This window comes from Corynebacterium ammoniagenes DSM 20306, from assembly GCF_001941425.1.
In the GTDB taxonomy this organism is placed as follows: Bacteria; Actinomycetota; Actinomycetes; order Mycobacteriales; family Mycobacteriaceae; genus Corynebacterium; species Corynebacterium ammoniagenes.
The window spans coordinates 741,670-857,012 of the sequence record NZ_CP009244.1; the positions used below are offsets into that span (position 1 = coordinate 741,670).

Consider the following 115,343-nt stretch of genomic DNA (forward strand, 5'->3'; position numbering starts at 1 on the left):
CGGCTCATTGAACAAGCTCCTTAGTTGAATGGCCAGGTTGGTAACTTGTGCAGGTAGATTGCCCAAATCCCGTGGTTATGTACTTTGATTGAATCAATGATTCGCCGTTCATGACGGGCTTTGCGGCCACTTTACCCCTTTCTGGTGGTGGAATATGAACATCTAGGTTAACAGAAGTTTAACTTGTTTGGTCAAGTATTTCTTTATGGTGTCCAGGTGGCAAAATGAAGCCCATGAAAACTGATGTCATTGTTGTAGGTGGCGGCATTGTCGGCCTTGCCACCGCGTTCTTGGCCCACGAAAAAGGCCTCTCCGTCCGGGTTATCGACCGCTCGACGCAGCCGGTCGGCTCGTCCATTCAAAACTTTGGCCACGCCTGCTTTACTGGCCAGGCTGATGATGTCCAGGATATGGCCATGAAATCCCGAGAAGGTTGGAAGCGTGCTGCTGCCGCCGCCGGGCTGTGGGCGCATGAATCGGGCACGTTCATTCCTGCTGTCAGTGAGGCTGAAATGCAGGTCTTGCAGGAATTTCACAACAAGCGCGGCGCGGAGCAAGTCCAGCTTCTGAGCAGGGAAGAGGTTGCCCAGGGTATTGGCAATCCCAAGCTACAAGCGCTGGGCGGTGCACACCTGCCGCTGGACATGCGCGTGGATCCGCGAGAAGCTGCGCCGAAATTGGCACAGTGGCTGGCTGGGCAAGGCGTGGAATTTAACTGGCGCCATGAAGTCCATTCCGTGGCCGATGGCCAGGTGGGCACTAACCGTGGAGATTTTGAAGCCTCACATGTTGTGGTGTGCCCGAACTACCGCCTCACGCAGCTCTTTCCCGAGCTGGCAGACAAGTTTGATCTTCGCGTGTGCACGCTGACCATGGCGCTGATCGAACGTCCAGACAAGATTCCTGCCGGCCTAGGCATGCTCACGGGTACGTCACTGGCGCGCTATGACGGGTTTACGAATGTGCCAGCTGCGGAAGCGCTGCGCGCCGACCTTCAGCAACGCGAACCGGAATTGGTCGATTGTATTGCCAACCTCATGGTCACCGGCATTGATGATTACTTGCTCATCGGCGATTCCCATGACTACGCCTACTCGCCCAATCCGTTCATTGACCAGGAAACCGCCAGCTTATTGATGGATAAAGCCACCGCGTACCTGGGCATTGAAAATCCGCGCGTGGTGCAACGCTGGCAGGGAAGTTATGCGGATTCACGGTCAACTAACCTGATCTTGGACAATCCTGATGCTCAAACCACGGTGGCGGTTGTCGCCTCTGGCATTGGGATGACCATGTCTTTTGGCATTGCAGCGGAAATCTTGCGGCAACTTTAAATTCACTTTGGTAAACGCCAGGTAGTTTGTACATTAATCTTTGGCACTAAACTAGACAAGTGGTGTGTGCATGTTTCAAGATGAGTTTTGTACGCAAAAACGAGCTGGAGCTGTCCTGTCTAACTAGCTCCCCGTCTAAAGGATTTCCCATCATGAACCGCACCATCCGAAACTCTGCACTTGTCGCCTCGTCCCTTCTCGCAATCCCTGCCCTTGCTGCCTGTGGCGCTGGCGAAGCAGCCACCGGTGACACGTTGACCTTCGCTGCCATCCCAGCTGAATCTTCACAGTCTCTGCAGTCTGACTTCGCCAATATCGTGGAGCTGCTGGAGCAGGAAGCTGGCGTGAGCATTGAATTCCAAAACGCTTCCGACTACGCAGCAGTCATTGAAGGCCAGCGCGCCGGCCAAATCGACATGGCATCCTACGGCCCGTTCTCCTACGTCATCGCCAAGGATTCCGGCGTGGACATCGAAGCAGTCGCCGCTCCCACCAATGACAAAGACACCGCACCGGCTTATACCTCCTTGGCCTATGTCCGTGAGGACTCCGACATCAACTCCCTGGAAGATATCGACGGCCAGGAAGTATGCTTCGTCGACGCTGCATCAACCTCCGGCTACTTGGTTCCCATGAAGGGGCTGATGGACGCGGATAAATCCATGGATGATGACATGACTCAGGTACTTGCCGGCGGTCATGACGCGTCATTGCTCTCGCTGGATTCCGGTAACTGCGAGGTTGCTTTCGCACACGATGCCATGCTGGAGACCTTGGTGGAATCGGGTCAGCTCGAAGATGGGGCAGTGCGCTCCATCTGGGAATCTGACCCCATCCCAGAAGACCCAATCGCCATTTCCAATTCCATCGACCCAGAAGTTGCTGACAAGATCACGACCGCCCTGCGCGAGAAGGCTAATAAGCCGGCCTTGGTCGAAGCTGGCATTTGTGAATCCGAAGATGACTGCGTCTTGCCAGAACTCATTGAGTACGGCTACCTCCCTGTCACTGACGAAGACTTCAACTCCATCCGTGAACTCTGCGAAGAAACCCAGGCCGAGGCCTGCAACTCCGTAGGTTAAGCAAGACAAGAAATCAGAGGAAAGCAATGGTTACTCCAGAGATGCAACGCGAATTCGACAACCAATACGCCGTGCAATTAGATAATGTCACCAAAGATTTCGGCGGGGGAGTCAAAGGCCTTGACGACGTCAAGCTGGGCTTTCGCACCGGTGAAATCACAGTTCTGTTGGGCCTATCCGGCTCCGGCAAATCGACGCTGCTGCGCCACCTCAATGGCTTGCACGCTCCAACCACCGGTAATGTCCGCGTCTTGGGTCAAAATGTTGCCGAGCTGAAAAAGAAGGAACTTCGCGAACTACGTCGTGATATCGGCTTCATCTTCCAGGATTTCAACTTGGTCGGTCCGATGTCCGTGCTGGAAAATGTCTGCACTGGTGCACTGGGACGGCTTAAAGGTCCACGCTTGTCGTTGATGAGCTACCCCAAGTCAGTCAAGCAGGAAGCATTGGAAACCTTAGATCGCGTGGGCTTGGCAGAACGTGCTCACCAGCGTGCGGATACCTTATCCGGTGGCCAGCAACAGCGCGCCGCGATTGCGCGTGCGTTGATGCAGCACCCCAAGATTTTGCTTGCCGATGAGCCAGTAGCCGCATTGGATCCTGTATCTTCCGGAGCCGTTATTTCCTTGTTGGAGCAAATCTGCCGAGAGGATAACCTCACCGTGATTTCCTCCCTGCACCAGGTGCAGTTGGCCATCGACTTCGCTGACCGCATCGTTGGCCTGCAAGCCGGCAAGGTCGGCTTTGACCAGTCCACCGACGGAATGACCGCCGCGACGGCACAAGAGATTTATCAGTCGGTTGCAGTGGCACCAGCACATTCCGAAGAAATTGCAGCTGCTGGAGCTTAAATCATGACATCGACTGTAAATATGTCGCACAATGCGACGAAAAAGCCCCGCAATATCAACCAGATGGCGGCCTATATTGTCCTTATAGGATTAGCCGTCGCTGGAGCCTGGTCCGTCAATTCCATCGGCATCAACATCCCAACGTTGCTGCAATCTGCAGATAATGCCGTCAACTTTGTCTCCCGCATGTTCCCGTTGAATTTCCCACCAATCGGGGAACTGACGTCCATGATTGTGGAAACCCTGGCCATCGTCTTTTTGGCCACTGCGTTAGCCGTCGTGCTTTCTGTTCCTGTTTCCCTCTGGGCAGCGCGCCCGACCAGCCCGAATACCACGGTGCACTGGCTATCACGTGCCTTTATCGTGTTGATGCGCGCCATCCCAGACCTGATTTTGGCCATCTTATTCCTCCGCGTCTTCGGCCTGGGTTCGCTCGGCGGCATCTTAGCCATGGGGCTGCACTCCATCGGCATGATCGGCAAGCTGTATTCAGATGCTATCGAAGAGCTTGACGATGGCCCCCGGGAAGCCATTCAATCCAATGGTGCCGGGCGCAACCAGCAGATTTGGTCTGCTATTCCGCAGACCTTGATGCCGCAGATTATTGCTACCGCGCTGCACCGCTTCGACATTAACCTGCGTACCTCCGTGCTTTTGGGTTATGTCGGCGTCGGCGGCATTGGTCAAGAAATCGCTGACTCGCTGCGTGTTCTGGACTACCAACGCGGCATGGCACTCGCGATTGTGGTTCTGCTGCTGTGTATCGCAGTCGAGCTGCTGTCTGGCGCTCTACGTGCAGCCATCATGAACCGCACGTCCAATAAACCAAGCTGGCGCCAGACCTGGTCTGACAAGCTCTTTGGTAAAAAAGGCGACGGGACTCAAGTAGCTGTCGCTGCACCTGCGACGAGCATCAATCCGCCGTGGAGCGCAGAGCGCGTCAACCGCGTGCTCGTTATGGCCACGATTGTTATCTTGACCGTACTGTCTTGGTTCGCTGTGGATCTCTCCCTGCGTGAATTCCTCGTGGGGCTGACGGAACTTCCCGCGACCCTGGCGCTATTTTTGCCACCATCATCTGGCGGTATCGCAGCCGATATCTTCCTGCTGATGGTTGATACCTTGAAGATTGCCTTTGCCGCCACCTTCCTCGGTGCTGTGTTAGCCATTCCTATCGGAGTGTTAGCCGCGCGCAACGTGGTGATGAATAAGTGGGTTAATTCCACCTTCCGCATCTTTATCGTGGTGGTCCGCGGAATCCCAGAGCTCATCTTGGCCATCGTCTTCGTGGTTATCTCCGGTCTAGGCGCGGTCGCCGGAACCCTGGCGCTGTCGCTCGGCGCGGTAGGTCTGCTGTCGAAGCTGGTTGCAGACTCCATTGAAGAAACCGACATGGATGTCCAAGAAGCTGTCCGCGCAGCAGGGGCCAGCAACGTTCAAGTATTCTTCGCTTCCACGATTCGCCAGGCAGCACCAGCATTTGTTGCACACACCCTGTACTTGCTGGATAACAACATCCGCTCCGCAACCCTGTTGGATGTGGTCGGTGCCGGCGGTATCGGATTCCAGCTGCTCAACGCCTCACGCGTAAACCAATTCGATGTGGTGACTTATATCCTCATCGTCATGGTGGCCGTGGTCCTGGCGGTGGAAGTTCTATCCATGTGGCTGCGCAAAGCAGTCCGTTAAAAGCAATTCGCTTAATTTTTGAAAGTAGGAAATGTACATGTTTAAACTCGCTATCTTCGATATGGCAGGCACAACCGTCAACGACCGCGATGAGGTCTATCGTGTCTTGCGGGAAGCCGCTGAGATGGAAGGCTCTCAGTTCAGCGACGAAGTCTTCCAGCAGTACATGGGCACGGAGAAATTCTGGGCCATCGGCAAGCTTTTAGAAGCTGGCGGCATTGAACCCACCCAGGAAGTCCACGAACGCGCATGGCAGTGGTTCCGCGCAGAATTGGCACGGACCTATACCGAACATGCCCCAACGCCATTGCAAGGCATTGAAGAGATGTTTGCTCAATTGCGTGAGCAGGGCGTCAAAATTGGATTGACCACGGGTTTCGCCCGCGAGATCGTAGATATCATCCTGGGCGCTATGGGCTGGGATAACAACGTCGTCGACTTTGTTGCTGCCGGTGATGAAGTAGCGCAGGGCCGCCCAGAGCCATTGCTTATCCAAAAAGTCATGGAAGAAGCCGGCATTACGGACACCGCAGAAGTCATCAGCTCAGGCGATACAGAAGCGGACGTCATTTCTGCTCAGCGCGCCGGGGTCACCAGCGTTGGTGTGTTGACGGGGCACTTGACCACGGAACAGTTCCAGCAGCTCGGCGCCGACCACATTTTAGATTCGGCTGCAGATATCGTCTCTCTTTTCAAAAACCAACCCGCCCAGCTGTAAACCAGCCCTGTTAAAGGAAGACCCATGGAAACCACCGTCCCGACTGAACCGATTTGTGCACTGGTGTGGACAGGAGCGCAGAATTTTGAATTCGTCGCCCTGGCAGAGCCAGAATTACACGACGGTGAAAGCCTTATTCGCTTAAACGCCGCCACCATTTGTGGTTCGGATTTGCACACCATTTCCGGTCGGCGCAGTCAACCCTGCCCATCCGTCCTGGGGCATGAAGGCGCCGGGGTGGTGGTGGAGACCAAAAATCCAGACTTAGAAATCGGACAGCGCGTGACCTTTTCTGTCACCGCGCCGTGTCTAGAATGCGACCGCTGCCAGCAGGGACGCACTGCGAAATGCCGCAGCGTTTTAAAAACGGGGCATGAGGCTTTCAACAGCCAGTGGCCATTATCGGGTACCTATGCCACGCACATTCTACTGCGGAAGAACCAGCCGGTCGCAGTGCTTTCCGATGCTATTGCGAACACCACTGCCTCTGTAGCCTCGTGCGCGGGCGCCACCGTGATGGCAGCGGTAGAAGCAGGCGGGGATCTGCGCGGTCAGCGCGTACTTATTGTTGGCTTAGGAATGTTGGGCCTTATTGCCTGTGATGTCGCGATTCAACGTGGGGCGAGTGCAGTCTATGCTTCCGACCCCAACCCGGAGCGTCGTCAGTGGGCGAGTGCCCTGGGCGGGGTGCACGCTTTCGACCCGGCTGAAGAGGCAGTAGATAGCGGCAGTATCGATATTGCTTTTGATTTCTCCGGAGTCAACGCTGGGGTTAACACCGCTATTTCTTCGCTGGATATCGGCGGCCGTGCTGTACTAGCTGGCAGTGTGGCGACCAGCGCCGCCATCAACGTGAACCCGGAGACCTTGGTGCGTAATTGGCAGACCATAACCGGTGTTCATAATTATGAGCCGCGCCATTTACAAGAAGCCGTGGACTTTCTTGCGCATAGCGGCATTGATTGGAACGCTGTCATCTCCGCGCCCATTGCTTTGGAAGAAGTCCCTGCCACCGTTGAAGAGCTTATCAACGGCGACAAGGATAAAGACTGCAAGCGCTATTTGCGCACGGCAGTTGTATTAAGCGACGGTGCGGCCATCGACAAAGACCTTCTTCGGCATTGAGCGCTCTAGAGCCCATTCGAACTGAATGGGCTTTTCGCCGCGGTGGGAGACATAGTCCACCTTGCCCAAAAATGTATAGGCCGATGCCGTGCCGACATCGTTCTCGTTATGAAAGCGTGTGGCGATGGCAATAGTCTGCCCGCGCTGTTGATGGTGGATATAGCGTTGCCCGGATGCGCTGCTGAGTGAAGTTTGATTTTGAGACTCCCAATGCAACAGGTCCGGGGAGATGGGGTAGTCGCGGTAATCCGTGGCGGCGCTAATACCCTCGCGTTTTTTAAACGTCACGAGGAATAAATCCGTACGCAGTGGTGCGAAGTGACGAACACCTTCACGAGGTAAAGAAACCATGTCAGCTAACGGTTTATCTTCTAAGGCACCCATCAATTCCGCTAGGGAGTAATCGGCGTGCGATTGCAAAACGCTAATGCCGGAGGCTTCGGGGAGCACTCGCGAAGAATTGATCGCGTAGTCCATGATTTGTCGTAATTCGTCGCGCACGGCAGGGTAGCGGCGCAAAAGTCTTAAAGCGTCCGTGAAATCGTTAGGGAGCAACTTTCTGGGTTGATTCGCCCAAAAAGACAGCACGAGCATCCGAGCATAAATTTTCTCCGTGTCGTCTAATTCTGCTGGGTCAGCCGCTGCTGGATCCAGCAGGCGGACATAGTACTCAGCACGCGTGAGATCATTGATGTGGAGCATTGCGCGCAATCTTTTGAGCAAGAATTCTTCGGTGTCATCTGGTTCGCCAAGCTTCGCTGGCAAAGACCTCGTCTCGCGGAGCAGGCGAGTCCAGGAATACTGGTTGGCGCCACGAGATTTGTAAATATCGCTGATGGAAATTCCAGATTCTGCCAAGAACTCGGAAAGATCTGTGGTGCGGATTTCGAAAGCTAAGGCCTTAATCTTCTTCAGCGAATTACTCGATGCATTGCGAATATTTCTTAAGACTTGTTCTTGGGTGACGCGATCCAAGCTGATATTGGAGCCTGCAGGCATGGAACGAAACCCTGCCTCGATTTCCGTGACGAGGTGAGCCCCACGCTTTTTCGTTAGAGCTTGATAACGCTCAGTGAAGTCGAATTGCTGGTTCTGTTGTCCGATAAAATCCAACACCACGCAGGCGTCTTTGCCGTGCGATAGCCGCAGGCCACGGCCTAGTTGTTGGATAAACAACACCGGGGATTGCGAGGGACGCAGCAGCAATAAGGTATTGACCTCTGGGATATCGACGCCTTCGTTGAATAGATCCACGGAGAAGATAGCTTTGATCATTCCCGACCGTAGATCCGCAATTGCTCGATTGCGCTCAGACAGGGAAGTGCCACCGTGGATAGCTCGGGCAGGAAGGCCAAAAGCGGTAAATTGTTCGGCCATAAAATCGGCGTGCTTGATGGAAACACAAAAGCCTAAGGCTTTGAGCTGAGAGATATCAATGACGCGTTTTTCTATTTCAGCGATGATAAATCTCGTGCGCTTTGCTCCCGCGTGCACGTACAAGTCGCTGAGCTCCGTGGCATCGTATGCCTGCTTATTTCGATTCCACGTCAAACCGGTAAGGTCCGTGCCGTCGGCAATGCCGTAATAGTGCATCGGTGTTAGAAGCTGCAGGTGCAATGCATCCCAAAGTCGCAGTTCATGCGATACTCGGTAGTCGAAGAATTTCTGTACGCTTTCACCGTCGGAGCGCTCGGGAGTGGCTGTCAATCCTAAAAGCTCTTGCGGTTGGAGATGATTTAACAAACGCCGGTAAGTCGATGCCTCGGCGTGGTGAAATTCATCAATGACCACGAACTCGAAGTGTTCTGCGGATAATTTATCCAACACCGGTTGCTTGAGCGATTGCACGCTAGCGAAGACAAAGTCCCATTCGCGTGGGCGTTGCCCACCGACGAAGAGCTCGCCGAAGGAGGCATCGCTCAGCACCTCGCGGTATGTTCTTTGGGCTTGTTGGAGAATTCTTTCTTGGTGGGCAATAAAAAGCAGTCGGGGTCTACGCCCAAGTGACTCGCTGTAGTTGCGGTAGTCCAGCGCAGCAACGACGGTCTTTCCGGTACCAGTTGCTGCGACGAGGAGATTGCGGTGTCGGTCTTTGACTTGTCGTTCGGATTCGAGCGCTTCCAACATTTCCTGCTGGTAGGGGTAGGGCTCAACCCGAAGCCCCGACAGTTCTAATTGCTGATCTTCTCGGCCGCCGCCTCGCGCCTGAATAAGGCTGTCCTTCAGCAGCTGAAAATCACGTTGCGGCACAAATGACTTGAAGTGGCTGTCGTGCCAGTAGGAATCAAAGGTCTTGATGAACTTATCGATGATTTCCGGCGTGGTCGGGCTAGAGCCTCGGACATTCCACTCCCAGCCATCGATAAGCGCAGAGCGAGAGAGATTGGAACTGCCGATAAAAGCGGTATCGAATCCGGAATTGCGCCGAAATAGCCACGCTTTGGCATGCAGGCGGGTGCTTTTGTGCTCGTAACACACACGAACTTCTGCGCCATAGCGCTTAACTAGTGCTTCAACAGCGGTGGCCTCGGTTGCCCCACAGTATGTTGAGGTAATAACCCGCAGCGGAATGTTGTGGTCACGCAAAAACTCTAGTTGATCATTGAGCACGGAGATACCAGAGTTTTTAACGAAGGCACACAGCAAATCGACCGAATCAGCGGTCTTAATTTCGCGTGCCAATTCCGTGGACATATTGGTTTCATCAACTGCATTGGTAAAAAGCGCGGTGGAATGAAAAGGTACTTCGGGAAGTGCTGGAGGAGAAGCAAGCTCATTGTCGAAAATCGCGGAGAGCAGTTCTTCAGAGTGGATTTCTTCTTGTGCACCTAATAGTGCTGTGATGCTGTTAATCAAGGACAGTCGCTGCGCAGGATCACTCAGCTCGCCTAGGCGCTGCTCAAGCACGCGTGAGATTCCGCGTGATACTGCGACTTGATAGCGCTGCGCGATTTCTTCATCGGTGCTATCAGCGATGTGCACGCCCGCATGAGGATGCAGCGCCTTGGTGTGTTTTAGTCTGTGGCGAACCCTCGCGGTCACGGGAGTTTCATAAATGCCAAAGGGCAAGGCCGAATCATTATTAGCGGTGCTCACAGAGATTGCACCACCAGTTCCACCGCCGGGATATCAGCTGGTGCCCACATCAATTCGCGCGCTTGGTCAGCGGTAACCCAGCGGGTTTCATCATGATCCGATAATTGTGGTGAGCCCTGGGTGATGTCGCAGTAATACGTGGTCAGCTCAATCGTGGCAAAAGAATACTCATACGTCGTGGTAGTGATTTTCTTACCCACGTGTGCTGTTATCGAGAGCTCTTCGGTGATCTCTCGGGCGAGGGCTTGCTCGGGAGTTTCCCCGGATTCAATCTTGCCGCCGGGAAACTCCCAGTATCCGGCAAGAGAAGTACCGGGGGCTTTGCGGCAGGCGAGAACCTTATTATCACGGCAAAAGACGGCGGCCACAACGCGAATGATGTTACTCATTCCTTCATTATGGACCACCGTCTTGGTGCGGACCACCGCCCTGGTCTTAGACCTAAAAAGGTACTCCGCAGCGGAAAATGACATTCGCAAATGGGGTGGTATCGCCCGTGCGGATGATCAGCTTGGCATCGTGAAGCTGCGCTTTGAGCTCTTCGTGGGTGATGGTAGAAATCGCGGCATCGGCAAGCTTGCCGGTTTCTTGCACAACAGAGATAAACTCCTGCGAGCTTTCTGTCGCGATGGTCGCTCCTTCTACTACCAACTCTGCCATGACGGCGCGTAAGACCGCGTCCATGGTGGGAAGGCCAAAGGTAATGCTCAGATCGACAACGGTGACCTCTTCTGGAAGCGGCAGCCCGGCATCGGCAAAGACTACCGAGTCCGTGTGCCCCAGATAGGACAGTGCTTCATTGAGCTGAGGATTAATGAGTCCGCGTTTAAGCATGATTGACCTCGGGAAGAACGTCGTGCGGGTGAGGGTAGGAGGCTTGTGCGCCATTAGCCAGCGTCGATGTAGCACCCACGCGCGCTGCGAATGTCGCTGCTTGGACCAAGTCATCGCCTTCCAAAAGGCGTGCGCACAAAGCGCCAGCGAAGGCATCGCCTGCGCCAGTGGTATCGACAGCCGTGACCTTTGGCGTTGGGATATCAATGAGCTTTTCTCCAGTTGCCACCAATGCGCCGCTGGCGCCGAGGGTGAGAACAACGGAGCTAAAGCCGGCATCGATAAGCAACTGCGCCAGAGCTTTCGGCTCCTCCGATGTCACTGGAATGCCAAGCTGGGTAAGAATCAACCCTGCTTCGTGCTCATTGGCAAGCAGTGGATCGGCCGCGAGCAATGCCTGCTCATCGACCCTGATTACCGGGGCCAGATTGGTAATGACCCGGCCCTGCGCAGCGTTGACCGCGGCGGCAAAACCGTCCGCGGGAATTTCGCCTTGCAGCAACACGATGTCAGCATCGGCGATAGTCGCGCGGCGCTCCTCGACGAAAGAGCCATCGACGTGTGCATTCGCGCCGGGAATAACCACGATGGTGTTTTCGCCATCATCGGAGACGGTGATAATGGCGAGTCCCGTGGTGTCATCGACTTCCGCGACATCGTCCAAATTCACGCCCGAGTCGCGCAGGTGCTTGAGCGCAGGCTCCACATAGGGATCATGTCCGACCGCGCCGACGAATTTCACGTCTGCTCCCAAATACGCCGCGGCAACAGCTTGGTTAGCGCCCTTGCCGCCGGCGGTGATGCCGCCACCGGCACCCAGCAAGGTCTCACCCGGTTTGGGGTGGCGGGTTACACGCGAGGTGAGGTCGGCGTTGATGGATCCAACTACAGTTAAGTTTCCCATGGTCACTGAATTTACTTGAACTCAGCGACATTCTCGCCCGTGACGGTGACAACCTCCACGGGGACCTCTGCTTCAGCGGTGCCACCTTCCAAGAGGGTGGCGGCCTGCTCTACCGCGCGTGCACCCAGCTCATCGGGCTGCTGCGCGATGGTGCCTTCCAAGGTGCCTTCTTCGACAGCGGCGAGACCGTCTTCGGTGCCGTCAAAGCCGAAGACCTTGATTTCCTCGCCAGCGCGGGCGCCCAAGGCTTCGATAGCGCCGAGGGCCATCTCATCATTTTCTGCGAAAATGGCCTTGATATTGGGGTTGGCCTGCAAGAGGTTGGTGGTGACGTTAAGCCCTTCGGTGCGGTCGAAGTTAGCAGTTTGCTTAGCGACGACGTTGATGTCTGGGTACTCGGCGATGCCTTCTTCAAAGCCTTGGCCGCGGTCACGGGAGGCGGAAGAACCAGCGATGCCCTGCAAGACGAGGATGTCGCCTTCTTCGCCGATGGACTCAGCCAGTGCTTGTGCTGCTTGCTTGCCGCCGGCGACGTTATCGGAAGCAACGAAACTTGCGACGTCGCCAGCGTTGGAGGAGCGGTCCACGGCGATGACTGGGATGTCCGCGTTGTTGAGGGATTCCACAGCGGAGCCAACGGCATCGGAATCAGTGGGGTTGACGATGACCACGTCAGCGCCGGAGGTTTCCGCATTGCGCAGCTGGTCCGCCTGGGTTGCTGCGTCATCGGAGGCATCCTGGACGTCTAGTTCAATGCCGAGTTCATCAGCCTTAGCCTGTGCGCCGTCGCGCAATTCGACGAAGAATGGGTTGGTCTGCGTCGACAGCGCCAGGGTGACAGATCCGCCGCCTTCGCCATCGGAGCTTTCGCCGCGGTTACATGCGGCAGCGCCCAAGGAAAGGGCAGCGATGGAGGTGATAGCTAGTGCCTTGCGTGCGGTGGTGGAAAGAGAAAACATGAGCAGTCCTTTGAAGTGAAGTAGGTGAGTGGGAAAAGCACAGGAGACAATATGAAGTTAGAAAGTTTCTTATTGCGCGGTTCTATTGCGGATGACATCGAAGCCAACGGCTAGGGCAATGACCAAACCAATGACAATTTGTTGCCAGAACGACGACACATTGAGCAGGTTCAATCCATTGCGGATTACAGCCAACAGCAGTGCACCAACCAACGTTCCGGTCGCACGGCCTTGACCGCCAGCTAGCGATGCACCACCGATGACCACAGCAGCAATCGCATCGAGCTCATAGCCCACGCCGGCCTGGGGCTGCGCGGAACTTAAACGCCCCGCCATGACTAAGCCAGCCAGAGCGGCGAAAAGGCCAGAGAGTCCAAAGACAATGATTTGGATGCGCTTGACGGGCAGGCCCGAAAGACGTGCGGCTTCGAGGTTGCCGCCGATGGCGTACATGGACCGTCCCAGCACGGTGCGCTCCAAGATGAACCAGCAGATAAGACCTGCGATGACCATCATGACAATGGGAATTGGGATACCGGCAACGGTTGAGCCCAACCAGTTCACCGTCGGTGCGGTGCCGATGGGGGAGCCATCAGAGATGACCAAGGTGGCACCACGTGCAATGGACATCATGGCGAGTGTGGCAATGAAGGAGGGAATCTTGCCATAAGCAGTGGCGATGCCGCAGATGGCACCCGCCAACAGGCCCGTGAGCAGACCGGCGATCAACGTCAACCAGCCCGGCATGTTGACATCGGTAAAGAAGGACGCGGAGACCATCGCTCCCAGCGCAGCAACGGAGCCGACCGAAAGGTCAATGCCGGCGGTGATGATGACAAAAGTCATGCCAAAGGCCAAGATGGCCACGGTGGCGGCCTGGATGCCGATATTGAGGAAGTTATTGACGGTCAAAAAGTGTGGCGTGGCAATAAACAACGCGACGCACAAGATGATGAGCCCAACGAGAGCACCATTGTTCATCACCCAAGCAAGAAACTTATTCTGTTGCTTTTTGGGTTTGGGTGCCGCAGTGGGCGAAGAGTTGAGAGCGGTGGTCACTGGGAATCCTCCTTAAGAGTGGAAAAGGCTGCGTCATGGTCATGATCGTGGACTGATTCGGCGCTGGCGGCGGATGAAAGATTGGATACGGCCAAAGCCATGATGTCGTCTTGGCTGGTGTCTTTGGGCAGTTCGCCGGCGATTTTCCCGCCGGACATAACCATGATGCGATCGGACATACCTAAGACTTCCGGCAAATCGGAAGAGACCATGAGCACCGCACCACCGTTGGCGGTGATTTCATTGATGATGTTATAAATTTCCACCTTGGCGCCCACGTCCACGCCGCGGGTGGGTTCATCCAGCAACAAAACCTTGGAGTTAGCCAGCACCCAGCGGCCAAAGACGGCCTTTTGCTGGTTGCCGCCAGAAAGGTTACGGATGGGCTGATCGATATTGGCCATGCGAATGCGCAGCTTTTCAGCCACGTCTTGTGCCCGGCGCTTTTGCCCGGAGCGGTCAGCCAGTCCAGCCTTGGCGGTTGCGGCCAAGGTGGCATAGCCCAGGTTTTCATTAACCGTGCCATCGAGAACTAACGCTTGGCCCTTGCGGTCTTCGGGAATATGGCCAATGCCAGCGCGAATCGCGGACTGAACATCGCCAGCCTTGAGCTTTTTACCGGAGACATTGACTGTGCCCGAATCATATTTATCCGCCCCGGCAATCGCGCGCACCACTTCGGTACGCCCGGCGCCGACCAAGCCTGCCAGGCCAACAATTTCACCCGCGTGCACGGTGAAAGAGACATCGTCGAATTTGCCCTCCGAGGTTAATCCCGATACTTCCAGCAGGGGTGCTCCTGCTTCAGGAATAACCCCGCGTGGGTACTGGTCTTCAATCGCGCGGCCCACCATGTGCTGGACTAAGGTGTCCTCATCCGTGGAGGCAGGTACCTCAGCGACGAACTCACCATCGCGCAAAATAGAAATGGTATCGGCAATGCGCGCCAGTTCATCAAGGTGGTGGGAGATAAATACCATCGCCACGCCCTTGGCTTTGAGCTCTTCGATGATGGCGAATAGGGCGTCAACTTCCTTGCCAGTCAAAGCTGCGGTGGGCTCATCCAAAATCAGGATGCGGGCATTCATCGACAGTGCTTTCGCAATCTCGATGAGCTGCTGCTTTGCAATACCCAGCTCACCTACGGGTTGTTTGAGCGGGACATCCAAACCAATGAGGTTGAGTGCTGCCTGCGCTTGCGCATTGAGGTGTTTGTAATTGACCAAACCAAAGCGCTTCGGGGTGCGGCCTAACATGATGTTTTCGGCGACCGAGAGCGTGGGCACCAAGTTGAGCTCTTGGTGGATGGTGGCAATGCCATGCGCTTCGGAGTCTTTAGTGGATGTGATGGTGACTTCGGAGCCATCGATAAGAATTTTTCCGGAATCGGGCTCATGCACGCCAGCAATCATTTTGATCAGCGTGGACTTGCCAGCACCATTTTCACCGAGCAAGGCTTGGACCTCGCCGCGGTGAACGGACAAGGTGACGTCTTTAATGACGTTGACGGGGCCGAAGGATTTGGAGACATTCACTAGTTGAAGAACGGTGTTGTCGTCTTTGTTATCGGGCATTGTGTGCACCTCCTTGCAGAAGTTTTAGGGAGAAAAGTCGATGGATTCGCGAGGAATAAAGCGGGTTTCAACCACCGCGGATTGCGGGGGAGATTTGCCGCCGAACGATGCCACCAGGTTGCGTAGTGCAATCCTGCCCATCTCTTCCACGCTTTGGTCAATGATGGAGACCGGCGCGGGTTGGATGCGCATGAAGACAAAGTCATCAAAGCCGACAAGAGCAATTTGCTTACCGATGTCTACGTGTTCCCGGTACAGCGCCTCCAAGGCACCAAAGGTCATCATTGAATCGCCTGCGATAATTGCCGTGGGCTTTTGCGCAAGGAGTTTCTGGGTTCCCAAAAAGCCTTCCTCATGGAGGTAGCCGCCGTGGTGGATGATGTATTCCAAGCCCAACTCTTCGGAAAACGAGCGGAATTCTTTCAACCGCTCCAGACCCGTGGAGGTGGTTTGCGGACCTGCGAGATAACCCACTTTGCGGTGACCGCGTTCGGCTAAGGCCTGCAGCGCTGCTTTCAGACCCGGTGCTGAATTTGAGACTACTGCGGGAATGTTGCTGCCTTCGATATAGCGGTCAACAAAGAGCAGGGGAGTAGAGCGGGCAACGTGTTCGAGCATCTCCGCGGAATCGGAGTGCGGCACTGCGAGAATGCCATCGACTTGGCGGGCGCGCAGGGCCTCAATGGCTTCTTCCATCTTCGGAGTGTTTTCACCGCTGCTGGTAATGATGGTGGCATAGCCTGCCTGATTCGCTTCATCTTCAATGGCAGCGGCCATGGCGGCAAAAAATGGGTTAATAAGGCTGGGAATAACCACGCCTATCGCATCAGTGCGGGAGCTTTTCAACGCGCGTGCCTGCGCATTAGGCCGGTAGTCCAGTTCCTTGGCGAGGGATTGGATTGATTCCCGAGTCTTTTTCGCAATTGCCGGATTATTAGCCAGCGCGCGGGATACGGTGGAGACAGAAACACCACATGCTTGGGCGATATCCCGCAGCGTGGTCGGAGCAGTCACCATATCATGCTCCTTTGCGTGAGTGTGAGGTAACCGGATCTACGCTATGCAAACGTTTGCATTGTGTATGAATCTAAACCTAGCCAGTGCACTTTTGGAGTGTCAAGTGTTGCGGCTCACCAATTTATGAAGCTGCCACCCCCAGTATCTCACATTGCGCCACGTTAACCAGTGGTTTTGAAAGGCAGGGAGGGGGTAGGTTTTATTAACTCCACGTTAACTTTTTCAGTGGGGCTCGGGGACCACAATCTGGCCACGGTGTGCTTATGATGAGCCCGTGACTAATCGTTTCAGCGCCACGGCTTTCTTAGGCCTTCTGTCTGTCCTGGCACTGGCTGTGCTTGGTGTGCGGGACACATCTGGGTTGTTGGATCTGGGCGCACGCCTGCTCCCGATTTTCATTTTCGTCATTGCCATTTCAGTCGTGGTCAATGTGTCTTCGCAAGTAGGACTATTTGAAGAAGCCGTCGCGCGGTTAGAAAAGCTTGCTCCCCAGCACCGCGTAGCCCGGCCGGTCATCTTATGGATCCTGTTGGTCGTTGTGGCAGTGGTGGTCACCGTCTTCTTATCGCTGGATACCACCGCAGTCATGATTACGGCGTTGGCCATCCCGCTTGCCCGGCGCAATAAGATTCCCGTAGTCGGTGTGGCTTTCGCCGTCGTGTGGATTGCCAATGTGGCATCACTACCGCTGCCGGTGTCGAATCTGACCAACCTTTTGGCACTGAGTTCCAATGCGTTTAGCGGAACTTTTGATTACCTCAGTCATTCCTGGAAGCCCGCGCTGTGCGCCATTGTCCTTGTCATCGCTGCGGCTGCGATACTCACGCTTTATCACGCGCAAGCAAGCACATACCGCGATGACCACGCCAGCACCGCCACCAGTGCGAATTATCAGCACCGGCGTTTGCTCATTATCTGCGCAGTCGTCGTCGGCGTTTTAATGCCCGTGCTTGCTTCCCCCATTCCGTATTGGCTTAGCAGCACCATCGCTGCCATCATCGTTCTGCTCGCCTGCATATCCCGTAACCGGGAGCTAGTGACTGTTGATTTGGTTCCCTGGAATTCCTTGCTCCTGGTCACCGTGATTTCTGCCATTGCAGCGGTGGTTCACTCCACCGGTGTTGCAACCTGGCTAGGCACGCTCACCCCGGATAACCCGAGTAGTTTCGCGGAGCTGGTCTCGATTGCCGGAGCTGGCGGTATCACGGCGAATCTGATGAATAACATTCCGGCCTTTTTATTTTTAGAACCGATGGTCAGCACTCCCGCAAGCTATATCGCGCTGCTCATCGGTGTCAACGCCGCACCGATTATTACGCCGTGGGCAAGCTTGGCCACGCTGTTGTGGCACGACCAGCTTCGCCGCGCCGATGTCACCATCAGCTGGAAGTCTTTCATCCTATTAGGACTCATCCTCGCACCAGTCGTGGTGCTATTACCAACCGCGATGCTGGGGTAGAAGACATGCAATTAGGCAGGGTAACTGAGCAATCGGTGAGGTTTGATTCCGACGCTGTCCCCAATAGCTGGCCGCCGAGTGCTAGTAGTGCGGAAGGTGAAATCACCATTGGTGGCGGTGATGCTGAAATGGTCACGTTCAAAAAGCACTGATTCGAGCGTGGCCGCAATCGCGCCGGGAGTATCGGCTGCTACCAACTGGGCATCGAAAGGCAATAAAGCAAGCTTTACTTCCGTAGAACTAGGAGAAGGCGTAGCAGAGGAGAAATCCTCAATCATGTCTGATTCCCACGTCATACCCAGCGCCTGAGAGTGCGCGCCATCGGCGCTAAGTTCCGCGGGAATAATCGTGGCATCAGAAATGAATGCCGCGACATGCGCAGACTGCGGGCGCACCAAAAGGTCTTCTGGCGTCGCAATCTGCTCAATCCGGCCTTCTTGTAAGACCACGATGCGATCGGCAATCGCCAAGGCTTCGCTGCGATCGTGGGTAACGTGCACCGTCGTCAGTCCGACGCGCTTGGTCAAAGCTACGAGCTCGCGGCGCAAAATATCGCGCAAGGGTTCATCGAGCGCGGATAATGCTTCATCGAGAAGCAGCACGGTGGGGTCTGCGATAATTGCACGCGCTAAAGCCACGCGTTGGCGCTGGCCGCCGGATAAGCTGCTCGGCCGGCGCTGATCAAAACCATCCAGGCCCACCAAGGCTAAGGTGCGCTGGACTTTTTCCTTCCGGGACTGGGAAGAATCCTTGGTAAATTTCAACGGGTAGCCCACATTATCGGCCACGCTCATATGCGGCCAGACAGCATGTTGTTGAAAAACCATGCCCATGCCACGATTTTCCGGAGCAACTCCGGTTAGATCTTTGCCACCGACATGCACGGTGCCAGCGCTGGGATGCACGAAGCCGGCGATAGTGCGCAAGAGCGTGGTCTTACCGGAACCAGACGGGCCGACCAGCGCGACAAATTCATGGGGTGTGATATCGAGGCTGATGTCTTGTAGACCCTTGGTGCCATCCGGAAATGTCACGTCAAGCTCGCGTAAAGATATGGCAGACATGGGTTATGACCTTACTTTCGGTGACTTCAAGGTAATAGACAGCGCGATGATGCCCACCAACATGAACATCAACGACAGTGCAGAAGCTTGGTTGTAGTTGCCGGCTTGTTGCAGGTTAAATACCTGCACACCCAAGGTTGTGGTACCTGGTGCAATGAGCAAAATCGATACGGTGAGCTCTCGAATAGCAGTAACCAACACTAATACTGCGCCAGATATGGCAGCGGGGATGGTCATAAAACCGGTGGTGCTAAATAGCGCGCGGACTGGGCCTGCACCCGAAATCCTTGCGGCTTCTTCCACCGCAATCGGCGTATTTTGCAGCGGCGCTCGCACCGCCTGCAGCACGAGTGCCGTAAACGCACAAATATATGCTCCAAGAATGACCCATATGGTGTTGTAAATGCCTGTGTAGCGGCCAAAAATCAGCCACGCAACACCGATGATAAGACCCGGAAGCGCGGTGGGAAGCAGGACTAATAGCGTTAACGCGGTATTGCCGAAAAGCTTCGTTCTAGTCACCAGAATTCCTACGAGCCAGCCCAAGATGCCGCAAACTATCGCCGCGCCAAGAGCCAGAATCAGAGAATTTTGAAAGCCATCGACAACGCGCGGGTTGCCCAGGGCGCTGGCAAAGTTCTGAAGTGAAATAGTCTTCATAGTAAACGGCACACCAGGCGCGGGAAGCAGTGCGAGGTAGCCCAAGCCGATGATGGGGGCGACGGTGATGAGTACCGCCCCCACCCACGCGATAATGCTTACCGGTGTGCGTGCGGTACCCAACTCCATGCGCGCGGTAGCGCCAGTATCCTGCAATGAGGATGCCGAAAAACGGGCCACCAGATGGTCGGCGAACACGGCGGCGATGCCAAGAAATAGCAGCACCACACCGATGGTGGAGACAACCTGGAGCGGGTTGTCGACGGTACCGGAGTCCATGAAGCGATAAACCATCGTCGCCAGAGTTTCAAAGCGGGCTGGCGAGCCCAGCAGAGCCGGGATACCGAAATCCGATAAATTTGCCACCGCCGTCAACGTGAACGCTGAAAGCAACGCGGGCCGAAGAAGCGGCAGGGTAATCGTGCGCAGCGCCGTAAAGCTCGATGCCCCAGAAATTCGTGCGGCCTGTTCGAGATCGCTCGGAAGCGACCGTAAGCCATTGGAAACGATGATGTAGACCATGGGATAGGAGTGCACAATCAGCAATAGCGTGACGCCATCGGCACCATAGATATTCCATATCTCCTGGCCAAACCAACGGTTTACTCCCTGAGATGGGCCAAAGAGCTGCATCCACGCGATGGCGCCAATAAATGGCGGCACAAGCAGCGGTGACAGCAGCAGCAAGCGCAGCCATCTCGCACCGTGGGTATCGAGCCGGTCAATGGCAAGCGCCACCAAGGTTCCAATGATCACCGCACCCAGTGCTGATAGCACGGTGGTATACAGCGAGTTCCACGCTGCAGTCCCCAGTCCTTGTTCAAGCAGGATGGGAATTTGATTCCCGCCCAGTGCTAGGCTGACCACCAGGGATAAGGGGATGAGGAAAAGCCCTACGATGATGAGCCAGACGCCGAGGCGGAAAATAGAAAGAGAGGAGAGTAATCGCATAAAAGGGAAGGAAAGATTTACTTCATAGCATCCTGGAATGTGGCAACCGCGGCGTCTTGACCTTCAGTTACTGCTTCCAAATCAGGGTTGAGCAGGTTGATATCTGCGAGTGCTGGAGTGCCCTCCGGGGTATCCACGGATTCGCGTACCGGTAGGTAGGCCTGGTCAACTGCGATTTCTTGTGCTTCTTCGGACAGCAGGAAGTTGATGTACGCCTCGGCGGCTTCCTTATTCTCTGAAGCTTCGAAGATACCTGCCGGCTCCGTGATGTACGGTGAGCCTTCTTCTGGGTAGGCAGTGGCGATGGGGGAGCCTGCCTCAGCCAAGTCACGCACGAGGTAATCCACAACTACACCGACCGGACGTGAACCTGAAGCAATTTCCTGCGATGTTGGGCCATTGGACTGGGCAATCATTGGTTGATTTTCACCTAGTGCGGTAATCCAGTCTTCGCCGAGCTCATCAGATTCAAGCCACACGGAGGCATTGAAGGCTGCCGCACCAGAAACCGCCGGATCCGGCATGACAAGTTGATCCTTGTACTTTGGATCCAGCAGGTCCTGCCAGGACTTCGGCGCTTCGTCTTCGCTGATGACATCAGTGTTGTAGGCAATCACCGTGGGAATGATTCGGGTGCCGACATAAAATCCTTCTTCGTCGACGACTTCCTCCATGATGCCTTCAGTGTCGACATTTTCTAGCTCCGCAAGGTCGCCCTCTGCTGCGTAGCCTTCGAAGGTTGGGGAATCAGCAGCCCATAAGATATCTGCTTCGATGTCACCTGATTCTTTTTCCGATGCAATTCGGGCATTGAGATCACCCGTGCCCGCGCGATAGACCTCGACAGTGATATCTGGGTGCGCTTCCATGAACGCAGAATTGATCTCATCGACTTTTTCTTCTGGCTCCGAGGTATAAACCGTGAGCGTGATCTGCTCATCGCTGGAAGCTCCCGTGGAGTCAGCCGCAGCATCACTTCCGCCTTCGGTTGGTTCTGAGCACGCTACCAAAACGAATGCCGTGGCTGCAGCCGATGCGGCAACAAGGGAGGAACGGAAGAAAGAACGAGACATGAAAGCTCCTGTGGGGATGGGAATATTACTAACAACAGATCGATAGTGCCTTATGAAAGAGTCTTGCAAGTGCACTAATGGTTAACCCAAGCAAAACAATTGTATCTCCCGTATGAGAGATTAGCGTGGATCTGGCCTTGTTGAGACTCCCGTCACTGGAGCTTGCTTCCTGATGATCAATTGGCCGGTAAGGAAAGATTTTGATCCGTAATGACGTTAATCAAGGCAGACCGTTTTTCTTCTTTCACGGAAACCAATGCTTGTTGAATTGCAGCTGCAACGTCGTCATTGGAAGTTAGAGCTTGTCCGAAAGCTCCATATCCTTCGGCAACCTTTGCGAAATCCGGATTGTCGACTTGGGTGCCGGATACACGGTGTGGGAAGTGATTTTCTTGGTGATCGCGAATAGTACTGAACTCACCGTTAGAGAAGACGACAATCAGAATCGGCGCGTCGTGCTGAACGGCGGTGGCTAGTTCTTGGGAATTCATGAGGAACTCTCCGTCACCTGCGATTGTCACGACGGTACGTGAGGGGTCTTCCAAAGCTGAAGCTGTAGCTGAGGGAACGCTGTAGCCCATCGAGCCGTTCTTCACACTTAGCTGCGACGGATACTGCTGGGTACGTAAGTAACGTTGAGCCCAGATGCAGTGATTTCCGGCACCAAAGGTAAACAAGGCAGAGTCATCTAGCTGTTTTTGGAGCTCGTCAAAAACAACCTCCATATTCACCGTTCCAGGCCGTGTGTTGCGCAGCGGCTCTACGGTAACAGGAGCCGAGAATTTCATGTGTGCATGGTGCGCGTCTTCGAACCACTGAGAATTCAGTTGTTCTCTCATCGCAATATTATCGAGGTCGCCAACAAATTCCTCAGGGTTGGCGAGGATATGCCGAGTTACTGGAGCGGAATTCCCGTGCAGGTTCGCGTCGATATTGACAAATATATTCTTAGAGTCTGGGGTTTGACGGAGCTGATAGCCGTCTGTAGGAACGTCGGTAAAGAGCGCCCCGATAGCAATCACCAGATCCGCGGATTGAAAAACGTCTGCGGCAGTATCGGAGCGTCCGTAGCCTAACCAGCCAGCGTTGGCTGGGCTATCAAATGGAACACGATCAGTAGCGCGCCAGTCATGCAGCACCGGGATCTTGTTTTCTTCGGCAAACTTGGTCAAAGCATTTGAAGACTGCGGAGTCCATCCCGGACCACCGACGTATAGTAGGGGCTGCTTCGCCTTATGAAGTGCGTCTTGGACAAATTCCAGATCTTTATTTGACACTGCGCCGCTACTTACGGGGATGGGCGAAACTATTGTGCCTTCGAATGGTTCGTAAAGTATGTCCTCTGGTAGGCCGACAACTACCGGGCCGGGGCGGCCAGACATCGCTAGGTGGAATGCTTGTGCGACAACTTCATGGGTGCGTGAAGGATCATCGAGGACGAAGACCTGCTTCGTCTGCGTTCCGAACCAAGCCTTCGGATCGAACTCTTGGAAAGACTCGCGGTCTCGGTCTGAGTTTGGGATCAAGCCGATGAATAATACTAGTGGAGTAGCGTCCTGCCACGCGGTGTGGATTCCAATCAATGCATTCGCTGCGCCTGGCCCTCGCGTGACCATGGCGACTCCGGGAGTATTGGTTAACTTTCCATGCGCTTCTGCCATATATGCAGCCCCACCTTCGTGGCGGCAAACAATCGTTTCGATCTCAGCTTCATAGAGCCCGTCCAATACCGGCAGGAAGCTCTCACCAGGAACCTCAAAAACTCGATTGACGTTGTGTGTTTTCAAGGCAGCAACGATTGCCTGACCAACGTGCATTCGGTCTTGATTCACGGATGTCATTGTTGTGACCTTTCAAATCTCAATTGGTAGCCCGAACAGCGTGCTGTGCGGAATCTGCTTAGCTATCTTGGCGTACGACGTTGTCTTTAACGCGATATTTTTCGCCCACAAATCCGCCTATGGCGGTAATCAGCGCGACAATCACAAGAATTACGATGCCGGGGGTTGAGCTTGGCTGCTCATTAGTGGAGTTCATCCAGGTTGCAATGAAGGGCAGTAGTCCGGAAATCGCTCCTGCAACGTTGGCACTAATTGCTACTCCGGAGTAACGCATCTTGGCCGGAAACAGTTCGGACAAAAGGACACCAGAGACTGAATAGGTAATAGTGACAGAGGAGATACCTAAGCAGACGGCGATGGTCAATGCTATGGCGTTGCCAGAATCAATCATGGCCCAGATTGGCCAAGATAGAAGTGCGGTCGCAACGCCGCCCCAGCCGATAATGCGACCCGGCCCGAACTTTTCACCCAGGCGGCCGAAGAAGAGATTAATGAAGATTTGGCAGATAGCGCCCAGAAGAGTGGCATTGACGACCATTTGGCGGTCAAGCCCTAATGATTCTGTTGCATAGCTAAGTACATACGTACTCATGACGAAGAACCCGCCAATGCCGAGCAGTGCCGCTGCGGTTGCTAGCGCTAACTGAGGTAAATAGTCGCGGAAGAGATCTTTCAATGATCCCTTCTCTTTTTCCTCACCCTCCACTGCGCTCAGGGCTTCAAATACTGGAGATTCTTCGACTTTAAGTCGAATCCACAAAGCAACGCCAAGGAAAGGAAATGCTACCAAGAACGGAATACGCCACGCCCAAGAATCTACAGTCTCTGGTGGAAGCATCAGAATGAGGGCAAATATGCCAGAAGAGAGCAAGGTGCCTACTGGTGAACCAATTTGGACTAGTGCAGCATAGCGGCCGCGCTTTTCCTCGGGGGCATGTTCAATAGCCATGGTGGTTGCACCGCCCCACTCGCCGCCAACGGCAACGCCCTGCAGCAGGCGAAGAACCGTGAGCATGACCGGAGCCCATACCCCGATGGACCCGTAAGTTGGTAGGAGGCCAATGACACCGGTGGCGACACCAATTACGGCGATTGAAATAATCAAGGCCGGTCGCCGTCCGTATTTGTCGCCGATGTGACCGAAAATTATCGCGCCTAGTGGCCTTGCAAGGAACCCCACACCGAAAGTCGCGAACGCTGCGAGTGTCGCATTAGCACCACCTACACCCGCGAAGAAAAGGTGATTAAAAACTAGTGCCGAAGCGGTACCGAAGAGGAAAAAGTCATACCACTCTAGGGCGGTACCAACGAATGCCGCACGGGCGATGCGACCTACTTCTTTAGGGTCAACCTCAACTTCTGCCCCTCGAGCAATCTGTTCCTTTAGTTCGCCCGAGTCCAGCTGGGAAGCAGCTGGGTTTGAAGAGCTTGTCGACGAATTCACTTTGTGATCCCCTCACGTGTTGGAAAAGTCAATTACATATATCTCAACACCTTAAATAATGTGACCTGCATTTCATATGATTGTTTTAAAGACAGGGAAACGGCAAATATTGACGACGGAAAATTGTGCGAATGCACATCTGTTAGCTCGGGGACGATAGCGCCACAACTACTAATGAAGCTTGGTTTGGCACTGTTATATCCAAACCGGAGCGGGAAGAGAATTGCTTAATTCGGTTAATTACTGTGTTGCGATGGCAGAAGGAAAGTTGGGCAGTCTGTTTGATTGAGCCAGTTTCAAGGTAAGCCCGTACCGTATCGAGGATGGGGTCTTTGGCACGTCTAAGCTCATGGAGGTAGTCGGATATTTCATGAATCTGTCGGCCATATACGGATGTCAGGGCATCGCGCGCAACAGCCCACATTGCGTTTTTGATAGGTTCTATCCCCGTGGGACGGCCGAACGAATTGAACAATTGTGGGGAAGAACGCACCGCACCTCTAACCTCCGCAAGCCCAACAACGGTTTCAAAGCGAATGCCGGGGAAGTGCGCTAGCTTTTCGATCTGGCGTTCAATTTCGGTTGATTTGGTCCGCCAAAATGCTACGTAGCTGGTCCCGAAACTTTGGCAGAATACCTTTCCTGACGCTGTTGCAGGTTCTAGTCTCGAATGAACTTCGTCCGCAACGGATGGATGGAAGACAACTACTTCGCATTCGATGGATGCGTCAACTTCCAGGATATGTGAAATTTCGTTAAGTCCTCGTTCTCCTAAGGAGTCGGATGAAAAAAGACGATCTAGATAGCGCGAGTTAGCAATACGAAAATCCTGGGCGCTGCGTGCTTCTTCCCGCTGGAATGACGTGCGGACGTAAAAGGCATACTCGGTGACCACATAATTGAGTTTTTCTACGTGCTCAATCAGTACAGGAAGCGATTCTTCTCCCGACGCCATCTTCAGGTAATTCCAAATAACCTTAAAATCCAAGTGGATTGCGTCAACCAATTGGGGAAGGTCGATGTCTTGTCGTGCACGGCGATTGCCGAACTGTTCCGCATGGTCTTTAAGGCCCGGCTGCGTTTGGTTCGAAGTTGTCGCTTTTAGTATCAGGGTGAGTACTTCATGGGCGGTTGAGCGAAGCTCGCTTTCGGGTATTACTGACTCGCCGTAAAGACCGACCTCATTGAATTCGTGAATGAAGTCTTCTACGAGAAGTGGCATGTCATTTAAAGCCTTCTCAATAAGCTCGTCCCATTGATTTTCGTGCATATGCACAATCGTAGACCGGAAAGTTTAATGGATTCACATCTTCTGTGGGATATTGCCAAATTAGGACTCAGTCGTACTACTTTGAGTTGTACATCACAGTCATTCGTTTAGTTTGGAATTCAAGATGCGATCATCCCTAAATCAATCACCAATTACGCTTATAGAAAACGCGCGATTCCTGACTCAGGATCCGCAGAACCCTGTTGCGGACGCGGTCGTAATTGTCGAAGGAAAAATAATTGCATTAGACGAATCTGCAGGTCGATTTCAAAATGTCGAGAAAATTGACGCGGAGGGCGCAATAGTTGTCCCTGGGTTCAACGATGTTCACGCGCACAGTGTGTGGTTTGGACAGACTCTCCTTGAAATTGACTTAAGTCAATCCAAAACTCCCGGAGCTGTGTATGAGGCACTAGCAGGTGCACTTAAACATGAGGGTTCTGAGCAGCTGGGAGCAAAACCCCAATGGTTAATCGCATCGGGCTTTAATCCCAATTTGCTTGAAGGCGCAGAACTCGAAATTAACAAATTAGATCGTTCAACTGGTGGCCGTCCCCTGTTGATTAAACACAACTCCGGGCACGCTTACACGGTCAATAGCAAAGCTCTCGAAATTGCTGGTGTTGACCCGCGCGACCCAGTTGAGATTGAAGGAGGTGAGATAGTCACAGACCAAGATGGACTTGCGACCGGTCTATTAGATGAAAATGCGATGCGCATTATTCAAGACATTCTCCAACCAGAAGCGAGTTCTGAGCTGGTGCAGGCTCTAGAAAGAGCGACTCAGCATTATGTGACGGAAGGGCTGACTTCGGTTACCGATGCCGGAGTAGCTGGAGGCTGGATTGGTCACTCTCCACGTGAAATATCAGCGTATCAAGCTGCCGAAATACCAACGCGTATGCAGCTGATGCCCACGATCGACGTACTCCACAATCTTTCAGGTCACACTAGCGAAGAGCCTGGCTACGGGATTGACACGGGATTGCGAACTGGTTTTGGTGACGACAAGCTGCAGATTGGGCCCACGAAAATTTTCACTGATGGCTCGCTATTGGGAACGACAGCAGCTATGTCCGAGGACTATCAGTGCTGCTCCCATCATGGATACTTTCAGGGTGACGTCGAAGAAATGAGAGGTCAAGCTCTCAGAGCCGCGTCTTTAGGGTGGTCTTTGGCCTTGCACGCTATTGGTGATGCTGCCGTGGAGTTTTCGATAGGCGTCATAATGGAAGCAATAGATTCTTTCGGGGCACCGTCTATGCCGCACCGCATCGAGCACGGTGGAGTGGTTCAAGATGATCAGATTAAGAGAATGGCGGATTACGGAATAATTCTGGTTCCGCAGCCACGGTTTATTCGCGAATTCGGGGATTCAATGGCTGAGAAAATCGGAGTTGAACGCACTAACTTGTCATATCCAGCCAAGAGGTTACTCGACGCAGGCATGATTCTACCAGGAAGTTCAGATCGTCCAGTGGCGAATGGAGCGCCGCTCAAAGTCATGGAAGCGTTCGTAAACCGTGAAACTGAAACTGGAGAACTCTACGGCACGAGTGAACGTATTACGGCTGCAGAAGCCCTGTATGCATACACAGCAGGGTCCGCTTATGTCACTGGGTGGGGTGGAAAGAAAGGTCAGATTAAACCTGGACAGCTTGCTGACCTCGCGTTTTTGGAGGATAACCCTCTCGAAGTTGCCAGCACATCAATTGGTTCAATCGAGGTCGTCGGCACCATGGTCGGCGGTGAAATGGTTCACGGGAAGTTCTGATCTGAGATACAGGTAGAAGCAGATAAGTAGCGAAAGGAAAAATAATGAGCACAGATTGGAACCAACGATTCCTCGCACACTTTGATGCGATGAGTGAAAACGGTGCAACCGAGGGCGGTGGTGTAGAACGTCAGGCTGCTAGCGAGGGTGACATAGCGAACCGCAAATGGTTTGAGGCCTTACTGCAGGAGCTTGGCGCAAAAGTTTCTTACGATGAAATCGGTAATCAGTATGGTGTATTCGAATTTGACCCTGAATTACCGTTTGTCGGTTTAGGATCTCACCTGGATTCACAACCGTTAGCTGGTCGATACGACGGCGCTTATGGTGTACTTGCTGGAGCCCATGCTGCAGCACGAGTCGTAGAACGAATTAAGCAAACCGGGGAGACTCCAACAAGAAATATTGCAGTTATCAACTGGTTCAATGAAGAAGGTTCGCGTTTTGCCCCTTCGATGATGGGTAGCTCCGTATTTACTGAAAAGTTGTCTCTTGAGACTGCTCTGAACACCACCGATTTATCAGGAACTACTGTCAGTGAAGCAATAGGCCGTGCTAATTGGCAACCAGTGCAGGCTTCTCCCGTAATTTCGGAATATGCTGAAATTCACGTTGAACAGGGGAAAGAGCTAGAACATGCGGGCAATCAGATTGGATTAGTAACTGCCACGTGGGGTGCGCGTAAATTCCAATTAACTGTGAAAGGCGAGCAAGGCCATACCGGGTCCACCTTGATGTCTGACCGCAAGGATGCGCTATTTGGCGCTTCTTTAGTTATTGCATCCGTACGCAGGTTTACCGATCAATTCGAACCGGGACAGCTGCAGGCTTCAGTCTCGCAGCTGACTCTTGAGCCAAATTCGCCGGTTACTATTGCCCGCGAAGTGATATTCAACGTTGATTTACGATCACCAGAGTCAAGCGTATTGCGCAGTGCGCAGGACGAATTGCAGTCCATTATTGAATCAGCAGAATCAGAATCTAAGACTGAAATACAATGCGATCAAACTCATCATTGGGATCTGAACCCGTATCCGCGAGACGGCGTTGAACTTAGCAGAGAAGTTGTGGAAAAGCTCGGAATTTCTTACCAAGAAATTTTCACCGTGGCAGGTCATGACTCCACGAACATGAAAGATTTCGTTCCCACTGTTATGTTATTCGTCCCGAGTAAGGATGGAATCTCGCACAACGAAGCGGAGTATACGAAGCCGGAAGATTGTCTCGCTGGTGTGGAAGTATTCACTGAAGTCGCAGGTAGATTGATTTTCTCTTAGTCCGATCCAGAGGCGGACTCTTGAACTACCGCGAAAAGAAGTTCTGCAAAAACTGTAGGTTCAGAAAGATCGATTTCGCACACTTTCTCAATGTGCGCCACACGGTTTCGCACCGTGTGGCGGTGCACATTTAATGCCTCGGCTGTTTGATTAAGTTGCCCGCCTTTACGCAGATACACGGTAAGGGTTCTGGCTAAATCGCTATTGCTCTCGGCATCAATGGTGCGAAGAACATTGATTGTTTCGCGCCGCCGGCTCGCCAAAGCTTTCCGCACAGCCGATGCATTAAGCCACGGCATGTTCTGACTGTGAGGAGACAAGTATTCACCCAACGGTAAGGGGCGAGCACGATCTAAGAGTTCTTGGACGTGGTCAAATGCAAGCTCCGTCGAAGCAATTCGCTTGCCGATGGCCACGCGGAGCACACGCATTGAGTTCCCGAACATGGCAACAATGTCCTTGGTATCCGCATCCCCACTGAATAAGGCAACAAAGCTGTGCTTATCGAATTGCGCTGTGTAGAGAAATTGCCCGTGCGTTTCTAGTTGCGCATCTAAGGCATTATGCGCACGTTCTAAACTTCGTGAATCTTCCGCGAGCGCTATGACCGGGCGAGTAAAGCCATCCTTGTCGCGCGGGAAATCCAATGTTGCAGGAAGCGTCTGGGAGGGGGAGGTGGCGTCGGGAAGCCCCAGTGTAAGACGCAAGGCAAAGGAATTGAGTTCATTGCGCGCTTGTCGAAGTTCCACCGGGCGGGCTAACAACATATCCGCAAGGCCGGCGCAGTGCCGGATTAGGGAGCGGTCTTCAGCACTAAATGGATGTTCCGATTCGGCTTTGAGGGTATGCGAACGCTCGCCGTGCGTGGTCATGTCATAGGAGGTGAAAAATTTATGTCCCAGCGGTGGGGAAGTTTCCATCACCACCTCTCCGCGCTCGTTGACTATGCGTAGTTCACCGTCAAGGAGATAGGCCGTTTCATGCAGTAAGTCCGTAAGGCTTCCCCTGGTTGCGGTATGCGTCAGCGTTTCCTGGGCATCCAAAAGACGACGCTGTGCGATGTCATTGCGGCGGTTTAGTTCTTGGTGGACTGCAGAAACGATCGAAATAAAAGCGATGGGGCGCGGAACTTCGAAAAGGCCGATCCCTAGCTCGTGTGCGGCATCGATAACGCTTTGGGGCACGGTTGGAAATATCAGACCTGTGCCGATACCTACCGCGACTGCCCCGGCTTCGGCGAGGTGCGTCAGGTACTTGGCCAGCTCATCTTCACGGTCTTTAAAGGCAATGGCAATGGTCAGGACAACGGAATCCTGCTTAATAAACTCCGTCGCATCTTCTAATTCATTGGTTTGGACGCCCGAAAAAGTGGCGGAGGAAGGCATACAGATAGGTCTAATTTCCAACGCGCTTTGGTTAAATAACCACTCAAATTCGAGCATTTTCTGCTATCCGTTCTGTATATCTACAGATTTTCTCTTCGCCATTATGTACATGGTGTGGAGCACAGCTTAGCGCCATACTGAGAAGGAACACAAAGTGAATCTCGAAGGAGGAGACATGAAGGACTTCGATTACCATCTGCCGCAAGAACGTCGCGTCGTTACTGATGGTTTTGGGGAAAAGAGCGCGGCTCTCAACTCGCGCCGGGAGGCCGCAGTTGCTCGTGCATTAACCCCAGGTCTGCCTGGATATGTCGTTGCCGCGGACGGGGGAGTCTTAGTTGATGCAGACGATAACTCCTACATCGATTTCGCGTCCGGAATCGCCGTCACCTCTGTGGGTGCGTCGAATAAGCGAGTAACCGACGCTATCGCCAAGGCAGCAGCGGAGTTTACGCACTCGTGCTTTATGGTCTCTCCTTACCAGTCGTACGTGGAGGTGTGCGAAAAGCTCAACCAACTGACTCCCGGTGACCATGACAAGAAGTCTGTGCTTTTAAACTCCGGCGCTGAAGCAGTGGAAAATGCGGTGAAGATTGCTCGCAAGTACACCGGCAAGAATGCCGTGGCGGTCTTTGATCACGGCTACCATGGCCGGACCAATTTGACGATGTCAATGACTGCTAAGAACAAGCCGTACAAGACTGGCTTTGGCAGCCTTGCCGCTGACGTGCACCGAGTGCCAATGTCTTACCCCGCTCGTGACGGACTTAAGGGTGAGGAAGCCGCAGCTCGTGCGATCAAGGTTTTGGACCAGCAGGTAGGCGCAGAAAACTTGGCTTGTGTTGTTATTGAGCCAGTGCAAGGCGAAGGCGGATTCATCGTCCCAGCCCAGGGGTTCCTTCCCGCAATTGCGCAGTGGTGCCGCGACAGCGATGTCGTGTTTATCGCGGATGAAATTCAATCCGGCTTTGGACGCACCGGCCAATGGTTTGCCTCCGAGGATGAGCAAGTTGTCCCCGATATTGTCACCACCGCGAAGGGCATTGCTGCAGGTATGCCACTGTCAGGAGTAACTGGCCGCGCTGAGATTATGGACAGCCCCATCCCAGGCTCGCTTGGCGGCACTTATGGCGGCAATCCTGTCGCGTGTGCAGCGGCACTCGCTGCGATTGAAGAGTTCGAAGTCCACGACCTTCCAGGCCGCGCGCGGGAGATCGAGGCAATCATTCGTGAGTACCTGGAGCCATTGACCGAATCTGAGGCAGTGGTCGATGTGCGCGGACGCGGCGCGATGATGGCCATTGAACTTATCAATGGTGAGGTCACTGCAGAGATCGCTGCGGCCTGTAAGAAGCAGGGCCTGCTCATTTTGACCTGTGGTATCGACGGCAATGTGGTTCGTCTGTTGCCAGCATTGACCATTCCTGAGCACTTGTTGCGCGAGGGGCTGGACATCCTCACTACCGAAATAAACACCGCGTTGAGCTAACACCAGGTGATTTGGACCCAGTACTTTCCCGGCTATCGATACAACAATCGTGATAGCCGGGAATAGTCATATACACCGGCAGGAAAGAATTTTGAATAGCAATAATCTAAAGGTTGACGATTCTGTCAATCCCTCGAAAGAAACTAAGGGCGAAAGCCAAAGCCGTATTACGCCGTGGCAAGGTGTGGCACTGATCTTCGGTACCAATATCGGTGCCGGCATTTTGAGCCTTCCTTATGCAGGGCGCAACGGCGGGTTCCTCGCACTGTTTTTAGCGCTGCTTATCGCAGGTATTTTGACCACGCTATCCATGATGTATGTGGCCGAAGTGTCGCTGCGTACCCAAAAGCCCCTTCAGCTGTCCGGTCTGGCCGAACAATACTTGGGACACTGGGGACGCGGCTGGTATTCGCCGCTATTGCGATCAACGGCACAGGCGCGCTGATTGGTTATGCCGCTGGTTCCGGTGAACTGCTGGACAACATTTTGGGCATACCGCCGACTATCGGCACGCTTATATTCTTCGCGCTGGGCACCTTCATTATGTACAAGGGCCTGGAAGCAACCGGTGTGGCAGAGGCAGTTATCACCATTGCGATGGCAGCAATCGTGGCCATCTTGGTGCTGTGGACGTTCATCGGCCCAGGCATTGAATTCGGTAACCTGTGGATTTTGCGCCCATACTTCATCATCCCGATCATGAACTTGGCCGTGTTCACCTTCATGGCGCAGTACGTGGTGCCGGAGCTAGCCCGCGGTATGCGCGATAAGCACCCCGACAAAATTGTGCCAACCATTATCGGCGGCATGGTCGCCACAGGTATCACCCTGGCAGCTGTTCCTTTCGCAGCGCTTGGCCTATTAGGAACCGACGTATCGGAAGTCGTCACCGTCTCTTGGGGCGAGGAGCTCGGTCCGATCGCATACTATCTGGCTAATATCTTCGCGCTTTTTGCCATGATGACATCGTTCCTGGCCATCGGCTATACCACCATGCGTAATGTCTTGGATATCTTCCACTGGCCACAACATGGCTGGCAGCGCGGTGCTGCGGTGGCTATGACTGTTGGCTTGCCACTGGTAATTACGTTTGCGGGCTTTGGCGGATTCGTTTCTGCATTGAGCTACGCCGGCGGCATCGCGGGTGTCGTCATGTCCATTATCCCGGTGATGTTGCTGCACGCATCACGGAAACACGGTGACCGCAATCCAGAATGGTCGCTGGGCTGGCCGGCAAACCCCGTCCTGCAGGCAACCATCATCATTGTCTATGGTCTTGCATTCCTCTATTCCATCGGCAGCATCTTAGGACTCGTCCCAGCAGGGTGGGAGTAAATCGCGACAAGGAGTTCGGCTCTAGCTCGGCTCCCACATCTTGAAACGGGTTTCCAACACCACGACGTTGGGTCCAGACTCTGCAGAGAGTGCATCGCTGAGCACTACCTGCAGATTCTCTGGCGTGGCCGTGGTTGCCGGCACTTTGAAGGACTCCGCGAGTTTCACAAAATCCGGGCGGGCTAACTCGGTGGCCGTGGCGGTGCCGAAGGCATCGTTCATGTATTCGCGCAAGATTCCGTATCCGCCGTCATCGATAATCAGCCAGGTCACGGGCACATTATGCTGCACCGCGGCCGCTAGTTCCGAGGTGGAATACAGCGCGGAACCATCGCCGGATACCGCAAAGGTGCGTGTGCCCACGCCCAGCGCACCGCCGTAGGCTGCGGGAAAGCCGTAGCCTAATCCGCCCGCGCCTTGGGCTGAGTGGAAACCGCCGTCTTTTCCGTCCCACGTATTCCACGCCCAGTACGCAGCAATGGTCATATCCCAAAAGGTGGGCATCTCATCCGGGACCGCCTGGCGAATAGCGTCCATGACGTGCTGTTCATGTTCTAAGCCTGCAGCGTCCATGCGCTCGGCAACCTTGGCATTGACGGTGGCGGCAGTCGTCGCGCCGCCATGCGACGCTGGCTCCACAGCCGGTAATAATTGTGCGAGGAAGGTGGAAATATCCGCACGAATCCCAAGGCCAGGATGGTTGGAGGCTAAGACTTTGGCTTCCGCATCTACTTGAATAATGGTGCCTTGTGGCTGCAAGGTGTAGTAATTGGAGGTCACTTCACCGAGAGAACTTCCCAAGACCAATAGCGTATGGGCATTGGCTAATAGGTCGGTAACGTGGCGGTTTTCAATAAAATGCACGGCCAGCGGGTGGTTTCGCGGAATCGCGGTATTGCCGCCGACAGTGCACACCACCGGGGCATCAATCTTTTCCGCCAGCTCGGCTAGAAGTTTTCCGGCACCGGATCGTCGCACGCCACCGCCGGCCACGATGACAGTCGATTGGGCATTGATCAGCTCCGCAGCTTGGGCTACCAGGGCAGGAGCAGCTTCCGGTTGGTCCACGGCCATCGCCGGAATACCAGTGGGAAAGTCTTGGGCTTCTAAGAGGATATCCTGGGGAATCTCTACCCAGACGGGGCCTTGAGGTGCGGTCATCGCTAAGCGATAAGCATCATCAAGCGTGCTCGGGATTGCCGCCGCACGCTGCACCGTTGCCTGGTATTTGGTGACATTGCGCACGGATTCTTTCTGCTCATCCAACTGATGCAACATACCTTTGCGCCGCGCACCCAGGCCCGCGCGGGGAATTTGCGAGGAAATCACAATCATCGGCACGCCCGTGGCATATGATTCCTGCAAACCAGCTAGTGAGGTCAGCGCGCCGGGCCCGGTGGACAGGAAAAGTGCGGCAGGCTTGCCAGTGGCGCGGGTATAGCCATCGGCAGCAAAAGCCGCATTATTTTCCACGCGGCTGGAATAAAAGTGCAGGGGGCTGCGCGAGAGGGCATCGAAAAGCCCCAGCGCATGTTGGCCAGGAATGCCAAAAACATCCGTAATACCTAGCGCTTGCAGGGTTTCAACGACCACATCACCGCCATTGCGCGTACTCATCATTCTCCTTATTTGCCGCTCGCCGCGTTGGCACGCAGGTCCGCCATGAGCGTAATCAGGTCATAAGCCACGTGCGATGCCGCGATACCGGTTATTTCCGCATGGTCGTAGGCAGGGGAGACTTCCACAAGATCCGCGCCGACAATATTTAATCCACGCAGGCCACGAATGATTTCTAGCAGCTCACGAGAAGTCAGCCCACCAGCTTCCGGCGTACCCGTGCCGGGAGCATGCGCAGGGTCGAGGACGTCGATGTCCACAGAAATATACAGCGGTCGTTTGCCAACACGGTCTCGCAGCTTGTCGATGATTTCATCCACACCCTGCCGAAATACGTCCGAGGAAGTGACAATGCCAAATCCAAAGCGGCGGTCATCTTCTAAATCCTTCTTGCCATACAGCGGACCGCGAGTACCGACGTGGCAGATGCCTTCGGTATCTAAGATGCCTTCTTCCACAGCGCGACGAAACGGAGTGCCGTGGGTGTAGTCCGCGCCGAAGTAGGTATCCCAGGTATCGAGATGCGCATCGAAATGCAGCAAAGCAACCGGGTCTTTCGCCCGTGCCGACGCCGCACGCAGCAGCGGCAGTGCGATGGTGTGATCGCCGCCGATAGTCATCAAGGACGATCCATCCTCGGTCAGATCCAAAGCATCTTGTTCAATGGCCTCGATAGCTTCATTGATATTGAAAGGGTTGATGGCCATATCGCCGGCATCAACCACCTGCGTTTGCGCGAACGGGGAGGTATCCGTCGCCGGATTATAAGGACGCAAAAGACGCGACGACTGCCGCACATGATTGGACCCAAAACGCGCGCCGGGGCGGTACGACACTCCGGAGTCAAAGGGCACGCCCACGACCTTAATATCAGCGGAGCGGTCTTCAGTTTCAATATCGCGCAATCGCGGCAAAAGCGCATAGGTGGATTCGCCGCTATAGCGCGGGACCAGAGCAGAGTTCACGGGGCCGACGTGGCCGCCTTCTTCAACACGGGGAGTCTCTAGCATGGGACGAGGAGTCCTTTCTTCGAGGTAGTGGTGGTTATGACACTCCAGTGAGAACCCATAACACTTCGGCCTTTTCGCCTGTGGGGTTGCGCCAAGTGTGTGGTTCTGCGCCGGGAAATGTCAGAGTGTCTCCAGCTGCGAGAGTGAATTCTTCTGCAGAAGTCCGCACCACAAAGCTGCCCGTTATGACATGTACGGACTCCGTAGTGCAGTTCATCGTGTAAGGCTCTTCTTCGCCATGTCCATGGCCATCGACTGTCATGTGGATGATCTGGATATCGCGCTGCGTGGGTGGCGTAATTAGCCTTTCGACGATTCCTGCGCCACCGAGATCGACGCGAGGGGCGCTTGCGAACTCCACCACGGACACTTCCGGAGCATCGAGAAGCTGGCCCGGATTGATGCCGAGTACTTGGCATCAAGTGACCAGAGATTGAACGGAAGGGCTGGTGAGGTCGCGTTCCACGCGAGAGATGAATCCTTTGGAAAATCCTGTGCGCTCGGCAACTTGCTCCAGCGTAAAGTGTCGCCGTTCGCGCAGTGCGCGCAAGCGGCGCCCCAAGGCGATATCGCTGGGAACCGGTTGAATAGGAAGAGTCTTCATCCTTTTACCTTAATGAGCATTTGGATCTTTTGAGCGGAGACTGTTGCCTAATGGGCAACTAATGTTTAGCATAGGGTCATCTACTGTGATTCGCAATACATTGGCCAGAAAGGGCAATGTAGATAACGCGAAATCAAAATTGTTCCCGAGATACGGATGAGGACCCCTTATGGACTGGCCAAACATTGCGGTTTTACTTCTCTACCTAGTCGGCATGCTTGCCTTCGGAGTATGGGGATCGCGGCGAATCACAAATACCGGTGACTACCTGGTTGCCGGAAGAAACCTGGGAGGTGTGCTTTATACCGGCACCATGGTGGCGGTTGTTTTAGGTGGTGCCTCTGCGGTCGGCGGAATTGGATTGGGCTATACCTATGGCATTTCCGGGTTTTGGCTGGTTACCGCCATTGGCGTCGGCGTTTTAATTTTGAGCCTAGCCTTCGCACCTGCATTGCAACGGTTGCGCATTTTCACGGTGTCGCAGATGTTGACGTTGCGCTACGGTGTTGAATCCACCCAGGCATCATCGCTGATCATGCTGGCGTATACCTTGATGTTGGCCGCGACCTCCTCTGGCGCGTATGCCTCGGTCTTTGTGGTGCTCTTTGGATGGGAACGTTGGGTTTCCATCCTCGTTGGTGGCGCGGTCGTTCTGGTCTATGCCACGGTCGGCGGCATGTGGTCGATTACCTTGGCGGACATGGCGCAGTTTATTGTCATGACCGTTGGCTTCTTCGTGTTGATGCTGCCAATTTCTCTCTCCCGCGCTGGCGGCTGGTCTGGACTGCACGACCGCTTGGATTCCGAATTTTTCGATATCGGTGGCATGGGACTGCAATCGATCATCACTTATTTTGTCATTTACACTCTCGGTCTTCTCATCGGCCAAGACATCTGGCAACGCGTATTTACCGCGAAAACCCCTGGTGTTGCCCGGTGGGGCGGTACCGCAGCTGGCATCTACTGCATCATCTTCGGTGTAGCTGGGGCGATCATCGGCATGGCCGCTGCGATCTTGTTGCCTGGTATTGAAGTACGCGATGATGTCTTTGCATCTGTTGCGCTCGAGGTACTTCCCGCAGGTATCGGCGGCATTGCGCTGGCAGCCGGGGTAGCAGCCATGATGTCTACTGCTTCGGGCGGATTGATCGCCGCAGCTACCGTGCTCCAAGCAGATGTTATTCCACTGTTGAAAGGAATGTCTGAAAAGCGCGGACCACGCAAGCTCAGCCCGATGGAGGTTGTGAAAGTAGCGGATGCTTCTGCGGCACGTGCAGAACAGGCTGAAGAAGATGTCAATATCAACCGCCGGTGGGTTCTAATCTTCGGTGTGCTCGTCTTATTTATTGCCATGGCTGTTCCCGATGTAGTTGCAGCACTGACCATCGCTTATGACATTTTGGTAGGTGGACTGCTGGTAGCCATCATCGGTGGTTTGGTCTGGAAGCGTGGCACGGGCGCTGGTGCTACGTGGGCGATGGTAACCGGGAGTTTGGGCACGCTGGTCACCATGGGTATTTTGGAACTTTTGGCAGAGAACCGGTTCGACGGTGTCTTCGCTAATGAACCGATCTACGTGGGATTAGCACTCTCCGCGGTGACCTATATTGGAGTGTCCCTGGCCACCAAGCCTACTGACCCAGAGGTACTCGCAGCGTGGCTCAAGCGCACTAAAGAAGGCGCGCCTTCCTTGGAACAAGTCGAGGAAGACGCGCGCGATATTGAAATGGAATTCGCCGAGGAAATCTAGCTTTCAGCAAAGTAGTCGCGGATGATGCCAATGCCGCGTTGGATGTCATCTTGCGAGGCGGCGAAAGACAGACGGATGTGGCCTTCAGCATCTGGGCCGTATTCGGCGCCGGCGCGAACAAGGACTCCGCGATCGGCTAAGTCGGCTGCTACCTGGGAGGAGTCTTGTCCAGTGTCATAAGCAAAGAAGGCGTAGAAGGCTCCTTCGGGCTGTACTAAATGGATGTGGGGGACATCGTTAAGCAAGTGCACCACGAGATCGCGACGCCGCCGGTATTCTCCCAACATTGGGGCAAAGGTCGTTTCCGGCAACTGGATGGCAGCCAAGGCCGCAAGTTGTGCGGGCTCGGAGACGGAACCATTAAAGGTGCGGTGAAATTGCGCAATCGCCGCGATTAGCTCCTGGTCACCGGCAACATAGCCCACGCGGAAGCCCGTCATGCAGTACTTTTTGGAAAAAGTCTGCACGTACAACGTGCGTTGCTGCAATCCCGCTACTTCCAGCGCGGAGGTAAAAGCAGCTTCGGTATAGGTCAGGGCAGCGTAGGCTTCGTCGGAGACCACGATGGTGTCCGTGCCTTCGAGCAACTGCGCAAGCTGTTCTAGTTCCTCGCGTGTGTGCACGATGCCATTGGGATTCGACGGGTTGGAAAAGACCACCATCTTCGCGCCCTGGAGCGCGACAGCGAGCTTGTCGAAATCAAAGTGCAGGTCTGATCCCATCGGCACAAATTCCACAGTGCCGCCGGCTAAGACCACTTGGTCGGCATACAAAGAATAGGCCGGCTGGGGGATAACTACCTTGTCACCAGGTTCAATCAGCGCGAAGAATATCGCGCCCAACCCACCCGTTGCGCCGTGGGTGACCACCACATTATTGCGGTCCCACGATGCGGGGCGAGCGGGAAGTGCCTGCAGGAGGGCATCGCGAAGCTCTGCTATGCCATGCTGATCGGTGTAGTTGACCCGGCCTTGCTCAACGGCCTGCACGCTAGCGTCGATGACTTCCTGCGGCGGGGAGAAATCTGGTTCCCCCAGCGCCAAGGACACCGCCCCGGGTGGAACCACTCCTAAAGGCGGGCGAAGAGAGGCGGCACGTTGGGCAAGGATGCGGTGAGCGATGGGGGACATGCAATTCCTTAAATCGGGAGGTTATTGGATTTCAGAGAGATCGCCAGGGGTTGCTTCTTCGATGGAGTCCAAGTCTCCGAAGTATTCGTTTAATATCTCGTCGAGCTGGCCGGAGTCCTGCATCTCCGTCAGGACATTGTTGACGGCTTCAACCCCGGCGGTATCTCCTTTTTGCAGGCCGATTCCGTACCACTCATTAGAAAAGTGAGAACCATCAGACTTGGTCATATCCAGGACTTCAAATTCGCCGTCGTACTGTCCAGCAAAGCCCGCCAGAATCGGCGCATCGGAGGTCATGGCATCCACGTTGCCTTGGGATAAGGCTTCGATACAGCTAGAGGTTGTGTCATATTCCTGCAACTGAACCGCAGGAATCTCTTCCTTAATCCGCTGGGCCGGCTTGGAACCGGCACTGGAACATAAAATCTTGCCGTCTAAATCATCTAAGGACTCAATCGCGGAGTCATCACTGCGCACCAAAAGCGCCTGGTGGGTCAACAGGACAGGGCCTGCGAAGTCGACTTCTTCCATGCGGTCGGGGGTAATGGAGTAACCGCCTTGAATGAGGCTGACTTCGCCATTGCGCAATAAGGTCTCGCGCTGGGCGGCAGGAGTTTCCCGATATTCAATATTCGGTGGAGTCCACCCATTTTCTGCCGCGATGGTTTCCACAACGTGGTTGGCAATTTCGACTTCAGCGCCGGTAAAGCTTCCGTCGCCTTCGCGCAGGCCGATGCCCGGCTGGTCGAATTTCACGCCAATGGTGATATTGCCTGATTCGATGGTATCTAAAAGCCCTTGTTCTCCAGAGGAAGTAGAACACGCTGATAGCGATAGCCCGAGAATGACCATCCCGGTGGCCAGGGTGCGAGGCGTGGACATGATCATCTCTTAGCTTCTTTCTGTATTTTCAATGACTTTGGACTTGCTGCCCATGAGGTTCACCCGTTCATTTTCTGCAACGGGTTCGACTTCACCAGCGGCCACGGACTTGCGGTAGCCGGCGATTTCCTTGCGCAGCGGCTTGGCCAAGAGGTAGATGCCCAGCAGATTCGGTACAGCAACAAGGAAGAAGGTGGCATCGGAAAAGCGCACCACGGTGTCTAGGGAGACGGAAGCACCGACAACAATCATGATGATGTAGACGACGTTGTAGATATTGCGTGCCAGCTTGCTGTCATTGAAGATGTAGGCGAAGTTGACCTGGCCGTAGTAGCAGTAGGACAAGACCGTGGAGAACGTGAACAAGATAATGCAAGCGGTCAGAACGTAGGTAAAGCCATAAGAGACAGTGGCAAAGGCATTGGTGGCCAAGGTGATGCCATCGGCGCCTTCATTGAGGTGTTCACCAGTGACGATGATGGCAATCGCGGTAAGGCTACATACAATGACGGAGTCCAAAAATGGCTCCCATGCCGCAACCAATCCTTCTTCTGCCGGACGACGGTTTTTGGTAACACCGTGTGCCAACGCTGCGGTACCAACGCCGGCGACGTTGGAAAATAGTGCTCGCTGAATACCGATGATGGCTACGCCTAAGATGCCGCCGGAGATACCTTCTGGGGTAAACGCACCTTGGAAAATCGTCACGATAGCACCAGGGATAGCGGTGAAGTTAAACGCCAGCACGATGAAGACGGCAATGGCATATAGCACCGACATGACGGGAACGAGGCGGCTGGTGGCATTGGCGATGGATTGAATACCGCCAACAAGCACAATGGCGGCGGGAATCGCGATGGCGATGCCAACGATCCAGCCGTTGTTGTACAAGAAGCTGTCTTCACCACCGGTTATATCAGTCAAGTGCATGGCTACCTGGTTGGCCTGGAAGATATTACCCGCGCCCATAACAGCCAGCGCCATGCCGATGGCGTAGAAATAGCCTAAGGATAAACCGAGTTTCGGCTTGCCAAGGGATTTGAGTCCGTACTCCAAAAAGTACATGGGGCCAGCGGCGACCGTGCCATCGTCGTTAACTCGGCGAAACATCTGGCCCAAGGTGGCCTCGGCGAGCTTAACCGCCATGCCGAGCACACCCGCGGCGGCAATCCAAAAGGATGCGCCGGGGCCACCTAGGGTAATCGCGACTGCGACGCCGGCGATATTGCCCAAGCCGATGGTGCCGGCAAGTTCTGTGGCAAAGGCTTGGAAACTGGTCACCTGACCAGGATCTGACTTCTTTGCCAAAAGGCCGCGGACGACGCGGATTGCTTGTTTTGCGTCTTTGATGGGGCGTACCCGCAGGTAGACATTACAAAAGATGCCACCGGCGACGAGCCACACCACGACGAGGGGGAGGTCTGCGCCAAAGACGGGAACGGAGAAGAACACTACGGCTTCAAGGAAGTCCACAAACGGTCCGAAGACCGATTGGATTGCGCCATCGATGCCGCTGGCTTCCTGCGCAAGAATCTGGGTTGTAATTATGGTACTCAACTTCGGGCCTTTCTTGTTGATAAGGGAAGGAGTGCGGTGCCACGAAGGTCACGATTTGATGTGAGTTACAAAATCAGCGTGTTTGTGACGTGCACCTCATGATAGGTTATCGATAACCCATAGGTGAAGTGTTTGCGAAAAGTTTCTTCTGTTGGGTGGGAAATTTATTACTGTGCCGGCGAAATTAACTCTCTAGAATCCGTCGGTAGCGAAGCGATTTAATTTAAAGCAGGTTGAAGGAGCGTTCGAAGATGACATCAAGCGAGGTATGGGCTCAACGAATTGAACAAGTTGGGCGGGAAGCCCCCATGGGGCAGGCAACGCTGAAGCAATCAACGCAAAACCTGATTAGGCAATTGCTCTTTTCCGGTGCGATGGTTCCGGGGGAGATTTATTCGGCGAATTCACTGGCCGCCCACTTAGGGATTTCCAATTCGCCCGCACGCGAAGCGATGATGGCTCTGTCGTCGCAAGGGCTTTTAGAGCCGGTGCGCAACCGCGGCTTTCGTGTGGTGGAGCTATCTGCCCATGACCGTCACGAGGTCTACGAGTTGCGGGTGCTCATTGAGGTTGAGGCCGTGCGTCGTGCGGCGTTGCGCGAGCTTAGCGAGGAAGAGCTGGACCGAATTATTGGTTTAGCCGAGCATTCGGTGGAGGTGCTACCGGCCACGCCGGAGGATCCTGCGCTTCCATATTTAAACGCTGACCACGACTTTCATATGGGGTTAGTGGATTTGATGCGAAATTCACGCTGGTCGACCATCGTGTCCGGCTTGCGCGATGAGTCGCGCGTGAATGGCGCCTATCGCCACTTGGAAAATAACCAAGGGTTGCACCATTCCGCGCAGGAGCACCTGGATATCGCGTATGCCGTGCGCGATGGCGATGCCGAACGGGCGGCGCAATTGATGATTAGACACCTTGAATACTCTCGACCTCACGATTATCCAACTTCTTTTTAGTTGCTATTTCTCCTTCTTGACTCCCGGTATCTGCTCTAAACCTGCAGGTGTTGGGAGTTTTAAAATTTTCGCCACTCAAACCTATTGCGCAGATCACAAATCTAGGGTTAGAGTTATCGATAACAGATAACTGGCAATAAGTGGCGCACGCCATAGGTGTGAAAGGAGGAAGATGTGGTTGACGTAAAAGTGCCTCTCGTTCCGAGCTATACCCAGAGGCAGCCAGAGATCGCCAGCATTGTGATCATCGGCGGAGGAATCATGGGAATGAGTGCCGCCTGGCACTTAGCATCCCGTGGTGTCACCGGCATTGTCGTGGTGGAACAACATGAAATTGGTCGGGGTTCCTCCGCCAAACCCATGGGTGGAGTACGCGCCAATTTCTCTGACCCCATGAATGTCATTCTGGGCAAGCGATCCTTGGAATCTTTCCGCACCTGGAAAGAAGACTTTGGCACCAACCTGGAATTGGCGAAAGTCGGATACCTCTTTTTGGCACGTTCCGAAGAAGAAGTAGCCAACCTAGAAGAAGCCACCAAGACTCAAAATGAGTTGGGCGTGAACTCTTCCATGATTACTCCGGAGCAAGTCGCCGAAGTCAATCCATTTATTGACCCGAAAGCCATTCTTGCTGGCTCGCTTTCTCCCGATGATGGCTACGCCTGCCCGGCAGCAGCGGTGGAAGGCTACATGCGCGCTGCTGTTGAATTAGGTGTCACGGTCATGGACCACACGGAAGTTCTAGATATTGGCACCTCCGGTGGAGCCATTGAATCCGTGACTACCCAGCGCGGAGTGATCCGCACCGAGCAAGTCATCTGCGCGGCGGGTGCGTGGTCCGCCAAAATCGGGGAGATGGCTGGGCATACCCTTCCCGTGGTACCTGTTCGCCGGATGATCGGATTGACCACGCAGATGCCGCAGGCACATCCCACGGTTCCTTTTACCTTGGATTTGTCCACCACCATGTACATGCACAACTACTACAACGGCATGTTGCTGGGCATTTCACACCCACAAGAACCAAACTTCAATCGCGATTACAGCTTCGAATGGCTCGACGCCTTCAATTCAGCAGCCGAGGTTTTCGCGCCTAGTTTGCGCAACCCGCAGTTGGATTCCGGCTGGGCGGGATTTTATGAAAACACCCCGGACCGCAATGCCATCATCGGTGCCTCTGAAAGCGTGTCTGGCTTTTACTACTGCACGGGATTTTCTGGACACGGGTTCTTGCAAGGTCCTGCCGCCGGCGAATTCATGGCTGACATTGTCCAAGACAGACCATCATTTCTTCCGCACGATGGCTATTCCACCGCGCGGTTTGAACAAGATCTGAAATCTGTCATTGAAAAGAACATCATCTAACCCCCAACCTGAATGTCGAGATTTAAGGAATAAGAATGGCATTTCAAAAGACGTGGGAGCTTCGCGCCCGCTTTGCTCGTAGCCTCTCCGAGATGTACGGCGTGGAAGTTCCCGCCTACACCACCTTGGTGGAGGTTTCAGAGGCAGTTAATCAGGACTACATGGACAAGATGGGCGCGGAGGGCGAAAGGTTAGGCACCATTGGCCGAGTCACCGCCGAGCGCCACGGCGCCATTCGCGTCGGCTCCCCGCAAGAAATGGGACAAGTAGCCCAGGTCTTTGCCGGGTTTGGCATGTACCCCGTGGGCTTTTATGACCTGCGCGATGCCGCCAAATCTTCCGTGCCGGTGGTCTCCACAGCATTTCGCCCAATTGATAAAGAGGAACTAGCGAATAACCCTTTCCGCGTCTTTACCTCCATGCTGGCGGCCGATGACCCGCGCTTTTTCACCCCGGACTTACAAGAACGCCTGCAGAATTTCATCGCGCAGCGCCAGATCTTCTCTCAAGAACTGCTGAGTATCGCCGCCAAGGCCGCACGAGATGAAGGCCTTGAAGAAGCAGAGGCCGATGAATACATCAAGCTGGCGACCGCAGCTTTTGAGCTTAACGATGAACCTATTGATGATCAGTGGTACCGCGAACTCGAGGCAATCTCGGCCGTTGCCAGCGATATTGGCGGCGTGCGTTATACCCACATCAACCACCTGACCCCACGCGTACTCGATATCGATGATTTGTATGACCGGATGGAAGCCCGTGGAATCACCATGATTGATGAAATCCAAGGCCCACCGGATTGGGACGGCCCGGATATCTTGCTGCGTCAGACCTCATTCCGGGCTCTCGATGAAGAACGCACCTTCAAATTCGCGGACGGCACCGTCGGCCCCGGTGCGTTGCGCGTGCGCTTTGGCGAAGTCGAGCAGCGCGGCATTGCGCTGACGCCCCGCGGCCGGGAACTGTATGACTCCATGAACACCGAAGTCGATGAGAAATTGGCAGCCGGCGCGGAGCACACACGCGTGGAAATCGCCCGTGGCATTTGGGAGCAGCACCTACCAAAGACGGAAAAGGGGCTGCGCGAACAGGGCCTGGGGTATTTCACGTATGAAGTCACCGGTTCCACCGACTCAGGGGAGTACGACGTCGAGCAGCTTATCGATGCCGGGGTGCTTGCACCGCAGCCCATCGTGTACGAGGATTTCCTGCCTCGTTCTGCCGCCGGCATCTTCCAGTCCAACCTGAAAGAAGAAGGCACCCGTGACAATGAACAGCAAGGAGCGGACTATGACATCGAGGCACTCTCACGCATCGTCGGTCGCGACATCGTGGAGCCGTATCAGCTGTACCGAGCCCAGGAAGAGGCCTCCTTGTTAGCCGCTGCTCAGCAGCTAGGAGTAACCATCCACCCCACACCAGCACTTCAGAACTAACCACACTGTTGAAAGGAACCTATTTCCATGGCTATCCAAACTCATGATGAACTTCTCACCACCATCAAAGACGCCCTGCAAGCATGCGGCTATGTCGGGGAACTCGGCGGCGGCAGCTTGCAAACCCGCACACCCATGACCGGCGAAGACCTCTTCGCTATTGAAGGCACCACCAAGGAACAGGCAACAGAGATGATTGCCCTAGCCGATGAAGCCTTCAAATCCTGGCGCGAAGTACCAGCCCCACGCCGCGGAAATGTGGTCAAGCGCTGGGGACAGCTGCTAGCTGAACACAAGCATGACCTCGGACTACTCGTCCAAATTGAGGCCGGCAAGTCCATCTCGGAGGCCGAGGGCGAAGTCCAAGAGATGATTGATATCTGTGACCTCGCGCTGGGACAATCCCGCATGCTCTACGGCAAGACCATGCCGTCCGAACGCCCCGGTCACCGCCTGATGGAAACCTGGCACCCCATTGGCGTTGTCGGCGTAATTTCCGCATTCAACTTCCCGGTAGCCGTGTACTCCTGGAATACTGCGAACGCCCTAGTCTGCGGCGATACTGTGGTGTGGAAGCCCTCGGAGATGTGCGCGCTTTCTGCTTTGGGCGCGCACGCCTTGCTCTCGCGCGCGATTGCCGATTGCGGCGAAGACCAAAACATCAGCCAGCTCATCCTCGGTGACCGCAACGTCGGCGAAGTCCTGCTCGATGACCCTCGCGTGGAGCTAGTCTCCGCCACCGGTTCCACCCGCATGGGCCGTGAGGTTGCACCTCGCGTGGCTTCCCGTTTCGGCCGCTACCTGCTGGAACTCGGCGGGAATAACGCTGGCATCGTCACGCCTTCTGCCGACCTCGACCTGGCGCTGCGTGGCATCGTCTTCGCTGCCGCCGGCACCGCAGGGCAGCGTTGCACCACCATGCGCCGGTTGATCGTGCACGAGTCTATCGCTGATGAACTCGTGGATAAGATTGTCGCCGCTTACAAGACCTTGACCATTGGCGACCCGCGCGATGAGTCCGTCCTCGTCGGACCATTGCTGCACCAAGGCGCTTATGACGATATGCAACAGGCGCTGAAGACCGCCAAGGAACAAGGCGGCGACGTACTCGTCGGTGGTGAGCGCGTGCTTGTCGATGACTCCGAGAAGTCCTTCTACGTCCAACCCGCCGTAGTGCGCATGCCGGAGCAATCCGACATTGTGCACAATGAAACCTTCGCGCCAATCCTCTATGTCATGACCTACTCTGACTTTAACGAGGCCATCGCGCTGCACAACGCGGTTCCACAGGGGTTGTCCTCTGCTATCTTTACCGAAAACAACTCGGAAGCAGAGATCTTCTTGTCGGCCTCCGGCTCTGACTGCGGTATCGCTAACGTCAACATCGGTACCTCCGGTGCGGAAATCGGTGGCGCATTCGGCGGTGAGAAGGAAACCGGCGGCGGCCGCGAATCCGGCTCCGATGCATGGAAGGCCTATATGCGTCGTTCCACCAACACCGTCAACTACTCCGGTGAATTGCCACTGGCTCAAGGAGTGAAGTTCCTCTAATGTCTGCCGCATTGCCACAGCGCACCTTAAAGTTTGACCGCGTGGATCCATCCGTGTTCAAACGGATGGCGCGCTCTGGCATGCGCGAAGACATGACCACCCGCGCTGCCTATTCTTCAGATGCATCCATCTTTCGCCGCATTCCCAAAGCGGTGATTGAACCGAAATCGGTCGACGATATTCGCGATGGCATCATGATTGCCAAGCACCTCGGGTGGTCAGTTATCTCGCGCGGCGGCGGGACTTCTGTCGCGGGAAATGCGTTGGGCACGGGGTTGATTATTGATACCTCGCGCTATTTCAACCGCATCCTCGACATTGATATCGAGAACCGCACCGCCACCGTGGAACCCGGTGTCGTCTGCGATGCGCTGCGCGATGCCGTCGCGGAGCACGGCCTGACCTATGGCCCGGATCCCTCGACGCACTCGCGCTGCACCATCGGCGGAATGGTGGCCAATAATGCCTGCGGTTCCCACTCCGTCGCCTACGGCACGGCTGCCGAAAACCTCGTGTCCGTCACGGTCATGCTAGCTAATGGCGAAGAAGTCACGTTCGAGGGCGGGGGAGTCAGCGACGTAGGCATCGATAAGCAATTGCATGAGCTTGTCGATGCCCACGCGGACCTTTTTGCCACCGAACTTGGCCGCTTCCCGCGCCAAGTCTCTGGCTATGGCCTGCATTATTTTTTGGACAAGCACGGTTTTGACGCAGCCAAAGCGATTGCTGGTTCCGAAGGCACCGTCGGTGTGATTACGCAGATGACCGTGAAACTCGTGGAAGTACCTCGGGCAAAAGCACTGGCTGTGCTGGGCTTTGACACTGTCTACGATGCTGCAGCGGCGGCGTCGCAACTGCGCCTGCCCGGCGTTGCCACCATTGAAGGCATGGGTGGGGATTTGCTCGATGCTCTGCGCATGAAAAATGGTCAAGAAAACGCCGGCGAGGATCTCCCCGGAATCCGCAAAGGCATTCCCGCTGGTGGCTGGCTGTACTGCGAGGTCGGCGGGGATAGCGTCGACGAGGCAATCGCCAATGCCGAAAAGGTCGCCGCCACCATCGCAACCATTGACTCGGTGGTGGTGTCCGAGCCGCAGCAGATGCGCAAACTGTGGCACATCCGTGAGGCAGCCGCCGGCGTGGTCACGCGCTTGCCTGACGGTGGAGAAGCGTGGCCGAACTGGGAAGACTCTGCTGTACCACCGGAAAACCTCGCCGATTACCTGCGGGACCTGTATGCGCTGATGGATAAATACAGCCTGCGTGGAATTCCTTTCGGCCACTTTGGCGAAGGCTGCGTGCACGTGCGCATGTCTTTCGACTTTGGCACGGACGAGGGCATCCGAATCTTTGAAAACTTCATGAACGATGCCGCGGAATTAGTCGCCTCCTACGATGGTTCTTTGTCCGGGGAACACGGCGATGGTCGCGCCCGCTCGGCGCTGTTAGACCGCATGTACTCTTCTGAGATGCGCGAGGTCTTTGGCCAGTTCAAAGAGATTTTAGACCCCGATTCACTGTTTAACCCCGGCGTGCTCGTGGACCCCGATGAGGTCACCGATGGCCTGCGCATGGCGCCCGGTCAGCGCACATTTGAAATCACGCCGGTGCATAAGTTCAGCCAGGACAAAGGCTCCATGGTCAATGCCGTCAACCGCTGCGTGGGTGTCTCCGCGTGCCGGTCAGAAGAAGATTCCATGTGCCCGTCGTTTCAGATCACCGGCGATGAAGTCCATTCCACCCGCGGCCGCGCACGCCTGTTATCAGAGATGTTCCGCGGCGAATCCGTCACCGATGGCTATGAGTCCAAGGAAGTCCTCGAAGCCTTAGACCTGTGTTTATCGTGCAAGGCTTGTGCCTCGGAATGCCCCGTCAACGTCGATATGGCGACGTACAAGTCGGAATTTTTGCACAAGCACTATCAAGGAAAACTGCGCCCGGCGGCGCATTATGTCATGGGCTGGCTGCCGCTATTAGGACACATCGCGCACAAGATTCCACTGGCCCCGCGCCTGATTGACACCGCCATGCGCACCCCGGGATTGAAGAAGCTCATCGCGTTGCTCGGCGGTCTGGATACCTCCCGCTCGCTGATCCGCTTCGCACCACAATCCTTACGCAAGTGGCACAAGAAGCATAAGACCATCGAATCCACCAAGACCGTTGTGTTGTGGCCGGATTCCTTCAACGCCTCGCTGGAAACCTCACCCGCTATTGCCGCGATCGAAGTACTGGAAGCGCTTGGCTACAACGTGGAAATTCCCCAGGAGTTTGTCTGCTGCGGTTTGACCTGGCATTCCACCGGTCAGCTGGATATGACCAAGCGCGTGCTGAAGCAGACAGCGAAAGTCATGCAGCCCTACTTGGACCGCGGCCTGACTGTTATCGGCGTGGAGCCGTCATGCACGGTCATGTTGCACAATGAGGCAACAGAGCTTTCCGATGACCCCGTCATCGACAAGCTTGCCCAATCCACCGTGTCCTTTGCTGAATTCGTGGCGCCGCTGATCAAAGAAAAAGTCGATGCCGGCGAAATCCAACCTGCCAACATTAGTGCGCTGACCCAAGTTCACTGCCACGAGAAATCGCTCGGTGACCCGCAACATTCCGCACAGCTTCTCGATGCCCTCGGCGTTTCCGAAGCCGACATCGAAACCGGCTGCTGTGGACTTGCCGGCAACTGGGGTTTTGAAAAGGGCCATGCCGAGCTATCCATGGCACTTGGCGAACGCGAGCTTTTCCCCAAGGTCCGCGATGCGGAAAAGAACAACCAGGCCGTCATCGCCGATGGCTTTTCGTGCCGCACCCACATCGGCGAAGGCACCGGCGTTGCGCCCAAGCACGTCGCGGAGATTGTGCGCGACGTGATGAAAAGCGAGTATTCGGGCGCGATGGATGTGGAAGGATCATTTTTCTGAGTGATTCTTAAAAATCTGGATATGCTAGTTCGATTTTGTCTCGTAGCGACTCATTATTCGAGCTGCGCAATGGCTGGCAGGCTATTCGCTTTCGGTCAAGGCCATCGCTATGGATGCGGAAGTAGAGCTATGGACACGCGCCGAGCACATCAAGATCAAGCTGCATCAAAAGATTAATCAATCTCATTTTGCTTTGACGGCCACCAGACCTTCTTGCCGATGTCAGTGACCAGGCCTGGAATCAGCAGGGTGCGCACGATGAAGGTATCCAAGAGGACACCGAAAGCAACAATGAATGCCAGCTGCACCATGAACATCAGTGGAATGACAGAAAGTGCCGCGAAGGTGGCCGCGAGCACTACGCCGGCTGAGGTAATAACTCCACCGGTGACCGAGAGCGAATGCAGCACCGCCTTTTCCGTGCCTTTTTCAGGGGTTTCCTCTTTCGCGCGGGTCATGAGGAAGATGGTGTAGTCCACGCCGAGCGCGACAAGGAAGATGAATCCGTACAGCGGCACGGTGGGATCTGCATTAGAGAAACCGAAGATCTGGTTAAAGACCAGTGCGGATACACCCATTGCGGAAGCGAAGCTGATTACTGTTGCAAGCAGCAACAGCACCGGAAGCACGAGTGCACGCAGCAAGATAATGAGCACGACGAGAACCACTGCTAAGACCAGTGGCACGATGACTCGCAGATCTCGTTCAGCAGTGAGGTTCGAGTCCAGGGACGTGGCAGATTCTCCACCCACGAGGATTTCGCCATCGAGGGAAGCGAATTCATCGCGAAGCAGTGCAACCGTATCTTGTGCCTTCAGCGAGTCTGCTTCCTGATTCAACGTGGCTTGAAAATAAATCCGGCCGTCGACCACGTTTGGCTCCAAGTTCATTGGAGGAGTATTCGCCGGTGCACCGGACTCCGAGGTGAGTGTTACTTGGGAGATTTCCGGATGTTTGTCCAAAATTCCCATGACGGCATCTTCCAGTTCTTGCGGTGCGATGATAGAAGCAGGCGAACCAGCCCCAGCATCGAAATGCTCATTGAGGATTGCTTGCCCGGCTTTGGCATCGGTTTCAGATAGTAAAATATCGGAGTTGGAGACACCGGTAGCACCCAGCGTCGGCAGCCAGGCAGCACCTGCGAAAAGCACGATTAAGGTGCCAACCCAGACTTTGCGGGGGCTTCCTTCGACGAGGTTAGCGACCTTGTTCCAGAACTTATGCGAGCTTCCAGACCCGGAAATCTTCGGAGTGACGGGCCAAAATGCCGCGCGTCCGCACAAAAACAGCAGTGCCGGCAACAGAGTTAATGCGGCGACCCATGCAAAGAAGATGCCGGTGGCCGCGATAGGGCCCAAGGATTGGTTTGAATTGAGATCAGAAACCAACAAACACAGTAGTGCAATGGCTACAGTCGCAGCTGATGCAGTGATGGCACCGAAAGAGGCCTTCCACGAGGCTTTCAAAGAATCCGCGACAGATTCTGTGTGCTGTAATTCTTCTCTCTGGCGTGCCACCAGAAGCAGTGAATAGTCGGTAGCTGCGCCGATAACTAAAATGGACAAGATGCCCTGGGATTGTCCGTTAAGGGCAATGATTCCGGCTTTTGCCATCCAGTAGGTGGCCAAAATAGCTGCGCACAACCCAGCGACAGCGGTGAAAATGACAAGGAATGGCAATAGCACGGCACGGTAGACCACCACCAAAATAACCAGCACCGCGGCAAGTGCGACTAACAATAGGATGCCGTCGATGCCCGCGAAAGCATTGGCCAGATCAGCGCTAAAACCGGCCGGGCCAGAAACATAGAAATCACCGTATTGGGATGGCTCAAATCCCTGGTCAGAAACCTCTGCGGATAGTTTTTCAACAACCTCGGTTGGGTCTGCGGAATCAGTATCAATGAGCGCTATGTATTCGACAGCCTCACCGTCTTCGGAAATTTGTGGGCCAATGACCTGCAAGATGCCTTCGACAGAGCCCAGAGCTTGCATCCCAGATTCCAAAGCAGCGTCGTCGACCTCATTGACCTTGCCCGTAATAATTGCAGGAATGCCTTGGTTATCTGAGAACTCTTCGGCCAGTTCACCCGCCCGCGTTGATTCCGCTGTAGCAGGCAAGAATGTGGATTTATCGTTGGTGCTAACTTCTGAAATTTTTCCAAAAGTCGGGCCGCCCACGCCTGCAATGGCAAGCCAAATAATGAGCAGTGCGAGGGCGCTCGCGATGCGAGTGAGTTTCATCCTCCCGACGATACCCCAGCTAGTAGCTAGCGGCTAACGATTTCGATGCCTACTGGGGCATCAATAAGTCGAAGCTGGTCTGGCGTGGGGTAACCTTCCCAATCGCCCGAATTTAGACAAGCAAAAGCGCCGACGCGATTTCCAGACTCCAAACACGATGCAAGATCTAGAGTCCCACTTTTTAAGAATGCATCGATGAAACCGGCAGCGAATCCATCACCGGCGCCGACCGTGTCGACGGCAGTAATCGCAATTGCGGGAACGTGGATTAGCTCATTATCACGTAATGCCCAGGATCCCTCTTCGCCTTCTTTCAGCACAACGTAGCCGGTGGTGAGGTGTTGCAGCGCAGAAAGCAAGACCTGCGGATCTGATTGCGGATCGAGGTCAGTCACCAACGCGGCCTCTGCCCGACCGGCAAAAACGATATCAGCATACGAAAGCGCTTGACGGTAAAAGGGCGCGGCTTTTTCTTGCGGCCACAGGCGTGTGCGGTGGTTGATATCAAAGGAGGTGCGAACCTTTTCCTGCTGAGCCTTCTTCAGGGCCGCCAACCCAGTCTCACGTGCGGACTTCGAAATAGCGAGGGTAATGCCGCTGGTGTGGAAAAGATCTGCGCCCGCAAAAAGATCTTCAGGGATATCTGAATCCGAAATACGCGCAGCAGCACTGTCTTTTCGGTAGTAGGTAACATCCTGCGTACCGGCTAGACCAGATGTCTTGACCATTAGTCCGGTCGGAGCATCATCGATGCTTTTCGCCCGCACATCAATACCTTCGCCGCGTAACTCTGTAGCTATCATGCGGCCGAAAGCATCTGCGCCTAACTGGCTAAACCACGTGACGTGGTTTCCCAACCGGGTCAAAGCGACAGAAAGGTTGGATTCCGCGCCGCCGAAGCCAAGCGTCATCTGAGAACGAGAGCCCTGATGCCCAGCAATATTGCTCCGGATAAGCGCCATCGTCTCACCAAGAGTCACTATGTTTGGCACTTAGGCTCCTTTCGCAGAGTCGATGCTCTCGACAAAGTTGCGAGTACGCTCAGCTAAACCGCTGTAGTCCTTGCTCTTAAACACATCGCCTAACAAGGGACCACCCACACTGACGGCAGGGGAACCTGCTTGGATCCACTCTTTGGCTTGGGCCAAATCCACACCGCCACTGGGAATTGCCTGCAGACCAGGGAAAGGTCCGCGCAGGTGCTTAAGATATTGCGCGCCGACGGTTTGCGCAGGGAAAATCTTGACGGCTTTACATCCGACCGCCAGTGCGTGCGCTACTTCGGTTGGGCTAAAGACACCGGGGATATAGCGTTCACCAGCTGCCTTCAGCACTCCTTCATTGAAATTCGGCGCAATGATGAATTTACTGCCGGCGGTCAAGGCGGTCTCCGCGTCTTGCTGATTGAGCACGGTACCGACGCCAATGTGGGCGCGGTCTGCAAACTTCGCCATGAGAGCTGGGAGGAGTTCCAGGGTGCGCGGCGTGGTTAGGGTGAGTTCAATCGTGGTCACGCCGTTGTCCACGAGTGTCTCTACTACTGGTTCATAATCTTGTGCATCCGGTGCGCGAAGCACAGCAATAACGGGTGAGGTTCCAATAATGGTGTCCATCAAATTTACTTTCTTAAAGTATGTCTGGGATGTTGAGGCTGGGCGGCAGGGTGGATTTCAATGTGCTACGAAGCAGGTTTCCCAGCTCTATTTGGCGTTCTTGTGGCATTCGGTCTGCGGGTACGGTCAGGCTCATTGCTGCAACGGGGAGTGAGCCGCGTTTAATGGCGACACCTACGCAGGAGATTCCTGCTTCATTTTCTTCAATTTCCAGCGCAAAGCCTGCGGCGTGCGCAGATTCGACGGCGCACCAGACTTGGTCAGTTGATTCATCGCCAAGAAAACCATCGAGTTCTGCGCGCGTGTTCACATGGGTGGCTAACATCGCGCGGCCCAAAGACGTGGTTGCTTGCGGGTTTACGATGCCGATGTGAGAGACCACGCGGATGGAGTGGTCAGGCTCGATCTTTTCTATGTATCGCACGCCTTTGCCCTCGGGGACCCCGACGTGGCAAAGCTCGTTGGATTGAGCGCTGACTTCAACTGCTGCCGCATGAAGAATTTCCCGAAGGTTGTCTTGTTTTAGATACACATCAGCAAGTGCCAGTGTCCGCGTGCCCAGGAAGTAGTTTCCGCTTTCTGATTCCTGTTCGGCATACCCGCGAGCTTTTAGCGTTGCGAGGATTCTATGAATGACAGCTTTGTCCAGGGATGTCTTAGATGCAATCTCTTTGATTGCCATTCCTTCTGGTCCAGCAGCTGCAAGTTCTTCTAGAACCGTTAAGGCGCGACTTAAACCTGTGAGCAAAGTAGCCATACGATCTTTCCTCTACGCAGTTCGGGCTTCACCGTCGACAGCATCGGTCTTAATGGACAGATCGCGGTCAACAGTTTCTGGTACTAACCACGATGCCACAACGGTGCAGACCATGGTAAAGGCCAAGTAGATGGCCAGTGGGATCCAGTTGCCGAACTGGAGGAGCAGCCAGGAACAAATCATGGGCGCGAAGCCGCCACCAATGACAGAAGAAATCTCACGCGCGACAGTCACACCGGCGTAGCGATAGCGAGTGCCGAACAGCTCTGGGAAGTAGCTCATCTGCACACCCACATTGCCGTAAGCAGCAAAGATGTAGCCCAAGACAACGGCGAGGGCGACCATCCAGACGACGCCCGTGTTCAGCAGGTTGAAGTATACGAAAGGCATGATGACCCCAATTGCAGCAATCAGCAGGTAGATAGGCTTGCGGCCTACCTTGTCTGAGATATAGCCCCACGCAAAGGCAGAGATGATGCCGAAGATAGCGCCGATAAGCTGGATATCAGTAATGGTGGACCGTGGGAAGAAATCATCCGTACCGTGCGCGATGACCTGGGTGGTTACAAAAGTAACGAAGAAGGTCTGCACAGTGTATGAGTTGGTATTTGGTCCCCAGTTCATGATGGCTACCAGCGCGATGCGCTTCCAACCATGCTTTACAGCCTGTACCAGTGGAGCTGCCTCTTCTTCGATCTCCTTGGTCGATTCCTTCAGCTCAGTAAATACTGGGGATTCAGTGAGGTGACGACGAATGAGCCATGCTGCGAAGGTGATCAACAGGGAGAACCAGAAGATGACGCGCCAACCCCATGCCAAGAACATTTCCTCTGGCATAAACCACTGAAGAGCAGCAAAAGCAAAGGTGCCCACGACGGTGCCGGCCGCTGCGCCCATCATCACGGTGGAGGAGAGACGTCCACGGGAGCCAGGCCGTGCAGTTTCTGTCAGCAGGGTTGCAGAGCCAGATTGTTCTGCGCCTGCTCCCAAGCCCTGTACCAGGCGAAGGACGAACAGGAGAATCGGAGCAAAAATGCCGATGGCCGCGTAGGACGGAATAACTCCGATGAGGAATGTGGCAGCACCCATGATGGCCAGGGTGGTAACCAATACCCATTTACGGCCGAACTTTTCGCCAAAGTGCGCAAAGACTAGACCGCCGAGCGGACGGGCTAGGAAGCCGACACCAAAGCCGAGGAATGACATAAGCGAACCGGCGAGCGGGTCTGCCTCAGGAAAGAACACAGAAGGGAAAACAAGCGCTGCGGCTAGGCCGTAAATGGCGAAGTCGAACTGCTCCAGCATCGTGCCGACGCCACCCGCGAGAGCGGCACGTCGAATGTTTTTATCTGAACGAGCATGCGCATAGACCTGGTCTATGTCTCGATCATGCTGCTGACTCCCATGCGTAATGGGGGAATTGGGATGACTCATCGAAGAAATCCTTTTGCGGTGGGATATGAAACTGTAGTGCGTTGAGCGCAACGCGCGTTTCTCTCAACGAAACTTAACGGATACTTTAAGTGTTGTGGAGAGGAAACGTTAAATACTGTGACAAATCCAACAAAAGACGCTTGCGGGAGAAATAAAAAAGTGCCTGACCATTCGCAGGTCAGGCACGCATTTTAAATTATTAATCCAGCACCTTTTGGATTGATGCAGCTGCATCTTCGGGGGTATTGGCAGCATAGAGCTCATCGCGGAATTCTTGTTTCATGACATTACGCGCAAGCTTCGATAGCAGTTTCAGGTGTGCTTTTCCAGCGTCTTCGGGCACTGCGATGAGGAAAATAAGCCGGGATGGTTCTTCGTTTTCTGCCCACACCACGCCGGGTTCAACCACGCGTGCAAACGCGAGAGTGGGGACAGATACCGCACTGCTGCGCGCATGGGGGATTGCCACTTGGTGGTCGACAGAGGTGGAGTGCTGCGCTTCGCGGGCTAGCGCGGCCTCGATAACCGCGTCGGGGTCAGAGAACCTGGTGCCTGACATATCTACCAATGAGGAAATGGCTTCGTCGCGCGAGTTAAATGACGCATCGAGCACAATCGTGTCTTCATCGATAAGCGCTGTGTCTAGCTTAGCCTTAGTGGCGACAGGTGAGGCGGCAGCCGTTGTTTCTGGTGTGGATTCTGGCTCAGATTCTGGCTCTGGCTTCGGGTTGCGGCGTTGGGAAACGCCTACCAGCACCAAGATGAGCAGCGCATTGACCACGACGCCCGCGGCCATGGCGATGAAGAATCCAAAGACATTGTCCACCGCGCCAAAGACAGCGACGATGGGGCCGCCGTGCATGACATTATCGGCCACGCTAAACATGCCGGCGAGGGCACCGGCGACGGCACCGCCCACGATATTTGCTGGAATGACCTGCAGTGGACGCGCGGCGGCAAGCGGAATAGCGCCTTCGGTAATACCAAAAAAGCCCATGAACAACGCGGCGATACCGGAGTCTTTTTCCGCCTTGTTAAACCAGGTGCGGCGCAGGAGTGTTGCCACACCAACCGCGAGTGGGGGAACGGCAATCGCAGTGGCGGCCATACCCATGGGCAGGGGATTGCCAGCGGCAATGAGCCCGCCGCCGAAAAGGAATGCCGTTTTATTAAAGGGCCCGCCCATATCTGCTGCGATCATCGCGCCAATGATTCCGCCAAGAACCAGGGTCGAGGCACCTTGCATGCCGGACAGGGCGACCGTGAGGGCATCGAAAAGCGATGCAACCGGAGCACCGATAAGATAGATAAATAACAGGCCAACGACCACCGTGGTGATGATGGGAATGACAATGATGGGCCAAATCGGCGCCACAAATTTGTGAACGGGGATTTTCTTAATCGCCAGCGCGACGTAGCCTGACAAGATACCCGTGATGATGCCGCCGATAAAGCCGGCGTTTGCTTCCGAGCCGTACAGGTCACCGTTGACGGCGATAAGACCAGTAATAAGGCCTGGTGCAAGGCCCGGTCTGTCCGCGATGCCAACGGCAATATAACCCGAGAGCACGGGAATCATCAGCGAGAAGGCCAAGTCACCGATTTGGGAGATGATCATCCACGGCGAATCCTCCGGGATGACCAACCCTTCTGCGGTGGCGTTGCCGCCAATCGAAAGCGACAGTGCCAGCAGCAAACCACCGGTGACCACGAATGGAATCATGTGCGAGACACCATTCATGAGAGCTTTATACAGCGTCTGCCCGAAGCTTAGGTTCGTGGAGTCTTCTTCGCTATCATCGCTTGTCGATGCAGCCTGGCTGAAAGTCGGCGCCTCCAAGGACTTTTGCAGCAGGTCTTTGGGCTTTTTAATCGCCACGTCGACGCCAGTGGCGATGAGGCGCTTGCCCACGAACCGTTCTTTGTTGATAACGGTGTCAGCGCCAATGAGGATTGCGTCAGCATTTTCGATGTCTTCGGCGGTGAAGTGACCTTCCACGCCGATAGAACCGTGGGTTTCGATCTTGATGCGATAACCCAAGTCCTCGGCGGCTGCCTCTAGGTTTTCAGCCGCCATGTAAGTATGGGCGATACCAGTGGGGCATGCTGTGATCGCGAGGATGAGCGGTTTATTCGTCATATCCCTATTAAATCACTTAAGAGACCATGTCCCAGATGGTTGCGAACAAAACAATGGCACCCATGACCATCACGAAGTAGTTGGCCTTGCGGTTGCGGAACTTCTTGAGCGCATCGACCTTGTAAATTGCATACATCGGTAACAGGTAAGTCATCAGCGCGAAGAAGATACCGCCCACGACGGAAATCATGTCCAGAATGGACGGGTTAACGACCGCAACCAGGGAAGTCACGACGAAGATGAACAGGTAGGTCCACAGGTCCATCTTGCGGGAGGGAACATCCTTGGTAGAAGGTGCGACGAGACCAACCAGGTACTTGGTGCCTTCGACGGTGCCCAAAGAGTGTCCGAAGTAAGAAGAAGCAATGGCGCAGATGACCACGATTGGTGCCATATATGCCATAAATGGCGTGCCGGTAACGTTAGCGAAGTAGGACAGGACCGGAAGGTTTTGCTCATTGGCAACGTCCATGCCGTCGGCGCCCATGGCGAGTGCACTGGACCAGACGAAGAACATGGTAAAGACCGTCAGCAAAATGGTGGCATTGCGGATAACTTTGGTGGTCTGACGGCCATGGTTTTGGCCGTAGTTGTTTTCCATGTCCAAGACGAACTGGGAAATGGCTGCGACAAACGAAAATGCGAAGACCAAAACCGGCAAGATGAGAATCATTGCGCTGAGTAGGCCGCCAGCATCTTTCGGGCCGGCGTCCATGAAGGAGCTGAAATCCCACTGCGGAATCAAGTAGAGGGAGACCGCGGCGAGGGCGATAATCAGCGGGTAGACCACAAATTGTGCGACGACCAGCATGATCTTGTCACCAAACGCCAGCGCCAGCGTCATCAGGCCAACCAGAACTGGTGCCAGAATCCATCGAGAGATGGAGGGTCCATCGAGCTGATTGACGACGAAACTATCGACGGTGTTGACGATACTGACACCGTAGATCAGTACAACGGGGAAGAACGTAAACCAATAGATGATGGCAATGACGATGCCGGCCTTCTTGCCGAAGTAGTCCGTCAACACCACTAATACGTCCTCGCCTTGGAGACGAGACGAGCTCATCATCCACGAAAACGCGAGGTGGGCGAAGTATGTCATCGGCCCAATGAGGATGGTGGCGATTAGTAGCGGCCAGAATCCGAAACTGCCGGCAGAAATTGGCAAAAACAAAATTCCGGCACCGACTGCGGTGCCGAAAAGTGTAATTGTCCAGGATCTATTGACTGAGCCTTTTGTTTCGGGTGGCTCGGTGACTTGGGTGTCAGTCATGAAATGAATTCTCCTTGCGAACCTTTTTGGGGCGTCGGTATGTTGTACCGCACCAACACAACTACTATATGGCAGCAATCACTTTAAGGAAACTTCCAACCCAGGCCAGTCCGGATGGTGGCGCACGTCACCTTGCAGGTGTACGATTTAAGACAAAAGCGTACATGTTGAATTCTTTGTTTAATTGATTGGAAGGTTTGTTATGAAGGAAACTGATGTTGTCATCGTTGGGGCAGCTAGAACCCCATTTGGAAAGCTGCTGGGAGGCTTATCTGCGGTCCCGGCAACTCAGTTGGGAGCCCATGCAATTCGTGGGGCCTTGAACAAAAATAATATTGATGCTGAACTTATTGATGCCGTCATAATGGGCCAGGTCCTCCAAGCTGGATGCGGCCAAAACCCGACTAAACAGGCCGCGCTAGCTGCGGGTATTCCCGCTAGTGCGCACACCACAACTGTGAATAAGGTGTGCTTGTCTGGGCTGAGCGCGATTATTGATGCGTCCAGACTGTTGCGCTCTGAGGAAGCGAGCGTGGTGGTTGCAGGAGGCATGGAGTCCATGTCACAAGCACCGCATCTTTTGCGTGGTTCCCGAACCGGTCAGAAATATGGACCGATGACTGCGGTTGACCACATGGATTTTGATGGTCTGCGCGCAGCGGACCTTGATATTTCGATGGGCAGTCTTTCCGAGAAATATTCCGATCGTTATCCCGTCACTCGTGAAGAACAAGATAAAGCTGCCGCCTTGTCTCACCAGCGATCTTTGTCAGCAGATTTTTCTGACGAGATAGTCGGAATTGAGGTGCAGCACCGCAAAGACACTATGGTACTGAGCCGTGATGAGGGCGTCCGAGAAGGCGTGACCACCGAGTCATTGTCCAAGCTGCGACCTGCTTTTGAAGAGGACGGAACAATTACCGCAGGAAACGCCTCTCCCATTTCTGATGGAGCCGCGGCCGTAGTACTAACTACCCGCGCGACCGCAGAGAGCAAGGGCTGGGAGGTATTGGCGACTTTACGGGCGGTCGGCCAAGTTGCAGGGCCTGATAGCTCCCTCCAAGCACAACCAGCGAATGCTCTAAAGAAAGCCCTGGATCGTGAAGGTTGGGGAGTAGAAGAACTCGACGTCATCGAGATAAACGAAGCATTTGCCGCCGTCGTTGTTCATTCGGCTAATGAACTTGGCATTTCCCCCGACCGAGTTAATGCGCAAGGTGGAGCTATTGCTATGGGGCATCCCATCGGGGCATCGGGTGCGCGGCTGGTCGTTCATGCCGCCTACGCGCTTAAAAAGGGTGCCAACAAAGCAGGTGTTTCCCTGTGTGGCGGTGGGGGCCAAGGCGAAGCATTATTAATGGAACGTAATTAAAGGACTGAAATGACAGATTCATTGCTGACTACGCGTGTAGGACGAGCAGGCATTATTACGCTCAACCGACCAAATGCGCTCAATGCCCTTGACCTAGACATGATTCGTAGCATGACGAGCACTTTGCGGGACTGGGCGAACGATGACGAAATCTACCTTGTCGTCGTTCGTGGTGCGGGGGAGCGTGCACTGTGTGCCGGTGGCGATATTGCTGAGCTGTACAAAGATGAAAATTTGGGCAAGGTTTTCTTCAATGAAGAGTACGAGCTCAATCATCTCATCGCTAACTATCCCAAACCTTATGTCGCGTTAATGAAAGGCATCGTGCTCGGTGGGGGTGTGGGGATTTCCAGTCACGGTTCCCACCGAATCGTTACTGACAGCACCCGTCTCGGTATGCCAGAAGTTGGTATTGGGTTTGCTCCTGATGCCGGCGGTTCATTTGTTCTAGCACAGTCCGCGGATCGGCTCGGACGTCATCTGGCGTACACAGCCATTCACGTTGGGGCAGCGGAAGCTATTGATCTTGGCTTTGCTGACTATTTTGTCCCCGAACAAAAGCTTGATCCGCTCGTAGAAGCGTTAGCAGAGTCCGGCAATATTGCAGAGATCGACAACTTTGCTGCCGAGACAGGGGAGAGTTTCCCCGGAGTTCGAGACGAAATGGTTGATGTCTATTCTGCAGATTCCGTTGAAGAAACCCTTGCTCGACTCGATAAAGCTTCCGCCGATAAAGATGACACGTATTGGGCTGCTCATGCAGCATCAAAGATTCGTGCGGCTTCGCCATTGTCTTTGAAAGTTACAGAACTGCTTCTGGATCGCGCATCCGTCGGTACATTGGGAGATGCACTGACGACAGAGTATTGGATGGCGTTGAACATGAGAGCTTATGGCGACTTTGTTGAGGGCGTGCGTGCGCAGATCGTTGAAAAAGACAGAAATCCAAAGTGGAAGTACACCGACCTTAAAGATGTTGATCCAAAGGTAGTCGTCAGCATTCTTGACCAGCGTGGAAATAACGGACCAGAATTTTAAGGAGATTGTCGTGGAATACAACAACATCATCGTTGAGACTAAAGACCGAGTTGGGTTGATTACTCTGAATCGTCCGAAGGCTCTTAATGCCTTGAACCAGGACACCCAAACCGAAATCATCGCTGCAGCAACTGAATTTGATGCGGACTCCGAGATCGGTGCCATTGTACTGACTGGCTCAGAAAAGGCATTCGCTGCCGGCGCTGATATTAAAGAAATGGCACCACAAGGGTTCGTAGAAATGTACAAAGCGGATTGGTTTGCGGATTGGGAAAAATTAACGGCACTGCGTACCCCGATTATCGCCGCAGTTAATGGGTATGCGCTCGGCGGTGGCTGTGAACTGGCAATGATGTGCGACTTCATTATCGCTGGTGAAAAGGCGAAATTTGGGCAACCCGAAGTAAACCTGGGTATCACTCCTGGTATGGGAGGATCCCAAAGACTGACACGGGCAGTAGGAAAAGCCAAAGCAATGGAGATGTGCTTGACCGGGCGCATGATGGACGCAAACGAAGCTGAACGCAGCGGGCTCGTTGCGCAGGTTGTCGCGCCCGAGGAACTAGTGGAGAAAGCGTTAGAGACAGCCGCGCTAATTGCGTCGAAGTCTCAATTGACTACGTCCATGATTAAAGAACAGGTCAACACCGTTTTTGAGACCTCATTGTCTCAAGGCCTGCTTTTTGAACGTCGAACCTTCCATGCGCTGTTCTCGTCTGAAGACCAGAAAGAAGGAATGGCAGCGTTTTCTGATAAGCGAGACGCTAACTTCAAAAACGCTTAAAACGTCTTATCGACTTTATCGCCGGCCTGGCTTCGCAGCGCTGCCCCTATGCGGCGCACTGCATCCTGGTCGGCTTTATCCATGGGCAGGTTAGCGAAGTAATCATCTATGGCGGGGCTCGCAGCCCCAGACAAAGCAATGCCTTGATCCGTGATGCTGACCAGGGTGGAACGCTTATCCTTCGGATCTCGGCTGCGCTCAACCAGTCCAGCATCTTCTAACTTTGATACGTTGTGCGTCAACGAAGCTGGGGCGAGCTGAAGACGAGCGCCAATCTTGGACATTGGCAGGCCACCGCGACGCGAATAAACCAACATGGTGAGCAGTTCAAAGTGGCCGAACGTAATACCGAAAGGTTTCAACACATCTTCAGCCCCTTGAACAAGGATCTCTGCCATCCGTACTGCGGTTGTCAGTGTGGCTAGGCCATCGGCACTTTCCAAGGAATTATGCTTCTCCCATTGCCGATGTCCCTCAGCTATGGAATCAAAAGAAGTGGCAGCCATGGAGCGTGCTTTCACAACGTCCTCCTTTGGCTGCCGAATGTATTAATAGCCTAATACCCTATCCTTATCCTTTGAGCGACGGAAAATCCGAATCTGCGAACTCCGTGGTCGCCTTCTTTTCCCCACCATCTTCGGCGTGGATTTCATTCTCACGTTTCCTTAAATCAACACGACGAATCTTGCCCGATACGGTCTTGGGCAATTCGAAGAATTCAAGACGGCGAATACGCTTGTACGGCGCTAGTCCGTCGCGGCAATGCTTGAGAATGGATTCTGCGGTCTCAGCATTTGGCTCGTATCCGTTGCTGAGTGCCACATAGGCTTTCGGAACGGCGAGGCGAATTGGGTCTGGGGACGGGACGACCGCAACCTCGGCGACAGCAGCATGCTCAATAACCACAGATTCCAGCTCAAATGGCGACAGGCGGTAGTCGGATGCCTTGAAGACATCATCAGCGCGTCCGATGTAGTAGATATAGCCATCTTCGTCACGCTCAGCGATATCGCCGGTGTGGTAATAGCCTTCGCGGAAGACTTCTTGGTTCTTTTCCGGGGAAGCGACATAACCGACGAACAGGCCAATTGGGCGAGGATCCATCTGAATGCAGATTTCACCCGTATCGCCGTGCTCACCAGTAGCTGGGTCAATCAAGCTAATGTTAAATCCAGGCAGTGGCTTTCCCATCGAGCCAGGTTTAACTGCTTCTCCTGGTGTGTTTGCAATCTGAAGCGAGGACTCAGTCTGTCCAAATCCATCGCGAATTTCGCCGCCCCAACCGCGCTTGATGGCATTGAAAAGCTCTGGGTTTAGCGGCTCACCAGCACCTACAATCTTCTTCGGAGGAGTCTTCATGAGAGACAAGTCCGCTTGAACGAGCATGCGCCATACCGTTGGCGGGGCACAGAAGCTGGTAACGCCTTCGGCATCCATCTGCGCCATCAGAGCAGGAGCATCAAAGCGAGAGTAGTTGTAGATGAAGATGGTGGCGCCTGCGATCCACGGCGCAAAGAAATTTGACCATGCATGCTTCGCCCAACCAGGCGCAGCTACATTGAGGTGAACATCGCCCGGTTCCAGGCCGATCCAGTACATCGTGGTCAAGTGCCCAACAGGATACGAGACATGGGTGTGTGCAACCAGCTTCGCTTTGGACGTGGTGCCCGAAGTGAAATACAACAGGAGGGTGTCATCAGCTCGAGTTTCCTGCGTCGGCGTGTATTCAACAGGCGCGTTGAAAGAGTCCGAGTAGTACAGAGTCTCGTGAGCAGATTGTGCAGCGTCGCCATCCTGAATCTGAATGACAGTGAAATCACCGGTCACGTCTTGAAACTTTGCCGCATCTTCCGAGTTTGCGATCACCCAGGAGACATCGGCACGTTCGGTACGATCTTGTAGGTCATCTGCGCCCAGCATCGAAGTAGCAGGATTGAGGACAAAGCCCGCACGAATGCATGCAAGCATGGTTTCCCACAGTTCAAGCTGGTTGTTGAGCATCAGCATTACATGATCACCACGCTGGGCCCCTTGCTCAGTCAGCCAGTTGGCCAGTTGCTGCGAGCGCTGCGACATCTGTGAAAAGGTACGGCGCGTGCTGGTTCCGTCCTGTTCGTTGATTACCAAAGCCTCACGGTCTTTCGATTCTGGCTCGCTAGCCAAGTGGTCAAACCAGTCGATGGCAAAGTTGAAGTGTTCAAATCGTGGCCACTCGAAGCCCTCGACTGCACCTTGGTAGTTTTCACGATTATCCACGAGAAAGTCGCGGGCTGCTAGAAATTGTTCGGTAACCGTATTCATGAGACTCCTCAAGATTGATTATGGACACTGCCCGTAGCGCCACCGCAGCTCTGTGTTATGAGCAACTCGGGCTGGGCTTGTGTGACGTGTGTCCCCGTTGAGCTTACTTCGATATCGAAGTAATTTCTAGAGCTTCTTGGAATTTCTACGGTTTCTTCAATCCTGTCAGGATGAGTTGGCCCAGGCTGGCGTAGGCTTCCTTGGTTTCTAGGACGTCTAAATAGGTCCCTTGCTGAATGTCATCCATGGCCTGCTGGATGAGTCGAGAGGTAAACGAAATGGAAGTGATTTGGAATTCGCCAGAGGCAACTCCACGCTCGAGCAGGCTGTGAATGATTTCGATAGCGGCCTTGGTGTTGATGCCATAAATGTCGCGCGCGACAGGATCGCTGGCAAGATCTTGCATGAACTTGGGGCTAGCTGCAGAAAGGGCCTCTTTGATGTTGTCGAAGTAATCGATGAAAGCCTTTTCGAAGGAGGTTCTTGACGTGATTTCTGGAGTTGTTCGCCGGCTAATTTCTTTAAAGTAGCTCACTAGAATTCGTGCCAGGATTTCGTCGCGAGTGGTGCCAAGTCCATAGATGGTTGATTTCGAGCATCGATAGCGTTTGCTGGCGTTATCGATGGTGAAAGATTCAAAGCCCTCGCTGAGAAAGTCGTTTAGGAGGGCATTGAAAAGCTCTCTTTGGCGAGGTGTTAGGGGCTTTTTTGTGGGCATTAGGTTCCTTTTGTTGATGTAGGGGTTATCGAATATTGGTGACATGGCGCACAACACGGTGTACGCTAACTTTATAAATCGTACTAGTAGGCTTGGCTAATCAAGTCTTATCACTTTGGGAGAGTCTAACTATGCCACCGATTATAAAGAGCGACGACGCAACACAGTCCCTGTTGGAAGGGATCCCATTCCCGCACACAGATATTCTCGGGGTTGCTGATCAGCTAGAGCCTGAAGAGTCCAAACGGCTGCATGCCCTGCATGAATTCCTGCAAACGAAGATCCGTCCGGAGGTGGGTGAATATTGGGATCGCGAGGAATTTCCATTCCACCTGCTTCCTGAACTCGCTAAATACGGGCTGGGTGAGATTGCAGTATCGGGGACGTCTCGACTCTATCGCGGCTTGGCATACGCAGAAGTTACTCGTGCGGACGTTTCATTGTCTGCATTGGTGGGCATTCATAATGAGCTGATTGTGGCGCTTATCGATGCCCTGGCGAGTGATGCACAGCGTGAAAAATGGTTGGATGGCCTGCGTAGTTTTGAAAAGATCGGATGCTTCGCGCTGACAGAGCCCGAGCATGGTTCGGACATTGCGGGTGGTCTTGCTACGACCGCCGAGAAAACTGCCGATGGGTGGGTAATTAATGGAACGAAGCGTTGGATTGGTGGAGGGACATTCGCCGATTTTGCCATTTGTTTCGCACGCGACACTGCAGATAATGAGGTCAAGGGCTTCATCGTGGAGATGGGTCGCGAAGGCGTTTCCGCCGAGAAAATCTCCCGCAAGATGGGACTGCGAATTATGCAGAATGCAGATATCACCTTCGATAGTGTTCTCATTCCGCATGAAAACATCATCCCGGGTGCGCAATCGTTCGCTAATACCAACGACTATCTTTGTAGCTCGCGCGCGTGGGTAGCATGGCAAGGAGCTGGACTTCAGCTGGGGATCTTCGATATGGCGCGGGAATATGCGGTATCGCGCGAGCAATTTGGTCGCCCTATTGCCAAGTTTCAATTGGTACAGGAAGCTTTAACGAGGATCCTGGGTAATGCAACCGTATCGCTGTCAATGATGGCCCAAGTTGCGCACCTCCAGGAAGCAGGGAAATTGGAAATGCCGCACGCGGCTTTAGCGAAGGCTACGACCACTCGGTTGGCGCGGGAATCCGCAGCTGCTGGGCGTAATATCGGTGGCGGCAATGGCATTCTCACAGATTATGACTTATCGAAGATGATGAGCGATGCGGAAATCATATACACATATGAAGGCACGTATGAGATCAATTCACTCATCGTAGGCCGGGCTATTACTGGGGTGTCTGCATTCGTCTAGCTATAGGGTTGTAGACCCCAGTACGGGAAAATGGCCCGTGACGTAGCTACCAGCGCGGGAGTTGGCTGGCAGGTAGCAATGTGTTGCGGGCTATATTCTGATAGCGCACCGCGGTCAACATTTTCATCTCCCATCATGACTCCGCCAAATGCCGAGGTATGAGGCTCAATAGGTTGTTCGGACACTGCGGCTAGGACATGTGTCCAAGCGCGTGAAACCGAATGGTTCTCATATCCTCCTCCACCCAGCGCGACCCATTTATTGTCTGCAAATTGACGCGCCCAGCTAGACATTGAGTGATAAGCCAATGCCATGGCATCCATACTCAGGGTGAGGTCGGTCAAAGGATCAGCTCGGTGCGGATCAGCTCCGTGCTGAGAGATGACAATTTCTGGAGCAAACTTCTTCAACACCGCTGGTACTACCGAATGGATACTTTGTAGCCATTCGTGGTCATCGGCGTTTTTGGACAGCGCTACATTGACGGCAGTGCCAGCCGCATCTGGGCCACCAATCTCGTGCGCATGTCCGGTCCCTGGAAATAGATAGAGCCCAGACTCGTGAATTGAAATAGTGAGTACTCGCGGATCATTCCAAAAGATCTTCTCCACGCCATCACCATGGTGGGCGTCAAAATCGATATAGGCAACACGTTGTGCCTCAGTGTTGTTCAGTAGCCAAGTAATGGCAATGGCGGCGTCGTTATACATGCAAAAGCCAGCCATTGAATCAGGAAAGGCATGGTGCAGTCCACCTGCTAGATTAACCGCACGTTGCGCTTTTCCGTCCCACACAGCGCGCACGGCATCTAAGGTGCCGCCGCTAATACGAGCAGCGACATCGGATAGTCCCGGCGCAACTGGATTATCTTCGGTGCCAATTCCAAAGCGCAGATTGGGCCTGTGGATACGTGTTGCCTGAATGTATTCTGAGCTGTGAACCAATTCTAGGATTTCGTCAGCTGCGGCAGCTGGTGTTTCTACCGTAAAAGCATCTATGATTCCCAGTCGGCGAGCTAAGTCAAGCGCGGAATCTACACGATCTGGGCCCATGGGGTGACCTTTGCCCAGGCTGTAGTTATGGATTTCTTCAGTATCTATTAGAAGATGTTTCATACTTGGTCCTACTGCGTAAAAGCCCGTGCCAATGGATCACGTTCAGACTTCAATGGTGCAATCCGCATTCTTGCACCTACGACTTCGGTGGCATTGACTCCAGCGATGACCGGTGTAAGTTCGATTTCTACGATGGAACTGATGTCGTCTTTAAGTTTGGAGACTCCCATGATGATGTCTTCAACCGTCGACAGGCGAGATGCCTTTGAACCGCGATACCCAGTGAGAAGGGGAGAGGCCTTCAGTGATCCCAGCATTGAAGCCGCATCGCTACGTCGAATCGGCGGGACCCTCCAAGTTTTGTCATTGAGCAAATCATTGGGGATTCCGGAAATGCCGGTGGAAATAATCGGACCCACTACAGGATTCTCCACAGCTCGGATCGTCAGGGAGGCACCTGAGGTGGCATGTGCTTGAACCACGGGATTCAACGCAGAAATATCGTTGCTGTCAGCAGGAATTATCTCCAGTTCAACGGCCATTTCACGCAGGGTGTTCCATGCATCTTTCATGCTGTGTTCATCGCGAATATGACGAATAACGGTGGGCCATTCCGATCGTCCACGCACGATAGGGCTCAGCGATTTCAGCACGACATCCCATCCGAGTGTTTCGGCAGCGGCTACAGCCTCATCAGTGGAAGCGACTTCTACCCAAGGAACTACTCCGATGCCATAGGCGTCTAAAATTTCAGCACATTCATTGTCCGTAGTCCACCGGCCTTGAGGGCTCTCTCTAAGGACGCGTTGAACTATTTCTTGAGCTTTATCTATGTCGCCTTCGCCTATCTCGTCATCTGGTTGTGGACGGGCTTCGGCTCTTTTCGTCTCATTGGTCAACACTTGTTGAAGCGCTTGCAATGCATCTGCATAGTTATCAAATACAGGAAGACTGGCTTGCTGGAAATGAGGCTTGTCAAAACCGATAAACGACGCGATCAGAGGGACCTTCTGGGTTTCTTTTGCCAAAACCTCGAGTTCATTACGGCATTCTTTGAGGAAGTCACCCGTGTTAATTTCAACTACTGCGCAAAGGACCGCATCAATCTCAGGATTTTCCAGAGCCGCTTCCACCTCATTTATCAGTTGGTCAGACGCAACTACCTCCTGTGGAATTAGTCCAAAACGCAATGCCGACTGTTCCATTTGGGAAGATAGACCTGTGCTATTGGAAATCAACGCAATCCGGTTGCCTTGTGGAAGTGGTTGCCTATCGAGCAATTGTGCAATGTCATACATTGCTTCTCGGCTGGTAACAACCATAGAACCAGTGTTGCGGATGGTCTCATCTAAAGCGTGAGTATCCACCTTCTCCAACTGCGAACTTAACTCCACGTCATAGTGACTGGAGGAGCGCAGGGCGCGGGAAGGCATGAATACGATCACGAACTTTTCTAGAGCCAGACGGCGCAGAACCCGGAAGAACTTGCGCGGGTTGCCGATGGAATCTAGTGACAGCAAACAGATCGACGTGTTGTCATCAGAACCCCAATATTGCATCACGTCATTGCCGGTGACATCGGCGAAAGAACCCGCGGCGATGAAAGAACTAATCCCAAGTCCGCGTTCGAGGGCGCGGGAGAGTACTAGCGTCCCTACACCGGAAGATTGGGTAAAAATGCCTATGCGACCAGCAAGTGGCATGGGGGCAGGAGTGGAATTCAGGGAGACACTAGGGTCTGTATTAATAATGCCCAGAGCGGCAGGGCCTAACGCACGGAGTCCGTTATCGCGAGCTGCTAGTACGAGGTCACGCGATGTTTCTTCAGAAATATGTGCCATCTGGTTTCCCGCCACCATGATGATGCCTTTGGCATTCTTGGTGGACGCAGCAGCCATGATTTCGGTGATGTTTCCAGGATCATGCTCAACAAGGAGAACATCCACATCGACATCAAGCCTTTTCAGCGTCTCAGTAACCGAGGCTTCGCCAGGGTGCGTGGTTAAAATATGTAAGTTACCACGGTAATTTCCTTGGACCAGGGACGGAATAATGGAGCCGACGCCCTCAATCGTGCCGACCACTGCGATGGAATTCGGGGACAGCAGCCGAGAGATAGAGTTTGCTTCCGCGCGTAATTCTCGGCGTTCCACGACTTCGCGGGATTTAGAATTTGGCTCGATCTTAAAATCAACAGTCAGTAGTCCATCTCCATATTCAGGAGTTGCTGAGTAACCAGCTCGAATGAACACTTGAGCCATCTGACGGTTATTCATGAGCATCTCAGCATAGAAGCGTTGGATTCCACCCTCGCGTCCAATTTCTGCGAGGTGTTCCAATAAAATATTGCCGCACCCGCGTGATTGGTGCGAGTCTTGAACTAAAAAGGACACATCGCCTACTCGAGCTGGCAAGAATTGTTCGATCAGCTCATACCCAGCGACCGCGATGATAGCCTCACGTTCGAGCATTACCAGTGTGACCTTGTCATGCCCATCGGTATCGATCCATCGTTGGAGGTCTTCGTCCTGAAGTGCCGGGTGGTTACCGAAAAACCTTAAGTACTTAGATTCATCAGATACCCGTGCGTAGAAACTATGAAGTTTCTCCCGGTCATCAGGACGAATGGCTCGCAGAGCAGCGATCCCGCCGTCATTGAGAATGACATCGGCTTCCCAAGATTTCCGTGAGTCCATGGCGATCATCCTTTCGTGATCGGGTGAATGGTGTACACCCACTCTCTAAATCGTACTACGCAGCTAGGGACCGCGCGCCGGGGGTAAATAGTGTTGTGCCACACAATTGGCCGTGGATTGTGTCGAGTATCTCGCTAGGCTTTCCGGTATACCACTTACAAGGAGGAAGGTCCCAATGAAGACAATCAACCATTATGTCGACGGAGCGGAGTACCCAGGTACTTCTGGTAACACCCAACCTGTTCTCAACCCATCGCTCGGAAAGCCACAGGCTGAAGTAGCACTCGCGAGCACCGAAGATATCAACCATGTGATCGCGAGCGCACAGAATGCTCAAAAGGGCTGGGCGCGGCTCAACCCTCAAAAGCGAGTGCGCATCATCATGAAGTGGATTGCGCTTATCAATGAAAACATGGATGAGCTCGCGACCACTCTTTCTCTCGAGCATGGCAAGACATTTCCGGATGCGAAAGGCGATATTCAACGAGGATTGGAAGTCTTGGAATTCGCTCTAGGAGCTCCGCATCAGCTCAAGGGTGAATACTCGAGCGAGGTCGGCACAGGAATCGACACCTACTCCATGCGTCAGCCGCTCGGCGTGGTTGCCGGAATCACGCCCTTCAACTTTCCCGCAATGATTCCATTATGGAAGGCGGGTCCAGCCCTGGCAGCCGGCAATGCTTTCATCCTTAAGCCTTCTGAACGCGACCCATCGGTCCCAGTTCGTCTCGCGGAGCTATTCGTCGAGGCCGGCGGGCCAGCTGGTGTTCTCAACGTAGTTCATGGTGGCAAGGAATCAGTGGACGCCTTATTAGATTCTGACGTCGTACAAGGCATTGGATTCGTTGGCTCTACCCCGATTGCGCAGTATATCTATGAACGTTGCGCTGCAACTGGCAAGCGTGCGCAGTGCTTTGGCGGTGCTAAGAACCACGCCATTGTGCTTCCCGATGCCGACATTGAAGCCACCGCAGATACTCTCGTCGGTGCAGCTTTCGGCTCCGCAGGGGAGCGTTGCATGGCGCTGTCGGTAGTCGTTCCAGTTGGGCAAGAAACGGCCGATAATCTGCGCGATGCCATTTTAAAGAAGATCCCAAGCCTCAACGTCGGCCACAGCCTGGATGCCAGTTCGGATTACGGTCCGCTGGTCACCCAGGATGCCAAAGACCGCGTTGAAAACTACATCGAACAGGGCCAAAGCAGCGGTGCCGAGCTGCTTGCCGATGGCCGCACGCTCGATATGTCCTCTGCTTCTTTTGATGGCGAATCACTCGCCGAGGGCTTCTTTACTGGACCAACATTTTTCGATCATGTGACGCCAGACATGTCGATTTACACTGATGAAATCTTCGGTCCTTTCCTGTCCATGGTGCGTGCAGAAACTTTGGAAGAAGCAGTGAAGCTTCCCACTGAACATGAGTACGGCAATGGCGTAGCCATCTTTACATCCAACGGCGGCGCTGCCCGTGACTTCGCAACCGCGGTCAACGTAGGAATGGTAGGAATCAACGTGCCAATTCCCGTGCCAATCGCGTACCACACCTTTGGCGGGTGGAAGGCTTCTGGGTTTGGTGACCTCAACCAGCACGGACCTGACTCCTTCCGTTTCTACACGAAGACCAAGACCGTCACCAGTCGCTGGCCAGATGAAGAGAATGCCGGACCGCAATTTTCTATGCCAGTGATGGACTAGCAAAGGAAAATATCATGTCTAATCAAACAATTGCTGTCATTGGGCTAGGTAACATGGGCGGGCGTATGGCCGCTAACCTCGCCAAAGCAGGATTGACTGTCCAAGGTTTCGATGTTTCTGCGGAAGCCAAGAAAAGCTCTAAAAAAGACGGCGTCGCGGTTTTTGATACCGCTGTCGAAGCAGCAGAGGGCGCCGACGTGGTGATCACTATGCTGCCCAACGGTGACCTAGTCAAAAAGGTGCTGGGGGAGCTGTTGGATGCTGATTCCACAGCCAAGGTTTACATCGACTCCTCCACTATTTCCGTGCAGGATGCCCGTGAGATTGGAGAGAGCGTCTACGACCGGGGTTCCCAGTTCATTGATGCTCCCGTCTCGGGTGGTACTACTGGAGCGGAAGCCGGGACCCTCGCCTTTATGGTGGGCGGAACAGAGGAAGCGTTCAACCAAGTGCATCCAGTACTTGATGTGATGGGTCGTTCCATCACCCATTGCGGACAAGTTGGCAATGGCCAAGCGGTAAAAGCCTGCAACAATATGATTTTGGCAGTACAACAGATGGTGTTGTCTGAGGCCATCGTCCTGGGCGAGCGCCTCGGTCTAGACCATCAAGCCTTCTTTGACGTGGTTTCAAATGCCACCGGTAACTCGTGGTCGTTATCGGTCAACGCTCCCATCCCGGACGTTGTTCCTACATCTCCCGCCAATAATGATTTCCAACCTGGATTTTCCTCGGCATTGATGCTCAAGGACCTTCGCTTGGCGATGGAATCGGCGCAAGCAACCGACACGGATACCGTGCTCGGCAAGATCGCTACTCAAGCGTTCGAAGAATTCGTCGCTGCTGGTAACGGCAACCTCGACTTCTCCGCGGTTATTAACGAGGTTCGCCGTTGATGATGGCCTGGAGAATCTTCGAATAGTGGTCTTCCAAAGATTGCGCATTGAATGATTCAAATTCAGTGTCGGCGAAGCGACGCATCATCGACAAACCGAGCAGTAAAGCTAATGCCGACTGCGCCCGCAACTCCGGAGACGGAGTTGGGTGCGGCGCTTCCTCTCGGATCCGGTTTACTAAAACTCTCTGCAAGTCAGAACGAATTCGCTTGCCGATGGCATTGAGACTATCTGGATTTCCTGCCGACACCGAGATAGTCCGAGCCATTGAGTAGGGAGCGTTGTGTGGTGCAGTCAGCGTTTCTCGAATCGCTGTGCGTCCCAACTGCTCGAATTCTCCAGCAAATAGCGCTTTCGAAGAATTACTGAAATCCACGGTTGCTTCAAACAAAGAATCTTTGTTGTGGAAGTGCTTCACAATCAGCGCTACTGATACATCGGCCTCGGCAGCAATGTCTTTCAGCGAAACTTGCGCAAAGGTTCGCTCACTAAAGAGTCGGCGGGAACACTCCAAGATCCGTTCACGGGCACCTGTAACCATAGTTTTAATAATAGTGCCCCTTTCTAAGGAGCACTCAGTGATTATCGCTTTTATCGGCGTGCTGATTTCCCTAGCATTCCTGATTATCTTCGCTTACCGCGGACATTCCGTTGTAGTTGTTGCACCGTTCGCAGCACTCATCGCGGTGGTTTTCTCCGGTCAACCAATCTTGGCAAGTTATACCCAGATATTTATGCCGGCCCTAGGAAATTTCATCGTCCAGTATTTCCCGCTCTTCTTATTTGGCGCGATTTTTGGGTACCTCATGACTTCTACGGGGCTAGCCAGGTACCTTGCTAAAGGCATTACCACCCTCTTTGGCCCGAAGCGAGCAATGTTTTCAACCATCGTTGCCACCGCATTGCTGACGTACGGCGGAGTTTCTGCTTGGGTTGTAGCTTTTACTATTGTGCCAATCGCAACAGCCCTGTTTAAAGAAGCACGTATTCCCAAACGGCTCATGCCCGCGGCCATCGCATTAGGCACAATCACATTCGCACTCGCTGCGCTTCCAGGGTCGCCACAGGTGCATAATGCCATTCCCACCAGCTACTTTGGAACCAATGTCTATGCAGCACCATTCTTTGGGCTTGGTGCTGCAGCAGTCATGCTCGCTTCCGGAACAGCGTGGCTACAGTACCGCGTCAAACAGATCCACAAGACAGGGGAAGAATTCCTTCCCTTGGATACAAACCCTGAAATTTCATCAACTAGTACTGGCGACGAGCAGCTCAGCGAGGCCCCTGCGCTCAAGACGGATCCTTCGATCAAGGTTCAAGGTCTTTTAGGTCTGATCCCGATCCTAGTGGTAATCATCGTCAACTTTTCTTTTGTCTTCTACTTCGCCGACGAGATGGATACATCCTATTTGTCGGAAGAAAAGTTTGGAGCTACTGATATCCAGTCGTTGACCGGTATCTGGGGTCCCACGCTGTCCCTGGCTCTGGCGATCCTCGTTATGGTGTTGATGTTTCCTCAACGCGCTCGGCAGTCGGTGAAGGAATTCTCCGCCGGAGCAAAGAATGCTATCTTGCCCTGCTTTACTACGGCTTCTGAGGTTGGCTTCGGTGCAGTCATTGCGTCCCTTGCCGTCTTTGCAGTCGTGCAAGAAAATATGTTGGGTGTCAGCGATAACGCATTGGTTGTCTCCACGGTGTCGACAGCTGTAATTTCAGGTATTACAGGATCGTCTTCCGGTGGTTTGAGCATCACTATGGAAACCATGGGGGAGCAGCTCGCACAACTCGCAGCTGAGCAAAATATCAGCATGGAGCTTATGCACCGTGTGACGGCGATGGCGTCAGTGAGCTTTGATTCTATGCCGCATAACGGAGCGGTACTGACCATGCTCATCGTCTGCGGCATGAGTCATCGGCAGTCCTACAAGGACATCGCTGTCGTCACAATTGCAATTCCACTAATTACGTTGCTGCTCTTCCTTGGCCTCAATGCGATTATCCCCGGCCTTTCTTGAGTATCCACTTGATAATTCCAGACAGGTAGCCAGCGAGAATAAGCAGCGTGAGCAGCCTAATCAGCTGCACGCTCACTACCGCTGGTCCAGAGCCGCCTTCGTGCGCCAGCGCTAGGACGGTTTCCAGGCCGCCGGGGCTGGTGGCGAGGTAGGCATCAAAATAGGCGATGTCCATCCACCCAGTCAGCAGCAGTGCGGTCGCGGCGCAGGTGGCGATGGTCAAGATGATAAACAGCAAGGTCATCGGCAGTTGGCGGGCAAAAATCTTAAGCACGGGCACCGATAGCCCGCCGCCGCAGAACCACCCGATGATTAAAAAGCCCAGGACGGCGACGGCCTCCGGCATGAAGATTGCTTCTGGGAAAAATTGCCCCAGCAGAACCGTAAGCAGCAGCGGGGCGAAGATATGCGGCGCAGGAAAGCGCAAAAGCTTACCGATGTATGGTCCCACCAGCGCGCAAGCCACCAACAAAAGCGCGCCCCACCAAGTGCCCGACTCTTCTTCTGCCACCGTCGTGGAGACATTAAACAGGGAAGTAATCAGCGGCAGCGACAAAGAGACGATGAGCAGGCGCAGGTATTGAGAAAGCGCGACCAGGCGATAATCAGCGCCCGTTTCCATGGCAATCACCGGAATAGTGGAAGAACCGCCAGGCAGCATGCACAAGATTCCGGTTTGCGGGGTAATTTCCTTCACGGTTTTAGACAGCACCACGCCGGCGCCAATTCCCAGCGCCACGGTGATAAGAGATACCACCAAGCCAGGCAGCAGAAATGGTGTGACATCACCAATGCTTACTCCCACCAGCGGCAGGCCAGCGAGGACACCAATGACGCCGCGGCCAGATTTTTCCACATGCTGATTGAGCGCGAGCTCGCGGCGGCGGATCAATGCCGCGCCACCTGCTACCAAAATTCCGGAAAGAATCCAGGCAGCAGCGACATTAAAGTAATCAAGGAGCAGGCCTAAGGCTATCGATGCGGGTACTACTACAACCCATGTCCGCATTATTCTCCCTGAAGTGTTCAGTAGCTATTTTTTTCGATGAGGACTCCATCGGAATCGGCAAAGACCATGGCTCCCGGAACTACTTTAACCCCTGCGAATTCCAGTTTGACTCCTACCTCACCGGTACGCTCCTTCTTGCTTCGCTTGGGATTGGATCCCATGGCCAGCACACCGAGTTCAACCTCGGTGATTTCAGCGCGGTCGCGAATTGCACCGACGGTGACAACGCCCGCCCAGCCGCTATCCGCGAAGAATGCCGCCATATTTCCGCCCATAAGTGCGCAGGTGATCTTTTCGCCACCATCAACGACCAGCACGCGGCCGTTTCCCGGTTGTTTCATGAGTTCTTTGAGCAGCTGGTTATCTTCATCGACCCGCACGGTTTCTGCAGGCCCGGAGAAGTATTCGACGCCGCCGAGGTTTTCAAAACTAAGTGGCAAGGAGTCGAGCTTTTCGCCGAGTTCGTCGTAGGTGTCTGAGGTAAAAGTAGCCATGATTATTGTCCTTCTAGTGCGGTGGAGAGGATGGAGGGGATTACGCCGCCATCGACAAGCAACTGTGCTTCGTTGTCTGTTTCGATGGCCGCGGTAGTTTCGTAGGTGATTACTGTGCCGTCTGCCTTGGTGACTTGGACTGGGACCTGGCACCGCGGGCTGACCTGATCCGCGTGGATGCGGATGCTGTCACCTGGTTCGAGGTCGATGAAATCCCGCGGAATCTCTAACGGCAGGATTCCAAGCCCGATGAGGTTGGAGCGGTGGATGCGCTCATAGCTGGTGGCGAGCACGGCGCGGATTCCCAGTAGACGCTGGACTTTTGCTGCCCAGTCGCGCGAAGAACCCATTCCATAGCGATCGCCGGCGACCATCACCAGTGGCTGGTTGTCCTCGGCGTACCTGGTGGCGGCATCCCACACGCTCATCTGGTCACCGCTGGGGCTGTGGGTGGTCATGGCGATCCCGGGGGCATCGCTAAGCTTGTTTTTGACTGCCCGTGAGTAAAACGCCCCGCGCGCCATGACTTCCCAATTGCCACGACGGGAAGCAAATACATTGAGGTCATCGCGGCTTTCCCCGCGCTCCACCAGATAATCCGCGATGAAGGATTCCTTCGGAATAGCCCCGGCCGGGGAGATGTGGTCCGTGGTGATGTCATCGTCTAAGAGCATCAGGGGGTAAGCATCATAGGTTCCCAGCAAGGACTTTTGGTCCAGGCTGGCAAATGGCGGCGGGCGCAGTATCGTGGACTTCTCATCCCAGGGAAACAGCGCATCCTTGGGCGCTTCAATCTCATGCCACATCCGGTTATTGGAGGCTTCATAGAAATCCTGCGAGAAATCATCCGCCGACAGTGCCGTGGAAAAGATCTCATCCACCTCCTGCGGGTGCGGCCAGATATCGCGTAAGAACACGGGCCCTCCTTGGTGGTCTGTGCCCAAGGACTCGTTGGTAATATCAATATCTGCCCGGCCTGCCAGCGCAAATGCGATGACCAGGGGAGGGGACATGAGGAAGCCGTAGTCCAGATCCGGATGTACCCGGCCTGGAAAGTTGCGGTTGCCAGACAGTACCGCGACGGGTGTTCCTTCTTGCTCCTGGATTTCTGCGGTCAGTGGCCCGGAATTGCCGATGCACGTGGTGCATCCAAAGCCCACGATATCGAAGCCCACCGCCGAGAGATCGTCCAATAATCCGCCGCGCTGCAGGTAACTCGCCGCCGCCGGGGAGCCTGGTGCGAGAGAAGTCTTGACCCACTCGGGAGACTGCAGGCCTTTGGCGCGGGCATTGCGCGCTAGCAGCCCAGCGCTGATCAACAGTCGCGGGTCAGTGGTATTGGTGCAGCTCGTGATAGATGCAATGGCCAAGGGAAACGCGGTTGAAGCAGGTTCGGTGTCGGCCAGGACCTGCGGAAGCTGGTGAATCTTGTGCAAGTCCTGGGGCCGGCGAGGGCCAGCGGCAGAAGACGACACCGAGCCAAGGTCTAGCTCAACCTCATTATCAAACGTGGGCGATGCTGTCGGATCAAACCAGAGGTCAGCTGCCTGGAAGTACTCGCGAACAAATTTGATGTGCTCAGTGCTCCGGCCCGTCATCGCGAGATAGTCCATCACGGCTTCGTCGACGGGGAAGTAGGCGGTTGTCGCGCCAAACTCGGGCGCCATATTTGCCACGACGGCTCTATCCCCGACGCTGAGCGTGGATACTCCAGGTCCGTAGAACTCCACGAACTTTCCGGTTACGCCGAATTTTCGCAAAACATGGGTGATGGTCAAGGCTAGATCCGTTGAGGTGACGCCGGGGTTTAGCGCGCCGGTGACTTTCACGCCTACGACATCGGGCACGCGCAGCGTAGTCGGCATTCCAAACATCAAGGTCTCGGCTTCCACACCGCCGATGCCCCAGCCCAACACTCCTAAGCCATTAATCATGGGGGTGTGGGAATCGGTACCCAACATCATGTCTGGGAATGCATAAGTGCCATCGTGCGTGGCAACCGTGGCGAGCTGCTCCAGGTTGATGGTGTGCATAATCCCGGTCCCGGGCGGATTAATGTGGATTCCCTCCATGGCATGCGAGGACCACTTCAGGAAGCGGTAGCGCTCCCGGTTGCGCCGAATCTCCTCCGCGATGTTTAACCGCGCCGCATCGCGCCGGGCAAAGTGTTCCACGGCAAGCGAATGGTCAATGGACACCTCGACCGGCAGGTGCGGGCGAATCACGGTGGGGTCCCCGCCCGCGCGTGCCACGGTATCGCGCATCGCGGCCATATCCACGAGCGCGGGAGTGGAGGTGGTGTCATGCATGAGCAGACGACCAGGGCTGAACTCAATTTCGGCATTCGCGTCGCGGTCGATGATTGCTTGCGGGTCACGACCGTGGCGGACCAGGTTTTCTGCGAAAAGACGCAGGATCATCGGAAAGCTTGCATAGTGCTCGCCGAGGATGTCCCGGGCAGACAATATTTTCAAAGAGGAGAGAGCGGGGATGGAAGTCGCCATAATCGATATATCCTATATCTTATAACATGTAGGGTTTGGGCGAAACTCTATATATGCTGAAAGAGAAGATCAATAGAGAGGTGGTTGCAGTGGAGAATTTCCAGCTGGTCACGAAAAATGATTACGCCTATCACCGGCTAAAAGAACTCATCGTGACGTGTGAATTAGCGCCAGGAGAGACGATTCAGCAGTCGGCGTTGGCAGCCAAGATTGGCGTTTCAACTACCCCGTTGCGCGAAGCGATTCGCAGGCTGGGCGGGGAGGGGCTGATCGACCTGGCGGCGCACAAAAACACCAAGGTGTCTGGTGTTTCTGCGGACGAGGCCCGTCACCTTCTAGAGGTGCGCCGTGCGCTGGAGCCTTTGGCCTCTCAGTTGGCGGCGGAGCGTCGAACCGAGGAAGATATTGTCCAGATTAAGAAGTGTCTTTCCAGGTTGGAGCCTGTTTATCGCGATATCGATGCATTGCAGGCGCATCGTGAATTTCACCAGGCGATTTACACGGCCTCCAAAAATCCGATCCTGATTGAAGAGCTGGGACGCCTGTGGGCGAAGTCGGATCGCTACCGTGTTATTGCGCTGGATAAAAAGGATATTAGTCCGGAGCGCGAATCTCAGATCAAGGCCGAGCATCAACAAATTGTGGAAGCCATCGTCGATGGCGATGGCGACAGCGCGCATGCCATAACGCTGCTGCACGTCAGTAGAAGTCTTGGAAGTCAGGCTGTTAATCTCCTTGACTAAGGATCTGGGTGCACCCGTGCACTCTTCTTAATTAAAGTATTGCGGATCACACTCAAGTCTTATAGTTTATATCCAACTCTCAATTATCGGAGTTAAGGAGAACTATTTGTGAGTGCAACTACCAAACGGGTAGCGCAAGTTATCGCCATCATCGTCGGCGTTGCGTTAGTCATTTTCGGGGTTCGAGACGCAGCAGCGTCGGACACTGGAGCTGATGCACGCAGCGCCGTAAGCCTAATTGCCCCTGCTGGTGCAGGTGGTGGCTGGGACGGTGCGGCCCGTGAAATTCAACAGGCCATGCGCGAAGAAAATGTTGTTGTTAACCCATCTGTGGTTAATATCCCCGGCGCCGGTGGAACCATTGGTTTATCTCAATTAATGGAGATGCCCGGTAACAATACAACCCTGATGGTCATGGGCATTACGATGCTCGGCGCCATCAACATCAACGGCTCAGGCGTATCCATTGATGAAGTAACCCCTATTGCCCGTATCACTGATGACTACGATGTGCTGGTTGTACCAGCTGACTCCCCGTATGAATCTGTCGAAGATGTTATGGTTGAGATGGCCAAAGACCCCAAAAACTTCCCGTGGGGCGGTGGCTCACTGGGCTCACTGGACCAGATGATCATCGCTCAGCTGGCTGAAGAAGCGGGAATCGACCCTACCGAAGTCAATTACATGGCCCACTCCGGTGGCGCTGAACTGGCCACAGCCTTGATGTCAGGAACCATTGACGCCTCCGTGTCTGGGTACAACGACTTTGCAGACCAGATCGAAGCCGGCCGATTGAAGATACTCGGCATTTCCGCCGAAGAGCCTGTCGATGGCATCGATACTCCCACCATGATCGAGCAAGGATTCGACGTTTCCCTAGTCAACTGGCGTGGCGTTGTTGCTCCTCCCGGCTTGGAAGAGGAAGACATTGAAGAGCTTCGCACGATTATGCGTGAAGTACTTGAGTCTGAGACCTGGGCAGACGTTCTGGAAAGAAACCAATGGGCAGATAGTTCTTTAATCGGTGAGGATTTTGCAGAAAACCTCGAAGAAGAACGCGCCATTGTCGACGGCATCTGGAAGCAATTGGGCTACTAAGGACATCCACCATGACTGATTCAACAACTGATCCCTCCAAACCGCAGGCGTTGCCGGAGCTTCCATCGTTTAGAGGCTATGGCGCCTTAATCATGGCGGCCATCGTCTTTCTATTCGCCGCCTATGTCACCTGGGGAATTTTCACCATGGATGTGCCGGAATCAGCCGCGCAACCTGGGCCGAAATTTTACCCATCCATTCTCGTAGTTCTGTCCTATATTTTGGTTGCGTTGCTCGTCATCGACACGCTGCGCAAGCCTTCGCCTGGCGATGAACCCCGTTACGTCACCCCACTCGGTGAATACGGCGGCGAAGCGCGCCTTTCTCCTGACGTTGCCCGCCGCTGGTCCTTGACCGGATCCATCGTGGTGTTCATCGTCTTCATTCTCATTCTTGAGCCTGTTGGCTGGATTGTGTCCGCAGCCTTCCTGTTCGCGGGATTCGCCATCGCCATGGGCGACCGGAAATACCTCAATGCGATCGCGGTCGGAATTGTATTCTCCTGCGCGGTTCAAGTGGCTTTTTCCGCAGGGCTTGGCCTTAACCTGCCGGCTGGAATCCTAGGAGGCATCTTCTAATGATGGAAACACTCAATAACCTCATGATGGGTTTTGGCGATGCATTCTCGCCAATGAACCTCGTCTACGTCTTCATCGGTGCGCTCCTTGGTACCGCAGTCGGCGTCTTACCTGGCATGGGCTCGTCGATGGCCGTAGCGCTTCTGCTGCCCATTACGTTTACCCTCGACCCAACCGCCGCGTTCATTATGTTCGCGGGTGTGTACTTCGGTGGTCTCTTCGGCGACTCCACCATGGCGATTCTGGTCAATACCCCTGGTGGTTCGACGGCGATTGCAACAGCCTTCGAAGGCCACAGAATGGCACTGAACGGCAGAGCGCCGCAAGCGCTCGCGACATCCGCCATCGGCGCTTTTACCGGTGGCTTGATCGCCACCACCCTGGTCGTTTTCTTCGCACCGAAGCTCGCTGAGTTTGCCATTCTCTTTGGCCCAGCAGAGTACTTCGCCTTGGCAATCTTCGCCTTCCTGGCCTCTGCAGCGGTCGTCTCTGACTCCCTGCTTCGCGGCCTGATTTCCCTGGTCGTTGGTTTGCTCGTCGCGACAGTAGGCATCGATGAAATCTCCGGCGCCCAGCGCTTTACCGGTGGGATTCCAGAAATGTTCGACGGCATCGGCATCATTATTGTCACCGTCGGCATCCTCGCATTGGGCGAAGTCTTCTACGTCATCTACGAACAGAGCAAGCCAGTCCCGAAACTGCGCGACGGCAAAGTCGCACGCGCGCGTCTGTCCTGGGCAGAATTCAAAGAAGCATTCCCCGCATGGTTGCGCGGCACCAGCTTCGGTGTTCCCTTTGGCGTTATCCCCGTCGGTGGTGCGGAAGTGCCCACCTTTATGGCATACGCAACCGAACGCAACCTGGATAAGCGCCGTAAGGATCCCCAGTTCGGCGACCAAGGTGCTATCCGTGGTGTCGCTGGCCCAGAAGCTGCAGGTAACGCTACCGCCGGTACCGCGATGGGCGCATTGCTGGCCATGGGCCTTCCAACGTCCGCGACCGCAGCCATTATGCTGGCGGCATTCCAGCAATACGGCATTCAGCCCGGACCGCTGCTTTTCGATCGCAACGCTGACCTCGTCTGGCCCTTGCTCGCGTCCTTGTTTATCGGTCTCTTCGTCCTGCTGATTCTGAACCTGCCCCTGGCACCAATGTGGGCCAAGCTTCTGCTGATTCCGCGCCACTATCTCTACCCAGGCATCGCAGTCTTTTGTGCCCTTGGTGTTTATGCAACATCCGCAGCAATCGCTGACCTCTGGCTCGTGCTCGTCATCGGTCTTGTCGGGTTCGTTATGCGACACTTTGAGTTCCCATTGGCACCAATCATGATTGGCGTTATTCTGGGACCTCTCGCAGAGTCCAGCTTCCGCAACGCTCTACTGTCCTCCGGTGGCGACTACTCCATTCTGGTTGGATCCCCAATCGCGATTGGTATGTACACACTGATGGCCATCGTTCTCCTGGCAGCGGTATTCCGCCGCTTCCAGAACAAGCGCTCCGAAGCGCAGCGCGAAAAAGAATCTGAGCTAACTTCCGCTTAGATTTCACACCGCGCTTTTCCTTTCAGCAGATGTACTTCGTTATCCGACCGGCTCCTAGTCGGCGACGAAGTACATCTGCTTATTTACGAACTCATCCATGGCCAACGGGCCCAATTCGCGGCCAAAACCTGAGCGCTTTACTCCGCCAAACGGAAGCTCCGCACCCTCGCCGGCAGGCGTATTTACGTTAGCCATTCCCACCGCGAGCTTTTGAGCGACCGCTTCTGCCCGAGCCGTGTCTTGGGAAAATACTGCTCCGCCGAGCCCAAACCGGCAATCATTGGCCAGCTCGAGTGCTTCTTTATCACTGGATACCTTGTAGACGACTGCGACTGGACCAAAGAATTCCTCATAATAGGAATCGGAACCGCGTTCAATCCCAGTCACCACGGCGGGGGAGAAGTACGCAGTGTCTTCCCCGAGTTCTCCGCCCACGTGAAGCGTCGCACCTTCTTGCACCGCAATCTCTAATTGCCGTTCTAGGGTTTCCGCAGCAGTACGTGACGATAGCGGACCATAAGAATTGCCCGATCCCTCCGCAAGCGTGACTGGGTCTGCCGGTGTCATACCCTTGGCTAGTTCTACCAACTCCGCCACGAATTCATCGTAAATATCGTCCATGACGATAAGGCGCTTATTGGAGTTACACGCCTGCCCGGTGTTGTACATGCGGGTCTCCCATGCGAGCTGCGCTGAGGCTTTGACATCCTTCGTGTCCAGCACAATATACGGATCTGAGCCGCCGAGCTCGAGCACGGATTTCTTCAGGTTCTTACTTGCCTGTGCTCCGATGATTGCTCCCGCACGCTCCGAACCGGTCAGGGATACCCCTTGAATACGCGGGTCTGCGATCATTTCTGCAACCTGATCATGTGAAGCAAACACATTGTTGTAAGCGCCTTGCGGTAGCCCAGCATCGATCAGAATTTGTTGAATGGCCAGCGCAGAACGCGGACAGATCTCCGCATGCTTTAGAACGATGGTGTTTCCCAGCATCAAGTTCGGCGCCGCAAAGCGTGCGACCTGATAAAAGGGAAAGTTCCAGGGCATAACACCAAGCAGGGCGCCGAGCGGCAGCCGCCGAATCATAGCTTTGCCAGCGGAATTAGTAGGAATTTCTTGGTCCGCTGCAAAAGAGGGGCCGTGGTCGGCATAATATTGGAAGATCTCAGAAGCGAATTCGGCTTCCTCGACTCCCTCAGCGAGCGGTTTCCCCATTTCTTCGGCGATGATTTTACCGAGGTCGTGCTTTCTTGCATCGAAAAGCTCTGCTGCTTTCGCAACGACTTCCGCGCGCTGCGTAATTTCGTGCTCGCCCCATTCGTATGTTGCATCCTCGGCAGAGTTCAAAATATTTTCAATTTCTTCCCTAGTCGCGGTTGGGAAGGTTTCAATGACTTCGTCTGTGGCTGGGTCTTGTACTCGGTAGGTCACGGCGGAAAACTCCTTAGCTTGGTGTGTTATAGGCCATTCTGCCAAAGCAAGCCGTGCCGCGCCGTCGATTTCTATTTTGTTGCAAATTCGTTACTTTGTTCGAGTGGCGAGGTGGTGTCTGATGGCTTTATTATGGTTGTAGAAAATTAGTTCGATACAAGTGAGAATGTAATGAGCGAAACCTTCTATGCAGTTAATAACCCCAATAGCCCATTAGCCCGACTCTATTCCACTACCCGTTGTGCGGAACTTAACGCATGGATTCAATTAATTCCCGAGTTCGAAGAGGATTTCGATTTAGCTACTGAAGAATGCGCCCGGCATTATGGTCAAAATGCGAATGTGGTGGGAAAAAATTTCTTGGCCCTGCAACGCCTGATTCGTGAATTGCCGAAGCTGCACGCGGTGGTGCAAGAGCACTGGCATTTAGACTTTCCACGCCTTGTTGCTATCGATACGGCGCTTTCCAAACTAGGACCAAACCCCGATCCGGAAATCATGGAAGAGCTTGATGCGAAAATAGCCAAATATCTCACCCCGCGGATTGCGAACCAGCACTTGCCAGGGCATTCGCTTATTGGTCAGCGGGTGCGACAGATGGTCAGTGAATATGACGATCGCATCCCCGTTAAAGACCCACGGCCGCAACGCAGAATGGTAAAAACCCAGTTGACGGCAAATTCATCGTCGCTGGCGGTGGAGGCGCCGCACGAAGAAATTCAAAAAGCGGAAGACTGCATGAAGGCTACCGCGACAGCTCTGGGGATTACGCGAGCGGAAGCGATGCTGCGGGTGCTCACGGGGGAATTTCCCTGTACCCAGGCAGATACCAAGCTGGTGCTATTTTCTCCCAAGGGCATGGAAGACGGTCCGGCCTACCTGCAAGGATTTGGTTGGGTAGGTCCAGAAACCGTCGAGCGCCTGCGGGAGGGGGCGACGGTGCTGGACGCTGATGAATTAGCGAAAGCTGAGACTTCCAGCTATCAGCCCACCGCAGGGATTCGCACTTTCGTGGAAGGGCGCGATGGCACGTGCCGTTGGCCAGGGTGTGAGGTTCCTGCGCAGAGTTGCCAGCTGGATCATCGCCATAACTTTTCCGAAGGCGGGCTCACTTCGCCATCAAACCTCTTTGCTTTGTGCCAGCACCATCACAACATCAAGACCGATACGCGGGCGATGTACATTGTTGATCCGATCACGGACGTCATCTACTGGCTTTTTGAAGATGGCACGTGGGTCAGCGACAGCGCGGAGGAAGGACCGCTAGGGCAAGGCTCTAAGCGTTGGTTGCAAACATTTGGGCAAAAGCTGGTCAAACGCCGCAAGAACGCACAAGAAAAAGCGCATGAGCTTGCCGATGCCATCGATGACTTTTATCGTAAACGCGCTGAACAGGACAAACTCGAGCAAGACCAACGCGACATCATCGATGAGCTGTGGGTCGATGACATTAAACTTCTCCGCGCAATGTTGCAGCAGGGAGAGTTCTCCGGAGATATTCCACTGCCCGGAAACCTGAATGTCTTCCTCATTTTGGAAGCTGCGCAAAGAATGGGCATCGAATTTGAAGCCTGTGATGACATGGCACCGTGGGTGCGCGTACATAAGCAGATTTTGGATTATGAACGCGCAGAAAATGAACGCAAGATTCTCGAGGAAGCTGAAGCCTTGGCCAAGGAGCTAGCGGAGGACATCCTCAAAGAAAAAGAAGAGGAAAAGGCAAAGGCGGAAGCAGAAGAGGACAAGGAGGGAGCAGAGGAACAGCCGGAACCAGTGAAGGTTTCGACGAATCCGGAAGACCCGCCATTTTAAAATTTCGTAAAAATGCGAAATTTAAGGACTGCCGAAAGCGGCAATTACATGACAATGGATAATAAAGGAATGAATGAGCAGTCTCTAGTGTCGCGCTACGTTGTCCTCATGGGAGTATCCGGTTCCGGAAAGTCTTCTGTGGGCGAAAATCTCAGCCCCTTGGTTGGTCTTCCTTACCAGGATGGGGATGACATGCACCCGCAGGCAAACATCGACAAAATGGAATCAGGCACCCCGCTTAACGATGAAGACAGGATGCCGTGGTTGAAAAATATTGGCGAGGAACTCGCCGCGTCGAATGGTTTGATGATCGGGTGCAGCGCGTTGAAGCGCTCCTACCGAGACCTGATTCGCAGCTATTGTCCCGAGGTGGTGTTCATCCACCTGGCCGGGGACTATGAGCTGCTAATCGACCGGATGCAAGCGCGTACCGGGCATTTCATGCCGGCGTCATTGCTGAAGTCTCAATTTGAAACATTGGAGCAATTGCAGCCGGATGAAAAGGGCGTCGTGATTGATATTGCGCCGTCGAAGGAAGAAGTGGCAGCGCAAGCGGCTAACTACTTGGCAGGATCGCCCACAGAATAAGCACGACGATAAAGCCGATTACCGAAATAAACACCTGGTTCAAAGTCCAGGTGCGCAGGGTGGTGGAAACATCCATTCCCATGAGTCGGCCGACGAGCCAGAAGCCGGAGTCGTTGACTAGGGAAGAGAATACGGAACCTGCCGCAGTGGCAAGTACCAGCAGGGCGAGCTGAATTTCGTTCATATTGGCTGCTTCCACGGCAGGTGCCATGAGCGCGGCTGCGGTGGTCAGCGCAACGGTTGCAGAACCCTGAGCGACGCGAAGTGCTGCGGCCACGAGGTATGCCGCGAAGATGACAGGGATGCCAAGGTCAGACATGGAGTCGGCGAGGGCATCGCCGATGCCCGAGGTACGAAGTACGCCGCCGAACATGCCGCCGGCACCGGTGATCAGGATGACCGAACAGATGGGGCCAAGTGAGCCGTCCATGAGCTTTTCGGCGCGCTCGCGATCCCGTGGGCCGAGAACAGCCATCGCGATGAGCAGGGTAATCAGTAGCGCGATGGGGGTTTGGCCAATGAAGGTGAGGATTTCGGCAAAGGTGTTGGTGGCATCGATGGTGCCGGCCGCCGAGAGCGTGTTGACGCCGGTGTTGCAGAAGATGAGCAGCATCGGCAGCAGCATGACGCTGATGACTTTTGCAGGCGATGCAACGGTGGCGGGATCGTGGTCAGTTTGTTCGCCAAGGAGGGCATCGCTGACCTTGAAGGTGAATTTCTTGCCGAGGAATTTACCCCACAGGTAACCGGAGACGTACCAGGTTGGCAGGGCAACGATGAGGCCAAGGCCTAGGATATAGCCGATATCAGCGCTGAAGAATTCCGCTGCGGAGACAGGTCCGGGGTGCGGTGGCAAAAACACGTGCATGACGGAGAATGCACCCGCGGCCGGAATACCGTAGACCAGAACTGGTCCATCTAAACGGCGCGCGACCGCGAAGATAACCGGCAGCATGACGATGAGGCCGGCATCAAAGAAGATGGGAAAGCCCATGATGAGTGAGGCAATACCAAGGGCCAGTGGGGCGCGTTTGGCGCCGAAGGCATTGACGAGGGCATCGGCAAGCGACTGTGCTCCGCCGGATGCTTCTACCAACCGGCCGATCATGGCGCCCAGGCCCACGAGCAGGGCGACCGAGGCGATGGTGGAACCAAAGCCATCGATCATGGTGGGCACCACGCCCGCGATGGGAATGCCGGCGGCGAGGGCGGTGACAGCGGAAACGATGATGAGCGTGACAAAAGCGTGAATGCGGAACTTGATTACAAGCAGCAAAATGAGGGCAATGGCAACTAATGTAATGCCCAGTAAAGGCCCAGCGGGCATGGTGGGTTCCCAGGTCTCCATATAGTTCTCCTTATCTAAATGTTTCCCTGAGATTACACCGCTGGCGTTGTAGCATATAAACATGAAGTTTTGGGAGGAGGGCGAAGATCCGGATCCACGGTTTACGTTGGCGAATGAACGCACATTTCTGGCGTGGATTCGGACGTCCTTGGCATTTTTGGCCGGCGGCATTGCTATTGAGATTTTTAATTTTGAAGGTGTTGCTCCCTGGATAAACTCAGCCATCTCCTTCATCGTTATCGTCACGGCAGCATTGGTAGCCGTTGGAGCAGCTTTTCGATGGGCCACTGTGGAACGCGCGATGCGCACCGGCAAGCCCATGCCGGCCCCGCGGCTGGTGCCTGTGCTCTCGGCCGCGGCGGCGATTGGCTGCGTGTTCGGCCTCGTGGTGATCCTGCTGTGAAAGGCATGGAACGACACCCTGACCCGGGGCTGCAGCCGGAGCGCACCACCATGGCGTGGACGCGCACCTTGGTCTCTTTCTTGGTGGTGGCGGGAGCGAGTCTGCGGGTCTCTGCGTCCGTGCATGATGCGGCGTTCATCGTCATTGCTGTTATCGCGATGACCGTGGCGTTAAACATTATGGTGCGCCAGTCGGGGCGATATCGTCGCAGTAATGCCGGGCTAGTGCAGGAGAAAGTAAAGCCGCAGGTGTTATCGGTTATGGTGATGTCAGCCGCGGTGGCACTTCTAGCGCTGGTGTTGCTGGCTATGAAATTTATTTAAGTGCCATGTAGTCTCCGCTGATCCGCACAGCTAAAGTCAGGAATTATGAACAAAATCGGAATCATGGGTGGAACCTTCGACCCGATTCACAATGGTCACTTGGTCGCCGCCAGTGAAGCTGCCTATCGCTTCGACTTGGACAAGGTCATCTTCGTGCCCACGGGTCAACCGTGGCAGAAGGCAGATCGTGATGTCACAGATGCCGAACATCGCTATTTGATGACGATGGTGGCCACCGCGTCCAACCCACGTTTTACGGTCTCGCGCGTGGATATTGACCGTAATGGGCCGACGTATACCATCGATACGCTGCGCGATATTCGCAAGTTTTACCCGGACGCGGAGCTGTATTTCATCACGGGCGCTGATGCGCTGTCCTCGATTATGTCGTGGCGTGACTGGGAAGACATGCTGGAAATGGCGCACTTTGTGGGTGTCACGCGTCCTGGGTACCCCTTGACTCGCGATATGGTTCCGGAAGACCAGCGTGACAATATTGAACTGATTGATATCCCAGCGATGGCGATATCCTCGACCGATTGCCGTGAGCGCGCGCGTGGTGGCGAACCCGTGTGGTACTTGGTGCCAGACGGGGTTGTGCAGTATATTGCGAAAAATCACCTGTATAGCCCAAATGAAGGTAAAGCGCTGTAAAGTTATTACCTGCTATACGTACTAAATTTGAAAAGGATATTTGTGAGTATTACTGACGCAGCCCGCCAGATGGCGGAGTTGGCAGCGCGCGCTGCCGATGAAAAGTCCGCCAGCAACATCGCAGTCATTGATGTCTCTGACGTTTTGGCCATTACGGAACTTTTCGTCATCGCGTCTGCAGATAATGAGCGTCAAGTACGCTCCATTGTCGAAGAAATCGAAGACGCCCTGACCGCGGAAGGCTTCGAGCCGAAGCGTCGCGAAGGCGTGCGGGAAAACCGCTGGGTACTGCTCGATTACGGCTTTACGGTCGTGCACATCCAGCGCGAGCAGGAGCGGGAATACTACGGCCTAGATCGTCTCTACCACGATTGCCCGCTCATTGAGATTGACGGTATTGAGCCCGCTACCCGCCCGGGAACCTGGGACAATATCCGTGACGCCCAGTCCATCGATGACATTCCTCTGGCTGAAAAAGAGCCGGAAGAAGTCGAAGAGTACTAGGTTTAATTTCTATGAGTCGCCGTCTAATACTGATCAGGCATGGTCAGACTGTCTACAACGCCACCGGCCGCATGCAGGGCCACTTGGACACGCAGCTGTCCGATGAAGGCGTGCGTCAGGCAGAATCAGCGGGGCGACTTTTAGAAGACCAAGGAATTACTCGCATCATCGCCTCGGATCTGTCGCGGGCTCGGGTGACGGCGGAGATCGTCGGTAAGCGTCTTGGCTTGGACGTGCACGCGGATGAACGCCTGCGCGAAACGAACCTGGGGGAGTGGCAGGGAAAGACCTCCACGGAAGTCGATGTGGAATACCCCGGTGCGCGCGCTATTTGGCGCCATGACCCAACCTGGGCTCCACCCGGCGGGGAATCGCGCGTGGAGGTGGCACAACGTGCCCGGCCTGTCATCGATGAGCTTATGCGCGAGTACATGGAGTGGGATGACAATACCGTCCTGGTGGTCGCCCACGGTGGTGCTATTGCCGCGTTGACCTGCCACTTGATTGCGTTGCACAGCAACCAATACCAACTTTTGTCGGGATTGAAGAATACGCACTGGGCGCAGCTGACTGCTCGTCCGGCGTTTGATCCACAACAGCCTCACGCACCAGTGCAATTTACTGCTGACAATGTGGAGGGCGCGAATTGGTATTTCGATGGCTGGAATATGGGCGCGCTCGTCGTGGGTGGCTCTGGGGCTGATACCTAATGCCCGTTCGCATTGTGACTGACTCATCGGCTGGCCTGCCGCAGGAAATTATTGATGAACTAGACATCACGGTATGCACCCTGCACGTGATGGAGAACGAAGACGCCGATACCACAACGTCGGCGCTATCCGCACTGGAAATTGCCGCGGAATATGGCCGGCAGATGGAACGCGGTGGCGATGATGGAATCATCGGGCTGCACCTAGCCAAAGAATTATCCTCTACTTGGTCCGCAGCGGTGACTGCATCGGGAGTATTTCCCGATAATAAAGTGCGCGTTATTGAATCTGGCACCGCCGGCATGGTGCTGGGGGCGGCCGCGATGGCAGCGGCAAAGCTCGCAAAAGATGGCGCTGACGTCGATGAATGCTATGAAGCAGCCGAGGATACCTTGGCTCGCGGGCGAACCTGGGTGTATCTCAATTCAACGGATGAGCTTCGCCGCTCTGGGCGCATGTCTGCCACCACGGCGATGATTTCCACCGCTCTTTTGGCGACCAAGCCCATCATGGCGCTGAATGCCGGCAAACTTGAGCTGGTCGGGCGCACCCGCACGCAAACCAAAGGCTTTATTAAGCTCGTCGACTTGGTCGCCTCGGAAGCCGGCGGCAAGCCGGTGTTCATCGCGCTGCAGCATAACGGCGCGGAAGAAGAAGCCGAAATGTTGCAGGACTTGCTGGAGCAAGCGCTTCCCGATGGCTCGAGCTTCATTCTCACCGAACTCAACGAAGTAATCGGGGTCCACGTGGGCCCAGGCGCAATCGGTGTGTCTGCGGTCTATTCCGCTTAAGGCAGACAACTCATGGATATTCGGTGGCTGGAAGGCTTTGTCGTCGTTGCGGAGGAATTGCACTTCAGCAACGCAGCTAACCGCCTCGGTATCGCGCAATCACCGCTGAGCCAGCTCATCCGCAAGCTGGAAAAAGAACTCGGGCAAAAGCTTTTCGATCGCAGCACTCGCTCCGTGGAGCTCACCGCGGCAGGGAAGGCGCTGCTACCGGAAGCACGGCGAATATTATCGACCATGTCTGAGGCACGCGAGTTGGTCAGTGCCGCAGAAGGCGACATCGTCGGCACGGTGCGGCTGGGCTTTTCCGGCGTTTTAAACTATGCCACGCTGCCGCGGCTGACCAGCGAGGTGCAACAGCGCCTGCCGCTGGTGGACTTAGAGCTGGTGGGCCAAGTGCTGACGCCTGAGGCCATCAGCATGCTGCGGCAGGGCAACCTGGATATCACCTTGATGGGTCTGCCGATTAATGACCCGGACGTGGAAACCCAACTGATCTTGACCGAGACCTTTTGCGTGGTCTTGCCCGCGGACCATGAATTAGCTGGGTCCGAGGTGGTGGATCTGTCGGATCTTTCGGGGGAAGGGTTTATCACCACGCCGGAATTTGTGGGTTCAGTCTTTCGCAACACCACCTTCCAGCTGTGTGCTGAGGCAGGGTTTGTGCCGCGCATTGCGCAGGAAGTACCTGACCCATTTCTAGCATTGCTTTTGGTTGCCCGCGACGTGGGCGTGGCCATTACCACCGAGGGGACAGGCTGGCTGGCGCCACCGAATACGGTGATGATTCCAATCAAGCAGGATTCCCTGCGATTGCGCCATGGTGTGGCGTGGATGTCGGGGATGGAACGTGTTGCGCGCGATGCTGTTTTGGACGTTATTAAGGATATTTTTCCTTAAATTTTCCCCAATTTTCATCTCTCTTATGCCCGGTATTTCAGACACGAAATGCCGGGCATACTTTTCATCCCTAAAGCGTATTGCCCATTTTTGTGACCTGGGTCTAATTATTGAGCGGGTTTTCTACATAAAGTTAGTAGCTTTCTGCATTTCTCTAACAATGTGATGCGGATTAAAGTTGCTCTCACTTGGTTATCCACCTCATAGATTGAGGTTGATACGGCCAGAGAATCCAGTCCCTTCCCATAGAGAGATAACGACATGACAATTTCTCCTCCGGCTCCTACACCGTCCGCAACGCAGCATCACGACAAGCACCCAACGAAGCCTACTCAGCAGGCAAAGCGTGCAGCGCTATCGGCCTTTCTGGGCTCCACGTTGGAATACTACGATTTCTTCATCTACGGCTCGGCTGCCGCACTGGTATTTTCACATGTCTTCTTCCCTGAAGGCGCGGCCAACGGCGTGCTGTTGTCCATCTCGACCCTCGGCGTGGCCTACATTGCCCGCCCGGCAGGTGCCATCCTCTTCGGTCACCTCGGTGATACCTTGGGTCGCCGAAAGACGCTCATGATCATCTTGTTCACCATGGGTCTTGCGACCTTCGCGATTGGCTTGCTGCCAACGTATGGCCAGATTGGACTCTTCGCTCCAATCTTGCTGGTCATCTTGCGTCTATTGCAGGGGCTGTCCGCTGGTGGTGAATCGCCAGGTGCAGCATCGCTTGCCATGGAGCACGCGCCGACTCGTCGCCGTGGTTTCCTGTCGTCGTTTACCGCTTCCGGCGTCATGTTCGGAATCGTTCTTTCCTCCTTGGTCTTCATTCCCGTAGCAGCTTTGCCCGATGAGCAGCTGTTTTCCTGGGGCTGGCGCATTCCCTTCCTGCTCAGTGCGTTTATGACCATTGCGGCACTGTGGATTCGTAAGCACTTGGAAGAATCCGAGACCTTTGAAGAGCAAGTAGAAGAAGTTCCTGAGGCTCCCAAGGCGCCAGTTGTTGAACTCTTCAAAAACCACTGGGGTGCGGTCCTGCGCATCATGGGTTCGTCAACCTACACGATGATGAACACCATCTTGAATGTCTTCGGTTTGTCGTACGCCGTACACAATGACATCGAGCGCACCACCATGCTGGCGGTCATCGCCGTGGCCAATATGGCGGCGGTAGTAACCCAGCCTTTCTTGGCATTGCTTTCCGATGTCATCGGCCGCCAGCCAGTCTTCGTCACCGGTGCCTTGGGTGCAGGCGGAATGGTCTTCGTATTCTTCAGCTCTATTGCTTCCGGCAATGTTCCGCTGATTTACCTGTCCGCAATGATTTTGATGGGTCTGTTCTACGCAGCGCCAAACGGCACGTACATGACCGCATTCCCAGAGCAGTTCCCCGCAAAGGTGCGCTACTCCGGAATGGCCATTGGCTTGATGCTGGGTCTGCTGGTCTCTGGCTTTGCGCCAGCAGTTGCCGAGTGGCTCAACGGCGGCGAACCAGAAAACTGGATGCCAGTCGCATGGCTGTGCCTGGCCTTTGCACTCATCTCCGCGGTGTCTTTTGCCACCGGCAAGGAGACCTACAAGACGCCAACCCACAAGCTGGGAATGAAATAAAGCCAGTTCAATTCCCGGCACCACTTTTTCTCAAACATAAATTTCTAAAGGAGTATTTCCCATGTCCGCATACGCAGTAACCTACGCATACGTTCCAGAAAACGATGAAATGGCAGAGATTCGCCCAACTCACGTTGACTTCCTCAAAAGCCTGCACGAGAACGGCACCTTGCTCATCTCCGGTCGTTTGACTGAATGCGACCCATTGGGTGCGTTGCTGATTATCAAGGGTGACTCGGTCGAAGAGGTCGAGGAAATCATGAACCAGGATCCGATTTACTCCGGTGGCTTTGTTTCTGAGCGCTTGGTCCGCAAGTGGAATATCGCATTCGGTGCAATCGAAGGAACGAAGTAATCATGACTACCGCTGCACCTTTGTCCTCCACAGCCAAAATCCTGACGGTGGAAGCTGCTGTTACAACAAGTAAGCAGACCATTGAATATCGGGAACAACCAGCAGAAGTGCTCGCGCCAGGACACGCTCGCGTGGCTATCGCCTCGGTCACCCTCTGCGGTACCGATGCCCATATCTGGGATGATGATTACGCCTCAGAGCTGCCGATAATCCAGGGACATGAAGCTGCTGGAGTGATCACCGAAGTCAACAGCGATGAATTTGCGGTAGGCGACCGAGTGGTCATCATGCCGATGTTCTACTGCGGCAAGTGCTATGCCTGCTCCATCGGACGAGTCAACGCCTGCAAGGAAATGACCGTCTACGGCTGCTACCAAGATGGCTCGCTGGTGACCTCACAAAACGTACCGGTAGAAAACCTGTACAAGATTCCAGACTCCTTGCCACTTAATCTCGCTCCCATCACGGAACCGCTATCCATTGCGATGCAAGCCTGCAAGCGTGGAGAGCCAGTGGCAGGGGAGAAGGTAGTCATCAATGGCGCGGGGCCCATTGGCATCCTAGCCGCAAGCTACCTCAAAGAGGTCGGCTGCGAAGTCGCCGTGACAGACATGGTGCCTAGCCGCTTGGAACTGGCAACGCACGTTGGTGCAGATAAGACTTTCGTCGTCGATGGTGGATTCCCCAATGCGGAACAAGCACCGGAGCTTGCTGAATGGACTGACAATAACGGTCCATCCCTGATTATTGATGCCACCGGTTCGCCACATTCTCTTGCAGCAGCCATCGACAATGTGGCTACCGCAGGACGCGTGGTGTGCGTGGGAATCTCGGACCGTGACTTGGTCTTTGATATGCGCAAGCTTGTATCCAAAGAAATTGACCTGCGGGGATCGCGTAACTCTAAGAATCTCTTCCCCGAATGCATCGAGATGCTGGATAAGCACCAAGAAGAACTTAGCGCGCTGATCACCCACCGCTTTGATTTCCATGACCTGGATAATGCATTTGCGACGCTGACTGATCGCAATGCCGAGGTAGGCAAGATTGCGATTGATTTTCAAGGAGTTGAAAAGTAGCAATGAACACTCAAGCACCACTGTTATCTTCGGTGAGCACCTGGCCGAAGCGCCTTGACCTTTTGGTCATTGGTTCAGGATGCGCCGGCCTTACCTCCGCGCTGGTTGCCGCAGACGGTGGGGCGAGCGTCGGCATCATCGAAAAAGCCTCCCACCTGGGTGGAACCACCGCGGCAGGCGGTGGCGTGATGTGGGCACCAACCAATCACCTCATGGGCCGCCGGAACTACACCGATACGACATCGGCAGCAGCGGACTATATTCGCGCGGTGACTAAGGGCAAGCTTTCTGCGGAAGAAATCCACTGGTACATCGAGAACTCGTCTGCGGCGGTACGCTACCTCGATGAAAATACTCGCGTAGATTATGCGCCTTTGGCACGGCCTGATTACCACGGAGCGCTGCCAGGCGCGACGGAAGGCGGCCGCGGCTTAGACCACAAGCCCTTTGACCCATCAGTAGTTCCTGGCCTGCTCGAAGCTGTGCGGCAGCCAACCTACCTGCCGCTGATTTCCATGGACGAACGCGACCAGCTCCACGGCGGGGCACCGGATCCAGCCTTGCTCGAAGAACGAGCACAGGCAGGCGTGCGCACCATGGGCGGGGCACTGGCCTCAGCACTCTTGGCCTCCGCGTGGGATAAGGGCATCTCCATTGCGAATAACTCTCAAGCCACGGCGCTGAATAAGACTGAGAATGGCTGGGAGGTAGAAATTACCTCCGGCGATGAGACCACCGTGATTGCGGCAAGTAATGTCGTGATCGCTTCCGGCGGATTCGAGTGGTCAAAGCAATTGCGCAATACGCTGCTGAAATTCCCGATCACGCCAATCTCGGCACCGTCGAATACTGGTGATGGTTTGAAGCTTGGAATGGGCGTGGGTGCCGCCATTGCAGAAACTAGCGATATCTGGGGAGTTCCAGTCATCACCGCGCAAGGCGCTACCTACGACGGTCAGCCATCTGGACGAATGGGCAATGTGGAAGCAACGCTTCCGGGCTCCATCGTGGTCAATAACAAAGGCGAGCGCTTCGTCAACGAAGCATTGAACTATCACGACTTCGCGCGCGTCTTTGGCAATATTGACCCAGACACTGCCGAATTCGCTAATCTGCCGGCGTATTTGATCATGGACGCAGATTTCGTCTCCAAGTATCCAGTGGCAGGTCATCCTGTCTTTGATAATGAAAAGGATGCGCCGGAGTGGATGGTGAGGGCAGGGGGCATCGACAAGCTAGCGAACGAGCTAGGCATCGATGCTGAAGGTCTAGTGGCGACGGTGAAGAAATTTAATGCCGATGCTGCAAACGGTGAAGATACCGTCTTTGGCCGCGGTAGCTCGGACGAAGACCGTCACCTGGGTGACCCGAAAAATACCCCCAACCCGTGTCTAGCGCCGCTCGATAGTGGACCTTTCTACGCCGTTGAACTGCACCCTGGTGTGTTGGGGACTGCTGGCGGTATTGAAACCAACCTCCACGGCCAAGTTGTTGACTGGGATGGTCAGGCAATTGATGGCCTCTATGCTGCTGGCAATTGCTCGGCCACGGTCTTTAAGGATGCTTACCCGGGCGGTGGTGCGACGATTGGCTCCGCTATTACCCGCGCCTATGCCGTGGGACAGGCCATTAACTCCACTTTTGAACAGAAGAAGATTGATTATGATGAGCAAGTATTCGTGGGATAAGGAAGTAGACCTGCTGGTTCTAGGCTCCGGCGCGGCAGGGCTCAGCGCAGCACTTACCGGTGCAGCCGATGGACTCGACGTATTGCTCGTGGAAAAAAGCGACTATATCGGTGGCACCACGGCCTATTCCGCAGGCACTGTGTGGGCGCCAAATAATAAATTCCAGCGCGCAGCAGGCAATACCGATGACCGTGAGCGCGCCGAGCGCTACTTGGACACCTTGGTCGGTGACAAGTCCGAGAAAAAGATGCGCATGGCTTATGTCGACCAGGCCTCGGACATGCTCGATGACATGGAAAAACTCGGCGTGGAATTCCTACATTCGCCAGCCGTGGTGGATTATCATTCTGAGCTGCCAGAAACCGGAAAAACAGGACGTGCCCTAGAGCCTAAGCCTTTCGATGGCCGCAAGCTGGGCAAGGTCAATTTCTCCCACGTGCGTCCGCCAGTGCCTGAATTTGCCCTGATGAACGGCACGATGATGCTGCGCCGACCAGAGGTCAACACCTTGCTGGGGCTGTTTTCGAAAAAGCCGAAGCAAACCGCCATTGCCGCCGCTACCGCGCTCAAGCTCGGGGTGCGCTGGGCGCTGGATATGACCCGCTTTAACCGCGGCACCCGCCTGGTGATGGGCAATGCGCTGACCGCCCGCATGTACTATGAGCTGCTCCAACGCGGCGGAAACGTGTGGCGCAATGCGTTGACGACTGAGCTTATTAAAGAAGGCAATGAGGTCATCGGCGCGGTCGTGCAGCACGGCGGGGTCACTCACCGCATCCGCGTGCGCAAGGCAGTGGTGCTGGCCGCAGGTGGCTTTTCCCAAAACCCGCAGCTGCGTGAGCAGTACATGCCCAAACCTACGCCGCAGTTCTCCCGCACCAATGAAAACACCAACGGAGATACGATGCAGCTCGCAGCAGCGATCGGCGCAAAGCTTGGCGATGACAACGGCGAAAACGCCCTGTGGTTCCCATCGTCTATTGGCACCCGCGCTGATGGTTCCACCGCCGTATTCCCACACATTTGGGACCGCGGTAAACCAGGCGTGATTGCTGTTAATGCCGATGGCAAGCGCTTCGTCGATGAATCCGCGTCTTATCACCGCTTTGTCCGCGCGATGTATGAGTCGAATAAGACAACCCCCACCATCCCGGCGTGGTTGATTGTGGACTCACGGACTTTGGCTAAGTACGGCCTGGGCATGATTACCATGCCGCACCTGCCCAAATTCATGCTGAAAAAGTACATCGATTCGGGCTACCTGCACGCTGGGAAGACCATTGAGGCGCTCGCCAAAGATATCGGGGTTGACCCACAAGGACTCAAGCAGGAAGTTAAACGCTTTAATAAGTTTGCAGAAACTGGCGTGGATGAAGACTTCCACAAAGGCGAGCTGCTCTTTGGGCAAGTCGCAGGCGATCCTGAGCACGGGCCGAACCCAAACCTTGGCCCCATTGCCAAGGGACCGTTCTACGCCATCGCCCTATTGCCGACCCCACTGGCCACCTCCTTTGGCATCAGCATCAACCCGCACGGCCAGGTGGTAGGCGAGGACGGGGAAGCCATTGAAGGGCTGTATTCTGCCGGCAATGACGCACAATCTGTCATGAGCTCCGAATACCCTGGCGCTGGCTCACAAGTGGGCGCAGGCATGACCTTCGGGTGGGCCGCGGCCAAGCATGCGGCGTCCAGAATGGACTCTGTGGATAACCCTGTCGCTTCGGTGATGCATCACTAAAGTTGTCCACAGGATTCGGGCCGAAGGCTACCGGGAGGTTGAGCAGTTGTCTTAGCCTCAGGTCATGGCCCGAATTACTGACCGTTTATCTGAACTAACCGCACCCAGCGGCGAAGAACCAATCCTCGATGTTTCTTATCCCACCCCGCGTGTAAAGATTGCTCCGTGGCAAGCCCTTGTGGTTGCTGCGGCAGCAATCATTGCCGTTTTATTGTGGCTAGCCTTTTCTTCCCAACCTGAGCAAGGACAGCTTCCACCTATTGAAGCGGCAGAGCAGACGCAGATAGCCCCCGCTGCCACCTCGGAGGAAGCACTGCCTGCAGAGGTAGTGGTGTCCGTCGTCGGCGCAGTAAAAGAACAAGGCATTTTGCGCCTGCCCCAGGGCTCTCGAATTGCCGATGCTTTAGAAATATCAGGGCTGGCACCTAACGCCGATATCGTGTCCATCAACCATGCACAGTTGCTTGTCGATGGCGAACAGATCTACGTCAGCACGATCGGCGAAGCCCCACCTCCGGATGCTCCGAATGGGGGAACGAGCGCAGATTCTTCACTGATTAACCTCAATTCCGCCACCGCGGCGGAGCTGATGGAATTGCCCGGCGTCGGTGAAGTTACGGCAGAAGCAATCGTGTCTCATCGAGACACTGCCGGCTCTTTTACCTCCGTGGAGCAGCTGTTGAATGTCAGCGGCATTGGGCCCGCGAAGTTTGAAAAACTCCAAGACCAGGTCACCGTCTAAGACTCATGCGTGAGCTGCGCTTGGTGCCCTCGGCCCTCATGGTCTGGGCTGTGACCCTAACGGTGTTATTAGGCCAGCTGCCGCTCGCGGTCATCCTGCTCGTGGGAGTGCTCACGGCGCTTGTCGTGTGCAAACAATTCGGACAGTCCCTCATGGTCTTTGTACTGGGCATCATCTCACTGCTGGTGACCTGGCTGCGCATGCGCCGGGCACCAGAGGAGATAGCGGTGGGCACGGTGACGATGAGTCCCACGGAAACTGAGACCGGTTATCTTGTTCGTCTAAGTGCAGAGAGAAATACCTACCCAGTCTTTGTCGAGGAATTACCAGAGGGCATTGATACTGGCTCGGTCGTGGAAATCGATGCGCGGTGGAGCGATTCTGACCTACCGAGTGTTGCCGGAGTTATTGGCAATGGCGAGGTTGTCTCCTACACGGAGGCCGCAGGAATCGCCGTGCATGTCTCGGCGAACTTTCGCGAAGTTGTTCAAGAGTCCGTGGGTGAGGCGTCCCAAGGTCTTATTCCCGGAATGGTGCTGGGGGATACCTCGCTGCAAGATACCGCCCAGCAAGAACTATTCATTGACACCGGCCTTTCGCACTTATCAGCAGTATCCGGTGCCAATGTTGCCATCGTGCTCACTGCTTTCTTTTTACTGTGCCGCTGGATGAGCCTAGGACCACGCGTACAAGCCGTGGTTGCTGGTCTCGCCCTATGGGGATTTATCATCCTCGTCGGCACCGAACCTTCGGTCCTGCGCGCCGGTGTCGCCGGCGTCGTCGGGTTATTAGCCGTGGTCAATTCCTCACGCGCGGAACCTCTCCATTCCTTGTGCTTAGGGATCATCGGGCTGATTATGTGGGATAGCGATATGGCCGCAAGCTTTGGTTTTGCGCTATCGGCAGCCGCGACCGCATCCATCGTGGTGCTGACCCCGATGCTGCACCGCGTGCTTACGCCCCTAAAGTGGCCCGATATCGTATCCCGCGCATTAGCGGTTGCTATCGCCGCGGACCTAGCCACAATGCCCATTGTCGCGCTGATGGCTGGCGAAGTCTCTTTAGTATCCGTACTGGTCAATGTTCTGGTGGCACCCGCATCCGCACCGATAACCGTGGTGGGACTTATCGCTGCCGGACTGGCACAGCTGCCATTTGATCTCCCGGCAGCGCTGCTATTAAAAGTGGTTGAGCCATTTACCTGGTGGATCTATCACATCGCCGCCGGTGCCCAAGAGCTGCCTATTTCCGTCATTGAAGCCACACCTTGGGCAGTACTGCTTGCCTATGGGTGGATAGTCGCCGGCCTTGTCTGCGGGCACCCACGCAAGACCTTGGGCATCTTGGCGGTGTTGATGGTGTGGGGAGCAACTGACTTCAGCCCCAAGCCTGACCCAGTGGAACTCACCCAGGTGCACACGGTTAATCGCGACGACGACATCGCTGAGGTTCCCGCCGATACTCAGGCCATCGTCGTTCTTGATTCGGCTGGCCAAAAGAGCAGCCGACCTGTTCAAACTCCTGAGGGAATCCCCGTGCTGTATCCCAACCGCGATGGGGAAGTAACCGTGTATTCCGATGGCACCCAGCACGCTGCGGATGGAAGATTTTAGTGTTCTATGATGGTGTGCATGGAACCGGTGCACCTAATTTTGGGCGATGACGAATTTTTGGCAGAACGTGCCCGCAAGTCGATCCAAAAAGCGGTGGCAGAAGAAACAGGCGACCAACCGGAGTTGAAGGTGCTGCGCGCGGCCGAGGTCACCGAATGGGAGATTCTGGAAGCCACCAGCCCGTCGCTGTTTGGTGAAACCCGCGTGATTGTCATCTCTGATACTGAACGTGTGGGATCAGCGTTGATTAAGCTCATCGTGGATGCGGCGAAAGACCCCGCGCCGGGCATGACGATGGTGGTAAATTTCGCGATTTCGCGAAAAAACCTAAAAAACCGCAAGAAGCCACCGGAGCTGGTCGCCAAAATTCAAAAGCTGGCGCAAGTCCATGAAGTCTTCGCGCTTTATGACAATGAGGTCAAGCCGTGGGCAACGCGCGAGTTTGCATCGCACGGCATTCGCCCGACCCCCGATGTCGTCGATGCCCTGCTATCAGGCGTGGGCTCCGACCTACGTTCTTTGGCCGCGGCCATTTCCCAGCTGGTGGCCGATACCGGCGGCGATGTCACGCGGCAAACCGTGCAGCGCTACTACGCCGGGGTTGCGGAAGTAGAAAACTGGGACATCGCGGATGCCGCAGTCGCCGGTCGGGTAGGAGAGGCCGTGGCCACCTGCCGTAGAGCATTGCAGTTGGGCGCAGAACCCGTGGGCATCGCGGCGGCATTAGCCAATAAAGTAGGCGTCATCGCCAGGCTGTATACCGCACGCGGCGATAAATTCTCCCTTGCCAAGCAGTCCGGATTGCATCCGTATGTGGCCGAAAAAACCGCGCCGATTGCGCGTCGGTGGTCGGGAGAAAATATCAGCAAGGCAGCCATTGTGGTTTCTGACCTCGACGGACAGGTGAAAAGCTTAGGGCGTGATGGCGCCGACTATGCCGTCGAGGCAGCCGTTAAAAAAATTGCGGAGCTCGCACGATAAACTAACCTGCATGACTGAAGAAAATAATGAGCAAGAACTCGCAGAGTTCGCCACCAAGCTTTTTGATTTAGCCCGCCACGGTGACCTCACCCTGATTGAGTACATTAAGCAGGGCGTTAGCGTGGACTTGGTCAACCACGATGGCCAGTCTTTTGTCATGCTCGCCGCGTACAACGGGCACCCAGAACTGGTTCAGGCATTGGTGGAGCAAGGCGCCGATGTGAACTTGCTCAATGACCGCAAGCAGTCCCCACTTGCCGGTGCGATCTTTAAAAAAGAAGACGCCGTGATTGATGCGCTCCTCGAAGCGGGAGCCAACCCGAAGGCAGGCACGCCAAATGCCATCGATACTGCCACCATGTTTGGTCGTGAAGATCTCTTAGGTCGCTTCGAGTGAGCGTTTCTTCCCTCGCCACCATCGTGGTGCTCAACCTGTTAGGAGCACTAAGCCCCGGGCCCGACACCATCTTGATCACCAGGTTGGCCACCAAGTCACGCCAGCATGCCCTCGCAGCGGCCACCGGGATTCAGGTCGGGGTATTCATGTGGAATACCCTCACGGTTTTGGGCGCCGCAGCCTTGCTCACGGCATTCCCGCAACTGCTGGGGCTGGTGCAGCTACTTGGCGGCAGCTGGCTGTTATACATGGGTTTTTCCACCTTCAAAGCAGGTTGGCTGTCACGCAATGCCGTGCCCATGTCGTTGGCAGAACAAGAAGCACAATTAGGCCGGCTGCGGCATTCTTTCCGCACAGGCTTAGCGACGAATCTCTCCAACCCCAAGATCGTCTTATTTCTCTCCGCGCTCATCGCGCCGATGCTTCCCGCCAGCCCGTCGCTGGGCGTTGCCATCACGCTGATTTTGGCGATGAGCTTGTCCTGCTACGCGATGTTCATTCTCATCAGCTTCGTGGTATCCACCAAGGCGGTGCGCCGCAAGCTGTTGGCCGCTGGACCCTGGATTGATATCGCCGCGGGAACCTTTTTCATGATTGCCGGCATCGCCTTGGCAGTCACCGGATTCCGGGATATCTTCGGAATTTAGAGTTGTAGCTCTTCGGTCGTCGCGAGCGCCCACACCCACTGCGCCCAGGACAGCACGGTGCCGGCGCGGCGACCAAGGGTGGAGCCGGTAACGCCAACCCCTGAAGCTTCCATAATGGCGCTGATTTCACCGCGGGTAGGAACCTGGTTATCGCGCAGTGCTTTTGCTAGCACCGTATGGAAAACCTCGTGGCGCAGCAGCAACTTAATTAGTGCAATATTGCGCTCATTGCGCTCTTCACCCATGACCTTGGCGCCGAAATCCGTCAGCGACCAGGTGCGGTTGTTATCGGTGATAAGGCCTAAGTATTTCGCAGCGCTGGCGTAATAGTTGGTTTGCCGCGAGGCGAAGTCATAGTTTTCCGTAATCTCCTGCGCGCTCAGTGGAGCTTCCTGCAGCAGCTCACACAGGTTAATGACGCGCGCAAAGCTATCCGCCTGCGGGAAGGGGATCTTCTCCGGCTCCGGTTCAATGGTGGCAGCGTCCACCAATTTCTGGAGCACGTCCAAGGTAATCCGCGATGCCGTGAGCGTATAGCGCGCGGCGTGGGCCAAAGCAATGGATTCTGGGCGCAGCGGATCGGAAAATTCAAAGCGGTACAGGTGGAAAATACCATTGGAATAGACCTGGTAGACCGGTGCCACGGGCTTCGACATGGTCTGGGAAAACCTGCGGTAGGGAAAATACAGCTGGCGGATATTTAAGTCTGCAGACAAATGATTTTTGGCCTCCACCAGGCATAAGAGATCTGAGGATTCTAAGCCGGCATCAATTTCCATCTGCGCCTTGCTGATGTGGAAGCTGCCGCAGGCGAGCTCCACGTCAATTTCTCCCGTAGACATGCGACCGGCAACGGTGGCGTGCAGTTTCTCTGTGCCGAGAAAATCCTCGAGAATGCCCGAGAGGGCAGAGGCATTCAACGCCGCGGATTCAGAGGTGATGCTCGTAGGATGCAGGGACTCAATGCCATCGGGAAAAGGCATGTAGCGGATGGGGCCTAAAGTTTCTTCTGCGGGGAAGTTCTTAAAAAGATCGAATCGGCCCACTAAATATTCTGAGCGTGATAGCGGAAGGATATTTAGTCCGCGCTTGGCAAAGATCCAGGGCCGGGCCGCCGTGGAATCATGCTTGGCCATCAACCGTGGCTCGCGGGAGGAGAGCTCTTTGAGGTCAGTGGCACTGATGCGGAAATAGCCATCCGCATTGGGGCTGCGTTGAGATAACACCCGCAGCCAGCCCAGATCATTGCGGCCAAGCGGTGCGCTGTTAGGCACGTTAAATAATAGGCGAAGTTCTTTTTCGTCCAGGTTAGCGGTCATAATTGCGAACTAATACCTCATCGACTTTGCCGCGTTTAGAGGCCACGGAGTTGATAGCGCGTGAAGCACCCACGATATCCACGTGATAATCAGCATAGAGTTCGCGGATGAAATCCGTGGCGGAATTCGACAACATCCAGTTGATGCCGCGGGCCGAGAGGTCATCGCAAAGCTCTTTGAGCTCTACCTGCTGGGCTCGGCCAAACCCGCCGGCGGCATATCCAACGAAGTTGCTGGTGATATTGACCGGGTCATAGGGCGGATCGAAATACACGAAATCACCAGGGCGCGCGGTCTTCACGGCGTCCTTGAAATCGCCCTGCAGGAAGGTGACGTCATTGTCATTGAGGTAGGCGTGGACCTCGTGCAAAGTTTTAGTATCGCAAATCAGCGGCTTTTTATAACGGCCAAAAGGGGAGTTGAACTGTCCTGCCAGGTTCACGCGGTACAGCCCGTTGTAGCAGGTCTTATTCAAATACACCGTACGGGCAGCGCGCTTGACGGGCGAAAGCTGGGCAAATACCTCGGCATCGCGGTCTAGGGCGCGCAGCTGGTAGAAAAATTCCTCATCATTGGGGTAATCCTGAAGCTCCGCGATGAGCTCTTCCACATTGTCACGAACCACGGCGTAGAGGTTGATGAGCTCAGCGTTGAGATCATTGACCACGGCCTTGTGCGGGGCAAGGGACCACAAAACCGCTCCACCGCCGAAGAAAGGTTCAAAATAGGTGGAGTAGCCCGTTGCCGGTAGGGCAGCGTGAATATGTGGCAGTAGCTGGCGTTTTCCGCCGACCCACTTTACCAAGGGCTTCAGGTTCGTCATCGTTGAATTATCTTAGCCGCACCGCCGGACACACCCGGCATCAGTTCGAACAACATTAGAAAATGCCTAGTGCCCCACACAATTGCTTGCATGGGGCACCAGGGATGCTTTGAAAAAGATTAGTTCATCTTGTTGAAAGCGGCAGCCATACCGGACTTCTTGTTAGCCGCGTTGTTGCGGTGGAAGACGCCCTTGGATACGGACTTGTCCAGTGCGCGGGAAGCCTTACGCAGCTGAGCTTCTGCACCAGCCTTATCGCCAGCCTCCACTAGGGTGCGGAACTTGCGGATTTCGGTGCGAACTGCAGAGCGAACTGCCTTGTTGCGCTGACGTGCCTTCTCGTTGGTGATAGCACGCTTTTGCTTGGACTTAATATTTGCCATGAGAAATACCTCTTGTAAATCGAAAATGATTGGATACTTAACCTCACGTGCACAGCTCCTGATCATTTACAACAGTAAATAATCTTGGCGATTAACGAGCGGACCCAAGGTCCTGACCGCTAGCGCAATCGCGCGCGCGAAGTTAACTAACCTGGATACAGTACCAAGCAGCGCGGCTAAAACCCAAATTTATCCCCAGTGGTATTTCTGGCGCAGCCGGTTCGCAATCCGCTCAAAGCGGCGCTCGGGAAAGAGAATGCCTTTTCGGCGGACTTGTTCTTCCGATACCTCGAGCACGCGGTCTAGACGCACCCAGCATTGGCGGCGCGAATCGTCCCATTCGCCGGAGCCAATTTCCAACCAAGCTTCATCATCGGCATGCGCGGCATTGGGGGAGATTAACAAGCCCAAGACCGTGGAGCGTGTGCGGCCGACTAATAAGATGGCGCGCTCGGTGGGAGGGGAGCTGGGCCCTTGCGTCGGCGCCCAGACCCACACGACTTCCCCGGAATCGGCTTGGCCGTCCATATCGGGGGCAAAGAAGATGGAACGCGCACGGGTTTCGGTGTGCTCCACTCGGATTTTGGCGGGCTTGCGTGGATCAGTCCCGCCGTGGTTGCCATGCATTCCTAACCGGGCGTTGATGCGAGAAAGTCCAAGATCTAAGGGGTCTTTCACCTCAATGCCGGCTACTTTGCGTAAACGGGACACGAAGGTGTTAGTCATATTGTCCATCCTAACTCCTATTTTTAAGCATGTCTTCGGTATGGTTGGTACAAGCTTTCTTTACGTGCATGGAATAGGAATCTTTTGACTAATAATTTTGCCGTTAAAACGTTGACGGATCCCGCCCGGATCCGTAACTTTTGCATCATCGCGCACATTGACCATGGCAAGTCAACGTTGGCAGACCGCATCTTGCAGCTGTCTAACGTGGTTGAAGCCCGCGATATGCGCGATCAGTATCTGGATAACATGGATATTGAGCGCGAACGCGGTATCACCATCAAGGCGCAAAACGTCCGTTTGCCTTGGATTCCTCGCTCTGGTGAATTAAAAGGCGAGGAAATCGTCTTGCAGATGATTGACACCCCAGGCCACGTGGACTTTTCTTATGAGGTCTCCCGCGCCTTGGATGCGTGCGAAGGAGCCATTTTGCTTGTCGATGCCGCGCAGGGCATCGAAGCACAAACCCTGGCCAACCTGTACATGGCGATGGAAAATGACCTGGAAATCATTCCAGTGCTCAACAAGATCGACCTTCCTAATGCGGAGCCAGAAAAGTACGCGCTGGAAATCGCGAATATTATCGGCGTCGAGCCCGAAGAAGTCCTCAAGGTATCGGGCAAAACCGGCGAGGGCGTACCGGAGCTGCTGGATAAAGTCACGGAACTAATTCCTGCACCTAGCAGTGAGGTCGGTGCGGATGCGCCAGCACGCGCGATGATTTTCGACTCGGTGTATGACACCTACCGCGGCGTGGTGACCTACATCCGTATGGTCGACGGCAAATTGGAGCCACGCCAAAAGGTCCGCATGATGAATACCGGTGTCGATCTGGAGATTCTCGAGCTCGGCGTGGTCTCGCCAACTCCCACCCCAGTCAAGGGCTTGGGCCCCGGCGAGGTGGGCTATCTGATTACCGGCGTGAAAGACGTGCGTGAGACCAAGGTGGGCGATACCGTAACCTGGTCGAATAAGGGCGCGGACGAACCACTGACTGGTTACGCCGACCCGAAACCCATGGTCTATTCCGGACTGTTTCCGATCTCGCAGGCAGATTTCCCCGATCTGCGTGAGGCGCTGCAAAAGCTTCAGCTTAACGATGCCTCGTTGACCTTCGAGCCAGAGACCTCAGTGGCTTTGGGCTTTGGTTTCCGCTGTGGTTTCTTGGGCCTGTTGCACATGGAAATTACCCGCGACCGCCTGCAGCGCGAGTTTGATCTGGATCTGATCTCGACTGCGCCTTCGGTTACCTATCGGGTGATTTCCGAAGATGGCTCGGAGAGGATGGTGCACAACCCATCGGACTGGCCAAGCGGCAAGATCCCAGAGGTCTACGAGCCCATCGTCAAGATGACCATCATCGTGCCTGAGGCTTATGTTGGTCCGACCATGGAGTTGTGTCAGTCCAAGCGTGGGCAAATGCAGGGCATGGATTATCTGTCCGAAGACCGCGTGGAGCTGCGCTATGTCATGCCGTTGGGTGAGATTATCTTTGACTTCTTCGACATGTTGAAGTCCCGCACCAAGGGTTATGCCTCGTTGAACTACGAGGAAGCCGGCGAGCAGGAAGCAGACCTGGTCAAGGTCGATATCTTGCTGCAAGGTGAGCCTGTCGATGCCTTCTCGGCCATCGTGCATAAAGACCACGCTGGCCACTACGGCAATAAGATGACCAAGAAGCTGAAAGAACTCATTCCGCGCCAGCAGTTTGAGGTGCCTATCCAAGCAGCGATTGGTTCGAAGATTATTAGCCGTGAAAATATCCGTGCGATGCGCAAGGACGTGCTGTCTAAGTGCTACGGCGGCGATATTTCCCGTAAGCGTAAGCTGCTGGAAAAGCAGAAGGCCGGTAAGAAGCGCATGAAGGCCATTGGTTCGGTCAATGTTCCGCAGGAAGCATTCGTGGCGGCATTGTCCACGGACTCGGAGTAAAAATCGCTAAACTCGGTTGGCATGGAAACACCACCTGGAAATCCTTATGCCACCGAAACGAAACCGCTGCCTGGCCAATTTAAGAAAAAGCGCAAGCTTCCGCGCCAAGGCCAGCAGCTTCCGCCGCTGCCATACGTCGCCTCCACGATTGAGGGACGCAGCTCCGGCGAGGTCTTTCGTGAAGCAGGCTCCGCGATGGTCGAGGAACTCCAAGACCTACGCCGCACCCTGCACCGTTTCCCGGAAATCGGTCTGGAATTGCCGCGGACGCAAAAGGCCGTGCTGGATGCCCTCGACGGCCTGCCGCTAGAAATTACTCTCGGCCAAGACTTAAGTTCGGTCACCGCCGTCATGCGCGGCGGCAAGCGCGGGGAGCGCCCCGTCTCCGTCCTACTGCGCGCCGACATGGATGCCCTAGCGGTGAAAGAGCGCACCGGAAGCCCCTTTGCGTCGACGAATGAATACATGCACGCCTGCGGACATGACTTGCACACCGCAGCCCTCGTGGGCGCGGCACGGATCTTATCGCGCTATCGCGAGGAGATTGCCGGCGATGTCATTTTCATGTTCCAGCCCGGGGAAGAAGGCCCTGGCGGCGCCGACCTCATGATCGATGAAGGCGTATTAGATGTAGCCGGGCGTCGCCCGATCGCTGCCTATGGCTTGCACGTCGGCCCGCAGGATCGCGGCACTTTTCATTATATTAATGGCCCCACCATGGCATCCTCGTCCAATTTGGCGATTACGGTCTATGGCAAAGGCGGACACGGCTCGCGTCCACATGATGCGGTGGACCCGGTGACCTGTTTGGCGGAGATCATTACCGCGCTGCAAACTGCTATCACCCGCCGCTTCGACGCCCTGGAGCCAATTGTGCTCACGGTGACGAATCTGCGCGCCGGCGATGGCGCCTTCAACGCGATTCCCGACCAAGCCGCACTGGGCGCGACCGTGCGCGTGCTGCGTGATGAACAGATTCATGCCGTGCGCCAAGTCATTGGTGAGGTCACTTCTAATATCGCTGCGGCGCACCGTTGTTCCGTCGAGGTGGATTTTGAGATTCTCTATCCGACTACCAAAACCAATGCGCGCGAAAACCAATTTGCCTCCACCGTGTGGGGCGCGCAATTTGGACAAGAGTCCATCCGCCAATTTGAAGCACCGATGATGGCCTCGGAAGACTTTGGTGCAGTTCTTGCCCAGGTACCCGGTTCCTTCTTCTGGCTGGGTACCGCTAATCCTGATACCCCTTATGCGCAGCGCGAATGGAATCACTCTCCGCTGGCGCGGTTTGATGACTCGATTCTCGGCGATCAGGCAGCAGCGCTGGCCGCGATTGCTTTTGAACGTCTAGCGACAGAGGATGAGCACCCGTCCACGATCACAAAAGCTGCCCGTACTGCAGTGCAGACGGGCAGCCCTAGTGCGAAAGCTGGGGACCCAGTAAAGGCTCCGGAGGACTAGTCCTTCTTGTCCTTTTCCTCTTTCTCTTCTTCGTAACCATCGGCCCATTCGCCGGTGTCGAAGTCATAATCGACGTGGTCACCGTCTTCATCGGTGCGCTTGTACCATTCGGTGTAGCGCTCCGACGTGGAGTCGAAATCAGCACCCGCGCCGCGGCCTTCTTCGGCGGGGCTGACGGTGAACTCGAAGTCATCGCCGTGCTCTTCCAAACCGCGAATTACGGCATTCGCCACGGCGGTCTGCGCATAGGTACGGCGGATAAACATGGGGTCCGCGCGTAGGTCTTTCACAAACGCGACCATCATGATCAGCAAGACCACACTGAAGGGCAGCGCCGACAAAATGGTCAGGTTCTGCAGACCCGACAGAATATCTTCGCCACCGGTCAGCAGCATGACAATCGCGATGCCCATCATGCACAGACCCCAGAAGACAACCAGCAGCTTATTCGGCGCTGGGTTGCCCTTCGACGACATGGTGCCCATGACTACCGATGCGGAGTCCGCAGAGGTAATAAAGAAGATGGCCAGCACAATCAGCAGGATAAACGGTGTGATCTGGCCCAGCGGCAGGTTCTGGAACATTGCAAAGAGCACTGCTTCGCCGCCGGATTCACCGTCGAAGCCTTCAACACCCTGCTGGTGGAAGGTAATGGCGGTGCCGCCGAAGACGGTAAACGCCAAGACCAAAATCATGGTCGGTGCGAAGACGGTCACGGCCGTAAATTCACGCAGCGTGCGGCCGCGGGAAATACGTGCCACGAACATGCCCACAAATGGGGTCCAGGCAATCCACCATGCCCAGTAGAAGGCAGTCCAGATGGATTGGAACTCGATGGTTTCATCGCCCCATGACAGTGACTTGGCCATCATCGGCAAGAGCTCGTCGATGTAGGTCAAGATGCCGGAAGGAACCAAGTTGAGTAGCAACAAGGTTGGTCCCACCGCGAAGACGAAGAAAATGAACGCCAGCGTGAGCGAAATGTTGATATTCGACAGGTAGCGAATACCGCGCGCGACACCGGAGACTGCGGAAATGATAAAGCCAATGCCGAGTACCGCGATGATGATGACCAGCGTGGTGTTGGTCGCAGGTCCTGCGCCGGAGACGATTTCCACGCCCTCGCCAATCTGGACAGCGGAGACACCCAAGGTAGCTGCAGTACCAAAGAGCGTGGCAATTAGCGCGAGGATGTCAATCAATTTGCCCAAAGGACCATCGGTGTCTTTGGAGCCAAATAGTGGCTTGAAGATCGAGGAGATCAAAGTGACGCGGCCGCGGCGGTACGAGGAGTACGCGATGGCGGCGCCCACAAGCGCATACGCTGCCCATGGGGACATGCCCCAGTGGAAGTGTGCTTGCGCCATGGCCTGGTGCAAGGCTTCCACGGAGCTGCCTTCGACGGTGTGTGGTGGGGGAGTGATGTAATACGCGAGTGGCTCGGACGGGCCGTAGAAGAACAGACCCACGCCGATGCCTGCGCCGAACATCATGGCAACCCAGGAGAAGCGGCTAAATTCCGGCTCCTCGTCATCTTTACCGAGTTTGATGCGGCCGAGCTTAGAAAAGCCAACGTAGGCCATGACGATGATCGCCATGATCATCGTAAAGTTCAACAGCCAGCCGGCATTGGTAATAGCCCAACCAAAAGCGGTGGATGAGGCGGCTGAGACTTGATCGGGGCGCGTGACGCCCCAGATGATGAAGCCGACAATCAGCACCGCGGTGACGGAGAAGATAACGCGATCAATACCGAAACGGTTGCGCTGTTCTTCGACGGGAATACCCGGGACAAGGCCTGGGTGCATGTCATGGGGATAAATTCCGACGGTCGTTCTCCGACCGCCGGTACTTGGAGGTTGCGATGCTTTATCGCTCATAAAGATCCTTAGAAGATCGATTACAAAAATAACAAAATTATTGAGGCCTGCCTATTATTCCGGTATTCCCTGAGTAGGGCAATTTTTACGCCCAAGTGTGGGAGAACAGTCACCGCGCCCGCGCCGCGATGGCTATCACTGCCACGGCGATAATCTCCAGCATGATGACCAACAAGCTGACTCCTTGCCAGTAGCCGGAATAGACTTTGAGCGAGTACCAGAGCAGCTGCGCGTCGGAGAATTTTATGCTCGTGGCAAGCGGTACCCAGAGGTACTTGGATGCGATAGAAACCATGGATAGCACCGCTAGGGAGATTCGCTGTGTTTTAGTGCCGGTACCGAGTGCCGTCATGATGGCGGCGGCAATGAGCCCTAACACCCCGAGTGCTAACAGAATGAGCAGGATGGGAGTCTGCGTGGATAGGGCAGAGCCGAGCTGTAAGAATTCGTGATCGATGAGGTGCTGTTCACTTAGGCTATAGCCATCTAAGACGGTATCAGTGGGCATAACTTGATAGTAGAACGATTCGCAAGTTTGTGGGATACTATGGGCTAGGAAAATTCCATCGATGTAAGCTATGCTGGTGTGTCGAACTTTGTCGTATTGCTCGACGTGAAAGTGGGTCTACGCTCATGAACTTCTTTAATCACCGTGCCTCGTCGCAAGAGCGAACCCAGGCTTCGGAGATGGCTTCCTTGGAAGAAGCCTTTGCTGTCTTCGAATACGAAGAAGAGCACTTGCTCGATGGGTCGTACTTATTGGATGTGTACTCGAGCTAAACCACAGCGCTAGACCACAGACAACAATGTCTGGGTGTAGCTGTACTGCGGGTTCTGCCAAATATCTGCGGTAGCGCCCTGTTCAATAATTTCTCCCTCGTGCATGACGGCGACATGCGTGCACAATTGCCGCACCACGCCAAGGTCATGGGAGATAAACAACAATGTAAAGCCGAATTCCTCCACCAGCTGGTTTAACAGCTCAAGGATTTGCGCGCGTACGGAAACATCGAGGGCGGAGACGGCCTCATCGGCAAGCAAAATATCTGGCTGGCCAATGATCGCGCGCGCAATGGAAATGCGCTGGCGCTGCCCACCGGAAAACTCATGCGGATAGCGCGAGGCATGCTCGGGCTTCAGACCAACGGCACGCAGCACCTCGGCGACCTTGGCCGTGGCTCCATTTTTATCGGGCAAGCCCTCGGCGATAATTTTGCCCACGGACATGCGCGGATCGAGTGAGCCTTGTGGGTCTTGAAAGACCATTTGGACAGAACCAGCCACGTCGATATCGCCCGAGGTCGGCGCGGTCAGCCCCGCGATCATTTTGATCAGCGTGCTTTTACCTGAGCCGGATCCGCCGACCAAACCCCAGCGGCTACCGCGTGGAATGGAGACAGAGACCTTGTTGACGGCGGTTTTGGCGCCGTAGACCTTGCTGACATCATCCACGCGTATCGCCACTTCGGTGGCTGGGGCATCATCGGTAGTCGCAGCACCAAGTTCACACGCGGCGATGAGTTCTTGGGTATACGCATGCTGGGGGTTCTGCAAAATCTCGGCGGTGGTGCCGGATTCGACGATTTTTCCGGCGCGCAGCACCACGGTATGGGTGCACATGCGCTTGACCACATCGAGGTCGTGGGTAATAAATAACAAGGACAGACCACGGGTGGCAACAAGCTTTTCGATGAGCGCGAGAATCTCTGCCTGCGTTGTCACATCGAGTGCGGTGGTGGGCTCATCACAAATGAGCAGATCTGGGTCTTGAGCGAGTGCCATGGCAATCATGATGCGCTGGCGCTGCCCACCCGATAATTGGTGCGGGTAGCGGTTAGCAAACGACGAATCGAGCCCGACTTCTTCCAACAGGCGAGTAGTGCGTGTGGACGACGCGGGAATCTGCTTCGCAATTTTCATTAGCGGGTCCAGCGCGCTCATGGGCTCTTGGAAGATCATGGCAATCTTCGACCCGCGCAGCTTGCGCATCTGCCGGTCAGGCAGGCCTAAAATCTGCTGCTCGGCAAAAGTAATCGAGCCCTGGGCCTGAACGCCGTGGGGCAAAAGGCCCATGATCGAAAGTGCCGTCAGTGATTTTCCGGATCCGGATTCACCAATCAGCCCAACGCGGCCGCCGCGGGGAATCTCCACCGAGATATTGTCCACCAAGGTGGTGGACTCCGTGGTGACCTGAAGATTGGAGATCTGCAAAAGGGGTGCATCAGCCATGATCAATTCCTTGTGGTGTGATGGCGCGGATCTAAAACGTCGCGGAGGGCATCGCCAAGCAAATTAAAGCCTAAAACCGTCAGCGCGATTGCTAGACCTGGCCACAACGTCAAGCTAGGTTGGACGGTGAGCAGCGATTGAGCATCTTGGAGCATGCGACCCCAGGATGCGGCCGGGGGAGCGGTTCCCAAACCGAGGTAGCTCAGCGCAGCCTCGGCCAAGATGGCGAGCGCAAAGTAAACGGAAGCTTGCACAATGGCCAGGCCGGAAATATTGGGAAAGACGTGGCGAAGAGCAATGCCCAACTCCGATACTTTGGACACCCGTGCTGCGGCGATGAAGTCCTGGGACATGACCTGCAAGGTGCCTGAACGGGCGACGCGTGCGAAAGAGGGAATTCCTGCGACACCGATGGCGATCATCGCGGTCAGCGTGGACGGGCCCCACACGGCACCAGCGATAATAGCGAGCAGCAGCGCGGGGAAGGCGAGCAGCAAGTCGGCGGTGCGCATGACTAGTGAATCGAGGAACGTGCCGCGGCGCATGCCGGCGGCAATACCCAGCGGGATGCCGACAAGGGCAGAGATAGCAACGGCGATGATGCCGACAAAGAGCGTCATCTGCGCGCCGACCATCAGACGTGAGAGCACGTCGCGGCCAAAGCGGTCGGTGCCCAGCAGGTGCTCAGCGCTACTGCCTTGCAGGCGCTCGGCCGGCATGGCCAATAGCGGGTCATAGGGAGTCCACACCAAAGACAGCAGGGCGATAACAATGGTGGCGCCGACGATGAGAAGGCCTAGCCACCCGCTAGGCGAAAGACGTCGCAGCAAACTCATGATTGTGCTCCTTCGCGCAGGCGGGGATCAATAATGCGGTAGGCGGCATCCGTGAGCG

General features: G+C 54.7%; 99 protein-coding genes and 1 pseudogene (2 of these 100 only partly in view). 50 read left to right on the forward strand and 50 right to left on the reverse strand.

Going from position 1 to position 115,343, the window contains the following annotated elements:
• On the reverse strand, nt 1–8 hold the start of the coding sequence (locus CAMM_RS03545; protein WP_003849519.1) for a GntR family transcriptional regulator. Its footprint begins 796 nt before the window's first position; only the first 8 of its 804 coding nucleotides appear in the window; the start codon lies at nt 6–8; its stop codon lies beyond the left edge, outside the window.
• 216 nt (nt 9–224) lie between these two features.
• On the opposite strand from CAMM_RS03545, the gene CAMM_RS03550 reads away from it, so the two are divergent.
• The 6 genes from CAMM_RS03550 (at nt 225) to CAMM_RS03575 (ending at nt 6,799) form a co-directional block, all read left to right on the forward strand.
• On the forward strand, nt 225–1,334 hold the full coding sequence (locus tag CAMM_RS03550; protein WP_003849518.1) for a TIGR03364 family FAD-dependent oxidoreductase: 1,110 nt from the start codon (nt 225–227) through the stop codon (nt 1,332–1,334).
• A gap of 152 nt (nt 1,335–1,486) precedes the next feature.
• Nucleotides 1,487–2,416, forward strand: a complete 930-nt coding sequence (locus CAMM_RS03555) for a phosphate/phosphite/phosphonate ABC transporter substrate-binding protein (RefSeq protein ID WP_075761518.1) — start codon at nt 1,487–1,489, stop codon at nt 2,414–2,416.
• A gap of 26 nt (nt 2,417–2,442) precedes the next feature.
• Entirely contained in the window at nt 2,443–3,267 is an 825-nt protein-coding gene (phnC, locus tag CAMM_RS03560; protein WP_003849516.1) for a phosphonate ABC transporter ATP-binding protein, read from the forward strand.
• A gap of 3 nt (nt 3,268–3,270) precedes the next feature.
• Nucleotides 3,271–4,956: a phosphonate ABC transporter, permease protein PhnE gene (gene phnE / locus CAMM_RS03565; RefSeq protein WP_050759905.1), complete on the forward strand. Its 1,686-nt coding sequence runs from the start codon at nt 3,271–3,273 to the stop codon at nt 4,954–4,956.
• 37 nt (nt 4,957–4,993) lie between these two features.
• Nucleotides 4,994–5,674 (forward strand): HAD hydrolase-like protein, encoded by a 681-nt coding sequence (locus CAMM_RS03570; protein WP_040356345.1) that lies wholly within the window; start codon nt 4,994–4,996, stop codon nt 5,672–5,674.
• 24 nt (nt 5,675–5,698) lie between these two features.
• Nucleotides 5,699–6,799 (forward strand): zinc-binding dehydrogenase, encoded by a 1,101-nt coding sequence (locus tag CAMM_RS03575; protein ID WP_003849513.1) that lies wholly within the window; start codon nt 5,699–5,701, stop codon nt 6,797–6,799.
• On the opposite strand, the gene CAMM_RS03580 is transcribed toward CAMM_RS03575, so the two are convergent.
• The 8 genes from CAMM_RS03580 to CAMM_RS03615 form a co-directional block, all read right to left on the reverse strand.
• The gene (locus tag CAMM_RS03580) at nt 6,755–9,895 is read right to left on the reverse strand and encodes a DUF3427 domain-containing protein (protein ID WP_003849512.1); all 3,141 of its coding nucleotides are present in this window, start codon (nt 9,893–9,895) and stop codon (nt 6,755–6,757) included. The two genes, CAMM_RS03575 and CAMM_RS03580, sit on opposite strands and share 45 nt — an antisense overlap.
• Complete coding sequence (locus CAMM_RS03585) at nt 9,892–10,284, reverse strand: (deoxy)nucleoside triphosphate pyrophosphohydrolase (RefSeq protein ID WP_003849511.1); 393 nt, start codon at nt 10,282–10,284, stop codon at nt 9,892–9,894. Before CAMM_RS03585 ends, CAMM_RS03580 begins: the two co-directional genes overlap by 4 nt.
• A 52-nt stretch (nt 10,285–10,336) precedes the next feature.
• Nucleotides 10,337–10,729 (reverse strand): D-ribose pyranase, encoded by a 393-nt coding sequence (gene rbsD, locus CAMM_RS03590; RefSeq protein ID WP_003849510.1) that lies wholly within the window; start codon nt 10,727–10,729, stop codon nt 10,337–10,339.
• Nucleotides 10,722–11,633: a ribokinase gene (locus tag CAMM_RS03595; protein ID WP_003849509.1), complete on the reverse strand. Its 912-nt coding sequence runs from the start codon at nt 11,631–11,633 to the stop codon at nt 10,722–10,724. The genes rbsD and CAMM_RS03595 overlap by 8 nt, the downstream gene beginning before the upstream one ends.
• Before the next feature lie 11 nt (nt 11,634–11,644).
• Complete coding sequence (locus CAMM_RS03600; protein ID WP_003849508.1) at nt 11,645–12,592, reverse strand: D-ribose ABC transporter substrate-binding protein; 948 nt, start codon at nt 12,590–12,592, stop codon at nt 11,645–11,647.
• Between the two features lie 69 nt (nt 12,593–12,661).
• On the reverse strand, nt 12,662–13,573 hold the full coding sequence (locus tag CAMM_RS03605; protein WP_040356461.1) for an ABC transporter permease: 912 nt from the start codon (nt 13,571–13,573) through the stop codon (nt 12,662–12,664).
• Between the two features lie 74 nt (nt 13,574–13,647).
• The gene (locus tag CAMM_RS03610) at nt 13,648–15,225 is read right to left on the reverse strand and encodes a sugar ABC transporter ATP-binding protein (protein ID WP_003849505.1); all 1,578 of its coding nucleotides are present in this window, start codon (nt 15,223–15,225) and stop codon (nt 13,648–13,650) included.
• Nucleotides 15,226–15,249: 24 nt separating this feature from the next.
• The gene (locus tag CAMM_RS03615; RefSeq protein WP_003849504.1) at nt 15,250–16,242 is read right to left on the reverse strand and encodes a LacI family DNA-binding transcriptional regulator; all 993 of its coding nucleotides are present in this window, start codon (nt 16,240–16,242) and stop codon (nt 15,250–15,252) included.
• A gap of 274 nt (nt 16,243–16,516) precedes the next feature.
• Between CAMM_RS03615 and CAMM_RS03620 the strand changes: the two genes are divergently transcribed.
• Nucleotides 16,517–17,701, forward strand: coding sequence for an ArsB/NhaD family transporter (locus CAMM_RS03620; protein ID WP_003849502.1), 1,185 nt, complete (start codon nt 16,517–16,519; stop codon nt 17,699–17,701).
• Nucleotides 17,702–17,712: 11 nt separating this feature from the next.
• On the opposite strand, the gene CAMM_RS03625 is transcribed toward CAMM_RS03620, so the two are convergent.
• The 6 genes from CAMM_RS03625 to CAMM_RS03650 all read right to left on the reverse strand — a co-directional run bounded on the left by CAMM_RS03625 (nt 17,713) and on the right by CAMM_RS03650 (nt 26,004).
• The gene (locus tag CAMM_RS03625) at nt 17,713–18,765 is read right to left on the reverse strand and encodes an ABC transporter ATP-binding protein (protein ID WP_003849499.1); all 1,053 of its coding nucleotides are present in this window, start codon (nt 18,763–18,765) and stop codon (nt 17,713–17,715) included.
• 3 nt (nt 18,766–18,768) lie between these two features.
• Nucleotides 18,769–20,376 (reverse strand): ABC transporter permease, encoded by a 1,608-nt coding sequence (locus CAMM_RS03630; RefSeq protein ID WP_075761519.1) that lies wholly within the window; start codon nt 20,374–20,376, stop codon nt 18,769–18,771.
• 17 nt (nt 20,377–20,393) lie between these two features.
• A complete protein-coding gene (locus tag CAMM_RS03635) occupies nt 20,394–21,449 on the reverse strand; it encodes an ABC transporter substrate-binding protein (RefSeq protein WP_003849494.1) in 1,056 nt (351 codons plus the stop codon).
• Nucleotides 21,450–21,625: 176 nt separating this feature from the next.
• Complete coding sequence (locus CAMM_RS03640) at nt 21,626–23,290, reverse strand: thiamine pyrophosphate-dependent enzyme (RefSeq protein ID WP_232051029.1); 1,665 nt, start codon at nt 23,288–23,290, stop codon at nt 21,626–21,628.
• Nucleotides 23,291–23,348: 58 nt separating this feature from the next.
• On the reverse strand, nt 23,349–24,734 hold the full coding sequence (locus CAMM_RS03645) for an MFS transporter (protein WP_003849490.1): 1,386 nt from the start codon (nt 24,732–24,734) through the stop codon (nt 23,349–23,351).
• Between the two features lie 142 nt (nt 24,735–24,876).
• On the reverse strand, nt 24,877–26,004 hold the full coding sequence (locus CAMM_RS03650; protein WP_003849487.1) for a helix-turn-helix domain-containing protein: 1,128 nt from the start codon (nt 26,002–26,004) through the stop codon (nt 24,877–24,879).
• A gap of 124 nt (nt 26,005–26,128) precedes the next feature.
• On the opposite strand from CAMM_RS03650, the gene CAMM_RS03655 reads away from it, so the two are divergent.
• On the forward strand, nt 26,129–27,778 hold the full coding sequence (locus tag CAMM_RS03655) for an amidohydrolase (protein WP_003849486.1): 1,650 nt from the start codon (nt 26,129–26,131) through the stop codon (nt 27,776–27,778).
• Between the two features lie 44 nt (nt 27,779–27,822).
• Nucleotides 27,823–29,055, forward strand: coding sequence for a M20 family metallo-hydrolase (locus tag CAMM_RS03660; protein ID WP_003849482.1), 1,233 nt, complete (start codon nt 27,823–27,825; stop codon nt 29,053–29,055).
• On the opposite strand, the gene CAMM_RS03665 is transcribed toward CAMM_RS03660, so the two are convergent.
• Complete coding sequence (locus CAMM_RS03665; RefSeq protein WP_232051030.1) at nt 29,052–30,440, reverse strand: PucR family transcriptional regulator; 1,389 nt, start codon at nt 30,438–30,440, stop codon at nt 29,052–29,054. The two genes, CAMM_RS03660 and CAMM_RS03665, sit on opposite strands and share 4 nt — an antisense overlap.
• Before the next feature lie 175 nt (nt 30,441–30,615).
• Here CAMM_RS03665 and gabT point away from each other — a divergent pair, with 175 nt between their 5' ends.
• Both gabT and CAMM_RS03675 read left to right on the forward strand, forming a co-directional pair.
• Nucleotides 30,616–31,929, forward strand: coding sequence for a 4-aminobutyrate--2-oxoglutarate transaminase (gabT, locus tag CAMM_RS03670; RefSeq protein WP_003849478.1), 1,314 nt, complete (start codon nt 30,616–30,618; stop codon nt 31,927–31,929).
• A gap of 49 nt (nt 31,930–31,978) precedes the next feature.
• Nucleotides 31,979–33,264 (forward strand): annotated as a pseudogene (locus CAMM_RS03675) (aromatic amino acid transport family protein).
• A 21-nt stretch (nt 33,265–33,285) separates the two neighbouring features.
• Here CAMM_RS03675 and CAMM_RS03680 read toward each other — a convergent pair.
• Genes CAMM_RS03680 through CAMM_RS13060 form a run of 4 tightly spaced genes read right to left on the reverse strand, consistent with a single transcriptional unit; the run spans nt 33,286 to nt 36,495 of the window.
• Entirely contained in the window at nt 33,286–34,881 is a 1,596-nt protein-coding gene (locus CAMM_RS03680; RefSeq protein ID WP_050759904.1) for a thiamine pyrophosphate-binding protein, read from the reverse strand.
• An 8-nt stretch (nt 34,882–34,889) separates the two neighbouring features.
• Nucleotides 34,890–35,891, reverse strand: coding sequence for an agmatinase (speB, locus tag CAMM_RS03685; RefSeq protein ID WP_003849470.1), 1,002 nt, complete (start codon nt 35,889–35,891; stop codon nt 34,890–34,892).
• A gap of 34 nt (nt 35,892–35,925) precedes the next feature.
• Complete coding sequence (locus tag CAMM_RS13055) at nt 35,926–36,255, reverse strand: cupin domain-containing protein (protein ID WP_249024782.1); 330 nt, start codon at nt 36,253–36,255, stop codon at nt 35,926–35,928.
• A 54-nt stretch (nt 36,256–36,309) separates the two neighbouring features.
• On the reverse strand, nt 36,310–36,495 hold the full coding sequence (locus tag CAMM_RS13060; protein ID WP_003849468.1) for a helix-turn-helix domain-containing protein: 186 nt from the start codon (nt 36,493–36,495) through the stop codon (nt 36,310–36,312).
• Between the two features lie 169 nt (nt 36,496–36,664).
• On the opposite strand from CAMM_RS13060, the gene CAMM_RS03695 reads away from it, so the two are divergent.
• Nucleotides 36,665–38,245, forward strand: coding sequence for a sodium:solute symporter family protein (locus CAMM_RS03695; RefSeq protein WP_003849467.1), 1,581 nt, complete (start codon nt 36,665–36,667; stop codon nt 38,243–38,245).
• On the opposite strand, the gene CAMM_RS03700 is transcribed toward CAMM_RS03695, so the two are convergent.
• From CAMM_RS03700 to CAMM_RS03710, 3 genes are read right to left on the reverse strand one after another with little or no spacing between them, the layout of a single operon-like run.
• Nucleotides 38,242–39,375 carry a pyridoxal phosphate-dependent aminotransferase gene (locus tag CAMM_RS03700; protein ID WP_003849466.1) on the reverse strand — a complete coding sequence of 378 codons (1,134 nt, stop codon included), beginning with the start codon at nt 39,373–39,375 and terminating at the stop codon, nt 38,242–38,244. The genes CAMM_RS03695 and CAMM_RS03700 overlap by 4 nt on opposite strands.
• 21 nt (nt 39,376–39,396) lie before the next feature.
• On the reverse strand, nt 39,397–40,263 hold the full coding sequence (locus CAMM_RS03705) for a glutamate ABC transporter substrate-binding protein (RefSeq protein ID WP_003849465.1): 867 nt from the start codon (nt 40,261–40,263) through the stop codon (nt 39,397–39,399).
• 3 nt (nt 40,264–40,266) lie between these two features.
• Nucleotides 40,267–41,814, reverse strand: a complete 1,548-nt coding sequence (locus tag CAMM_RS03710) for an alanine/glycine:cation symporter family protein (RefSeq protein ID WP_003849464.1) — start codon at nt 41,812–41,814, stop codon at nt 40,267–40,269.
• Nucleotides 41,815–42,065: 251 nt separating this feature from the next.
• Between CAMM_RS03710 and CAMM_RS03715 the strand changes: the two genes are divergently transcribed.
• The 5 genes from CAMM_RS03715 (at nt 42,066) to CAMM_RS03735 (ending at nt 50,046) form a co-directional block, all read left to right on the forward strand.
• Nucleotides 42,066–42,776, forward strand: a complete 711-nt coding sequence (locus tag CAMM_RS03715; RefSeq protein ID WP_003849463.1) for a GntR family transcriptional regulator — start codon at nt 42,066–42,068, stop codon at nt 42,774–42,776.
• A gap of 174 nt (nt 42,777–42,950) precedes the next feature.
• Nucleotides 42,951–44,141, forward strand: coding sequence for an NAD(P)/FAD-dependent oxidoreductase (locus tag CAMM_RS03720; RefSeq protein WP_003849462.1), 1,191 nt, complete (start codon nt 42,951–42,953; stop codon nt 44,139–44,141).
• A 35-nt stretch (nt 44,142–44,176) separates the two neighbouring features.
• The gene (gene hglS, locus CAMM_RS03725) at nt 44,177–45,577 is read left to right on the forward strand and encodes a 2-oxoadipate dioxygenase/decarboxylase (RefSeq protein ID WP_003849461.1); all 1,401 of its coding nucleotides are present in this window, start codon (nt 44,177–44,179) and stop codon (nt 45,575–45,577) included.
• Between the two features lie 27 nt (nt 45,578–45,604).
• Nucleotides 45,605–47,128 (forward strand): L-piperidine-6-carboxylate dehydrogenase, encoded by a 1,524-nt coding sequence (gene amaB / locus CAMM_RS03730; RefSeq protein WP_003849460.1) that lies wholly within the window; start codon nt 45,605–45,607, stop codon nt 47,126–47,128.
• Entirely contained in the window at nt 47,128–50,046 is a 2,919-nt protein-coding gene (locus CAMM_RS03735; RefSeq protein WP_003849458.1) for an FAD-binding and (Fe-S)-binding domain-containing protein, read from the forward strand. The genes amaB and CAMM_RS03735 overlap by 1 nt, the downstream gene beginning before the upstream one ends.
• 173 nt (nt 50,047–50,219) lie before the next feature.
• On the opposite strand, the gene CAMM_RS03740 is transcribed toward CAMM_RS03735, so the two are convergent.
• The 7 genes from CAMM_RS03740 to CAMM_RS03770 all read right to left on the reverse strand — a co-directional run bounded on the left by CAMM_RS03740 (nt 50,220) and on the right by CAMM_RS03770 (nt 59,509).
• Nucleotides 50,220–52,289 (reverse strand): MMPL family transporter, encoded by a 2,070-nt coding sequence (locus CAMM_RS03740; protein ID WP_003849456.1) that lies wholly within the window; start codon nt 52,287–52,289, stop codon nt 50,220–50,222.
• Between the two features lie 26 nt (nt 52,290–52,315).
• Complete coding sequence (locus tag CAMM_RS03745; RefSeq protein WP_003849454.1) at nt 52,316–53,281, reverse strand: sugar kinase; 966 nt, start codon at nt 53,279–53,281, stop codon at nt 52,316–52,318.
• Nucleotides 53,282–53,902 carry a bifunctional 4-hydroxy-2-oxoglutarate aldolase/2-dehydro-3-deoxy-phosphogluconate aldolase gene (locus CAMM_RS03750; protein WP_003849453.1) on the reverse strand — a complete coding sequence of 207 codons (621 nt, stop codon included), beginning with the start codon at nt 53,900–53,902 and terminating at the stop codon, nt 53,282–53,284.
• A 13-nt stretch (nt 53,903–53,915) separates the two neighbouring features.
• Nucleotides 53,916–54,659, reverse strand: a complete 744-nt coding sequence (locus CAMM_RS03755) for an IclR family transcriptional regulator (protein ID WP_003849452.1) — start codon at nt 54,657–54,659, stop codon at nt 53,916–53,918.
• A 12-nt stretch (nt 54,660–54,671) separates the two neighbouring features.
• Complete coding sequence (locus CAMM_RS03760; protein ID WP_003849450.1) at nt 54,672–56,093, reverse strand: MFS transporter; 1,422 nt, start codon at nt 56,091–56,093, stop codon at nt 54,672–54,674.
• Between the two features lie 199 nt (nt 56,094–56,292).
• The gene (locus tag CAMM_RS03765; RefSeq protein WP_003849448.1) at nt 56,293–58,233 is read right to left on the reverse strand and encodes a fructose-specific PTS transporter subunit EIIC; all 1,941 of its coding nucleotides are present in this window, start codon (nt 58,231–58,233) and stop codon (nt 56,293–56,295) included.
• Between the two features lie 16 nt (nt 58,234–58,249).
• Nucleotides 58,250–59,509 (reverse strand): amino acid permease, encoded by a 1,260-nt coding sequence (locus CAMM_RS03770; protein ID WP_003849445.1) that lies wholly within the window; start codon nt 59,507–59,509, stop codon nt 58,250–58,252.
• Nucleotides 59,510–59,711: 202 nt separating this feature from the next.
• On the opposite strand from CAMM_RS03770, the gene CAMM_RS03775 reads away from it, so the two are divergent.
• From CAMM_RS03775 to CAMM_RS03785, 3 genes are read left to right on the forward strand one after another with little or no spacing between them, the layout of a single operon-like run.
• On the forward strand, nt 59,712–60,881 hold the full coding sequence (locus CAMM_RS03775; RefSeq protein ID WP_003849443.1) for an acetyl-CoA C-acyltransferase: 1,170 nt from the start codon (nt 59,712–59,714) through the stop codon (nt 60,879–60,881).
• A 9-nt stretch (nt 60,882–60,890) separates the two neighbouring features.
• On the forward strand, nt 60,891–61,919 hold the full coding sequence (locus CAMM_RS03780; RefSeq protein ID WP_003849441.1) for an enoyl-CoA hydratase/isomerase family protein: 1,029 nt from the start codon (nt 60,891–60,893) through the stop codon (nt 61,917–61,919).
• 10 nt (nt 61,920–61,929) lie between these two features.
• On the forward strand, nt 61,930–62,703 hold the full coding sequence (locus CAMM_RS03785; RefSeq protein ID WP_050759903.1) for an enoyl-CoA hydratase: 774 nt from the start codon (nt 61,930–61,932) through the stop codon (nt 62,701–62,703).
• Here CAMM_RS03785 and CAMM_RS03790 read toward each other — a convergent pair.
• The 3 genes from CAMM_RS03790 to CAMM_RS03800 form a co-directional block, all read right to left on the reverse strand.
• A complete protein-coding gene (locus CAMM_RS03790; RefSeq protein ID WP_147581036.1) occupies nt 62,700–63,224 on the reverse strand; it encodes a MarR family winged helix-turn-helix transcriptional regulator in 525 nt (174 codons plus the stop codon). The two genes, CAMM_RS03785 and CAMM_RS03790, sit on opposite strands and share 4 nt — an antisense overlap.
• 49 nt (nt 63,225–63,273) lie before the next feature.
• Entirely contained in the window at nt 63,274–65,004 is a 1,731-nt protein-coding gene (locus CAMM_RS03795; RefSeq protein WP_003849435.1) for an AMP-binding protein, read from the reverse strand.
• Nucleotides 65,005–65,149: 145 nt separating this feature from the next.
• The gene (locus tag CAMM_RS03800; RefSeq protein ID WP_040356341.1) at nt 65,150–65,722 is read right to left on the reverse strand and encodes a TetR/AcrR family transcriptional regulator; all 573 of its coding nucleotides are present in this window, start codon (nt 65,720–65,722) and stop codon (nt 65,150–65,152) included.
• A gap of 131 nt (nt 65,723–65,853) precedes the next feature.
• Between CAMM_RS03800 and CAMM_RS03805 the strand changes: the two genes are divergently transcribed.
• Nucleotides 65,854–67,062: an acyl-CoA dehydrogenase family protein gene (locus tag CAMM_RS03805; protein WP_003849431.1), complete on the forward strand. Its 1,209-nt coding sequence runs from the start codon at nt 65,854–65,856 to the stop codon at nt 67,060–67,062.
• Here the strand turns inward: CAMM_RS03805 and CAMM_RS03810 are convergent.
• Nucleotides 67,059–68,177, reverse strand: a complete 1,119-nt coding sequence (locus CAMM_RS03810) for an acetoin utilization protein AcuC (RefSeq protein ID WP_003849429.1) — start codon at nt 68,175–68,177, stop codon at nt 67,059–67,061. The two genes, CAMM_RS03805 and CAMM_RS03810, sit on opposite strands and share 4 nt — an antisense overlap.
• Nucleotides 68,178–68,185: 8 nt before the next feature.
• Complete coding sequence (locus tag CAMM_RS03815; protein WP_147581037.1) at nt 68,186–70,813, reverse strand: GNAT family N-acetyltransferase; 2,628 nt, start codon at nt 70,811–70,813, stop codon at nt 68,186–68,188.
• Nucleotides 70,814–70,988: 175 nt separating this feature from the next.
• Between CAMM_RS03815 and CAMM_RS03820 the strand changes: the two genes are divergently transcribed.
• Together CAMM_RS03820 and mmsB are read left to right on the forward strand one after the other, a co-directional pair.
• On the forward strand, nt 70,989–72,506 hold the full coding sequence (locus CAMM_RS03820) for a CoA-acylating methylmalonate-semialdehyde dehydrogenase (RefSeq protein ID WP_003849425.1): 1,518 nt from the start codon (nt 70,989–70,991) through the stop codon (nt 72,504–72,506).
• A 14-nt stretch (nt 72,507–72,520) separates the two neighbouring features.
• Entirely contained in the window at nt 72,521–73,402 is an 882-nt protein-coding gene (mmsB, locus tag CAMM_RS03825) for a 3-hydroxyisobutyrate dehydrogenase (RefSeq protein WP_003849423.1), read from the forward strand.
• Here the strand turns inward: mmsB and CAMM_RS03830 are convergent.
• Complete coding sequence (locus tag CAMM_RS03830; RefSeq protein WP_003849420.1) at nt 73,383–73,943, reverse strand: TetR/AcrR family transcriptional regulator; 561 nt, start codon at nt 73,941–73,943, stop codon at nt 73,383–73,385. The two genes, mmsB and CAMM_RS03830, sit on opposite strands and share 20 nt — an antisense overlap.
• Before the next feature lie 37 nt (nt 73,944–73,980).
• On the opposite strand from CAMM_RS03830, the gene CAMM_RS03835 reads away from it, so the two are divergent.
• Entirely contained in the window at nt 73,981–75,417 is a 1,437-nt protein-coding gene (locus CAMM_RS03835; protein ID WP_003849417.1) for a GntP family permease, read from the forward strand.
• On the opposite strand, the gene CAMM_RS03840 is transcribed toward CAMM_RS03835, so the two are convergent.
• From CAMM_RS03840 to acnA, 3 genes are read right to left on the reverse strand one after another with little or no spacing between them, the layout of a single operon-like run.
• Entirely contained in the window at nt 75,398–76,426 is a 1,029-nt protein-coding gene (locus CAMM_RS03840) for an AbrB family transcriptional regulator (protein WP_003849415.1), read from the reverse strand. The genes CAMM_RS03835 and CAMM_RS03840 overlap by 20 nt on opposite strands.
• A gap of 17 nt (nt 76,427–76,443) precedes the next feature.
• Nucleotides 76,444–76,920: a ribonuclease E activity regulator RraA gene (rraA, locus tag CAMM_RS03845; protein ID WP_003849413.1), complete on the reverse strand. Its 477-nt coding sequence runs from the start codon at nt 76,918–76,920 to the stop codon at nt 76,444–76,446.
• Between the two features lie 2 nt (nt 76,921–76,922).
• On the reverse strand, nt 76,923–79,424 hold the full coding sequence (acnA, locus tag CAMM_RS03850) for an aconitate hydratase AcnA (protein ID WP_003849411.1): 2,502 nt from the start codon (nt 79,422–79,424) through the stop codon (nt 76,923–76,925).
• Nucleotides 79,425–79,477: 53 nt separating this feature from the next.
• Between acnA and CAMM_RS03855 the strand changes: the two genes are divergently transcribed.
• From CAMM_RS03855 to CAMM_RS03870, 4 genes are all read left to right on the forward strand, one after another.
• On the forward strand, nt 79,478–80,167 hold the full coding sequence (locus CAMM_RS03855) for a GntR family transcriptional regulator (RefSeq protein ID WP_003849410.1): 690 nt from the start codon (nt 79,478–79,480) through the stop codon (nt 80,165–80,167).
• Nucleotides 80,168–80,275: 108 nt separating this feature from the next.
• On the forward strand, nt 80,276–81,265 hold the full coding sequence (locus CAMM_RS03860) for a Bug family tripartite tricarboxylate transporter substrate binding protein (protein WP_003849409.1): 990 nt from the start codon (nt 80,276–80,278) through the stop codon (nt 81,263–81,265).
• 11 nt (nt 81,266–81,276) lie between these two features.
• Nucleotides 81,277–81,843 (forward strand): tripartite tricarboxylate transporter TctB family protein, encoded by a 567-nt coding sequence (locus CAMM_RS03865; RefSeq protein ID WP_003849408.1) that lies wholly within the window; start codon nt 81,277–81,279, stop codon nt 81,841–81,843.
• A gap of 2 nt (nt 81,844–81,845) precedes the next feature.
• On the forward strand, nt 81,846–83,384 hold the full coding sequence (locus CAMM_RS03870) for a tripartite tricarboxylate transporter permease (RefSeq protein ID WP_040356452.1): 1,539 nt from the start codon (nt 81,846–81,848) through the stop codon (nt 83,382–83,384).
• A 54-nt stretch (nt 83,385–83,438) separates the two neighbouring features.
• Here CAMM_RS03870 and CAMM_RS03875 read toward each other — a convergent pair whose 3' ends face one another.
• Nucleotides 83,439–84,818 (reverse strand): NAD-dependent succinate-semialdehyde dehydrogenase, encoded by a 1,380-nt coding sequence (locus tag CAMM_RS03875; protein ID WP_040356338.1) that lies wholly within the window; start codon nt 84,816–84,818, stop codon nt 83,439–83,441.
• 342 nt (nt 84,819–85,160) lie between these two features.
• On the opposite strand from CAMM_RS03875, the gene CAMM_RS03880 reads away from it, so the two are divergent.
• Together CAMM_RS03880 and CAMM_RS03885 are read left to right on the forward strand one after the other, a co-directional pair.
• Nucleotides 85,161–86,630, forward strand: coding sequence for an HNH endonuclease signature motif containing protein (locus tag CAMM_RS03880; RefSeq protein WP_232051033.1), 1,470 nt, complete (start codon nt 85,161–85,163; stop codon nt 86,628–86,630).
• 69 nt (nt 86,631–86,699) lie between these two features.
• A complete protein-coding gene (locus tag CAMM_RS03885; RefSeq protein WP_040356451.1) occupies nt 86,700–87,218 on the forward strand; it encodes a gluconokinase in 519 nt (172 codons plus the stop codon).
• Here CAMM_RS03885 and CAMM_RS03890 read toward each other — a convergent pair.
• On the reverse strand, nt 87,187–88,566 hold the full coding sequence (locus tag CAMM_RS03890; RefSeq protein WP_040356336.1) for a GntP family permease: 1,380 nt from the start codon (nt 88,564–88,566) through the stop codon (nt 87,187–87,189). The genes CAMM_RS03885 and CAMM_RS03890 overlap by 32 nt on opposite strands.
• A 61-nt stretch (nt 88,567–88,627) precedes the next feature.
• Between CAMM_RS03890 and CAMM_RS03895 the strand changes: the two genes are divergently transcribed.
• The 17 genes from CAMM_RS03895 (at nt 88,628) to CAMM_RS03975 (ending at nt 103,693) form a co-directional block, all read left to right on the forward strand.
• Entirely contained in the window at nt 88,628–88,969 is a 342-nt protein-coding gene (locus CAMM_RS03895; protein WP_003849402.1) for a YidH family protein, read from the forward strand.
• 5 nt (nt 88,970–88,974) lie between these two features.
• Nucleotides 88,975–89,292 carry a DUF202 domain-containing protein gene (locus CAMM_RS03900; protein ID WP_003849401.1) on the forward strand — a complete coding sequence of 106 codons (318 nt, stop codon included), beginning with the start codon at nt 88,975–88,977 and terminating at the stop codon, nt 89,290–89,292.
• Nucleotides 89,293–89,337: 45 nt separating this feature from the next.
• Complete coding sequence (gene nadD, locus CAMM_RS03905; RefSeq protein ID WP_003849399.1) at nt 89,338–89,946, forward strand: nicotinate-nucleotide adenylyltransferase; 609 nt, start codon at nt 89,338–89,340, stop codon at nt 89,944–89,946.
• Nucleotides 89,947–89,988: 42 nt separating this feature from the next.
• Nucleotides 89,989–90,450 carry a ribosome silencing factor gene (gene rsfS / locus CAMM_RS03910; protein WP_040356334.1) on the forward strand — a complete coding sequence of 154 codons (462 nt, stop codon included), beginning with the start codon at nt 89,989–89,991 and terminating at the stop codon, nt 90,448–90,450.
• 11 nt (nt 90,451–90,461) lie between these two features.
• Complete coding sequence (locus tag CAMM_RS03915) at nt 90,462–91,160, forward strand: histidine phosphatase family protein (RefSeq protein WP_003849396.1); 699 nt, start codon at nt 90,462–90,464, stop codon at nt 91,158–91,160.
• Complete coding sequence (locus CAMM_RS03920; RefSeq protein WP_003849394.1) at nt 91,160–91,951, forward strand: DegV family protein; 792 nt, start codon at nt 91,160–91,162, stop codon at nt 91,949–91,951. Before CAMM_RS03915 ends, CAMM_RS03920 begins: the two co-directional genes overlap by 1 nt.
• A gap of 12 nt (nt 91,952–91,963) precedes the next feature.
• Nucleotides 91,964–92,848, forward strand: a complete 885-nt coding sequence (shiR, locus tag CAMM_RS03925; protein ID WP_003849392.1) for an HTH-type transcriptional regulator ShiR — start codon at nt 91,964–91,966, stop codon at nt 92,846–92,848.
• A 261-nt stretch (nt 92,849–93,109) separates the two neighbouring features.
• Complete coding sequence (shiA, locus tag CAMM_RS03930) at nt 93,110–94,453, forward strand: shikimate transporter (RefSeq protein ID WP_003849390.1); 1,344 nt, start codon at nt 93,110–93,112, stop codon at nt 94,451–94,453.
• A 61-nt stretch (nt 94,454–94,514) separates the two neighbouring features.
• Complete coding sequence (locus tag CAMM_RS03935; protein WP_003849389.1) at nt 94,515–94,808, forward strand: YciI family protein; 294 nt, start codon at nt 94,515–94,517, stop codon at nt 94,806–94,808.
• Between the two features lie 2 nt (nt 94,809–94,810).
• On the forward strand, nt 94,811–95,887 hold the full coding sequence (locus tag CAMM_RS03940; protein WP_003849388.1) for an alcohol dehydrogenase catalytic domain-containing protein: 1,077 nt from the start codon (nt 94,811–94,813) through the stop codon (nt 95,885–95,887).
• Between the two features lie 2 nt (nt 95,888–95,889).
• Entirely contained in the window at nt 95,890–97,575 is a 1,686-nt protein-coding gene (locus tag CAMM_RS03945; protein ID WP_003849386.1) for an FAD-dependent oxidoreductase, read from the forward strand.
• Nucleotides 97,550–99,313 carry an FAD-dependent oxidoreductase gene (locus tag CAMM_RS03950; protein ID WP_003849383.1) on the forward strand — a complete coding sequence of 588 codons (1,764 nt, stop codon included), beginning with the start codon at nt 97,550–97,552 and terminating at the stop codon, nt 99,311–99,313. The genes CAMM_RS03945 and CAMM_RS03950 overlap by 26 nt, the downstream gene beginning before the upstream one ends.
• Before the next feature lie 64 nt (nt 99,314–99,377).
• The gene (locus CAMM_RS03955; protein WP_003849382.1) at nt 99,378–100,055 is read left to right on the forward strand and encodes a ComEA family DNA-binding protein; all 678 of its coding nucleotides are present in this window, start codon (nt 99,378–99,380) and stop codon (nt 100,053–100,055) included.
• Nucleotides 100,056–100,060: 5 nt separating this feature from the next.
• Entirely contained in the window at nt 100,061–101,668 is a 1,608-nt protein-coding gene (locus CAMM_RS03960) for a ComEC/Rec2 family competence protein (protein WP_003849379.1), read from the forward strand.
• A gap of 9 nt (nt 101,669–101,677) precedes the next feature.
• Nucleotides 101,678–102,649 carry a DNA polymerase III subunit delta gene (gene holA / locus CAMM_RS03965; protein ID WP_040356449.1) on the forward strand — a complete coding sequence of 324 codons (972 nt, stop codon included), beginning with the start codon at nt 101,678–101,680 and terminating at the stop codon, nt 102,647–102,649.
• Nucleotides 102,650–102,659: 10 nt separating this feature from the next.
• Nucleotides 102,660–103,046 (forward strand): ankyrin repeat domain-containing protein, encoded by a 387-nt coding sequence (locus CAMM_RS03970; RefSeq protein WP_003849375.1) that lies wholly within the window; start codon nt 102,660–102,662, stop codon nt 103,044–103,046.
• Nucleotides 103,043–103,693, forward strand: a complete 651-nt coding sequence (locus tag CAMM_RS03975) for a LysE family translocator (protein ID WP_003849373.1) — start codon at nt 103,043–103,045, stop codon at nt 103,691–103,693. Before CAMM_RS03970 ends, CAMM_RS03975 begins: the two co-directional genes overlap by 4 nt.
• Here CAMM_RS03975 and CAMM_RS03980 read toward each other — a convergent pair.
• The 4 genes from CAMM_RS03980 to CAMM_RS03995 form a co-directional block, all read right to left on the reverse strand.
• A complete protein-coding gene (locus tag CAMM_RS03980) occupies nt 103,690–105,012 on the reverse strand; it encodes a type II restriction enzyme (RefSeq protein ID WP_003849372.1) in 1,323 nt (440 codons plus the stop codon). The genes CAMM_RS03975 and CAMM_RS03980 overlap by 4 nt on opposite strands.
• A complete protein-coding gene (locus CAMM_RS03985; protein WP_003849370.1) occupies nt 105,002–105,835 on the reverse strand; it encodes a DNA adenine methylase in 834 nt (277 codons plus the stop codon). The genes CAMM_RS03980 and CAMM_RS03985 overlap by 11 nt, the downstream gene beginning before the upstream one ends.
• A gap of 119 nt (nt 105,836–105,954) precedes the next feature.
• Nucleotides 105,955–106,218, reverse strand: coding sequence for a 30S ribosomal protein S20 (gene rpsT, locus CAMM_RS03990; protein ID WP_040356331.1), 264 nt, complete (start codon nt 106,216–106,218; stop codon nt 105,955–105,957).
• Between the two features lie 189 nt (nt 106,219–106,407).
• Complete coding sequence (locus tag CAMM_RS03995) at nt 106,408–106,944, reverse strand: type II toxin-antitoxin system PemK/MazF family toxin (protein WP_171974886.1); 537 nt, start codon at nt 106,942–106,944, stop codon at nt 106,408–106,410.
• A gap of 84 nt (nt 106,945–107,028) precedes the next feature.
• Here CAMM_RS03995 and lepA point away from each other — a divergent pair, with 84 nt between their 5' ends.
• Nucleotides 107,029–108,876, forward strand: a complete 1,848-nt coding sequence (gene lepA, locus CAMM_RS04000) for a translation elongation factor 4 (protein WP_003849366.1) — start codon at nt 107,029–107,031, stop codon at nt 108,874–108,876.
• A gap of 21 nt (nt 108,877–108,897) precedes the next feature.
• The gene (locus CAMM_RS04005; RefSeq protein ID WP_003849364.1) at nt 108,898–110,340 is read left to right on the forward strand and encodes a M20 metallopeptidase family protein; all 1,443 of its coding nucleotides are present in this window, start codon (nt 108,898–108,900) and stop codon (nt 110,338–110,340) included.
• Here CAMM_RS04005 and CAMM_RS04010 read toward each other — a convergent pair.
• Nucleotides 110,337–112,220: a BCCT family transporter gene (locus CAMM_RS04010; protein WP_050759902.1), complete on the reverse strand. Its 1,884-nt coding sequence runs from the start codon at nt 112,218–112,220 to the stop codon at nt 110,337–110,339. The genes CAMM_RS04005 and CAMM_RS04010 overlap by 4 nt on opposite strands.
• Nucleotides 112,221–112,329: 109 nt before the next feature.
• Nucleotides 112,330–112,728 (reverse strand): hypothetical protein, encoded by a 399-nt coding sequence (locus tag CAMM_RS04015; protein ID WP_003849361.1) that lies wholly within the window; start codon nt 112,726–112,728, stop codon nt 112,330–112,332.
• A 125-nt stretch (nt 112,729–112,853) separates the two neighbouring features.
• Here CAMM_RS04015 and CAMM_RS12915 point away from each other — a divergent pair, with 125 nt between their 5' ends.
• Nucleotides 112,854–113,000 (forward strand): hypothetical protein, encoded by a 147-nt coding sequence (locus tag CAMM_RS12915; RefSeq protein ID WP_003849359.1) that lies wholly within the window; start codon nt 112,854–112,856, stop codon nt 112,998–113,000.
• Nucleotides 113,001–113,009: 9 nt separating this feature from the next.
• Here the strand turns inward: CAMM_RS12915 and CAMM_RS04020 are convergent, their stop codons facing one another.
• The 3 genes in view from CAMM_RS04020 to CAMM_RS04030 are tightly spaced (at most 2 nt apart) and all read right to left on the reverse strand, a layout consistent with a single transcriptional unit that may run on beyond the window.
• A complete protein-coding gene (locus CAMM_RS04020; RefSeq protein ID WP_003849358.1) occupies nt 113,010–114,449 on the reverse strand; it encodes an ATP-binding cassette domain-containing protein in 1,440 nt (479 codons plus the stop codon).
• A gap of 2 nt (nt 114,450–114,451) precedes the next feature.
• The gene (locus tag CAMM_RS04025) at nt 114,452–115,285 is read right to left on the reverse strand and encodes an ABC transporter permease (RefSeq protein ID WP_003849357.1); all 834 of its coding nucleotides are present in this window, start codon (nt 115,283–115,285) and stop codon (nt 114,452–114,454) included.
• Nucleotides 115,282–115,343, reverse strand: partial view of an ABC transporter permease gene (locus tag CAMM_RS04030; protein WP_003849356.1) — the end only. 886 nt of this gene lie beyond the right edge of the window; only the last 62 of its 948 coding nucleotides appear in the window; the start codon falls outside the window, past its right edge; its stop codon occupies nt 115,282–115,284. The genes CAMM_RS04025 and CAMM_RS04030 overlap by 4 nt, the downstream gene beginning before the upstream one ends.

Coding starts and splice junctions, on each gene's coding strand:
- CAMM_RS03550 (WP_003849518.1), top strand. CDS start 225: ATGAAGCCCATGAAAACTGATGTCATTGTTGTAGGTGGCGGCATTGTC.
- CAMM_RS03555 (WP_075761518.1), top strand. CDS start 1,487: ATGAACCGCACCATCCGAAACTCTGCACTTGTCGCCTCGTCCCTTCTC.
- phnC (WP_003849516.1), top strand. CDS start 2,443: ATGGTTACTCCAGAGATGCAACGCGAATTCGACAACCAATACGCCGTG.
- phnE (WP_050759905.1), top strand. CDS start 3,271: ATGACATCGACTGTAAATATGTCGCACAATGCGACGAAAAAGCCCCGC.
- CAMM_RS03570 (WP_040356345.1), top strand. CDS start 4,994: ATGTTTAAACTCGCTATCTTCGATATGGCAGGCACAACCGTCAACGAC.
- CAMM_RS03575 (WP_003849513.1), top strand. CDS start 5,699: ATGGAAACCACCGTCCCGACTGAACCGATTTGTGCACTGGTGTGGACA.
- CAMM_RS03585 (WP_003849511.1), bottom strand. CDS start 10,284: ATGAGTAACATCATTCGCGTTGTGGCCGCCGTCTTTTGCCGTGATAAT.
- rbsD (WP_003849510.1), bottom strand. CDS start 10,729: ATGCTTAAACGCGGACTCATTAATCCTCAGCTCAATGAAGCACTGTCC.
- CAMM_RS03595 (WP_003849509.1), bottom strand. CDS start 11,633: ATGGGAAACTTAACTGTAGTTGGATCCATCAACGCCGACCTCACCTCG.
- CAMM_RS03600 (WP_003849508.1), bottom strand. CDS start 12,592: ATGTTTTCTCTTTCCACCACCGCACGCAAGGCACTAGCTATCACCTCC.
- CAMM_RS03605 (WP_040356461.1), bottom strand. CDS start 13,573: ATGAACAATGGTGCTCTCGTTGGGCTCATCATCTTGTGCGTCGCGTTG.
- CAMM_RS03610 (WP_003849505.1), bottom strand. CDS start 15,225: ATGCCCGATAACAAAGACGACAACACCGTTCTTCAACTAGTGAATGTC.
- CAMM_RS03615 (WP_003849504.1), bottom strand. CDS start 16,242: ATGGTGACTGCTCCGACCACGCTGCGGGATATCGCCCAAGCATGTGGT.
- CAMM_RS03625 (WP_003849499.1), bottom strand. CDS start 18,765: ATGTCTGCCATATCTTTACGCGAGCTTGACGTGACATTTCCGGATGGC.
- CAMM_RS03630 (WP_075761519.1), bottom strand. CDS start 20,376: ATGCGATTACTCTCCTCTCTTTCTATTTTCCGCCTCGGCGTCTGGCTC.
- CAMM_RS03635 (WP_003849494.1), bottom strand. CDS start 21,449: ATGTCTCGTTCTTTCTTCCGTTCCTCCCTTGTTGCCGCATCGGCTGCA.
- CAMM_RS03640 (WP_232051029.1), bottom strand. CDS start 23,290: ATGACATCCGTGAATCAAGACCGAATGCACGTTGGTCAGGCAATCGTT.
- CAMM_RS03650 (WP_003849487.1), bottom strand. CDS start 26,004: ATGCACGAAAATCAATGGGACGAGCTTATTGAGAAGGCTTTAAATGAC.
- CAMM_RS03655 (WP_003849486.1), top strand. CDS start 26,129: ATGCGATCATCCCTAAATCAATCACCAATTACGCTTATAGAAAACGCG.
- CAMM_RS03660 (WP_003849482.1), top strand. CDS start 27,823: ATGAGCACAGATTGGAACCAACGATTCCTCGCACACTTTGATGCGATG.
- CAMM_RS03665 (WP_232051030.1), bottom strand. CDS start 30,440: ATGCCTTCCTCCGCCACTTTTTCGGGCGTCCAAACCAATGAATTAGAA.
- gabT (WP_003849478.1), top strand. CDS start 30,616: ATGAAGGACTTCGATTACCATCTGCCGCAAGAACGTCGCGTCGTTACT.
- CAMM_RS03680 (WP_050759904.1), bottom strand. CDS start 34,881: ATGAGTACGCGCAATGGCGGTGATGTGGTCGTTGAAACCCTGCAAGCG.
- speB (WP_003849470.1), bottom strand. CDS start 35,891: ATGCTAGAGACTCCCCGTGTTGAAGAAGGCGGCCACGTCGGCCCCGTG.
- CAMM_RS13060 (WP_003849468.1), bottom strand. CDS start 36,495: ATGAAGACTCTTCCTATTCAACCGGTTCCCAGCGATATCGCCTTGGGG.
- CAMM_RS03695 (WP_003849467.1), top strand. CDS start 36,665: ATGGACTGGCCAAACATTGCGGTTTTACTTCTCTACCTAGTCGGCATG.
- CAMM_RS03700 (WP_003849466.1), bottom strand. CDS start 39,375: ATGTCCCCCATCGCTCACCGCATCCTTGCCCAACGTGCCGCCTCTCTT.
- CAMM_RS03705 (WP_003849465.1), bottom strand. CDS start 40,263: ATGATCATGTCCACGCCTCGCACCCTGGCCACCGGGATGGTCATTCTC.
- CAMM_RS03715 (WP_003849463.1), top strand. CDS start 42,066: ATGACATCAAGCGAGGTATGGGCTCAACGAATTGAACAAGTTGGGCGG.
- hglS (WP_003849461.1), top strand. CDS start 44,177: ATGGCATTTCAAAAGACGTGGGAGCTTCGCGCCCGCTTTGCTCGTAGC.
- amaB (WP_003849460.1), top strand. CDS start 45,605: ATGGCTATCCAAACTCATGATGAACTTCTCACCACCATCAAAGACGCC.
- CAMM_RS03735 (WP_003849458.1), top strand. CDS start 47,128: ATGTCTGCCGCATTGCCACAGCGCACCTTAAAGTTTGACCGCGTGGAT.
- CAMM_RS03740 (WP_003849456.1), bottom strand. CDS start 52,289: ATGAAACTCACTCGCATCGCGAGCGCCCTCGCACTGCTCATTATTTGG.
- CAMM_RS03750 (WP_003849453.1), bottom strand. CDS start 53,902: ATGGACACCATTATTGGAACCTCACCCGTTATTGCTGTGCTTCGCGCA.
- CAMM_RS03755 (WP_003849452.1), bottom strand. CDS start 54,659: ATGGCTACTTTGCTCACAGGTTTAAGTCGCGCCTTAACGGTTCTAGAA.
- CAMM_RS03760 (WP_003849450.1), bottom strand. CDS start 56,093: ATGAGTCATCCCAATTCCCCCATTACGCATGGGAGTCAGCAGCATGAT.
- CAMM_RS03765 (WP_003849448.1), bottom strand. CDS start 58,233: ATGACGAATAAACCGCTCATCCTCGCGATCACAGCATGCCCCACTGGT.
- CAMM_RS03770 (WP_003849445.1), bottom strand. CDS start 59,509: ATGACTGACACCCAAGTCACCGAGCCACCCGAAACAAAAGGCTCAGTC.
- CAMM_RS03775 (WP_003849443.1), top strand. CDS start 59,712: ATGAAGGAAACTGATGTTGTCATCGTTGGGGCAGCTAGAACCCCATTT.
- CAMM_RS03780 (WP_003849441.1), top strand. CDS start 60,891: ATGACAGATTCATTGCTGACTACGCGTGTAGGACGAGCAGGCATTATT.
- CAMM_RS03795 (WP_003849435.1), bottom strand. CDS start 65,004: ATGAATACGGTTACCGAACAATTTCTAGCAGCCCGCGACTTTCTCGTG.
- CAMM_RS03800 (WP_040356341.1), bottom strand. CDS start 65,722: ATGCCCACAAAAAAGCCCCTAACACCTCGCCAAAGAGAGCTTTTCAAT.
- CAMM_RS03805 (WP_003849431.1), top strand. CDS start 65,854: ATGCCACCGATTATAAAGAGCGACGACGCAACACAGTCCCTGTTGGAA.
- CAMM_RS03810 (WP_003849429.1), bottom strand. CDS start 68,177: ATGAAACATCTTCTAATAGATACTGAAGAAATCCATAACTACAGCCTG.
- CAMM_RS03815 (WP_147581037.1), bottom strand. CDS start 70,813: ATGGACTCACGGAAATCTTGGGAAGCCGATGTCATTCTCAATGACGGC.
- CAMM_RS03820 (WP_003849425.1), top strand. CDS start 70,989: ATGAAGACAATCAACCATTATGTCGACGGAGCGGAGTACCCAGGTACT.
- mmsB (WP_003849423.1), top strand. CDS start 72,521: ATGTCTAATCAAACAATTGCTGTCATTGGGCTAGGTAACATGGGCGGG.
- CAMM_RS03830 (WP_003849420.1), bottom strand. CDS start 73,943: ATGGTTACAGGTGCCCGTGAACGGATCTTGGAGTGTTCCCGCCGACTC.
- CAMM_RS03840 (WP_003849415.1), bottom strand. CDS start 76,426: ATGCGGACATGGGTTGTAGTAGTACCCGCATCGATAGCCTTAGGCCTG.
- rraA (WP_003849413.1), bottom strand. CDS start 76,920: ATGGCTACTTTTACCTCAGACACCTACGACGAACTCGGCGAAAAGCTC.
- acnA (WP_003849411.1), bottom strand. CDS start 79,424: ATGGCGACTTCCATCCCCGCTCTCTCCTCTTTGAAAATATTGTCTGCC.
- CAMM_RS03855 (WP_003849410.1), top strand. CDS start 79,478: ATGCTGAAAGAGAAGATCAATAGAGAGGTGGTTGCAGTGGAGAATTTC.
- CAMM_RS03865 (WP_003849408.1), top strand. CDS start 81,277: ATGACTGATTCAACAACTGATCCCTCCAAACCGCAGGCGTTGCCGGAG.
- CAMM_RS03870 (WP_040356452.1), top strand. CDS start 81,846: ATGGAAACACTCAATAACCTCATGATGGGTTTTGGCGATGCATTCTCG.
- CAMM_RS03885 (WP_040356451.1), top strand. CDS start 86,700: ATGAATGAGCAGTCTCTAGTGTCGCGCTACGTTGTCCTCATGGGAGTA.
- CAMM_RS03890 (WP_040356336.1), bottom strand. CDS start 88,566: ATGGAGACCTGGGAACCCACCATGCCCGCTGGGCCTTTACTGGGCATT.
- CAMM_RS03895 (WP_003849402.1), top strand. CDS start 88,628: ATGAAGTTTTGGGAGGAGGGCGAAGATCCGGATCCACGGTTTACGTTG.
- CAMM_RS03900 (WP_003849401.1), top strand. CDS start 88,975: ATGGAACGACACCCTGACCCGGGGCTGCAGCCGGAGCGCACCACCATG.
- nadD (WP_003849399.1), top strand. CDS start 89,338: ATGAACAAAATCGGAATCATGGGTGGAACCTTCGACCCGATTCACAAT.
- CAMM_RS03915 (WP_003849396.1), top strand. CDS start 90,462: ATGAGTCGCCGTCTAATACTGATCAGGCATGGTCAGACTGTCTACAAC.
- CAMM_RS03920 (WP_003849394.1), top strand. CDS start 91,160: ATGCCCGTTCGCATTGTGACTGACTCATCGGCTGGCCTGCCGCAGGAA.
- shiR (WP_003849392.1), top strand. CDS start 91,964: ATGGATATTCGGTGGCTGGAAGGCTTTGTCGTCGTTGCGGAGGAATTG.
- shiA (WP_003849390.1), top strand. CDS start 93,110: ATGACAATTTCTCCTCCGGCTCCTACACCGTCCGCAACGCAGCATCAC.
- CAMM_RS03935 (WP_003849389.1), top strand. CDS start 94,515: ATGTCCGCATACGCAGTAACCTACGCATACGTTCCAGAAAACGATGAA.
- CAMM_RS03940 (WP_003849388.1), top strand. CDS start 94,811: ATGACTACCGCTGCACCTTTGTCCTCCACAGCCAAAATCCTGACGGTG.
- CAMM_RS03945 (WP_003849386.1), top strand. CDS start 95,890: ATGAACACTCAAGCACCACTGTTATCTTCGGTGAGCACCTGGCCGAAG.
- CAMM_RS03950 (WP_003849383.1), top strand. CDS start 97,550: ATGATGAGCAAGTATTCGTGGGATAAGGAAGTAGACCTGCTGGTTCTA.
- CAMM_RS03955 (WP_003849382.1), top strand. CDS start 99,378: ATGGCCCGAATTACTGACCGTTTATCTGAACTAACCGCACCCAGCGGC.
- CAMM_RS03960 (WP_003849379.1), top strand. CDS start 100,061: ATGCGTGAGCTGCGCTTGGTGCCCTCGGCCCTCATGGTCTGGGCTGTG.
- holA (WP_040356449.1), top strand. CDS start 101,678: ATGGTGTGCATGGAACCGGTGCACCTAATTTTGGGCGATGACGAATTT.
- CAMM_RS03970 (WP_003849375.1), top strand. CDS start 102,660: ATGACTGAAGAAAATAATGAGCAAGAACTCGCAGAGTTCGCCACCAAG.
- CAMM_RS03980 (WP_003849372.1), bottom strand. CDS start 105,012: ATGACCGCTAACCTGGACGAAAAAGAACTTCGCCTATTATTTAACGTG.
- CAMM_RS03985 (WP_003849370.1), bottom strand. CDS start 105,835: ATGACGAACCTGAAGCCCTTGGTAAAGTGGGTCGGCGGAAAACGCCAG.
- rpsT (WP_040356331.1), bottom strand. CDS start 106,218: ATGGCAAATATTAAGTCCAAGCAAAAGCGTGCTATCACCAACGAGAAG.
- CAMM_RS03995 (WP_171974886.1), bottom strand. CDS start 106,944: ATGACTAACACCTTCGTGTCCCGTTTACGCAAAGTAGCCGGCATTGAG.
- CAMM_RS04005 (WP_003849364.1), top strand. CDS start 108,898: ATGGAAACACCACCTGGAAATCCTTATGCCACCGAAACGAAACCGCTG.
- CAMM_RS04010 (WP_050759902.1), bottom strand. CDS start 112,220: ATGAGCGATAAAGCATCGCAACCTCCAAGTACCGGCGGTCGGAGAACG.
- CAMM_RS04015 (WP_003849361.1), bottom strand. CDS start 112,728: ATGCCCACTGATACCGTCTTAGATGGCTATAGCCTAAGTGAACAGCAC.
- CAMM_RS12915 (WP_003849359.1), top strand. CDS start 112,854: ATGAACTTCTTTAATCACCGTGCCTCGTCGCAAGAGCGAACCCAGGCT.
- CAMM_RS04020 (WP_003849358.1), bottom strand. CDS start 114,449: ATGGCTGATGCACCCCTTTTGCAGATCTCCAATCTTCAGGTCACCACG.
- CAMM_RS04025 (WP_003849357.1), bottom strand. CDS start 115,285: ATGAGTTTGCTGCGACGTCTTTCGCCTAGCGGGTGGCTAGGCCTTCTC.